The 87596-nt window shown below is 43.4% G+C and carries 76 protein-coding genes, 2 pseudogenes and 1 other annotated feature; of the genes and pseudogenes, 36 read left to right on the forward strand and 42 right to left on the reverse strand.

Going from position 1 to position 87596, the window contains the following annotated elements; translation table 11 throughout:
- Window positions 1-308: 308 nt before the first annotated feature.
- The 3 genes from ACQKCG_RS08120 to ACQKCG_RS08130 form a co-directional block, all read right to left on the reverse strand.
- Entirely contained in the window at window positions 309-1154 is an 846-nt protein-coding gene (locus tag ACQKCG_RS08120) for an IclR family transcriptional regulator (protein ID WP_372887684.1), read from the reverse strand.
- A 226-nt stretch (window positions 1155-1380) separates the two neighbouring features.
- On the reverse strand, window positions 1381-2646 hold the full coding sequence (locus ACQKCG_RS08125; protein WP_372887682.1) for an MFS transporter: 1266 nt from the start codon (window positions 2644-2646) through the stop codon (window positions 1381-1383).
- Between the two features lie 128 nt (window positions 2647-2774).
- Window positions 2775-3929: an acyl-CoA dehydrogenase family protein gene (locus ACQKCG_RS08130; RefSeq protein WP_404693822.1), complete on the reverse strand. Its 1155-nt coding sequence runs from the start codon at window positions 3927-3929 to the stop codon at window positions 2775-2777.
- Window positions 3930-4306: 377 nt separating this feature from the next.
- Here ACQKCG_RS08130 and ACQKCG_RS08135 point away from each other — a divergent pair, with 377 nt between their 5' ends.
- The 7 genes from ACQKCG_RS08135 to ACQKCG_RS08165 all read left to right on the forward strand — a co-directional run bounded on the left by ACQKCG_RS08135 (window position 4307) and on the right by ACQKCG_RS08165 (window position 12761).
- The gene (locus ACQKCG_RS08135) at window positions 4307-5083 is read left to right on the forward strand and encodes an enoyl-CoA hydratase (RefSeq protein ID WP_372887621.1); all 777 of its coding nucleotides are present in this window, start codon (window positions 4307-4309) and stop codon (window positions 5081-5083) included.
- Window positions 5084-5214: 131 nt separating this feature from the next.
- Window positions 5215-6810, forward strand: coding sequence for a 3-hydroxyacyl-CoA dehydrogenase (locus tag ACQKCG_RS08140; protein ID WP_372887619.1), 1596 nt, complete (start codon window positions 5215-5217; stop codon window positions 6808-6810).
- A gap of 73 nt (window positions 6811-6883) precedes the next feature.
- Complete coding sequence (locus ACQKCG_RS08145; protein ID WP_427550781.1) at window positions 6884-8086, forward strand: 3-oxoadipyl-CoA thiolase; 1203 nt, start codon at window positions 6884-6886, stop codon at window positions 8084-8086.
- A 169-nt stretch (window positions 8087-8255) separates the two neighbouring features.
- Entirely contained in the window at window positions 8256-9944 is a 1689-nt protein-coding gene (locus ACQKCG_RS08150) for a fatty acid--CoA ligase (RefSeq protein WP_427550782.1), read from the forward strand.
- 167 nt (window positions 9945-10111) lie between these two features.
- Window positions 10112-10591, forward strand: a complete 480-nt coding sequence (locus ACQKCG_RS08155) for an acyl-CoA thioesterase (RefSeq protein WP_404693818.1) — start codon at window positions 10112-10114, stop codon at window positions 10589-10591.
- Window positions 10592-10795: 204 nt separating this feature from the next.
- The gene (locus tag ACQKCG_RS08160) at window positions 10796-11791 is read left to right on the forward strand and encodes a hypothetical protein (RefSeq protein ID WP_427550785.1); all 996 of its coding nucleotides are present in this window, start codon (window positions 10796-10798) and stop codon (window positions 11789-11791) included.
- Between the two features lie 142 nt (window positions 11792-11933).
- On the forward strand, window positions 11934-12761 hold the full coding sequence (locus tag ACQKCG_RS08165; protein ID WP_404693816.1) for a hypothetical protein: 828 nt from the start codon (window positions 11934-11936) through the stop codon (window positions 12759-12761).
- 37 nt (window positions 12762-12798) lie between these two features.
- Here the strand turns inward: ACQKCG_RS08165 and ACQKCG_RS08170 are convergent, their stop codons facing one another.
- From ACQKCG_RS08170 to ACQKCG_RS08205, 8 genes are all read right to left on the reverse strand, one after another.
- A complete protein-coding gene (locus ACQKCG_RS08170) occupies window positions 12799-13794 on the reverse strand; it encodes a glycosyltransferase family 2 protein (protein WP_404693815.1) in 996 nt (331 codons plus the stop codon).
- Between the two features lie 46 nt (window positions 13795-13840).
- Window positions 13841-15142, reverse strand: coding sequence for a hypothetical protein (locus ACQKCG_RS08175; protein WP_404693814.1), 1302 nt, complete (start codon window positions 15140-15142; stop codon window positions 13841-13843).
- The gene (locus ACQKCG_RS08180) at window positions 15142-16446 is read right to left on the reverse strand and encodes a glycosyltransferase (RefSeq protein WP_404693813.1); all 1305 of its coding nucleotides are present in this window, start codon (window positions 16444-16446) and stop codon (window positions 15142-15144) included. The genes ACQKCG_RS08175 and ACQKCG_RS08180 overlap by 1 nt, the downstream gene beginning before the upstream one ends.
- A gap of 189 nt (window positions 16447-16635) precedes the next feature.
- On the reverse strand, window positions 16636-18147 hold the full coding sequence (locus tag ACQKCG_RS08185) for a glycosyltransferase family 2 protein (protein WP_404693812.1): 1512 nt from the start codon (window positions 18145-18147) through the stop codon (window positions 16636-16638).
- Window positions 18148-19086: 939 nt separating this feature from the next.
- Window positions 19087-20412, reverse strand: coding sequence for a basic amino acid/polyamine antiporter (locus ACQKCG_RS08190; RefSeq protein ID WP_404693811.1), 1326 nt, complete (start codon window positions 20410-20412; stop codon window positions 19087-19089).
- A gap of 10 nt (window positions 20413-20422) precedes the next feature.
- Entirely contained in the window at window positions 20423-21379 is a 957-nt protein-coding gene (locus ACQKCG_RS08195) for a homocysteine S-methyltransferase family protein (RefSeq protein WP_427550800.1), read from the reverse strand.
- A 422-nt stretch (window positions 21380-21801) separates the two neighbouring features.
- Complete coding sequence (locus ACQKCG_RS08200; RefSeq protein ID WP_404693810.1) at window positions 21802-22929, reverse strand: zinc-binding dehydrogenase; 1128 nt, start codon at window positions 22927-22929, stop codon at window positions 21802-21804.
- 127 nt (window positions 22930-23056) lie between these two features.
- Window positions 23057-23734, reverse strand: a complete 678-nt coding sequence (locus tag ACQKCG_RS08205; protein WP_404693809.1) for a glutathione S-transferase family protein — start codon at window positions 23732-23734, stop codon at window positions 23057-23059.
- A gap of 184 nt (window positions 23735-23918) precedes the next feature.
- On the opposite strand from ACQKCG_RS08205, the gene ACQKCG_RS08210 reads away from it, so the two are divergent.
- The 3 genes from ACQKCG_RS08210 (at window position 23919) to ACQKCG_RS08220 (ending at window position 26159) form a co-directional block, all read left to right on the forward strand.
- A complete protein-coding gene (locus tag ACQKCG_RS08210; protein WP_427550788.1) occupies window positions 23919-24830 on the forward strand; it encodes a LysR family transcriptional regulator in 912 nt (303 codons plus the stop codon).
- Window positions 24831-25145: 315 nt separating this feature from the next.
- Window positions 25146-25454 (forward strand): DUF1272 domain-containing protein, encoded by a 309-nt coding sequence (locus ACQKCG_RS08215; protein ID WP_404693807.1) that lies wholly within the window; start codon window positions 25146-25148, stop codon window positions 25452-25454.
- A gap of 123 nt (window positions 25455-25577) precedes the next feature.
- Window positions 25578-26159, forward strand: coding sequence for a hypothetical protein (locus ACQKCG_RS08220; RefSeq protein WP_404693806.1), 582 nt, complete (start codon window positions 25578-25580; stop codon window positions 26157-26159).
- A 221-nt stretch (window positions 26160-26380) separates the two neighbouring features.
- On the opposite strand, the gene cueR is transcribed toward ACQKCG_RS08220, so the two are convergent.
- Window positions 26381-26773 carry a Cu(I)-responsive transcriptional regulator gene (cueR, locus tag ACQKCG_RS08225; RefSeq protein ID WP_101204531.1) on the reverse strand — a complete coding sequence of 131 codons (393 nt, stop codon included), beginning with the start codon at window positions 26771-26773 and terminating at the stop codon, window positions 26381-26383.
- A gap of 106 nt (window positions 26774-26879) precedes the next feature.
- Window positions 26880-29342, reverse strand: coding sequence for a heavy metal translocating P-type ATPase (locus tag ACQKCG_RS08230; protein ID WP_427550790.1), 2463 nt, complete (start codon window positions 29340-29342; stop codon window positions 26880-26882).
- A gap of 436 nt (window positions 29343-29778) precedes the next feature.
- Here ACQKCG_RS08230 and ACQKCG_RS08235 point away from each other — a divergent pair, with 436 nt between their 5' ends.
- Window positions 29779-30492: a DarT1-associated NADAR antitoxin family protein gene (locus tag ACQKCG_RS08235; RefSeq protein ID WP_101204533.1), complete on the forward strand. Its 714-nt coding sequence runs from the start codon at window positions 29779-29781 to the stop codon at window positions 30490-30492.
- Between the two features lie 87 nt (window positions 30493-30579).
- Here the strand turns inward: ACQKCG_RS08235 and ACQKCG_RS08240 are convergent, their stop codons facing one another.
- A complete protein-coding gene (locus ACQKCG_RS08240) occupies window positions 30580-31488 on the reverse strand; it encodes a LysR family transcriptional regulator (RefSeq protein WP_101204534.1) in 909 nt (302 codons plus the stop codon).
- Between the two features lie 161 nt (window positions 31489-31649).
- Between ACQKCG_RS08240 and ACQKCG_RS08245 the strand changes: the two genes are divergently transcribed.
- Entirely contained in the window at window positions 31650-32096 is a 447-nt protein-coding gene (locus ACQKCG_RS08245; RefSeq protein WP_101204535.1) for a DoxX family protein, read from the forward strand.
- Between the two features lie 88 nt (window positions 32097-32184).
- Complete coding sequence (locus ACQKCG_RS08250; protein ID WP_101204536.1) at window positions 32185-33012, forward strand: DODA-type extradiol aromatic ring-opening family dioxygenase; 828 nt, start codon at window positions 32185-32187, stop codon at window positions 33010-33012.
- Window positions 33013-33151: 139 nt separating this feature from the next.
- On the opposite strand, the gene nirD is transcribed toward ACQKCG_RS08250, so the two are convergent.
- Both nirD and nirB read right to left on the reverse strand, forming a co-directional pair.
- The gene (gene nirD, locus ACQKCG_RS08255) at window positions 33152-33502 is read right to left on the reverse strand and encodes a nitrite reductase small subunit NirD (RefSeq protein ID WP_101204537.1); all 351 of its coding nucleotides are present in this window, start codon (window positions 33500-33502) and stop codon (window positions 33152-33154) included.
- A 179-nt stretch (window positions 33503-33681) separates the two neighbouring features.
- Window positions 33682-36282, reverse strand: coding sequence for a nitrite reductase large subunit NirB (gene nirB / locus ACQKCG_RS08260; protein ID WP_102094136.1), 2601 nt, complete (start codon window positions 36280-36282; stop codon window positions 33682-33684).
- A gap of 640 nt (window positions 36283-36922) precedes the next feature.
- Here nirB and ACQKCG_RS08265 point away from each other — a divergent pair.
- The 5 genes from ACQKCG_RS08265 to cobA all read left to right on the forward strand — a co-directional run bounded on the left by ACQKCG_RS08265 (window position 36923) and on the right by cobA (window position 46737).
- On the forward strand, window positions 36923-38431 hold the full coding sequence (locus ACQKCG_RS08265) for a NarK family nitrate/nitrite MFS transporter (protein WP_427550793.1): 1509 nt from the start codon (window positions 36923-36925) through the stop codon (window positions 38429-38431).
- Window positions 38432-38447: 16 nt separating this feature from the next.
- Window positions 38448-40637 (forward strand): protein kinase domain-containing protein, encoded by a 2190-nt coding sequence (locus tag ACQKCG_RS08270; RefSeq protein WP_310649261.1) that lies wholly within the window; start codon window positions 38448-38450, stop codon window positions 40635-40637.
- A gap of 52 nt (window positions 40638-40689) precedes the next feature.
- Window positions 40690-42168 (forward strand): NAD(P)/FAD-dependent oxidoreductase, encoded by a 1479-nt coding sequence (locus tag ACQKCG_RS08275; protein ID WP_227522874.1) that lies wholly within the window; start codon window positions 40690-40692, stop codon window positions 42166-42168.
- Window positions 42165-45668, forward strand: coding sequence for a nitrate reductase (locus tag ACQKCG_RS08280; RefSeq protein WP_101204540.1), 3504 nt, complete (start codon window positions 42165-42167; stop codon window positions 45666-45668). The genes ACQKCG_RS08275 and ACQKCG_RS08280 overlap by 4 nt, the downstream gene beginning before the upstream one ends.
- Before the next feature lie 205 nt (window positions 45669-45873).
- The gene (gene cobA, locus ACQKCG_RS08285; protein WP_227522881.1) at window positions 45874-46737 is read left to right on the forward strand and encodes a uroporphyrinogen-III C-methyltransferase; all 864 of its coding nucleotides are present in this window, start codon (window positions 45874-45876) and stop codon (window positions 46735-46737) included.
- A 164-nt stretch (window positions 46738-46901) separates the two neighbouring features.
- Here the strand turns inward: cobA and ACQKCG_RS08290 are convergent, their stop codons facing one another.
- Window positions 46902-47786 carry a LysR family transcriptional regulator gene (locus ACQKCG_RS08290; RefSeq protein WP_102094142.1) on the reverse strand — a complete coding sequence of 295 codons (885 nt, stop codon included), beginning with the start codon at window positions 47784-47786 and terminating at the stop codon, window positions 46902-46904.
- Between the two features lie 174 nt (window positions 47787-47960).
- Between ACQKCG_RS08290 and ACQKCG_RS08295 the strand changes: the two genes are divergently transcribed.
- Entirely contained in the window at window positions 47961-49100 is a 1140-nt protein-coding gene (locus tag ACQKCG_RS08295; protein WP_101204543.1) for an alkene reductase, read from the forward strand.
- Window positions 49101-49271: 171 nt separating this feature from the next.
- Window positions 49272-49493 (forward strand): hypothetical protein, encoded by a 222-nt coding sequence (locus ACQKCG_RS08300; protein ID WP_101204544.1) that lies wholly within the window; start codon window positions 49272-49274, stop codon window positions 49491-49493.
- 35 nt (window positions 49494-49528) lie between these two features.
- On the opposite strand, the gene ACQKCG_RS08305 is transcribed toward ACQKCG_RS08300, so the two are convergent.
- From ACQKCG_RS08305 to ACQKCG_RS08335, 7 genes are all read right to left on the reverse strand, one after another.
- A complete protein-coding gene (locus ACQKCG_RS08305) occupies window positions 49529-49996 on the reverse strand; it encodes a DUF305 domain-containing protein (RefSeq protein ID WP_101204545.1) in 468 nt (155 codons plus the stop codon).
- Between the two features lie 43 nt (window positions 49997-50039).
- On the reverse strand, window positions 50040-50996 hold the full coding sequence (locus ACQKCG_RS08310; protein WP_371547256.1) for a copper resistance protein B: 957 nt from the start codon (window positions 50994-50996) through the stop codon (window positions 50040-50042).
- A gap of 25 nt (window positions 50997-51021) precedes the next feature.
- Window positions 51022-52722, reverse strand: a complete 1701-nt coding sequence (locus ACQKCG_RS08315) for a copper resistance system multicopper oxidase (protein ID WP_371547253.1) — start codon at window positions 52720-52722, stop codon at window positions 51022-51024.
- Between the two features lie 117 nt (window positions 52723-52839).
- Entirely contained in the window at window positions 52840-53475 is a 636-nt protein-coding gene (locus tag ACQKCG_RS08320; RefSeq protein ID WP_165597927.1) for a DUF411 domain-containing protein, read from the reverse strand.
- Between the two features lie 140 nt (window positions 53476-53615).
- Window positions 53616-54209 (reverse strand): c-type cytochrome, encoded by a 594-nt coding sequence (locus tag ACQKCG_RS08325; RefSeq protein ID WP_165597926.1) that lies wholly within the window; start codon window positions 54207-54209, stop codon window positions 53616-53618.
- 194 nt (window positions 54210-54403) lie between these two features.
- On the reverse strand, window positions 54404-54700 hold the full coding sequence (locus ACQKCG_RS08330) for a hypothetical protein (RefSeq protein ID WP_227522875.1): 297 nt from the start codon (window positions 54698-54700) through the stop codon (window positions 54404-54406).
- Window positions 54701-54877: 177 nt separating this feature from the next.
- Window positions 54878-55162: a hypothetical protein gene (locus ACQKCG_RS08335; protein WP_101204550.1), complete on the reverse strand. Its 285-nt coding sequence runs from the start codon at window positions 55160-55162 to the stop codon at window positions 54878-54880.
- A gap of 408 nt (window positions 55163-55570) precedes the next feature.
- Between ACQKCG_RS08335 and ACQKCG_RS08340 the strand changes: the two genes are divergently transcribed.
- From ACQKCG_RS08340 to ACQKCG_RS08350, 3 genes are all read left to right on the forward strand, one after another.
- On the forward strand, window positions 55571-56293 hold the full coding sequence (locus ACQKCG_RS08340; RefSeq protein WP_101204551.1) for a heavy metal response regulator transcription factor: 723 nt from the start codon (window positions 55571-55573) through the stop codon (window positions 56291-56293).
- A 1-nt stretch (window position 56294) separates the two neighbouring features.
- On the forward strand, window positions 56295-57842 hold the full coding sequence (locus tag ACQKCG_RS08345) for an ATP-binding protein (protein ID WP_101204552.1): 1548 nt from the start codon (window positions 56295-56297) through the stop codon (window positions 57840-57842).
- A gap of 208 nt (window positions 57843-58050) precedes the next feature.
- A complete protein-coding gene (locus ACQKCG_RS08350; protein ID WP_101204553.1) occupies window positions 58051-59178 on the forward strand; it encodes a M14 family metallopeptidase in 1128 nt (375 codons plus the stop codon).
- 66 nt (window positions 59179-59244) lie between these two features.
- Here the strand turns inward: ACQKCG_RS08350 and ACQKCG_RS08355 are convergent, their stop codons facing one another.
- Window positions 59245-60210, reverse strand: a complete 966-nt coding sequence (locus ACQKCG_RS08355) for an EamA family transporter (RefSeq protein ID WP_101204554.1) — start codon at window positions 60208-60210, stop codon at window positions 59245-59247.
- A gap of 243 nt (window positions 60211-60453) precedes the next feature.
- Window positions 60454-61833: a PLP-dependent aminotransferase family protein gene (locus ACQKCG_RS08360; RefSeq protein ID WP_404693803.1), complete on the reverse strand. Its 1380-nt coding sequence runs from the start codon at window positions 61831-61833 to the stop codon at window positions 60454-60456.
- A gap of 265 nt (window positions 61834-62098) precedes the next feature.
- Between ACQKCG_RS08360 and ACQKCG_RS08365 the strand changes: the two genes are divergently transcribed.
- Entirely contained in the window at window positions 62099-63280 is a 1182-nt protein-coding gene (locus ACQKCG_RS08365; RefSeq protein WP_404693802.1) for an MFS transporter, read from the forward strand.
- Window positions 63281-63412: 132 nt separating this feature from the next.
- Here ACQKCG_RS08365 and ACQKCG_RS08370 read toward each other — a convergent pair whose 3' ends face one another.
- Window positions 63413-63685 (reverse strand): type II toxin-antitoxin system HicB family antitoxin, encoded by a 273-nt coding sequence (locus ACQKCG_RS08370; protein ID WP_101204557.1) that lies wholly within the window; start codon window positions 63683-63685, stop codon window positions 63413-63415.
- A 227-nt stretch (window positions 63686-63912) separates the two neighbouring features.
- Between ACQKCG_RS08370 and ACQKCG_RS08375 the strand changes: the two genes are divergently transcribed.
- Together ACQKCG_RS08375 and ACQKCG_RS08380 are read left to right on the forward strand one after the other, a co-directional pair.
- On the forward strand, window positions 63913-64776 hold the full coding sequence (locus tag ACQKCG_RS08375; RefSeq protein ID WP_427551383.1) for an SDR family NAD(P)-dependent oxidoreductase: 864 nt from the start codon (window positions 63913-63915) through the stop codon (window positions 64774-64776).
- 298 nt (window positions 64777-65074) lie between these two features.
- Window positions 65075-66124 carry a zinc-binding alcohol dehydrogenase family protein gene (locus ACQKCG_RS08380; RefSeq protein ID WP_427551393.1) on the forward strand — a complete coding sequence of 350 codons (1050 nt, stop codon included), beginning with the start codon at window positions 65075-65077 and terminating at the stop codon, window positions 66122-66124.
- A 139-nt stretch (window positions 66125-66263) separates the two neighbouring features.
- Here ACQKCG_RS08380 and ACQKCG_RS08385 read toward each other — a convergent pair whose 3' ends face one another.
- Window positions 66264-66737 carry a winged helix-turn-helix transcriptional regulator gene (locus ACQKCG_RS08385; RefSeq protein ID WP_404693800.1) on the reverse strand — a complete coding sequence of 158 codons (474 nt, stop codon included), beginning with the start codon at window positions 66735-66737 and terminating at the stop codon, window positions 66264-66266.
- Window positions 66738-66839: 102 nt separating this feature from the next.
- Here ACQKCG_RS08385 and ACQKCG_RS08390 point away from each other — a divergent pair, with 102 nt between their 5' ends.
- Both ACQKCG_RS08390 and ACQKCG_RS08395 read left to right on the forward strand, forming a co-directional pair.
- A complete protein-coding gene (locus ACQKCG_RS08390) occupies window positions 66840-67568 on the forward strand; it encodes an SDR family oxidoreductase (protein WP_404693799.1) in 729 nt (242 codons plus the stop codon).
- 64 nt (window positions 67569-67632) lie between these two features.
- Entirely contained in the window at window positions 67633-68220 is a 588-nt protein-coding gene (locus ACQKCG_RS08395; protein WP_101204561.1) for a 2-hydroxychromene-2-carboxylate isomerase, read from the forward strand.
- 171 nt (window positions 68221-68391) lie between these two features.
- On the opposite strand, the gene ACQKCG_RS08400 is transcribed toward ACQKCG_RS08395, so the two are convergent.
- Complete coding sequence (locus ACQKCG_RS08400) at window positions 68392-69138, reverse strand: carbon-nitrogen hydrolase family protein (protein WP_101204562.1); 747 nt, start codon at window positions 69136-69138, stop codon at window positions 68392-68394.
- 122 nt (window positions 69139-69260) lie between these two features.
- Window positions 69261-70151, reverse strand: coding sequence for a LysR family transcriptional regulator (locus ACQKCG_RS08405; RefSeq protein ID WP_101204563.1), 891 nt, complete (start codon window positions 70149-70151; stop codon window positions 69261-69263).
- Window positions 70152-70282: 131 nt separating this feature from the next.
- Between ACQKCG_RS08405 and ACQKCG_RS08410 the strand changes: the two genes are divergently transcribed.
- Complete coding sequence (locus ACQKCG_RS08410; protein ID WP_228153121.1) at window positions 70283-71152, forward strand: DMT family transporter; 870 nt, start codon at window positions 70283-70285, stop codon at window positions 71150-71152.
- Between the two features lie 198 nt (window positions 71153-71350).
- The gene (dddP, locus tag ACQKCG_RS08415; protein WP_102078382.1) at window positions 71351-72700 is read left to right on the forward strand and encodes a dimethylsulfonioproprionate lyase DddP; all 1350 of its coding nucleotides are present in this window, start codon (window positions 71351-71353) and stop codon (window positions 72698-72700) included.
- Window positions 72701-72788: 88 nt separating this feature from the next.
- Here the strand turns inward: dddP and ACQKCG_RS08420 are convergent, their stop codons facing one another.
- Together ACQKCG_RS08420 and ACQKCG_RS08425 are read right to left on the reverse strand one after the other, a co-directional pair.
- Window positions 72789-73403: a GNAT family N-acetyltransferase gene (locus ACQKCG_RS08420; protein WP_201606646.1), complete on the reverse strand. Its 615-nt coding sequence runs from the start codon at window positions 73401-73403 to the stop codon at window positions 72789-72791.
- Window positions 73404-73537: 134 nt separating this feature from the next.
- Complete coding sequence (locus ACQKCG_RS08425) at window positions 73538-74413, reverse strand: MBL fold metallo-hydrolase (RefSeq protein ID WP_101205836.1); 876 nt, start codon at window positions 74411-74413, stop codon at window positions 73538-73540.
- 147 nt (window positions 74414-74560) lie between these two features.
- On the opposite strand from ACQKCG_RS08425, the gene ACQKCG_RS08430 reads away from it, so the two are divergent.
- Entirely contained in the window at window positions 74561-75454 is an 894-nt protein-coding gene (locus ACQKCG_RS08430; protein WP_427551381.1) for a LysR family transcriptional regulator, read from the forward strand.
- Between the two features lie 447 nt (window positions 75455-75901).
- On the opposite strand, the gene nfsB is transcribed toward ACQKCG_RS08430, so the two are convergent.
- Together nfsB and ACQKCG_RS08440 are read right to left on the reverse strand one after the other, a co-directional pair.
- Window positions 75902-76558 (reverse strand): oxygen-insensitive NAD(P)H nitroreductase, encoded by a 657-nt coding sequence (gene nfsB / locus ACQKCG_RS08435; protein ID WP_427551380.1) that lies wholly within the window; start codon window positions 76556-76558, stop codon window positions 75902-75904.
- A 300-nt stretch (window positions 76559-76858) separates the two neighbouring features.
- Window positions 76859-77833: a hypothetical protein gene (locus ACQKCG_RS08440; RefSeq protein ID WP_261870733.1), complete on the reverse strand. Its 975-nt coding sequence runs from the start codon at window positions 77831-77833 to the stop codon at window positions 76859-76861.
- Between the two features lie 175 nt (window positions 77834-78008).
- Here ACQKCG_RS08440 and ACQKCG_RS08445 point away from each other — a divergent pair, with 175 nt between their 5' ends.
- Window positions 78009-78923 carry a LysR family transcriptional regulator gene (locus ACQKCG_RS08445; protein WP_427551379.1) on the forward strand — a complete coding sequence of 305 codons (915 nt, stop codon included), beginning with the start codon at window positions 78009-78011 and terminating at the stop codon, window positions 78921-78923.
- Between the two features lie 132 nt (window positions 78924-79055).
- On the opposite strand, the gene ACQKCG_RS08450 is transcribed toward ACQKCG_RS08445, so the two are convergent.
- From ACQKCG_RS08450 to pqqA, 6 genes are all read right to left on the reverse strand, one after another.
- Entirely contained in the window at window positions 79056-80111 is a 1056-nt protein-coding gene (locus ACQKCG_RS08450) for a dipeptidase (RefSeq protein ID WP_427551376.1), read from the reverse strand.
- Window positions 80108-81280: a pyrroloquinoline quinone biosynthesis protein PqqE gene (gene pqqE / locus ACQKCG_RS08455; protein WP_427585367.1), complete on the reverse strand. Its 1173-nt coding sequence runs from the start codon at window positions 81278-81280 to the stop codon at window positions 80108-80110. Before pqqE ends, ACQKCG_RS08450 begins: the two co-directional genes overlap by 4 nt.
- Entirely contained in the window at window positions 81277-81573 is a 297-nt protein-coding gene (pqqD, locus tag ACQKCG_RS08460) for a pyrroloquinoline quinone biosynthesis peptide chaperone PqqD (RefSeq protein ID WP_427585368.1), read from the reverse strand. The genes pqqE and pqqD overlap by 4 nt, the downstream gene beginning before the upstream one ends.
- Window positions 81570-82328: a pyrroloquinoline-quinone synthase PqqC gene (gene pqqC, locus ACQKCG_RS08465; RefSeq protein WP_102078380.1), complete on the reverse strand. Its 759-nt coding sequence runs from the start codon at window positions 82326-82328 to the stop codon at window positions 81570-81572. Before pqqC ends, pqqD begins: the two co-directional genes overlap by 4 nt.
- Window positions 82329-82370: 42 nt before the next feature.
- Window positions 82371-83282 carry a pyrroloquinoline quinone biosynthesis protein PqqB gene (pqqB, locus tag ACQKCG_RS08470; protein WP_427585369.1) on the reverse strand — a complete coding sequence of 304 codons (912 nt, stop codon included), beginning with the start codon at window positions 83280-83282 and terminating at the stop codon, window positions 82371-82373.
- A 71-nt stretch (window positions 83283-83353) separates the two neighbouring features.
- Entirely contained in the window at window positions 83354-83428 is a 75-nt protein-coding gene (gene pqqA, locus ACQKCG_RS08475) for a pyrroloquinoline quinone precursor peptide PqqA (RefSeq protein WP_082894360.1), read from the reverse strand.
- 363 nt (window positions 83429-83791) lie between these two features.
- On the opposite strand from pqqA, the gene ACQKCG_RS08480 reads away from it, so the two are divergent.
- Window positions 83792-84043, forward strand: a complete 252-nt coding sequence (locus ACQKCG_RS08480; protein ID WP_201569055.1) for a hypothetical protein — start codon at window positions 83792-83794, stop codon at window positions 84041-84043.
- Between the two features lie 152 nt (window positions 84044-84195).
- Window positions 84196-85247, forward strand: a pseudogene (locus ACQKCG_RS08485) (IS3 family transposase); the annotation flags it as partial.
- Window positions 84471-84587: a sequence feature (AL1L pseudoknot), on the forward strand. Its footprint overlaps the pseudogene before it by 117 nt.
- A gap of 17 nt (window positions 85248-85264) precedes the next feature.
- On the opposite strand, the gene ACQKCG_RS08490 reads toward ACQKCG_RS08485, so the two are convergent.
- The gene (locus tag ACQKCG_RS08490; RefSeq protein WP_427551372.1) at window positions 85265-85660 is read right to left on the reverse strand and encodes a transposase family protein; all 396 of its coding nucleotides are present in this window, start codon (window positions 85658-85660) and stop codon (window positions 85265-85267) included.
- On the reverse strand, window positions 85657-86097 hold the full coding sequence (locus tag ACQKCG_RS08495) for a helix-turn-helix domain-containing protein (protein ID WP_427551371.1): 441 nt from the start codon (window positions 86095-86097) through the stop codon (window positions 85657-85659). The genes ACQKCG_RS08490 and ACQKCG_RS08495 overlap by 4 nt, the downstream gene beginning before the upstream one ends.
- A gap of 60 nt (window positions 86098-86157) precedes the next feature.
- On the opposite strand from ACQKCG_RS08495, the pseudogene ACQKCG_RS08500 reads away from it, so the two are divergent.
- Both ACQKCG_RS08500 and ACQKCG_RS08505 read left to right on the forward strand, forming a co-directional pair.
- Window positions 86158-86331, forward strand: a pseudogene (locus ACQKCG_RS08500) (integrase core domain-containing protein); the annotation flags it as partial.
- A gap of 573 nt (window positions 86332-86904) precedes the next feature.
- A partial coding sequence (locus ACQKCG_RS08505; RefSeq protein WP_427585370.1) for an ESPR-type extended signal peptide-containing protein occupies window positions 86905-87596 on the forward strand: 692 nt, incomplete at its 3' end.

Genomic DNA, 87596 nt, shown 5'->3' on the forward strand with positions numbered 1-87596 from the left:
GACGTCTGCTTTGAATCGCTTTATGATTATGTTTGATGATCGTATAAGCAGGCATTTAATCTAAATGGCAGTTACACAGAATTCGGGATGGTCTCCTCAGCAGTGGTATGCATCTTACGAAGATGATCTCCTGTAATAAATAAGGAGTGAGCATCTTAATGCTTACTCCTTATCAAACAAGATTTGTGCTGCAATATGCATTTGACTGGTTTAGTTCGGAGGCTCTGATAATGTAGCATTAAATTTACTGAGCATTATCGAAAGATTTAATGCAACTTTAACTCTACCTTTTTAGTCGTTCAAAAAAACTAGCTAATATACAAATTACTCTCAATCATATTTTTCATATGCAGCAGGCGAGGGGCAATGTCCTCTTCTAACTTGGTACGACTCAGAATAAAACTGGGTGCACCGCAATTAAACGTAAGTAGACCCTCAGTAGGGTGCATCAACGCAATAGCAACCGCATTGACATCCTTTTGCCATTCACTAATTGAAAAACAATAGCCGTAATCTTCATAGTCTTGAAAGGCTTTATCTAATCCTCGTCTAATCTTTAGCCAATCATCTTTATACTTACTACGAATCGCATTAAGAATAAATTCCTGCTCAGCAGGTGGCATACTGGCCAAACAGGCTCTACCCATCGAACTTAAATGAATAGGCAGATAAGAGCCGATATTACGCTGCATGGTCGTCGTACCAGCACCTTGCACCACATTTAGATAGACCATCATCAATCGATCACGAGTAGCCATGGCAACGGCACTATTGGCATAGTCTGCCAACTCTTCCATATAAGGAGTTGCAAGGTTATTAATAGAGATATTAGTCATCATCGTATAACCAAAACTTAGTACCCCTGTCGAGAGCTGGTATTTACTGCTATTGGTCGATTGCTTTAAATATCCCAATTTGACCAATGTATAGGTCAGACGAGTGATGGTTCCTTTAGGAAGTCCTGTCAGCTGACTTAGATCTTGGTTGCCTAGATAAGGCCGCTGCGGGGTAAAACAACGCAGCAACTCTAACCCTCGAGCCAACGCGGTGACAAACTGTCTGTCGTTTTTATCTCTCATCTCTGCAATGGGTTCTAACAATTCAATATGCATCTCATTGCTAGTGTCTTCATCGGTAAGGGTATCATTAGTCATATGTCGTCTATTATCCCCAATCAAATTCATACAAGCGTTATAAAATCACAAAACTTTATTATTCATAGCATTCTGTGAGCTACTATCAGCTCACAGTTGCCCACTATCTCTTTAACCACATTATATCAATTTACTTTCACATTCTCATTCTCAGCATAGCATAATGAGAAACTATTGTTTCGCTATGCGGTATGAACGGTAGCAATAGTCGTTATAAGAGGTATGGTTAGGCTTGTTGTGGATCATATTGCTTTTCTTTAATGAACAAAGTAGGGATAAGACCACATAAGAAATATGCCCCTGCCATAAGTAATAAACCTGCGCCGATAGAGTTATGCATGGCCATATAACCAATGGCAACAGGAGCAATCACAGAGCCAAGCCGTCCAATATTAAATGCACCACCGATAGCAGTACCTCGGATAGCAGTAGGGAAACTTTCGGTTAGATAGGTGGCATTAATGGCATAGGGGATACCATATAAGAAACCAAAGGTGATCATTAACCAACCGATATTTTCTGGCGTGTGCATGTACACTAGAATAGGAATAAACAATGCAGTGCCCATCGTACCAAAGGCAAATACTATCTTACGTCCGATTTTATCAGCCATGAATCCAGCCACGACTTTGGCAAACATCATAGTCAGGTACGTTCCCGCCATATACAGTGCCATTTCTTTGAACTTGATACCCAATTCAGTTTCTAGATAAGAAGGTAGCCAGTTACTGACACCAAAATAGCCAAATAGTAAAAGTCCTGAACTCATTGACCATAGGATAAACATGATACGGTGTTTCGGATTTTCCATTATCGCTTTGTATGGGTTCTCTGCTTTTTTGAGTGTGTCTAGTGCGCCGCTCAGTTTTAATGCTCGAGCGTCTTTCCAAGACTGGGGTTCAGGTACTAAAAAGTACATTGATACTGCCAAAAGTATCGGCAAAAACGTTAGTAGATATAGTGTGCGCCAACCATAGCTAGGGATAATCCAAGCGGATACACTGGTGATAACCAATGAGCCTAAAGTAAATCCAGTCATTAATGCAGCAAGGACGGTGGTTCGATGCTTGGTAGGTACCATCTCTGACATAAGCGTATTGGTAGCGATATAAAGACTACCAAGACCCAAGCAGGCAATAACCCGTAGCGTGACAAACTGCTCATAGCTCTGCACCAATCCACTAAAACCAGATAATATAGAGAACATGCCAGTCGCAAGGACGATGACACGTACTCGGCCAAAGCGATCGCAAGCCCAACCACCAAAGAACCCACCGATTGCCATCCCAAATAAGGACCAACTGCCTAAAGCGCCAGCTTGTACATTGGTCAGTGCAAACTCTAGTTTTAGGCTGGATAAGGTAAAGGCAAGAATACCGATATCAGCCCCATCACATAATAAAACTAAGAAACAAAAAACAAAGGCCAGTTTCCAAGGTTGTTTTTGGGTGGATCTTATACTTGGATCTGCAGTTATAGCGACACTTTTCACAATTTATATCCTTAACGTTGTGAGAATGAAAAACTAATTTGATGCGTAGTGGTAAAAATAGAGGGAAACGGTATCAGCATCCTAGCAAATACCGCCGTGCATTTTGGTAGATGAAAAAGTGGTAGGGATTACTCGCTGGCTTCTTTAATCATATTGCGGGCAATGATGACTTGCTGAATTTGTGTGGTACCTTCATACAAACGATATAGACGTACATCACGATAAAACCGCTCAATACCGTAGTCTGCGATATAACCGGCACCGCCATGGATTTGTACCGCTCTATCAGCAACACGGCCACACATCTCAGTGGCAAACATTTTGGCGCATGAGGATTCGGTAACGACGTCTTTGCCTTCGTCACGCAGACGTGCAGCGTCTAGCACCATGGATTTGGCGGCATATATTTCTGCTTTTGAATCAGCGAGCATCCCTTGAATCAGCTGAAAGCTGGCAATTGGTTGACCAAATTGCTTACGCTCGACAGCATAGTTGAGCGCATCATTCAACATACGAGTGGCGGCTCCAGTACTGGCTGCTGCAATATGCAAGCGCCCTTTATCAAGAACTTTCATGGCCGTTTTAAAGCCAACCCCCTCAACACCGCCAATGAGTGCATCAGCTGGTACGACGCAATTATCAAAGATCACATCACAGGTATGTGCGCCTTTTTGGCCCATTTTTTTGTCAATTTTTCCTAAAGTAATACCAGGTGTGTCGCTTTCAACGATAAATGCCGAAATACCACCAGAGCGTTTGTTTTGTGGATCGGTGCGTGCCATAACAGTGAATATACCAGCCTGCGGGGCGTTGGTGATATAGCGCTTGGTACCATTGATGATATAAGTATCACCATCCTTAATAGCCGTTGTTTTCAATGAGGCGGCATCTGATCCTGACTCCGGCTCGGTCAAACAGAACGAACCGATGATTTCACCACTGGCCAACCGAGGTAGATACTTCTGCTTTTGTGCTTCAGTACCATCAATGACTAGGCCAGATGAGCCAATACCATTATTTGTCCCTATTAATGAGCGAAACGCAGGGGAGGTGCGTCCTAATTCAAATGCCAGTGTGACTTCTTCTTCCATAGTGACCCCAAGTCCGCCGTACTCTTCGGGTATGGTCAGTCCAAAAAGCCCTAATTCTCGCATTTGCTCAATGATCTCTTCTGGAAGGCGGTCATTTTCGGCAACCCAATGTTCCATAGGGACAAGTTGATCGTTGACGAAGTTACGAATGGTTTGTGTGATGTGGTCGAGGGTTTCTTTATCTCTAATCATGTGAATCTTCCTTGTTTGGTTAACCGCTATTGTTAGTAGTGGTCTTATGAGCATCCTGAGTGTTGAGAATCTTAGATTTTGATAACCAATATGAATAATACTGAACAACAATCTAATTGTCTTAGGCAAACAGCATAATCGATGAATTATTAAATTACAATAGTTTTGGTTTAAAAAACCGCATTGCGGTATTTATATAATTGAATATGGCTTTTTATTTTAAATTTATTCTAATTTATCAATTTTTTATGCTTCACAAACTAAAATAAACAGTATATATTGATATTAAATACCGCATAGCGATATTTAATATTCAAAATAAATGCTTTATTACGGTGTTTATACTTTATGCAAGAATGATGTTTAAGGAGTCGATCATGGAAGAGCCGCTCATTATTTGTGAGAAAAAAGGAGAGGGCGTGAGTCTCGTTAGACTTAATCGCCCCAAAGTGCGCAATGCACTAAACAGCGAGCTACGTCAACAAATGGCAGATTTGTTCATTCAACTAAATGATGACCCACAAACCAAAGCGATCGTCCTTACTGGTGGTGACAAGGTGTTTGCCGCTGGTGCGGATATCAACGATTTTTTGACTACTAGTACAGCGGATATGTACCTGCGTCATAGTGAGCGCTATTGGGAGGCCATTACTAACTGCCGAAAACCCATTATTGCTGCCGTCAATGGTTATGCGCTAGGCGGTGGCTGCGAGTTGGCCATGCATGCTGACATCATCATCGCAGGCAAGTCTGCCAAATTTGGTCAACCCGAAATCAAGATAGGACTCATGCCAGGTGCTGGCGGAACGCAGCGTTTGTTTCGCGCGATTGGCAAACATAAGGCCATGAAAATGGTACTAACGGGCGATATGATCAGCGCTGATGAGGCGGACACAATGGGGCTGGTATCTGAAGTCGTTGAAGATGAGGCTACTATCACACGCGCCATTGAGATTGCTGAGCAGCTATCACATTACTCTCCCATTGCCTTAGCGCAAATCAAAGAAGTGGCAAATCTAGGTGTTGATATGCCTTTAGAAGGTGCGTTGGCTCTAGAGCGTAAGGCTTTCCAGATTTTGTTCAATACTCACGACCAAAAAGAAGGCGCTAAAGCCTTCTTGGAAAAGCGTCCTGCAGAGTACAAAGGGCATTAATTCCTAGCCGCGTTAATTCATTAGCATGTGAATTCATAAGCACGTTAATTCAAAGCCACATTGTGATTGCTTTTGAAGCAAGTTATCACCTTTGAACCAAAATTTCATAGCAAACTATGTAGAGAGTTATTATGACTGTGAACACAATCGCCATTATTGGCACTGGTATTATGGGCATGGGTATTGCTCAAATTGCTGCTCAAGCTGGTATCCAAGTACTGTTATATGACGCCAAATCAGGCGCTGCTGAACAAGGACGACAATCCTTGCAAAGTACCCTTGAAAAACTCACTGCTAAAGGCAAGTTTACCGATGAGCAGCTACAGGATACTTTAAGTAATTTGACCGTACTACAGGAGCTTAGCCAAATTGCGACTGCTGAGATAGTGGTTGAAGCCATTATCGAAAATCTAGACATCAAAAAACAGCTTTTTGCCCAATTAGAAGGTGTGGTCACCGCCGATACTATTTTGGCAACCAATACCTCCTCCTTATCAGTGACCGCAATTGCTGCTGACTGTAATTATCCAGAGCGCGTGGCAGGATTTCACTTCTTCAATCCAGTCCCTTTGATGAAAATTGTAGAGGTCATTCCAGGTCTGTCTACTCAGCAATCAGTGGTTGACGTGCTCTCCGATTTGGCCAAACGTATGGGTCATCTAGGTGTGGTAGCAAAAGACACACCGGGTTTTATTGTCAATCATGGCGGTAGAGCGTACGGTACAGAAGCGTTAAAAATATTGGGTGAAGGCGTCGCAAGTTTTGAGCAAATCGACCGTATTTTGCGTGATGGTGCAGGGTTTCGTATGGGGCCATTCGAGCTGATGGATCTGACGGGCGTTGATGTGTCTCATCCTGTGATGGAGTCAATTTACAACCAGTTCTATCATGAGGCTCGTTATCGTCCGCATCCATTAACCCGTCAGATGCTGGTAGGCAAAAAGCTCGGCCGTAAGGTTGGTGAAGGTTTTTATCAATACACAGAAAATAAAAAACAAAAAGGTCAGAAACTACCAGTGGACGGCGCTCAAAATCAATCGTCCGAAGCGCTTGTATCTGATGCCACTATTAACTCAGTTTGGGTTGGCGCTGATCTGGCAGAAGATAAAACACAGTTAATTGACTACCTAAACACTTGTGACATCACTATTGATGACAACGCCAAGCCGAGTCCTGATAGTTTGGTGCTGCTCGCCATCTATGGTGAGGATACGACCAATGCTGCGATTCGCTATCAGGTCGATCCCAAGCAAGCGGTTGCTATTGATATGCTCACCGAACTCAAAAAGCATCGTACGTTGATGCCAAGTCTCATCACGCAAGAACAGTTTGTGGCGCAAGCTTATGCGTTGTTTAGTAGAAGCAAAGTTAATAAAGATTTGGATGGTAATAAGGCAGACACACAGGAAGCGGGCAGTGCTACCTTGATTACCGAAAGTACAGGCTTTGTGGCACAGCGTGTGATCGCTATGGTAATCAATCTTGGCTGTGACATTGCTATGCAAGGGATTGCTTCACCTGAGGACATCGATAATGCTGTCAAGCTTGGGCTAGGTTATCCGCATGGTCCTATCTCTTGGGGCGATCATCTTGGCGCCTCGCGTGTATTGCTTATTTTAGAGCGTATCTACGGGCTGACAGGTGACCCACGTTACCGTCCAAGCCCTTGGCTGCAGCGCCGTGCCAAGCTTGATGTGTCATTGTTTACTCAGCAAATCACTTACTAATTTGAACGACAAGATATGGTTATTAAACCATAAAACCATTATTCAGAATCAAAAAATACGACAAGGAAGCGTTATGTTAGATGCCTATATTTATGATGGATTAAGAAGTCCTTTTGGTCGATATGTTGGCGCATTAGCAACCGTACGTGCTGATGATTTGGTTGCCACTGTGATAAAAGCGCTGGTCGAAAAGCACCAACTATCTGCTGATATCTTTGATGAAGTGTTGCTAGGCAGCGCTAACCAAGCAGGTGAGGACTCTCGCAATATCGCTCGTAACGCGGCTTTGTTAGCAGGACTGGATGTAACAACCCCGGGTCAAACAGTAAACCGTCTATGTGCGTCAGGTCTGTCTACTGTTGTCGATGCTGCTCGCAGTATTACGTGTAATGAAGGGGATATTATTTTAGCAGGTGGGGTCGAGTCGATGACGCGTGCACCGTTTGTCTTTGCCAAGACAGAGCAGCCTTTTAGCCGTGACTTCAAAGTATTTGATACAACCATTGGTAGCCGTTTCCCCAACCCAAAAATTATTGAGCAGTTCGGCAGTGATACCATGCCGCAGACGGGCGATAATGTTGCGCAGAAGTATGGTATTACGCGAGAGGAAGCCGATAATTTTGCAGCCGCATCACAGGCCAAGTATCAAGCTGCCAAGCAAGCAGGGTTTTTTGACGATGAGATAACACCTATCACTGTATCCCAAGGTAAGAAATTGCCTGCAAAAGTAGTCATAGATGATGAGCATCCGCGTGCCAGCTCTAATATTGAAGCACTACAAAAGCTCAAACCGTTAAACAAAGATGGAATCGTCACCGCAGGTAATGCGTCTGGTATCAATGATGGTGCTGCCGCGCTTATCATTGGCTCAAAGCAAGCAGAAGAAAAGCTCGGCTTTAAGCCGATTGCCAAGATCTTGTCATCAGGTGCGATGGGTGTTGAACCCAATATTATGGGCGTGGGTCCTGTTGAAGCGATTAAGCTAGCACTAAAGCGTGCGGATCTGACCCTCGATGACATGTCTGTCATTGAGATTAATGAAGCATTTGCTTCTCAAGTGCTTGGCTGCCTTAAAGGGTTGGATATTGATTTTGATGATAAGCGTGTCAATCCCAATGGCGGAGCCATCGCGGTCGGGCATCCGCTTGGCGCATCTGGTGCAAGGATCGCTTTGAGTACGGCTAGAGAGTTACAGCGTACGGGCGGCAAATATGCCGTGGTCAGCCTGTGTATTGGTATTGGGCAAGGGCTTGCCATGGTGATAGAACGCGTCTGAGACTCAAAAGCACGCTCGCCCCATTACTGATTATAGTTGATTCAATTTAGAAGAGAGACAAGGCAACCGAGCGCAGATGTAACTGTGATACTTCAAGTGAGAGTAACGTTGTCACTCTTTTATAGAGGATTGACTATATTAAGGAAAATTTATTATCAAGGAAGATACCATGACAACCATACTCAACGAACACGATAATTACCATCAAGCCGAAGAAGCGTATGGGTTCCCGTTAATTATCAAACAGCTACTAAACCGCGCCAAAATCGCCTCTACCAACCAAACCATTAGCTATGCGGACAAAGTCACTTATACCTATGCTGAGTTTTTTAAACGTATTAATCGCTTGGCCAATGTATTAAGAAATATGGGCTTGCAGGCAGGTGATGTGGTCGCAGTCATGGACTGGGATAGTCATCGTTACCTTGAGGCATACTTTGCAGTACCAATGTCGGGCATGATTTTGCAAACCGTTAATGTCCGTCTGTCTGAAGAAAAAGTGCTATATACCGTCAACCATGCTGCACCAAAAGCCTTATTGTTGAATGCTGAATTTGCGCCGATGATTAAAGACTATCGTGACGATGCGCCTTCTATTGAGCATGTGATGTGGGCTGATGATGCAGAGGGTGACAAAGTAGGTGGTGAGAAAGCTGAGCTGCCAGACTATGTCGATGGCGAATATGAGGCGCTATTAGCCGCTGCTAGTGATGAGTTTGATTTTCCAGATTTCGATGAAAACACTATTGCTACGACATTCTATACCAGTGGTACGACAGGCGATCCAAAAGGGGTTTTCTTTACTCATCGCCAGATCGTACTACAGACGATGGCGAGTACCTTGGCGTCAGCCCTCAACGCCGAAGGTCAAGGCGCGCGCTACAACGATGTCTATATGCCAATGACGCCTTTGTTTCATGTACATGCGTGGTGCTGGCCGTATGGCGCTACCATGATAGGGCTCAAGCAAGTATATCCCGGGAGATATCTGGCACCAAAATTGGTTGACTTGATTGAGCAGCACAAGGTCACGCTGTCACATGGTGTCCCAGCAATACTACAGATGCTTCTCAAAGAAATGGCAGAGCGCGGTCGCAAATTTGAAGATCTTAAACTGTTACTAGGTGGCTCAAAACTTAACGAAGGCTTGGCAAAGGCAGCTATAGAGTGTGGCATAGAGTTTATGTCAGGGTTTGGTATGTCAGAATCGTGCCCTGTACTGTCTCGAGCAGTATTCGATGACAAAACAGAGTCAATGACGCTAGAGGATAACCTTAACTATCGTTGTCTGTCAGGTTCACCCATTATGCTAGTTTCGATGGAAATTTGGGATGAAAATGGTAAACCACAACCCATGGATGGCAAATCGACAGGCGAGCTTGTGATACGCGCGCCTTGGCTAACACAAAGTTATTTTAAAAATCCTGACGCAGGTAATGAGTTATGGAAAGGCGGCTGGATGCATACTCAAGACATCGCCTGCATGACCGCTGATGGCACGCTAAGCATTACAGACAGGCTCAAAGATGTCATTAAATCTGGCGGCGAATGGGTATCCTCGCTTGAGGTAGAAACCATTTTGTCCTTTCATCCGAGTGTGGCTGATATCGCGGTGATTGGTGTGCCAGATGAGCGTTGGGGCGAGCGTCCCTTGGCATTGATCGTGCTAAAACCAGACCATGTCGACACAAAAATGGAAGATATTTTGGCATTGGGTCATCAAGCAGTAGAGAGAGGTCATCTGCCAAAATACGGTGTGCCAAGTGAAGTGAGGTTTTTGTCAGACATGCCAAAAACCAGCGTCGGTAAACTCGATAAAAAACGCATGCGTTCGATGTACTCAGAAAATCTTATCTAGTCAAACAATCCGGTCACCATCAAATCGACTTTGACGAAAGTGAAAACTTGCATAAACCCTAGTGTTTGACTGAATGCTAGGGATGGGAGAGGTGTGTGAGTCACGAGCACCTTGAGTCACATTCATCATCTTTATAACAGAATCTGTCTAATAAAAAGAGAAAAACTATGGAAGCTGCGCCTACGTTCCCAGAAATACAAGAGATTGTCACAAGCGATGACAATCACCCATTGCATGACTTTACAGTTATCTACCCTCAGCAAGTGGAATGGGGTGATATGGACTCCTTTGGTCATGTCAATAATGTGGTTTATTACGAATATGCTCAAAACGCTCGTATCTACTACAACAGGCGGCTTGGTCTATTTAACGAACAGACGTCTTCGGTGATGGCAGCCTCATCATGTCGTTACCTCAAATCGGTTGCTTATCCTGATGAATTATGGATTGGCGTCAAGGTCAAAAAAATCGGTAATTCAAGTCTGATTCATGAATATACCTATTACAGTACGGTGCAGAAAACAGTCGTTGCAATCGGTGAGTCGGTGTTGGTATATCTTGATAAATTGAGTGGACAAAAAAAGCCTATCGATGAGTCACAAAAAGACGCGATTGCTGCGTTAGAGAATATTGACCAAGAAGCGTAACACCTAATATATCGGTCAAAGTACGATTGGGTTTTTTAATTGAACAGTAGTTATTAAGTAGAAGTTAATTTTCATCTAAAAGGATTATTTATTTTTATGGATTAAAGAAAACGTAGTAGCAATTGGGATTGATAAGGATATCAACATAGAATAGGGAATAGATGAATGATGCTTTATATAAAAAGGCTATCTGTAGGTTTTGCTATGGTTGTAACATGCGTATCTGCACAAGCAATCGATCTTGTGACGACAGGTGACACGACGTTGAGTATCGGTGGTTACATCAAAGCAGAAGGTGCTTTTAACTCTCCTGATGAAGGTGAGTCGGAATTTAAGGGTAATTTACGTCAGTCTCGTATCAATGTGAAGACGACCAAGTCGGTAAATGATAAAAAACTCACGGGGTTCATTGAAGGTGATTTTTATGGCGATTATGCCAAGGGTGGCTCAAATCTGCGCTTGCGTCATGCCTATGTACAGGTTGATGATTTGACAATTGGTAAGACTTGGAACGGTCAGTTTTTGGCAGTGGCGCCTCTTTCTACGGAGCAGCTTGACTTCTGGGGTACTGGTTTGGGCACGGCCTCTGGTGGTGGTTCTTATATTCGGCCAGATTTGACGTTGCACTATACTTATAAGGGGCTGCGTTTTACGGCGCAAGATCCTGTTTATGATAATGCGAGCTTACCTGATATGGTGGTCAGCTACAAAGATAAGATATCTAAATTTGATTATAACGTGGCTGTCACAGCTCGTGATGCTGAGAACGGAGATGGCTCAGATGTGGGTATCGGTGTTTCTTTAGCGGGCAAGCTGACATTGGGTAAAGATTCACTCCATGCGAGTATATATAATGGTAAAGGCATGGGTGCCTATTCTGCCATCTGTGTTGGCGGGCCACTAATTATGAATGGCGGCGTAGACTGTGATGCCGAGGATGGGAAGCTTATCTCGCAAACTGGCTATAGCGTAGGATATAAGCATCAATTTACCCAAAAGCTGCGTGGCAACTTGCGTTATGGTGAAGTAAATGTAGACGATGCGGCAGATACTTCTGCCAATGTAAAAAGCGCAAACCTTATCTATGAGTATCTACCAGATTTAGATTTGGGTATTGAGTGGAGAAATCAGGACGCAACGACATTCCCATGGATGCCAGCAGGTCAGCAAGTTGAAATAATGGCAAAATATGATTTTTGAGTTGAATAAGTAAGAGGTCGGAGGTCGCAGACTTTTATTAAGATAAGGCTTTATCCTTGCATAATAGGGGTAAAGCTTTTTCTATAAAAATCGTTAATAATGCTAAAGTAGCAATCAAAAGTTTAAACTAACTAAGGTTGCTATGTCTAATACAGAGTCCAATACAAAAAAACCAATACTTAAACAAAGTATCGTGCTGTCAGAGAATAGCAAATATACATTTGATAATATAAGCACAGCGAAGTCTGCTTTCTTAACGCTACCAGTCGTTACACAGACGGCACTAGAGCAAGCTAAACGAGTCGTTCTAATTGCAAATAATCCTGCTGTCACCACGGCTCAGCTTGAGATGCTATTACAGCCCGATGATGTCTTGGTGTTATTTAATCACTTTATTCATGATGTTTTTTTTGCCTGCCATCAGTTAGCTAGTTCACTACCTAAGCTGTTGTTTTTTCGTCAAATTGGTGACAGTAAACTGCATTTTGGCCTACCGCCTAGAAGCAATCATATATCAGTGATGGAGCAAATGGCAGAGACCGCCCCGTTAGGGGTATTGACGAGCAACCAGCCTTATCAGTTTCCAACATTAGCTGATGACCCAAGTCCTAATGACGATCCTGTCACTACTCCTCGCATCTTAGATATTCCTTCGAGCATGAAAAAACTATTATCAAGCCCTACCTACCATAGTGTGCTATCAGAGCATCATGAAGTTGTTGCTGACTATCCATGCTTTACCGATATTCATTCGTCAGCACCCTCGTCAGGTTTTCTATTGTATCGGCTGATGCTGGCAGCTCGAGCATACTTACACCATATTCAAAACACGAAACTACCGTTAGAAATAGTAATGATCGGTTTCAATGACAATGATAAAACTGCTCATTTTTGGCATGGTCATAACTGGGATTTTGAACGTCAGGAAATGAATCGACCACCCACAGGGGTAACTATTCATCAGTACTAAAATATTGATTAACTAAGCTATGTTTAGCTAGAAGTAGTTAAACATAGGGAGCGTCTGGACAATGAGCGCGCTTTATCTCTTTATCGCTAGGCTCTCGTCGTACGGCTATCAGTGATGACTGTTCTTCGGTCCAATCAATCAGATCCATATCGGAAAACTGTGACAGCCATCCTGTCATGGGCCAACAGTGCCATTTTTGATAGAAGCGATTGGCATTGACAATGATACTGTCCAGATGATTGAGTGGTGGCCGGTAGACACTGTGCTGCTGATGATAAGCGATATCAGCAGTGAGGTAAAAATCGATACCTAATCGATGTGCTGTAAAGGAAAAATCGGTATCCTCTGCACCATAACCTGTATATTGGGTGTCAAAACCACCAATTTTATCAAAAGTCTGGCGATTGATAGCGAAGCATAGGCTCCAAAATGCACCGTAATCATCAGTTTGTTTGATAGCTGTTTGCTCTGTTTCAGTAGGATATGAGTCAGCTTCATCAAAATTATAACGATAAGGGTTATATACAGACAGCTCGTCTAAAAGAGAGACAGGCAGATGGTTAATTTTTAATTGTGCATTTTCTTCTACTGACAAAGGTCGCGTTAGATAGCGTGGTTGACCCATTAAAAGCGCATTAGGATATTGCAGAAGCTTCTTATACATTTGCTCAATAAACGTAGGCGCTACGATACAATCGACATCCAAAAAAATCAGCATATCGTGAGTTGCCTGCAACGCTCCAAGATTGCGATTATGTCCGATATCAAACTCTGTAGTTGTAGTATCGTCACCATCATTCACAGCTGATTTAACCGTAGTCGGTAACTTCACGATATTTAATGAAAATTCAGCTAACTGATTGGGGTCAGCGTCGTCGTTGACGATAATGACTTCGGCTGGCTTTACACTACTATGTTCTAGACTACTGAGTAGGTTGTAGAGATGACGATTACGACCATAGCAGGTCGTAATGACGGTCATCGGTACAGTATCAGAAGTCGTACTCGCGTTACTCGTTGGCTGAGTGGTCATCGCTTGTCTTTACCTCGTTATAGTGCTGCCTGTTATTTTTAATCAGTCAGTCTTTAATTGTTGATTTAGGTGTTAAGTTGAGACGAGGGAGTAACCAGTTTTCAAACCAAAGCTTAGTTGTAGGATAATCAGTGGTGCTATGCATAAACGCTTGAGCAGCTGTTAGCATAGCTATGTTGGTTTCCTCGCTGCTATCTTCCTCACTGTTATTTTTTTCAATGCTATCAACTGAAGTAGTGGGGTGTGATTTATTTCGGCCATGAATGGTTTGGGCAATAGATTCAGGTTGATCATCATTGACGCGCATTAAGGTTTTAAACTGCTGCCAATTTAGCGCTTTATTTTGAGTGACTAACGCTTCAGCCATGACGGCTTGTTCATTATGTGGTCTGTCATCAGGCACTACTATGAGCGGCGTATCATAATGATACGCTTGCGCGACAGCGTTTAGGCCACAAGCTATCATTAGATAATCGCTATGACAAATAAATGGTGTGACGTCATCTACCTCAGCTGAGACATCGACATAACATCGCTTGTCATCGTCTATAGGCCCGAGAGAGATAATTAACGCATTGGGTAGCAGTGAGCGCAATTCCGGTAGTTTTTCGTCAATCGCTTTATGTCCACCATAGCCTTTAATAACGGTGATAATAGGTGTTGTAGTTTCGGACTTGTCTATTAATTTAGCCTCGATAGATAGTAGGTTTGTAGATTTAAGAGTAGAAGTTTCGCTATTAGCGCTTAATTTTGCCAAAATATCTATAAAGCTCTCATAAGTACATGACTCAGCTTTTTGAGAGTAGATAAAGTCAAGATAGAGCGTTTTATTACAGACCCACTCAGATGTCTGGGTAGACTCTAATGCTTTAGGATAAGGAGCTAGTAAGGCAAGCGCGCCAGCAAAAGCACCTATATGTGGCGCATCATCGCGAATACCTGGAAGCCTAACGTAAAGGTAAGGGACGCTTGCCGCACGGCAGAGCATTGCCACCTCAACGCTGACATCGATAATCATTAGATCGATCTTACATTGAAAGATAGTATCTAGTATTTGGTGACTGCGTTTTTGAATGTCGCCATTGCCTACGGGCGAGTAATGTAGGCTGGCTGGTTGCCAATATTCTCCTGCACGACCTGCTAGTATGTCATCGGGGCGTTCATCTTCTGCATTTAAGCGTACGATTTGTTGTTCATCAATAGCGGTAAAACGATAGCTATCTGCATCTAAGCTCGTAAATACCGTTAATTGTGCTCTTGCGTCATTAGGTAGCAACGCAGCCAGTTTGTCTGCCTGTCGGCAGTGTCCTGAGCCATGATGATGAGCATAATATCCGATACGAATCATTACGATCCCTCAGAAAAGCTAACAAGATCATTATCAGTTTCAACTGGCGCTTGAATGGCTTGATTAAAAAACTGCAGGGATTCTTTTGTTAAATCAGACAGCCCATAGCTGTTGATGCTGTTGATATAACTTTCTGAATTATCTTCTATCAACACCGTTCTATTTTTTAACGCTGCTTTATACAATGCCAGATAGCCGTCTACCATGGCCGATACTGAACAAAACTGTAAAGCACGGTCACGGCAGGCTTGGCGTGATATGTTTTTAATCGTAGAAAAACCATGGATAAAGGCGGCTTTGTCTTTTTTAGGTACGATGACTCCTGTCTCTGGAGTAATAATTTCTGCACTGGCTCCAGCATCGAAACCAATTACTGGTGTGCCACATGCCAGACTCTCAGCTAAGGTCAATCCGTATGGCTCGTCCCAAGTACTGGTAAATAGCATGGCAGTTGCTTGGCACAAGTAATTGTTAATCTCGCCCTTGGTGACATGACCTACGTAACTGAATAGTTTGTCATCGCCACTCTTACTGTCTTTAAATAATAAAGGGGCTACTTTTTGATTGAAGTAGTCTTCGTTGCTTTTAGGTCCTGCAATGATAAGTTTTTTTCCAGCTTCCATGCAGTACCGCATGGCTAAATGAGTGCCTTTTTCAGGGCAAATACGTCCATACCAAAAATATACCTCGTCATCGCTACCATTAGTATTATTAAGCGATTCTGTATTGGCAATAAAGGATTCGACATCGATGCCGTTATACACCACTTGTGAAGGGACAAACTCAGCGAATAACTGCTGTTGGTGCTTACTAATCGCTGTAAATTGAGTGGTTGTACCAGAGCGCAGTGTTAAAAGCGCCAAACGTAACTGTGGAAAAATAGGTGTATGAAAAGTGGTAAAAAACCTTTCGCCAAACGCTTGGCCTGTCATCATCGGAATATGATGCAGACTGTGGTTATGTACGATATCAATTTCACCGCGCTCATCACGTTCGATAATATCTCGTAAGGCTATCTGATAAGTGAGATATTGGTACATCTCTTCACGGCCCATGGCGACCGTTTCATGCTCATTATCATAGACCATCTTACTAAACTCATGACGCGTCAATAATGGCACCAACGTTGCTTTCGTCTCGCTATCTTTATGAGCGTAAAGCAATACCTCATGGCCTTGCGCCACCAACTCATCACAAATCAATTGGGTAATCATTTCTAGACCACCTGCGTAAGGCTGGGCAATGGGATACAGTGAATGTGCGATAATGGCAATACGTAGCGGTGAATTCGAAGACCTAATCATGTTTTTGAGACCTTTATAGTTATAAGCATCATGGCTATAAGTGTTATGGTTAGTAGAGTGGTGTATAGGGAACCTAGTATAGAAACGATAAAAGACAATAAAATGACCTTGGTTCAAAATTGGCTTATATAATCGCAAGTTTTTGCGAATCGATATGCCTATAAGCACTAATTTTATAAGTACTGAATTTTATGAATCGATGGTTTTTTTATCTTTAAATAAAGATGTCGCATAAGATGTCGTGATAGTCGTCTTTTTTTCATGGGCTACCTTTAAAGTCTGTTTTAGAACCTTACTCATACTTGGTATGTCTGCTCGAGCATCAGAGAAATTATCCATTGCTACTTTGGCGGCGCTTAGTTTGAGAACACAGACTGCTGCTGCACAGATAAATAGTACTGGTGAGTAGAGCGATGAAAACGGTGCTACAACTAGAGCTGTAATGATATTTAGCACCAACAGCAGTTTTGGTAACGCTGCTATATTCTTAAGGAATAATGACTGACGGCTTTGGATATAGTTTTGTTTTGGCGTACAGACAAAAGGTTTCTCTCGTCCCCACAGCACCGGAAGCCATGATAAGGCACCAATCTCCCAAAAATTTAAGTGCATCAACCATGCACGTATTTTTCTACCAAAACGTGGCTGATGGTTGTCATCTACTTGTTGATTGAGAGGCGATTGATCACGGCAATATGCCGATAAACGTCTAAGGATAAAAAATGCATAGCCTGCATAAACCACATATAGAGGGATAAGCATCGACACGTTAGCGTTATTTACCAAAAGCATATCAACCATTACCAGTAATGAGCAGATATGCAAAAGGGTAAAGAACCCTGTGAAATTTACCCAAGCACTCAGCTGAGACAGATGAGCGCGTATATAGGCTAGACGTTCTCTCATACTTTTGGATTGCGAGATATGTTGAACTGGAGAGTTGTACGGGACTGACAAGTAATCCGTGAGCACTTGCATATTGCCGTAGATCCAGCGTCGGCGTTGACATATTAGGTCATCTAGTGTGTTAGGTAGTAAACCTGTGGCAATGACTTCTGGCACAAACTGACTGCGAAAACCTTGTCGATGCATAAGCACGCCCATCTGAGCATCTTCAGTGATAGAAGCGCCTGACCAGCCTCCTATGCTCAAAAGGTCTGAGCGTCGAATGACTGCGTAAGTACCCGTTGATAAGGCGCGATTGCGATTAAAAGGACGATACAGATGATGATTGAAATAGTGATTCAACTCGCTATGCGCATCTAGCTGTCCTTCATTACGATAAAACTGCGGAAACTGCAGTAGGGTATGCTCAGGATATTGGGCGATAGCCTGCATAATAGAGGCTCTAGCATGTGGTAACGCTTGGTAATCACTATCGACCACTACAATGTGACTACAGTCTGGACTCATTAACCCAAGTGCCAAGTTCAAAGCACCCGCTTTAAATCCTTCGACACGATCAATATGATAAAAATGAACATTCAACTCAGCGTCTAGGCTTTGGCAAAATGCTGCTAACGGCTCATATAACGACGTCTCTTTATTATTATTATCGATAATTAATATCTCGTCACACGCTTTTTTTACTGCTAATAACGACTTTATCGTGGCAATAACCAACTCTGGAGGCTCAGCTCGCGTCATCAATTGGAAACTGAGTGTTGCGCTAGTTAGAGCTTCTTGTGTGTTAGCAGTCATGTCTGGTCCTTATGCAGGTACAACAAGTAAAATCGTGTAAGGGGCTGGCGTGCTTGTAAGAAAAGACGGCTCTCTTAATCAGCTGGTTGATACCAATGAATACTAATACAAAATTGAGTAATAATTTAGTCGATAATTGTTTATTATGAATTAACTGTGTAAGTCTACGTAATGTGACATAAAAACTTAGTATTTTAATCGCGTAAAAATAGGGCGTTTTTGAATTGAAAAAGGGTAGGTAGCTATACTTTATTCTTGATTAAGGCAATTAGTAAAAAGATAAAACGAGGAAAGAGATGAGGATAAAAAAGCAGAAAGGTCTGCATCATTACGTTGAAGCACGACTGTAGTAAGACAGAAAAGCACGACTAAAATCGTAGTTAGCCTCAGAAGCTAACTACGTTAATAAGTTTGAGACTAGATTATTTATATTGACGATTAACTTCATACTTAGCTAGCCCTGACTAAATCAAACCAGCGCTAATTCTGTACTAAGCCAGTACTAAATGAGTGACACACCAGTTCCAGACAGCGTCGATAATTGGTGTTGATGACGAATTATTTTTGCGAACGAGATAATAATCTGGATCGACTGTTAGCGTTGACTCGCATAATAAATCAACTTTATCTATTCGGTCGCGGTTAAAGTCTGCAATAGATTAAATGGTTACTGGTACGCCAATGATTACCCTGAGATGATCGAGTTAGAGTCTCGGCAATAAGATATATTTTTTTATAAAATTTTGAAGCTTTATTGACTAAGTTTCAACCGTGGCAAGAGGGGGATGAGGTGGTGATTTTTCCTTGCTAATACTTAATATTTGCGGTTGTTTATATGACTGGCTTTGCTCTGAAGCCTTGATCACCACTAAAAAAGGTCCAAAAAATGATGATTTTTTGGACCTTTTACATTATTAAAATAGCTATCGATCAGCTAGATTATGTTAACTGCTGACGCGATTGATAGCGGCTGTAATAAAAAATCGCTAAGCCAGGTATATACAGCAGCAAGGACAACAGCAAGTTATCCACGCCAGCAGCATAAATTAGCCAGATACCATAGACACTCGCGCCCAGACCGATGGCTTTGATGCTCCAGCGTTCTGATTGTGCAAATGATACTTTGACCAAATACGCCCCGACTAAAAAGTAAGGAATCAAAATCATCGAGGTGGAGATAATCACCAAGGTGTTATAGCCTTTACCGGTCAAAAAGATCATCAGTAAGCACAGCTGCACGGTCAAACTGGTTAGTAGTAATGATGCCGTTGGCGTGCCTTGTGCGTTTTGCTTGGTAAATATACGTGGAAACGCATTGTACTTCGCCGCGGTAAACGGCACTTCAGCCGAGTAGAGAATCCAGCTCAGGTAAGATGCTAATACCGAGATGATAAGACCAATACTGATAACCCATTTACCCACGTCGCCCGTCATCTGCGCCATGATGCCAGCCATTGATGGGTTGCTAAGCGCTGCCACATCCACACGGCTCATGACCCCGAGAGAGAGCAGGGTAATGGCAACATACAGTACCAGTGCACACAACACCCCGATATAAGTAGCGCGGCCAATATCAGCGCGTTTCTTGGCACGCTGTGATAAGACAATCGCGCCCTCGATACCCGTAAATACCCATAGGGTGATCAGCATTGTCCCTTTGACCTGCTCCATAAATGGCACGTCCAAAGTCGTTCCCGCGCGGTCGGCGTTAAAAGTCTTCATATCAAAGGCATAATAGGCAAACACAATAAAAGCAATGAGCGGTAAGCTTTTTGCCAAGGTCGCCAGCAAGTTGATAAAGGCCGCTTGCTTGACGCCGCGCAGTACCAAATAATGTACCAGCCATAAGATGATAGATTCACCGACTAGCGCCCACAGCGTGTTGCCTTCACCAAAAACAATACTGGTTGGTGTATCAATAAAGCTACCCAGCGCGGCAAACGCCACGACCAAGTAACCGACCACACCAATCGTCGCACACAGCCAGTAACCCCATGCCGAAAAGAAGCCTGCCAAATCGCCAAACCCTGTTTTAGCATAGGTATAAATACCGCCATCCAGTTCAGGCTTGAGGCGTGACAAATGCAAAAAGCAGCCCGCGAGGAACAAAATACCTACGCCGGTGATGATCCATGCGGTAATGATGGCGTTCACGCCTGCCACTTCGGCCATGTTTTGCGGTAGGCTAAAAATACCCGCACCGACCATCGAGCTAAACACGATGGCAGTGAGCATGGTTAGCCCAATTTTTTGTCCATTTTGCATCGTGCGATCTCTATTTTGTTGAGGTGCCTGTCGTCAAAGTATCTGTTGTTAAAGTACCTGTTGTCAAAGTGCTTGTGAAATGCTGGCTCAATTCTTGAATGTGTTCAGGGCCAATACCGCAGCAACCGCCAATCAGTGATGCGCCTTGGGTTTGCCATTTTTTTGCCCAGACCAAGTATGCAGGCGGGGTTAGGTCATCGCGCACTTCATCGAGGCCATCATTCGCTGTAGCGTCTTTTGGCTGTGGTGGAAAGGCGTTGGCATATGCACCAAGTTTGATGTGCGCGGCATCCTTGTCTTGCAACACGCTTTGCGCTACATCAAGCGCTTGTTCAATCACTTCTGGCTGACAGCAGTTAAATAAGATCGCTTCTACATTGATATCCGCCATTTTGGTAACGGCTTCTTCTACCGTCTCACCTGAGCGTAGGCGGGGTACATCGAGATCCTCGCTGTCTTCTAGGGTGAATGAAACCCATAATGGCTTATTGTCAGTATCGAGCGTGTCCAGTAGCTCGCGAACAGCGACAGATTCAGCGATTAAGCTTTGGGTTTCTGCCAGCCAAAAATCCACATATTCGCTCAAACCTTTGATAAGTGGCGTGGCGATATCTTCCACGTGATCCGCGTCAAACAAGTCGGCACGATATGAGCCAAATAGCGGCGGGATTGAACCTGCAATCTTAGTGTCGCGGCCTTCCATCTCGACCGCAGCGCGCGCCATCTCGCCTGCTGAGGTAGCCAATGCTTGCGCTTGATTGGCAAAACGCGCTTCGCCAATATGAAAGGGTACGAGCGCATAGCTGTTGGTGGTGATGACCGCTGCACCGCTTTGGATAAAAGCGCGATGCACGTCACGGACGATCTCAGGCGCTTCTATCATTGCTAGCGCCGACCACTCAGGCTGACGAAATGGTGCGCCACGCTTGGCTAGCTCTCGACCCAAGCCGCCGTCAATAATTGTGATTGCGTCAATTGACATAATAAGTCCCTCTTTATAGTGAATAGGTACATCTACTAAGACTCTATAGTCAATTCTCTATAAAAGAGTGACAGCGTTAACCTCACTTGAAGTATCACAGTTACATCTGCGCTCGGTTGCCTTGTCTCTCTTTCAAACTGAATCAGCTATATTTTGAGAAATAGCGTTATTTAAAGGGACGAAATACTAGGCGTAATAAGGAGTAGATGCAACCAAAAGTTTAGTAATAATGTTAATTGATTACTTTTGGCATCTGATTGCCTGATTTCGGTGTCGTCAGGGCAAGATTTTCTCGTTGAGGTCTATATAAATTGTGAGTAAATGCGAAGTGGCGATGACTTTTAGTTAGACATAAAAAAGCAGACATCATAGATATCTGCTTTTTTTAACTGTTCTTTAATTTGCAATTAGACTTGAGGCTTTATCAAGTATTTCTCACCAGTCGCCTGTTTGCCATAAGCGGCGATTGATTTTAACTGTAGCGCTTCCTCTAGGGTCACTTCATGCGTATAGCTGCTCGCAAAGGTGGTGGTGATTTCTTCTGCCACGCGTTTGCGCATGGACTGAACCGTTTCACTACCAAGTTTGCCAAGTGCATTGAACAATAAGAATCCATTCACACCCCACGCAAAACCAAAGTTACGGTTTAAGGTGATCGGACCACGGTCTAAGGCGCCATAAATATAAGCTTGTTTAAAGGTATTTGAGCCATAGACGCTGTATTCTTCTACGTCACGAGTAATAGCTGCTTCCATACAGTTTAGAATATCGCTGGTGAGCTTACCGCCACCGATAGGGTCAAACGAAATCGTAGCGCCTGTTTCAGTAATCGCGGTGGTCAAATCAGCAAGGAATGTCTCGCTGCTTGAGTTCACCACATATTTTGCGCCCATATCGCGCAATAGCTCTTCTTGCGAGTCTTTACGGACGATATTCACCAAATCAACGCCGTCTGCCATACAGATACGGTTTAGCATTTGGCCAAGGCTCGAAGCGGCTGCTGCATGTACGATGGCTTTGTGGCCTTCAGCGCGCATGGTTTCGACCATTGCCAGTGAGGTGAGCGGGTTTACAAAAGACGATGCGGCCTCGGTAGCTGTCGTGCCGTCTTGCATTTCTATGCAGCTTCTTACATTGACACAGTGGTATTGACGATATGTACCGCCACCAATCACCGCAACCATTTTGCCCATGAGTGATTGTGCGGCTTCTGATGAGCCTGCTGCGACGACTGTACCAGCGCCTTCATTGCCGACAGGCGTGTCTTTATTTACCCGCGTTTTGAGTGATGGCATGAATTTCGCAGGCACATCAGCAGTAATGATCGGGCTGTCATCAGTGCCTGATTGTACAGCGGTTGACATATCAGCGGCGCTGAACATCACACCAAAGTCAGAGGGGTTCAATGGCATGGCTTCCATGCGAACGACAACTTCGTCAGCACCGGGTTGCGGCATCTCGATGTCTTTTAAAGACAGGGTTAATTTGTTGTCATCACTGATGGTTGAAACCAGTTGTTTATTTTTATCGGTCATAAGGTTTGCTCCTGCAAATAGTTGGATTTTTAGACCAATCCCTTTACGGCATTGGTCGTTCTTTAGGTTATTGAGCTTTAGTAGTTTTCTTAACATGGCTCATTTTTAGTGGCCACACTGTCATATGTTATTTAGCGTTTGCGGCTTGGATTAGAGCTTTAACGTGTTGCATAAACTCAGGCATGTTTGCTTGACTGTCTGCCTGAACGCTTTTTGCAATGTCGGTTTCACTCATGGCTTTGTTCCATTCTTTCATGCCGTCCACTTCTGCCAGTACATCCCACTCAAGCTGAGTCGCGCCAAAAGCGTTGACAATAGTGTTGACGTGATGCACATAGATGTCAGCCATGGTGAATTGCTCGCCTGCAATCCAAGGCGAAAATTTACATAAGCGATTCATGGCAATAATACCGCGGCCCAATACTTGACGGACTTCCTCTTTGATTGCGTTAGGTGCTTGAGTACCAGAAAACACATATGGAATCAGACGACGGCTTGGTAGCTCAAAATACAGCTCTGCTATTTTCATAATCTGACGTACAGTCGCGCGTTCTGCTGCATCGGTAGGATATAGTGGCTTTTCAGGATAGGTTTCTTCCAAAAAGTCACAAATCACGTTAGATTCCGACAGATTAAAACCGTCAGGCATGGTGATCGCAGGTACTTTACCCACTGGACTAACGGTTAGTAGATCATCACTACCAGCGTACAAAAGGTTCTCTTGAAATGGAACGCCCTTATATAAAAGAGCGTGTTTTACTATGTTGTAATAGTTGCTTGCAGCAAAGCCGTGCAAAGTAATCATAAGTCATTCTTCCATTGTTGACGTAAAAGTTATTTTTAATCGTGTTTTCATTGCAACGTTTAAGTTAAACACATTATTACTGGTTTTAATGTGGTTATATATAAGGAATAACGTGAATCACTATTGCTTTTAAGACAATAATAAGGCGAGAATACTCAAATATTCACCTAAATGGAGAGGTCAGTTGGATCAATTACGTGCCATCAAGTACTTCAGCAAAGTCGTAGAAACGGGCAGTTTTACTAAGGCCGCAAATGCATTCAAAGTACCGCCATCCTCACTATCGAGACGGGTATCTGATTTAGAAAAGAGCTTGGGCGCGACACTGTTAAAGCGCTCGACTCGAATCGTTAAATTGACCGAAGTAGGGCAGGTCTATTACGACGATATGCAGCAAGTACTAGATCAGCTCGAGCAAAGCAAAGAAACAGTACGCAGTTATCAAACGACGCCAATGGGGCGGTTACGCATCAGCTCTATGGTGGGTTTCGGTGAAAAAATACTGCTACCACTGTTGGATGAGTTTGGTGAGTTGTATCCAGAGATTGTGCTAGATGTCAGTCTCAGTGATGAGCTATCAGCATTAGGACGTGACGATGTCGATATTGCGATTCGCGGTGGCTATGCGCCAAATGAGCGAGTGCTTGCCATTAGGCTAATGGACAATGGGTTTATTCCGGTTGCATCGCCCAGTTATTTAGAGATGCATGGTGCACCTAATCATGTAATGGCGTTAAAAGAACATAAAGGTCTGTATTTCAAAGCGCCAAACGGGCCAACGCCTTGGCTCTGCTATGTGGACGATCAGTGGCATGATGTCTCAGGACCTGCAGTGGCAATTTCAAACAATGGACCATGGCTAGCAAAAAAGGCTTGTGATGGTGAAGGGGTTTTGATGTCCACTCGATGGGCACTATCCTCATATCTTGAGTCAGGCGCATTGCAAGAGATTAAATTTGAGCATCCATTAGCAATCACGCAGCACGCTGATATGGCCGTATATCTGCTGTATCAAAAGCAGCGCTATCTAGTGCCTAAGGTAAAAGCCGCCGTCGATTTCTTGGTTGAGAGGATAAAAGTAGGAAGTATAAAATAATAGCCTAAGCAGAAATTTTATAATTAATTCGTACTAGTTAGATTTTCTGCTAGTCTAATCCGCATAGGCGTGGGCTAAGATTCTCGAAATACTATACGTACGTGATAGTAAAGAGTCGAATAATGGGCTAGCAAGAAAGTTGAGATCTCCTGATAATAAGCGTAGTGGATTATCTGAAGACTTACGACCAGTTTTGCCATTAATCATTAATTGGTAGGCATCAAAATATAACAAGTAGCTGCTATGGGCTGCCACACGACTTACGCTCTGTAGCCCAAGAAACAAGCCCTAGGTGAATTAAAATGGAGTTGATATATGCTAGAAATTAGACCTAATTGTGAATGTTGTGATAAAGACTTAATACCAGATTCTACCGAAGCAATGATTTGCACATACGAATGCACTTTTTGCGTTACATGTGTAAATGAAATACTAGAAAATGTATGCCCAAATTGTGGCGGTGGTTTTGTTCCTCGACCTATTCGACCTAAAATGGCTAGACGTATAGGTTTAAGTATCAACCATCAGCCTCCTTCAATTGAAAGAGTACATACCAAATATAGCATTGAAGAACTCAAAGAGTTCTCAGCAAAAGTTAAACACACAAAACCTGAAGATCGATGATTAATACATTCATATAACAAGCAGTTTAAACGGAAATAAAAAGGTTGGTTCGGCTTCGCTCAAAATGCTAACACATGTTTTTTGCAGTTTAACCCGGCGTTATGTTTCTAGGAGTTCTCTTTCATGGATTTGCGACCTACATCACAAGAAGAAGTTTTTTTAAGACTTGCTTACAATAGGTTTTATGATCTTGCCGATGAAATAATTGAAGACTCATTTTGGGAACAAGAAGACTGGTATCGTTTTAGCAAAGTGATTAACCTATTTTCAGTTTATGCAGAGTTACTAGCTTATGAGCCCTTTAAGTATGTTCTTGAGGCAATTAAGAAACAAAGACCTCCAATGGAATCTGAAATTGGTGGCCCATTGTTTAAATTTATTAGAAATACTTTTGCTCACTTTCCCTTGTTTGAGAGTTGGAATGAGGTTTGGTTAACAAAAGGCTTAGTAAATTGGCAGAAAGAAGGGTTAACCATTGATCGCTTTCTCCAAAAGTACGCTGGTCATACCGAAATAAAGTATAGATTCTGGGAAGCTGAGAAGAAAAAAATGACATATATAAGTATCAATTTTCCAGAACAATATGATGATAAAAAAATATATTTAAGCGAGATTCTTTCCGAAAAAGATGGCGTAAAGTTCTCGCTTATAATGATGCGGAATATATTAAACACACAAGTAGAGTCTATTAAAAACGGGATATAACAAGCATTTGAAGCGGAACTGCTAACAGTTTTCTCGGTTCTGATTCACTACACATTTGAGCCAGATAATACTCACAACTTATGACTGTGTTACCACCGACCACTATGGGCACTAAGCTGACTGTCAATACTTGAACAGTATGCATACTCACTTCTCTTTTAATGATGTGAAAAAACAACATAACCGAGAATGTCTTCGTAGAGAAGTGCTCGTTAAAAGCTCTATTTGGCTTGCCCAAGATCATCCAGAATAGCGCAGTCTGCATTGTCATCGCCTGCACAATGATCAAAAGAGTTCTGTAGCGAATTGACCATCTCCTGCAATTGGGCAATTTTTTGATTCAGCGTTTCGATATGCTCTTGTGTCAGTTGCTTAACATCTGCACTCTGACGGTTGGCATTTTTGCGCAGATATAGTAGTTCTTTCATTTGCTTGGATGAGAATCCTAAGTCACGAGAATGTCTTAAAAAGCATAAATCGTCTATATCGTCTTTAGAATATAAGCGATAACCTGAGTTCGAGCGATTTACGGTTTCTAGCAAGCCAATCTGCTCATAGTAACGAATCATTTTGGTAGAGATGCCGGATTTTTTGGATGCTTGACCAATATTCATATTTCTCCTCCTAACCTAGAAAGGGTTTAAGCATTAATGTTTAAACCCTATATGGATATTCTTTACGATTCTACATTCACTCTGTAGCGGTTTAGTAGTTCGCTGACTATACTTTAAAGTACTTGAGGCGTAACGCATTACCCAATACGAAAACAGAAGACAGTGCCATGGCGCCTGCCGCAAAAATGGGTGAGAGCAGGATACCAAAGGCGGGATACAAGACACCTGCGGCAATCGGGATCAAAGCAACATTATAAATAAACGCCCAAGCCAGATTTTGTCTGATATTACTGATGGTGGCTTTACTCAAGGCAATCGCGGTAGGCACGCCTTGCAGACTACCTGACATTAGCACCACTTCAGCCGCCTCAATCGCTACGTCTGTGCCTGTACCAATGGCTAACCCAACATCGGATTGAGCCAATGCAGGGGCATCGTTAATACCGTCACCAACAAATGCCACTCGGCCATATTGCTCTTGCAACTGGCGTATCGCATCCACTTTGCCTTCGGGTAACACTTCTGCCACTACCTGATCGATATTTAATTTTGCGGCAATCGCTTGGGCTGTATGGCGATTATCGCCTGTAATCATGGCCACTTTTAGGCCTAACTGATGTAGTGCGGCGATGGCGGCATGAGTCGTCTCTTTAATGGGATCTGCAACGGCGATGATAGCGGCCAATTGCTGATCAATCGATACATAGAGCGGGGTTTTACCTTCTTGCCCCAAACGTAGCGCATCTTGTGCAAAAGGCGCAACATCAAGCCCCAATTGTTGCATATAACGATCCGCCCCAATGTGAATCACTTGGCCTGCCACGTTTGCTTGAATACCCAAACCTGTCATCGCCTCAAAGTCAGTAATAGGTAGCAGTTGAATATTCTGTTGTTCTGCGGCTTGAACAATGGCTAAGGCAATGGGATGCTCAGACTTTGCTTCAACCGATGCCACCACGCGTAGGACTTGTTCTTTCTCAAACCCTTGTTGAACTTGGAAATCCGTTAACGTAGGTTTGCCTTCGGTCAATGTGCCAGTTTTATCAACGGCAACCACGCTTACATCCTGAAGCATTTGTAGCGCTTCACCTTTACGGAATAGCACACCTAACTCTGCACCGCGACCTGTACCGACCATAATAGAGGTGGGAGTGGCCAATCCCATTGCACAAGGGCAGGCTACAATGAGGACGGCAACCGCATTGATTAAACCAAAGGTTAAGGCAGGGTCAGGGCCAAAAATCAACCAAACTATGAAGGTTAATGCTGATAAAAACATCACCGCTGGTACAAACCACATGGTGACTTTATCCACCAATGCTTGAATCGGTAATTTAGAGCCTTGGGCTTGTTCTACCATACGAATGATTTGTGCCAACACAGAATCTTCACCAATGGCCGTTGCCCGAATATTCACGGTACCGTTTTGATTGATAGTACCGCCGATCACTTGATCACCGGCTTGTTTTTTCACCGGGACAGGTTCACCCGTAATCATCGATTCGTCAATATAACTGTGACCGTCAACGACTTCGCCATCGATAGGCACACGCTCACCTGGACGAATCTCAACTATCATTTGTGCAGTGACGTCTTCTACAGGGACTTCAATGACTTTGCCATCTTGCTGTATACGGGCCGTCTTTGCCTGCATGCCCATTAAATGCTGAATGGCCCCAGAAGTACGACCTTTAGCCTTTGCTTCAAAATAACGACCTAATAATATCAAGCTCACAATCATGGCAGCGGCTTCGTAATAGACGTGCACCGTGCCCTCAGGTAGCGCTTGCGGGATAAAGGTCGCTATGAGGGAAAAGCCATACGCTGCGATCGTACCAATCGCCACTAGCGAATTCATATCTGGCGCAAAACGCAATAAGGCTGGCACGCCTTTTTGATAAAAGCGTCGGCCTGGAAAGAGTAGTACCAATGTGGTCAAAACAAACTGTATCAACCAACTTTGCTGAGTGCCGAGGTTATTCACTACCCACATATGAAAGGCTGGAATCATATGCGAGCCCATTGCGAGAATGAATACGGGTAGTGACAACAGCGCAGAAAGCCCTAAATCTCGTTTAAGCTGATTTTGCTCCGAGGCTTTCTTATCTTGTCGATTACTTTGGTCTTGTTCTACCAGTTTGGCCTCGTAGCCCGCTTTTTTAACGGCCTCAATTAAGTCGCTCGTTTGTATTTGAGCATCGCCTTTAATCCAAGCGCGTTCAGTCGCAAGGTTTACAGTAGCTTGTTGCACGCCAGCGACTTTGGCCAAGGATTTTTCTACTCGTCCAACGCAAGAGGCACAGCTCATGCCTTCTATAGATAGCTCGATAGGCTTGGTTTCAGTCACCTTATAACCTGCGCGCTCTACCGCTTTGTTTAACTGGGCTACATCTAAAGGCTGAGATGAGTAAACAGTCGCCTGTTCAGTGGCAAGGTTTACCTCGGCATTTTCAACATGCTCAATATTTTTTAATTGTTTTTCGATACGCCCAACACAAGACGCGCAACTCATGCCTTCAATGCTCAGTATTTCTTGATAAATAGGGGCTTTAGTATTTTTTGTTTTCATAACAACCTCTGTCGTTTTTAACTATATTTTTAATCTTATTTTCAAATCTATAGTGACAGCATATAGGTTGACATCATGGTAAGGTCAAGCAGATTTCTTTAAATACTTTTAAACCCGTTTATAGTAGCGTCTTATATTTATCGTTGAATACAAAATAGCTCGATTATGGTTTATTGTTGAAGGTATGGCGGCATTAATTCTAAAATAGGGCAGGATAAATGACTGATAATAAGATAAACTGCCCAGCGAGCGCTGATAGGGTTCGATAACTCTCGATAGCTCTAGATCAATTCACTGTATTTGACTGCTAGCGAAGAAAATACCAATAATAAGAAATGCTGCTAGCAATGACAGAGTACAACGTCAATAGCAGGTGATATCAGCACCGTTAACATAAAACATTTATACAAGACCATTGATATTAAGGCACATCACTATGGAAGAAGTACCAAATACGATAGAACAAAGACCTGTATTCATGCCCAAAGTCAACAGTGACAATTTGGTAAAAACGGATATGGTTATGTTTGAGCGGCATGTGGGATTTGCGACCAGACAAAAGAAAAAATCCATCAATGACTTACAACAAGTCATTCGTAAAAAGTATGGGTTTAAGCATGTGTTAGAGCTGTCTAGCAAATCTGGTAATAAGCTGAGTTTTCCATTAAGCCCGTTTAGCTTAAAAATTACTGATGAGCATGATGACAATCCATATAGTGTCGAAAATGCTTTTCAAGCCAGTATGGTTTTTGAAGATGGTGGTCCTTACACGGATTTGCTGACTGCGCCGCCAAGACAAGCCCGAAAGGATGAGCGATTGATGACTTCGGGCGAGCTCATTGGCTACAATTACTTTGGAATGGAATGGGGCGTAGAGCCCTTAACGACATTTTATGATTGGCTGTACGTGAATGCGCTCAAGCAAAATCCTCAGCTGCATGAAGAAGTGATTCAATATCAGGGCTTCACTGATATTACCTTTAATCCTAAAAAATCTATTCATAGCGCGGCGTATGCGTTAGCGTTATTTGTGGCGCTGCATAAACGAGAATTGCTCGATAATGTTGAAGACCCAATGGCATTCTATGACTTATGCAATAATTTTAAAATCAGCAATACTGAGCACCTATTAGAAGAAGGTTGGATCTAATCGTCAAATTAGATCGCTTAAGTTTGCTTGAACCGAAAGCTACGATACATAATGTGTCGTGGCTTTTTTATTTCTCTATATTTAGAGCTATATATTCTCATCCCAATACGGCGGCGTGCCATAGTAGTTGGTCATAAAGTCGATAAAGCATCTGACTTTGTGAGGTAGTAGTTTTCTATGGGCATAGACTGCATACAACCCCAAAGGGCTAGGTTCATATTCTGGCAACACTACAACCAACTTACCAGTACTTAATGCTTCGCTAGCAATAAAAGTTGGCTGTAATATCAATCCTCCGCCTGCAATAGCTGCTTCAACGAGTACGTCACCATTATTACTATGGAAAACGCTACGTTCTTTGAATTGTTTGGTCTTTAGGTATTTGTAGATTTGACCCTTAGTTTCTACATTCATATAGCTATAATGCAAATAGCGATGCGACTCTAAATCCTCAAGTTGCTTAGGGGTGCCATGAGCTTTGAGGTACTCAGGCGAGGCGCATAGCACCACGCGAATCGGAGCAATCTGCTTGGCGATAAGCGATGAGCTTTGGAGCTGTCCGATACGCAGGGCAATATCAAACCCTTCTTCAACGATATCTACTTTTCGATCACTCAACTGCAGATCAACGGTAACTGACGGATAGCGCTCCTGAAAATCAGTGATGAGTTTTGCCATATGCTTTAAGGCAAAGGAGACGGGCGCACTGATGCGCAGGACGCCTTTGGGATGCTGCTGTAAGCCGCCTAACTGCGATGCCATCTCATCAATACTCAATAAAATCTGCTGCGCGTGTGTAAAGTATTGACTGCCAGCTTCTGTCAGGCTGACTTTGCGTGTAGTACGGTTGAGCAGGCGAGTATGTAGTTCCTCCTCTAGCTTTGCTACATACTTGCTTACTAGCTGCGGCGAGAGCTGCATCGTAATTGCCGCCTTACTAAAGCTGCCTTCTGTCACTACCGCGACAAAAGCACGCATGGCATCGATTCTATCCATATCTGTCCCTATAATTCTCTCGATATCAAATCCATTATAAACAGTATGTTGATAATTATTCAATATAACTGATCTTACTCTTTTATAGCGTTGATAGTAAAGTGTGCCTATATCATTTTCGACACTATTTATTCTAATCATACGTTATGGAGTGAGCATCAATGAAATCATCACTATTAAATACTATTTTGACATCAAAAGCTGGAGCAGCGGCCTTAGTTCTTCGTGTACCCGTTGGCCTAATTTTAGCAGCCCATGGCGCCCAAAAATTATTTGGTTGGTTCGGTGGTAACGGACTGGCAGGTACGGCTCAATGGTTAAGCAGTATGGGTATGGAGCCTGGCTACCTGATGGCAATACTCGCAGGCGGTGCTGAGTTCTTCGGTGGTCTGGCTATGGTATTAGGTTTGCTAACCAGACCGGCCGCTTTAGCCGCAGCTTTTACCATGTTGGTGGCTATTTTTTCTGTCCATATCAGTAATGGGCTGTTCGCTGATAATGGTGGTTATGAATACGCGCTAACATTGATGGTGGCTTCGCTTGCTCTAGCCATCCAAGGTGGCGGTTCCTTCAGTATGGATAAGGTATTGTCAGAAAAATTAGGATAGGTTTTATAGTTGTAAATAGCTTTATTCAATTTTCGTGAATAAAGCTGTTTAATTAGAGCCATTTAAGAAAAGCAACAAGGGGAAAGCCATGATAACACTTCTATCTAATGAGTCAGTTAGCCAGCCTGTATTGTTTATACCGCATGGTGCAGGGCCGTGCTTTTTCATGGATTGGCAACCAGCGGATACGTGGTATGAGATGGCAACGTTTTTAAAGAGCATTTCTGCTCGTTTGCCTGAGCGACCAAAGGCTATCTTAATCATTAGTGCACATTGGCAGACAGCTGAATTTAGTATCACCGCTAGTAAGCAACCTGATCTCATTTATGATTATTATGGCTTTCCTGAACATACTTACAGTTTGACTTATCCAGCCTCAGGCGCACCAGCATTGGCGGAGAAAGTCAGTAGTCTACTGACAGAGGCAGGGGTAAGCAATAAACAAGATGCGGAGCGTGGGTTTGATCACGGGGTATTTATACCGCTCAAGCTAATGTTCCCTGAGGCGGATATTCCAGTGGTCCAACTATCCCTGCGTCATGATTTAGACCCACAAGCGCATTTGGCTGCTGGTCAGGCATTGGCGTCATTGCGTACAGAGGGTGTGCTAATCATCGGTAGCGGCATGAGCTTTCATAATATGCGCGGTTATGGCGATACCAGTTTTACTGAACCGTCAGAGCGTTTTGATGAATGGCTAACGAACACTGTAGAATCAGCAGATTCGAATAAACGACTCACGGCCTTGGCTAATTGGAAAAATGCTCCTCATGCGCTTGACTCACATCCGTTAGGGGCAGAAGAGCATTTGTTACCGCTTATGATAGCGGTGGGTGCAGCAGGACGTGATAAAGGCCAAAAGACTTACTCCCAGCAAGTGCTAAAAACGCAATTGTCAGCTTTTCAGTTTGGGTAAGTATTTTGAAAATCATAGATCACGGTGTTTCAGCGTAATTGTCAAAAATAAAACATCCTTTGAATCTCAGAATCAAAGGATGTCTTAGATTAATACAGCAATTATTAATGGCATATCAAATTAGAGATAACGTCGCTTATTATTCGTAGTTTGCCACCACATTATTCCCATCAAGTTTGAATTTATAAGTATTGAGCACAATACTCTCATCATCTAAACACTGGCCAGTAGCTAGGTTAAAGCGTTGTTTATAGATGGGCGAGGCCACATAAAGCACTTCTTTTGCTGTTCCTGTATCATCTGTAATCGTGGTTCCACCAATCAACCCCCGTGACAGTACATTGGCTTGACTGAATGGATCGTAGTTATCAAGAGCAAATAAATCGTTCTCTTTGGTACGAAAGATAGCAATTTGTTTGCCATCTATCAGGGCGCAGACACCGGTTTCAGGAATGATATCGTCAAGTGTACAAATAGTCTGTTGGTTCATGAGGCGGTATCCTTAGTGATGATAATATTGCTCTGTATGAATGATAAATCGTGAGTGATAAGCTGCAATTTGCAAAACATGATTTGAGAAAAATGAGTCGTAAAACTTGAGTCTAAAAACATGAGTGGAAAAAACAGCACCTTGCTTGTTGTGATAACAAACAAGGCACTCATCATTGGCTAGGCCAATTCAACCAGGTTGATGGTTGCTTTTTCCGCATCAGTCGCTGGGCGAATCTGCTCACGATCAGTCACGAAAACGACATTATCATCGCCTTTCTCACTGTTTACAAAATGACGGAAACGTTTGAGTTTTTCGGTGTCATTAATCGTCGCTGCCCACTCACACACGTAATTGTCGACCAATAATTGCATTTGTGCTTCGAGCTCATCTGCTATGCCCAAACTGTCTTCGATAATGACGGCTTTTAGATAATCAAGCCCGCCATCTAAGCTTTCACGCCACTTTGAGGTGCGCTGTAGCTTGTCCGCTGTTTTGATATAGAACATAATGATGCGGTCGATGTATTTGACCATGGTTTCGGTATCCAGATCGGTGGCGAACAGCTCACCATGACGCGGGGTAATACCGCCATTACCACAGACAAATAAATTCCAGCCGTTTTCAGTCGCAATCATGCCAAAGTCTTTACTTTGCGCCTCAGCACATTCGCGCATACAGCCTGACACACCCATCTTGATTTTGTGCGGCGAGCGCACGCCTTTGTAACGATCTTCTAATCTCAAGGCGAGGCCAATGCTGTCATCGACGCCGTAGCGGCACCAGTTATTACCGATACAAGATTTCACGGTACGTAAAGATTTACCATAGGCATGGCCAGTCTCAAAGCCTGCTTGCACCAGTTGCGTCCAAATATCAGGCAATTGCTCCATGCGTGCGCCAAACAGATCGACCCGCATCCCACCAGTGATTTTAGTGTATAAATTAAACTGCTTCGCCACTTGACCCAGTACGATGAGCTTGTCTGCAGTAATTTCACCGCCCGGCACACGCGGTACGACGGAATAAGTGCCGTCTTTTTGGATGTTACCTAAGTAGTAATCGTTACTGTCCTGTAGTGGTGTCAGCTCAGTCTTGAGTACGTAGTCATTCCAGCACGATGCCAAAATAGAGGCGACCGTTGGTTTACATATCTCACAACCATGACCGCTACCATGTTCAGTTAGTAATTCATCAAAGGTTTTGATACCGTGCACGCGAATCAAGCTATATAAATCTTGACGAGAGTAAGCAAAGTGCTCACACAAGTCATTGTTTACTTCAAAGCCCATGGCGGTGAGTTGATAGCTGACCGTATCTTTGACCATAGGGGCACAGCCGCCACAGCCACTACCAGCACTGGTCATGGTTTTTACATCGCTGACGGAGTATGCGCCGTTTTCGACGGCTGAGCAGATAGCACCTTTGGTCACGTTATAACAAGAACAAATCGTGGCGGTATCTGGCAGATTGTCGATGCCCATCACGGGTTTTTCGACATTGGGTAATATCAGGCTTTCTGGGTGTGCGGGTAGGTCAATGTCATTTAAATATAATTGCAATAGGTTGTTATAGTCTTCGGTGTCGCCTACCAATACAGCGCCAAGCAATCGTTTGTTATCTGGTGTGGTGACCAGTTTTTTATAAATTCCCTCAGCAGGGTTCTGATACAGGTAGCTTAAGCTGCCTTCACTTGAGCCATGTGCGTCGCCAATACTACCTACATCCACACCCATCAGTTTTAACTTGGTGCTCATGTCAGCACCCGTAAATATCTGTTTGCTATCACCAGCGATTTGCGCGGCACAGATACTGGCCATGTTGTAACCGGGAGCTACCAGACCAAATACTTTATTGTCCCATACTGCGCATTCGCCTACGGCATAAACATGATCTACATTGGTGCGACATTGCTCATTGATCAAGATGCCACCACGCCCGCCCATTTCGATACCGCATTCGGGATTGTTTTTAATGAGACCGTCTTGCGGTCTAATACCAGCGCTAAACACAATCATATCGGTCGTTAGAGAGGTGCCATCTGTAAACTGCATGGTTAAATGTTGACCATCACTGCTAGTGTCATCAGAGTCGCGTGCAGTATTAGACAGAATCTCTTTGGTGTTTTTGCCTGTCAGTACTTTGACACCCAGTGCTTCTATTTTACGCTTTAAGATCTCACCACCAGCGGCATCAAGCTGAACGCCCATCAATTGCGGTGCGAACTCGACCACATAGGTATCAAGCCCTAGCGTCACGAGCGCTTTTGCGGCCTCAAGCCCCAGTAAGCCACCACCAACCACCACGCCTTTTTTGACAGTGGGTAGCTCAGCAATCGCTAGAATCTCATCTAAATCTGCAATGGTACGGTATACGTGGCAGTGCGGATGCTCGCGGCCTGGGATGGGCGGCACAAAAGGATATGAGCCCGTCGCTAGCACCAATTCAGAGTATTCAATAATCTCGCCTGCCTCAGTAGTAATACGCTGACTGGCAGAATCGATATCTACAATGCATTGATTCAAATGCAAATTAACTTTTGATAATTCGTAAGCCGTTAAATCTACTAGGTTCAGCTTACTGGCATCTTTATGTTCAAAGTAGCTCGACAAATAAACACGGTCATAAGCAGGGCGGTCTTCTTCAGCAAATACATGAATATCAAATTGCTGGTGCAGTCCTTGCTCAATTGCTCGTTCAATAAAGTGATGACCGACCATACCGTTGCCAATCACCACCAAATTGCCTTTGTTTTCTGTGTTCAATGCAGTGCTAATCATGCGTCTGTCCTTAGTAATGGGGCTGGTTGAATACGGACATCGTTTATTTTTTATCACGCTATAAACGGCTCCGTCTCTCAACAACAGCTGATAAACAGCATTTAATACCTACTATTACAGAGCATTCAATAATCATGCCAGAGCACTTCGATTAGCTAGGTTTTTGCGTGTTGCCATCAGACATAAAGGTATACCGTATCGGTTCGAGTCACTTATGTACAAAGGTTTTTACGTGAGTATAGTTAGCGCCACTATTTGCCAAAAATCAGGGTGAACACGATTGTTAACGACAGTGATATCAAAAATTAATGCACCAAAATAGACACTACAGTGCCCCAAGTTGGATGTTATTGCTGTTTATAAGGGAGGCTGATGGAGTGTTTTAAATCTGCTGTGTTAATGCTTTATTGGCATAAGCGTCAGGTGTGGTAATGGTTATAGACCCGCCAGTAAAGGCGCTTGGATAATTAACGAGTGCTGATCTTTATACGGATTTGGCAGCGTACATAAATAACTGGCATAACCATTGCACTGCTTGAAACATTGCTACTTATCATATTTGAATACTGCATTTTTTGAACACTTAGTACCTTTAGTACGTTGTCAGAACCCTGAAGTTAATCATTTGAGGAAGTTGCCTATGTCATCATCAGCCCCCGTTGCACCTAGTAAAGACAAGCTTAATGTTTTGTCATTTACGGGTAAAAATAAAATCCTTCATTTAGGTTGGATGGCATTTTTCCTTACCTTTTTTGTATGGTTTAACCATGCACCATTTTTATCAGCGATTGGAGAAACACTCAATCTGAGTAAAGATCAAGTCAAAACGCTACTCATTTTAAACGTGGCACTGACTATTCCTGCCCGCGTGATTATCGGGATGCTGACAGACCGTTTTGGCCCTCGTATTGTTTATACCGCCATTTTAGCCATTGGTGCTATTCCTTGTTTTACCTTTGCGTTCGCGCAGGATTACAACACCTTGGCACTGTCTCGGTTTTTACTGGGTTTTGTGGGTGCAGGTTTTGTGGTGGGTATCCGTTTGATGAGCGATTGGTTTCCAACCAATGAATTGGGAACAGCTGAGGGCATTTATGGGGGGTGGGGTAATTTCGGCTCAGCAGCAGCGGCACTGTTATTGCCGACTATCGCGATTGGTGCCGCAGCAGTGTTCGGTGGTGATGAAGGTTGGCGTTATGCAACAGCCACGTCAGGAGTTGTGATGGCGATTTATAGCATCATTTTTTATAAGATGGCGCGTAATACACCCAAAGGAGCTGCTTATTTTAAACCCAAAAAATCAGGTGCCATGATGGTGACGTCATCAGGTGATTTTTGGTTAATGATGGTTTTTAAACTGCCTATGTATTTGGCATTGGCCCTATTGGCGTGGAAACTATCACCTGATGGTGTGAGCTTGCTGAGCCAGTCTAGTGTCACCATGGTCTATATCGGCCTTGCGATACTGTATGTTTACGAGTTCATCAGTAGCTACCGCTTTAATAAAGAGGTTTTCACCACGCCTGTACCAGTGGCGCATCGTTATGATTTTAAGCAAGTAGGTATTTTAAATATTTTGTATTTTGCTACGTTCGGCTCAGAGCTTGCCGTCGTGTCGATGCTTCCTTTGTTTTACCAAGAAACTTTTAGTTTATCGATTGTGATGGCAGGGGTATTGGCATCGAGCTATGCCTTTATGAATCTCATGTCACGCCCAGGTGGCGGTTGGCTCAGTGATAAGTTTGGTCGCAAAATTACTTTGTTGATTTTGACAGCTGGTTTGGCCATCGGGTATCTATTAATGGGCTTCCTTGACTCAACGTGGCCACTGGCATTGGCATTGTTAATCACAATGTTTTGCTCATTCTTTGTACAGGCAGGTGAGGGTGCTGTTTTTGCAGTGATTCCTCTGATCAAACGCAGTATGACAGGGCAGTTTGCAGGGATGACAGGCGCGTATGGCAATGTTGGATCAGTGGTGTATTTAACGGTGTTGAGCCTGGTGTCTTATCAAGTGTTTTTCTTTGTAATTGCCGCGACAGCAGTGGCTGGATTCTTTGCTTTGTTTCTCTTAAAAGAGCCAGAAGGCATCATTATTGAAGAGATGCCAGATGGCACATTTGCCGAAATACAAGTGAGTCATAGATAGTACGGGGTGAAGACAGATGACGATAGCACACGCCAATAGAAACAATAGTCAAAATGCGGATGGTGATATGTACCAAAACGCTGATGAGATGGCGGTTCATTTTAATACAGGCAATCCGTCATCTCTAATAGGCTCAGGTCAGTTTGTTACCAACGATGTCAGCCAGCGCATTGATAGCCACGCTATTGATAAGACTGGTGACAGTAAGGATATTGTTGATGCCAGTACTGCATTATGGTGGCTTGATTTTTTCACTATGGCAGGTCGCAAGACTGAAAACCAAGACAGCTTACTTATCACCACCTGCTTGCCCTATCAATGCTCAGGTGCAGAATCATCTAATGCTAATCGCTCAATGCCTCATGCAGTATCTCACCCGTCCTCATCAGCCCCATTATTGGTGCTGATGGCAGATGGGGTCAGCGCTTGTCAGTTTCCAAAACAGGCAAGTCGACTGGTAGTGAATACCATTGCTCACAAAATCACATTAGGGTTGACTGCACTGGCACAATCACAAGATGAGACGTCATCCATCAGTTTTGATGATGATCAAGTCGCCACTATCATCAAAACAGCAGTCAACAAAGCCAACGATATTCTATATTTTCCTCAATCGTATCAACGGGTACCGCCGTTGTTGTCTACGTTATCAGGCTTGCTCTGTATCGGTGACCGTATTCACCTGTTTCATACAGGCGACTCTCGAATATACCGCGTTGGGGTAGATTGTCTGACAGTATTGAGCAAAGATCATCGCGTGCACCGCGGCCAAGACAAAGGAGCGCTTGCTGCAGCTATCGGCGCAGATAGCCAGTTAGAGCTACAACAATCGGTATTTACCCTTCATCAAAACGAATGTTTGGCCATTATGACAGATGGGGTTTATGAGCATATAGAGCCCACAGAGTTGCAATTTGAGCTGTGCAGCAGTGCGACTGATATATTTCAGTTGATGGCCACCACGCACAAATTACCGCTAGGGTTTAACACCAGTCAAGCCGTGTGCGAGCAAGCCTTTAGTGCAGGCAGTCATGATAATCTAAGCATGGTCATGCTGAGTATGAACACACGATCAGCCCATTTTACTTCTATCAATGGCTCAAAGGGTATTGGTCATTTTGATGGCATTGACTTTGATAATCTGGATACGGTCATACATGATGTGAATCGCTACCAGCTGCCAACCGATTTACAGATAGGCGATCATATTGATGGTTTTACTGTGATTGGTATCATTGCTCGTACGGCTCGCAGTCACGTGTACTGGGTGCAAGATGAATACAATCATGACTTTGTTCTAAAATCACCCAGTTTAGACTCTGTTGCCGATGGTCACTATCTGCGTGATTTTCTAAAAGAACGTAAAATCGGTTTGAGCCTATCAAAACATCGCCGCGCAGGAGAGTCGGCTTACAATCAAGCTGATCCCAATCGATTGTCTGTCAATCCTGCATCCAACAATAGTGGTCATAACGTGGGTTCTGGGCTCAGTGAGTCGGGGCTGCTGCGTTACTATCCAGTACCAGCAAGTACCACATACTTATATCATTTGACTGAATATATCGCCGGTGAGAGTCTACGGGACTTTATGGATCGTCATGAGCCTTGTGATGTGTGGCAAACCTTTGATTTACTCACCAAAATTGGCATGGCGGTTCGAGTCATGCATCGCAACTATCTGTTGCATCAAGACATCAAACCCGAAAACATTCTTTTAACCAAATCAGGCGCCGTCAAACTGATTGATTTTGGTTCCGCCAGTTCCTCTATCTTAAAAGACAGCACCCGACCACCAAATGGTGATTTGCACTATGCTGCACCAGAATATTACACCGATGCACCAAAAGGCGTGCATTCTGACTTGTTCTCGATTGCAGTGATTGGTTATGAACTGCTGACGGGGCAATTGCCATTTAATACCCAAACACTAATGATGCCAAACCAAACACTAATGATGCCCGCGCAGCCGCTACGGCAACAGAACGTACCTGACACCAGCCAACAGGCACTCATGCGTGCGCTGCATGTCAATACTAACGCGCGCTATCAAGCCATTGGTGAGTTTTTACAAGATTTTAACCCCGATAATAAGGCGCACAGCCGCGACCCAGAGCCTCTCATTAAGCGTAACCCTCTACTAGTATGGCATGGCATTTGCTTCATAGAGTTTGTCATCATTTTATTGTTGTTGGCGTACTTTTCATGACACGCTGTTTTGCATTCAATGCTGCTCCGCGCGGCTAAGGAATTTTCTGTTTATGTCGCTATCTATGTCGCAAGCCTCCACTAGGGTAGATACTCATACCAACACTCACGCCTTAGCATCAGACCATCAAAAAAACGCTGGCATCGTTATTATCGGAGCGGGCATGGCAGGCAGTCGTTTTGCCATTGAGCTTGCTCGCACGCAATCAAATGATGACACCGCCCGTTTGCCAATTACGTTAATCAGTAAAGAGCCGCAAGTGGGCTATAACCGCATTATGCTGTCACCAGTATTGGCTGGCGACACAGCGTTTGAAGATACTTATTTATATGACAACTCAGAGTATGAGCAGCTGGGTATTACCGTGCTGGCTGGGGTTGCAGTAGAGACAATAGATACTAAGTGCCAGTGTATTGAGCTAGATGATGGGCAAACACTCAACTATGCCAAGTTAATAATGGCCACAGGATCAACTGCTCGAGTCATTCCGTTCCCCAATCACACGGCTAAGGGCGTGCATGTGTTTCGAGACCTTGCCGATGTGACCGCTCTGATGGACTATGCCCGCCAAGGAAAAACGGGTTTGGTGATTGGCGGTGGCGTACTGGGATTGGAGGCTGCCTGCGCGTTAGCGGCACAGGGCGCGAGTATGACGGTCATTCATATGGATGGTTATGTCCTCAATCGTCAATTAGACCTGCCAGCCGCCGAACTTTTGCAAGCCGAGCTCCGCCGCCGAGGGGTTTGTCTCGCGGTTTCTGCACACACTGAAGCCATTGAGATGAATGACGCAGGAGAAGTATGCGGACTATCTTTAAAAGACGGGCGCATGCTAGCGGCCGATTTTATCGTGATGGCAGTGGGTGTGATACCCAATACAGCGCTTGCTAAGCAAAGCGGACTCGAGGTTAATCGCGGTATTGTGGTCGATGATTTTATGCATACCAGTTGTCCCAATGTTTATGCGATTGGTGAGTGTATAGAGCGAGAGGGCGAGCTATTTGGAATGGTGGCGCCGGTCAATCAACAAGTAGATACGTTGGTCACGGTTTTAAAAGATGCTTTGATAAAAAACGATACAAATGTGATAGACAATAAAACTGCCGTACCAGATCACTGGGTTTCTTTTGTGAGCAAACCGTTGTCATTAAAATTAAAAGTATCTGGTATGTCGGCATTTTCTGCAGGGCAAATCGCTTTTGATGACGAAGCCGCTGATACTGTTGAAACCCTCGTATATCGTCAGCCTGAATTAAACCATTATCATTGTCTGTACCTCAAAGAAAACAAACTCATTGGTGCTGTGCTTTATGGGGACACCAGCGATGGCAGCTTTTATAGCCAGTTGATTATAGATAACGTTGATATTACGTCCATCAAAGACACACTCATATTTGGTGAGGCATATTGTCATTTGGATGAAATCACACTTAACAATTTGCCAACTACGGAAGTAGATATAGAATTTAATGAGACAGACAAGAACGTCGATCATCATAAAGCGGCTGAACTGTTAGAGGATGCATTATGAATGACGCTATTGCCAATGAATCTGCTGCAAGCAAAGTAGTATCAGCTAATAAATCGAACGGCCTACCTAATAGCGTGCAAAAAGCAACAGACTGCGTCATTGAAACACATGATATAAGTGCTGCCAAAAATATAAAAAAAGCACTGACGTCTTCTGATGGCGATTTGATTGATAGCTCGATTGATAGCTCTATCACTACTATCCGCACGACGTGCCCTTATTGCGGAGTGGGATGCGGTGTTTTAGCGAGCGTAAATGAGACAGAGGTGCTGAGCGTTAAAGGAGATCCTGAGCATCCGGCTAACTTTGGTAAATTGTGCTCCAAAGGGAGTGCGCTAGCACAAACACTGGGCACTGCGCGCCGCTTGACCGAGCCATATTATCAAAACAAGCAAGCAGTCATGAAACAGCATCAGCCTATGCAATTGGGTAATGATTTCAATGCTATAGACGTATCCGACAAGCCACTTATAAATCAGACAGACTGGGACACCGTTTTAGATGACGTAGCCAGTCGTTTAAATGACACTATCGCTAAACACGGGCGAGACAGCATTATGTTTTATGTCTCAGGTCAATTGCTGACTGAAGACTATTACGTGGCTAACAAATTTATAAAAGGGTTTATTGGTAATAATAACATCGACTCCAACTCTCGGCTGTGTATGTCATCTGCAGTAGCTGGGCACAAACGTGCGTTTGGTGCAGACCTTGTGCCGGGTAATTACGAGGATTTGGAAGCTTGTGATTTATTGGTACTGGTAGGCTCCAATATGGCGTGGTGCCATCCTATTTTGTTTGGTCGATTTTTAGCAGCCAAAAAAGCCAATCCTAATAAAAAACTGATTGTAATAGACCCGCGCCGTACGGACTCTTGTGAATTTGCTGATTTGCATTTACCAATTGCTGCGGGTACGGATACACATTTATATAATGGGTTGCTGCATTACCTAGATCAGCAGGGTTGCCAAGATGATGAATATGTTAACCAAAGCTTGGGCGTTGATGATGCGGTGAATGCTGCCAAAGCATGGAGCATTGACAAAGTTGCACACGCCTGCCAAGTGTCGGCAGATAGTATCCGCCAGTTCTATGAATGCGTTGCCGCCACTGATAAAACAGTCACTGCCTTTAGTATGGGCGTTAATCAATCACAAAGCGGAACCGATAAGGTCAATGCTATTACCAATACCCATTTGTTCACGGGGCGTGTGGGCAAAGTAGGGGCCAGTCCGTTTTCACTTACTGGACAGCCTAATGCAATGGGTGGACGAGAAGTCGGCGCCCTTGCAAATCTGTTGGCGGCGCATTTAGAACTAGACAATGCCGATCATCGTCAGCTTGTGGCAGACTTTTGGCAGTCGCCTCAACCTATCTCCCCAAACGTGGGTGTCAAAGCCTGCGATGCTGCCGCTGCCATATTGGATGGTCGTATCAAGGCCATTTGGATTATGGCCACCAACCCTGTGGTCAGCTTGCCAGATGCGGATAATTTTCGTCAAGCGCTTGCTGCATGTGATTTGGTAATTGTCTCTGATTGCTCGGTAGACAGTGATACGGTAAAGTGTGCCGACATTGTACTGCCTGCTCAAGGGTGGGGTGAAAAATCTGGAACGGTCACCAATTCTGAACGGCGTATCTCTCGGCAGCGGACATTAATGCCTGCAGCAGGGCTTGCCAAACCAGATTGGTGGATACTGTCTCAAGTTGCCACACGAATGGGATTAACGGGGTTTGATTACCAACATCCTAGCGAGATATTTAATGAGCATGTGGCATTGACCGCTGATGGTAATACGCATAGCCACAGAACATCTCACTCTAATAAGAATTACCCTCGTTATCTGAACCTTAGCAAAGACTTGTCTGCTTTAATGACAGATGAGGTACCAGCCGATAAACCTGCTCAACAATATATTAGCCAGCATATTAACCAGAACGGCAATCAAATACATCAGCCAATCGTACTCAGTCAGCAAGCATACGAAGAGATGCTACCGTTTCAATGGGGTGGCACGCGTATCTCTATGATTGATAAGATAAAACCTTTAGAAAACGAGATTATTAATTCCGCTGCTACTATTACTAAGTCACAGTTAATCGCTATTACACCCTCTAATGAAGCGAGCGTAGCTAATGTGCATCGATATCAAAGCAGGCAAAAACCCCAACTGATTGTTGATAATCGAACACCCTCTAAACACGAGGTTGAGTATGATACTCAATCTGAAAACGAAGTGTTTCATGTACGCCTGATTACTGGCAGGCTGCGTGATCAATGGCACACCATGACTCGCACTGGCCTTGCATCGCAGTTAAATCAACATCAGCCAGTACCGACACTGACCATACATCCTAATGATGCACGGCAGCTAGGTGTTCAAGACAATGATTTTGTGCAACTGCATCGTAGGTATGAAAACTACGGAAAGTATGAAAGTTATGAGAACGGCGTGACCAATAATGGCATAGTCATTGATATCGCGATGAGTACGGCTAGGGATGGCAACGAGCCCGCAAGTACCGTAATGGCGCAAGTTGCCATTAGCGATACGTTGCGCGTTGGTGATGCGTTTATGCCCATGCATTGGAGCAATGCTTTTGCTAGCTTTGCTCGGGTAGGTCCCCTTATTCCAACAGTCGTCGATCCACATTCAGGGCAGCCAGAGCTCAAAAATTCGGCGATCAGTGTCACGTCCGTTCCTATGCAATCATTTGGCAAGATTTTGGTGCATCCTGAGTGGCAAGACGCCGTTATAGTGCAACTACGTACTATTTTGGCCAATTTTTCTGCGCAATCGTCAGAGAAAGAATTGTCTGAAACAAAATGCGAAGCACATTCGAATAATATTTTGCCAGAGGCATTACCTGCACTTACTTGGAGTTTGAGTCATCAAAATAACAGTGTCTTGATAAATCTCGCTAGCCCGATGGTGGAGGCTAGCAGTACCTTAGCGTGCCCCGAGTTTTGGCAGCAGTTTATGGCCTCTATGCAATCATTATCACAGCCAAACTGTCAAGAGCGTGTCATGCATACGGCGTTTACGGTCGATAATGTACAGAATCAATTGCGTTTTATTGTGACGCAATCTGCGCCTGAGACGGACTCAAATAACGCTGCCATAAATAGTGGGTCATCTGATGATGAGAGACCCAGCACACAACTGATTATGGCTATTTATGTTGCTCCAACGCAAAAGCAATTACCGAGTGTACGTTGGCTCGATAGCTGCTTTACGGATACTAGTCAAATACCTGTTAATCAACGATATAAATGGTTGCTAGCGGGGCGGCCTGCCAGCGGCTATGTTGATCCAGGACCTTTAGTGTGCTCATGTATGTCAGTTGGAAAAAATACCATTCTCAACGCTATCACACAGCATGGTTGTATTAGTGCGACGGCAGTGGGTAAGCAGTGCCGAGCAGGTACCAATTGTGGCTCTTGCGTGGGGCAAATTAACGCATTAATCGCAGAATGCGGCCCATTGGCACAAGCTTAAATGATGTTATGGCACGTCGCTTGCAGCCTTTTATATGCAATTACTGGTTGAGTGTTGTGTTATGAACAATAAGCCATTTTAGGGTAGGGGTTTATTGACAACTTTGCTTGTGGTTGCCCATTTTGCTGTATTCACGCTGTTATCAGGAGTCACCACCATGACCAATATATCTGCCGCTACCTCAATGCATGAGACCTATCAGCTAATGGATCAACACTGCGCAGAAAACGTGCAAACTTGCACCAAAAGAGGCACTGTGCATCTGATTGGCGCAGGATCTGGTGACCCTGAGCTATTAACATTAAAAGCGTGGCGAGTAATGCAGCGCGCAGAGGTCGTGTTATACGACAGTCTGGTGTCTGAGGATATTTTGGATATGTGCGCGAGCACGGCTGAAAAAATATTCGTTGGTAAGCGCCGCGCCAATCATGCATTGCCACAAGAAAGTATTAACGAGCTACTGGTCAAACACGCGCTGGCAGGTAAGATGGTGGTTCGCTTAAAAGGTGGCGACCCTTTTATTTTTGGACGCGGCGGCGAAGAGCTACAGGAAGTGGTACGTCATGGCATTCATTTTGAGTCTATTCCAGGTATTACTGCCGCCAGTGCCGCTGCTAGCCGTACAGGAATTCCACTAACGCACCGTGACCATGCTCAATCGGTCAAGTTTGTTACTGCTTGCAAAAAAAATGGCGCGCCTAATAACGATTATAGTGAGCTAATGGACAGCAGCCAGACAGTTGTGTTTTACATGGGTTTGCACCGTTTGCATGAGATGACACAAGGGTTGATAGCAGGCGGACGTGACAGCGAAACGCCTTTTGCTATCATTAGTCATGCCAGTATGCCAACGCAGCAAGTACTTATCGGCACATTAAGTGATATCGCTGATCAGCAAGCTGAAGCAAAACTGCCAACCCCTGCACTATTGATTATGGGTGATGTGGTCACTTTATATCATGAGTTTGCAGACTATAATCTTGGCGCCATGGGTAAAGGTGAGTTTGTTGATGTTGATAAAGTGATAAGCAGTAATGATTTAATACCCAATTTGGAGAGTATTGCGTAGGATAACTATGTTTAAAAGACTGTTATTTTAAGAAACTGTTACTAAGGTGATTATGTGCACCCGTCTAGAATCTTGTGTAGAACCATGTTTAGTCTAGATAATACTTACATCAAGTTTAAGAGTGTTCGATGTCGTTTCAAGGTTGGCTATAGCTAAGTTACTTATTATAGATTTCGTAATTGCTCGATTAACCAACGATGTATGCCACTGTCAGCAGTACGTGGATGCCATGCTGCGATGACCTTAAAAGTAGGCGGCAATGCTTCCACCTCAAGTTCTTTGACCTTATTGCTCGGCAATAATCGCGAAGGATAAAACGCAATCATGTCAGTCGTGTGCAAAATATCTGGTACAGCCGAAAAGCTAGGAACCGACATCACAATATTTCGTTTTAGACCTTTTTCTGCAAACCATTGATCATGAGAGCCGCGTAAATTAGCACGCGAGGGTGACACGACTAGCTGCGCGTGTGCAGCCACTTGCGACAGCGTCAATGGCTCTGTGGCAAAGGTATTTTCACAACCCGTCACGCATAAATGTTGCTCTTCAAATAAAGTCACATATGATAAGTTATCAGGGATAAATTCAGGGAAGGTAATCAACAAATCAAGCTCGCCTGCTGCAATCAGCTGATTGATATTGTCTGAGGCAAAATCACGTACGATTAACTTCAAATCTGGTGCTTCGCGTCGCGTAATATTAAACAATTGCGGTAATAATGCCTGCGTCGCATAGTCAGTCGCACTAATCGTAAATATGCCTTTGTATGTGTGCGGCATAAAAATCTCTGGCTCTAACAAATCTTCCAACTGCTTTAATATATGGTCAATAGGTTGCTGCATCGATAGCGCTTTTGGTGTTGCCACCATGCTATTGCCTTGACGAATAAACAAACGATCATCAAACACCTCACGTAACTTGCGTAACTGCTCACTGATGGCTTGTTGGGTCAGCCCCATTTTGCGTGCGACTTGCGACAAGTTTTTTAGATCAAGTAGCGCCTGCAATACTCTAAGTTGCTTGATATCGAGCCGATTCATACCATTCATAATTTCATACCATTAATAATTGTATCTTAAACAAGAAACGGTTGTTTCTAATTGTACCTGCAAAACGCTATGCTGACCAACATTGCTTAAGTAGCCACTAAATGAGCTGTTAAGCATTAAAACAGGCTCAATACATTCAATAATAAGCCATCAGCTGCTTTAAAAGAGATACTTATGACACAAACTATTCCAGGTACAAAGACATTATTTTCCTCTGTAGCACTTGGGCCTTATACGCTCAACAACCGTATCGTAATGCCGCCATTGACACGCTCTCGTAGCACGCAACCTGACAATATCCCTAATGACTTAATGGCCAGCTATTATGCACAGCGTGCGTCAGCAGGCTTTATGGTGACGGAAGGTACGCAGATTGAGCCAAGAGGTCAAGGTTATGCTTGGACACCGGGTATCCATTCACCAGCCCAAGTTGAAGGCTGGAAAAAAGTCACGCAAGCAGTACATGACAAAGGCGGTATTATTTTTGCTCAGCTTTGGCATGTAGGCCGTGTGTCGCACACCAGCTTGCAGCCTAATGGTGCTCAGCCGGTAGGGCCGTCTGATATTACCGCTGATAACGTCAAAGTATTTATTGAAACAGGTCCAGGTGCAGGTGCATTGGCTGATCCAAGTGAGCCACGCGCTCTCAGTACCGATGAAGTTGGTGAGTTGGTAACGATGTATGCGGCCGCTGCGCGCAATGCATTGGAGGCGGGTTTTGATGGGGTAGAGCTGCATTGTGCTAACGGTTATTTGGTCAATCAGTTTATCTCTGAGCACACCAATCACCGTGATGATCAATATGGTGGGTCGTTGACCAATCGTTTGCGCTTCTTAAAAGAAATCGTCGCTGCTGTCAGTGATGTGGTGGGTGCTGATCGTTTAGGCGTACGCTTTGCGCCATTATTTGCGAGTACGGATGAGACGCGCGTGTATTTAGGCTTGGTAGAGTCAGATCCCCATCATACCTATGTCGAAGCAGTCAAATTGCTTGAGCAAGCGGGTATTGCTTATTTGTCCATTGCAGAAGCTGATTGGGATAATGCGCCTGATTTACCAGACACTTTTTATCAAGCAGTCAGAGAAGAGTTTTCAGGCCGTATTATTTATGCTGGCAAGTACACGGTACAAAAAGCTGTGAACATTTTAGAAAAAGGCTACGGTGATTTATTCGCGTTTGGTCGTCCTTTTATCGCCAATCCTGATCTGCCAGAGCGTATTGCCAATAACTGGCCATTGAATGAAGTAGATCCTACCACGATGTATGGTGGTACTGATGTGGGCTACAGTGATTATCCTTACTATCAAGAATAGCAAAGTACATAAACAGTGACTGAGATAAGGCCATTAATACTAATGGCCTTATTTTCATTTATAAATTTGTGACTTGTTGGATATTCACAGACAGTCAATCTTTAAGCGACAATTATTGTTTTTGTCGCTTAAAGGTTTTTCTTTTATCGTTTTATCAATAGGTAGTAGGCAATGAATCAGAATTCCAAAGACAGACTTATACGCATATTGATAGGATATGTCGGACTTTATCCAACGCTCCTAATCGTATTGACGTTATTGAAGCCTGTGACCCAAGGATTAAGCCTGCCAGTGGTGGTATTAATTGAAACGATAATACTTGTTCCACTGACACAGTTGGTGTCTTTCCCACTAGCAGGCTGGGTCATTGAGCGTCTGAGCAGAAAAGAGTGATCACTTTTCGCAGCGTTCACTGGTACACCATTCTCTTATTCAAGCTCATCAATCAACTGCTTCATTTCATCAATTTCACGTTTTTGTGCTTTTATAATATCATCAGCAAGCTTTTGTACACGCGGATCTTCAATATCAGCGCGACTACTAGTGAGAATGGCAATCGAGTGATGCGGTATCATCGCCTGCATCCAATCGACTTGATCGACAGTCGCTTGAGATCTAACGCCCCAGATACCAACTGCAAACATCAATACACTTAGACCATAGATCATCAAATTGACCTTGGTCTTTTTATACATATTGGTCATAAATGCCAACATGACGACTGCCATACCGGCACCCATATATAGCGCCATATAAGCTCGGGTTTCACTAAAGTAAATGTGATCCCACTGGTAGGTGTTAAAATACATCATGATATACATGATGACAGTCGATGTCAGAATCATTAAGGTGAATTTTACATAAGGGTTCATATTTTTTTGCTTAGAAGCTTCCATGATATGACCTCCATTGTTTTGTTAAATTAAAATGGGTAGACAGTTAAAACCAGAATTTAACCCCCGCAGTCAAACTACTGCTATCAACTGATTCATTTTCTTGACGTCGTTGGCCACGAGCCTTGCCAAGCGCTGTCTCATAACTAACACCTACATAAGGAGCTAGCTGGCGACTGAATGTCTCGTAAGTCAGCCTGACCTCAGTTTCCATCTCATTAAAGCCTTTGGTAATACCATTATCATGGTCATCTTTACTAAAGGCAGTCAGTCCAACCTCCGGTATGACTACCCAATGCTGATCCAAACGCCATTCGTACTCTGCGCCCAAATCAAGACGAAGTTGACCATCGGTATATAAGTAGGCTCTCGCATCCGTTTCGATAAAATAAGGCGCGGTACCGACAATACCTGCCATTATGGCAGCGTTATCGTTTTCAGTATCGTAAGCGACACCAGCTTCACCATTCCAGAAAATGCTCAGTGGTTTCCAATAAGCAAGCGAGCTCAAGCTATCGATTTCTTTATCATCTTTAGTCTGAGCACTACCTTCCGTGCGTAGTCTTATACGGTTACTATCAGTACCATACCAACCCATCGCTTCGAAGTTGATTTGATCCTCATCAAACTGATAGCCCAAGTCGTCTACTGAGACTCCCCATAATGGCATGCTGCCCATCATCATGGGTTTACCATACTGCCCGTATGGAACCCCATTTGAATAGTCTGGACTGCGAGCATCAGCTGGTGGCTGCCCACCTTGCATACCCGACATATCCATACTGCTGTGCTCCATATCAGACATATCGCCTGACATATCCATGCCGCTGTGGTCCATACTAGACATATCACCCGACATATCCATGCCGCTATGATCCATATCGGACATATCCATGCCGCTGTGATCCATATTCGACATCTCAGCAGCTGCTGCAAAAGATGATGCGAGCAAGACTAGTGATGACAAACCAATGAATGGCAGATTTTTCTTAGATATTTTCATAATAAGCCTCATATTCGAAGGTTTGTTAAACGACGGCAACTTCTCGGAACATACCAGCTTCCATGTGATAAAGCAGGTGGCAATGCCACGCCCATCGTCCAAATTCACCCGTCACATCGAAGCTAATCTTTTGCGCAGGCTGCACCACAATCGTATGTTTACGTACCTGAAAGTCTCCAGATGGCGTGCGCAAGTCGCTCCACATACCATGCAGATGCATAGGGTGGTTCATCATCGTGTCATTAACTAAGGTGATACGCACGCGCTCGTTAGGCTTAATATTGACAGGCGTTGCATCCTTAAACATGACACCATCTAAAGCCCAAATATAGCGCTCCATGTTACCCGTTAAATGTAGCTCAATCTCTCGGGTAGGCTTACGCTGCTCTACAAATATGGCCTCATCGACAGAGCGCAGCTGACTATAATTCAGTACGTCACGATTGATATTACGCAGGTTGATACCGGGATCATCTAGGTTCATACGTGGACTGTCGACACGCATATCAGATTTAAAGTCATACTCGGTCTTGGCATGCTTTGCTTTGTAGCCTTTATCACCCATCGCACCCATCATATCGGCCATGGTCAGCCATTCGATCTGATCCATAGCAGGTATTGCAGCACGAGCGCCTTTCTTGGTCGCAAGCGTGGTCGCGACATAGCCTGAACGATCGATATTTTGGGCAAATATCGTATGTGCATCTTGAGTAGGCGTGACGATGACATCATAGGTCTCAGCCACGCCAATGCGGAAATCATCAATCGCAACAGGTGCGACATCAATACCATCTGTTGCCACCACAGTCATTTTGAGACCCGGTATACGCACATCAAAAATGGTTTGCGCTGAAGCATTGATAAAGCGTAATTTAACGGGCTGTCCTGCTTTTACTAGCTTTGTCCAATTAGCCGCTGTGGTCTTACCATTCATCAGATAGGTAAAGGTCTTTTCGCCAGATAAATCAGTAAAATCCGTCGGCATCATGCGCATCTGATTCCACATTTTGCGCTTGTCATAAGCGGCTTCTAAATCTGTTGCGGCGATATCAGACAATAGTTTTTTGAAATCTGGCAGATGATAATTATCAAAGTCAGCGCGCTGTTTGAGCAATTTCAAGAGATTGTGCGGATCGCGGTGCGTCCAATCACTCAGCACGATTACATGGTCTTCCTCGATAGGATGACGCTCACGGCCTTTGGGTTCAATGACGATAGCACCAAGCATACCGGTTTGCTCTTGAAAGCCACTGTGTGAGTGATACCAATAGGTGCCTGATTGTTTAAGTTTGAATTTATAGGTAAAGGTGCTGTTCGCGGGAATACCATCGAAACTGATACCTGGCACCCCATCCATCTCAAAAGGTACCAGCAAGCCATGCCAATGAATAGAGGTTGACTCATTCATCTGGTTATGAACACGGATAGTTACGGTATCGCCTTCACGCATCTTTAGCGTTGGTGCTGGTAGCGAGTCATTAATCAGTGTTGCCATACTCGACTTGCCATTGACAGTGACGGGCTTCTTGCTGACATACAGATCAAACTCATTCCCAGTTAAGATAGGTACGATATGGTCGGCTTTATCACTGTTGATGGCTACATTCTGCTGGCCTTTACCGAGCGCACTATTGGCAATAGACGGTAGGGTGGACAGCATGGATGCCCCTAACAAGGTAGAAGATCCTGTCAAAAAACGCCTGCGGTTAAACATAGTTGTGTTCATAATAATTCACCTGATTTATATCTATAAAGTGAGAGTCGAGTCTATATTTATCAGCTAAGTCTATGACTTTGGCCGCTTATTAATAGAGCTGGATAAGCTATTTAAACGACAACCAAGCTAGATTTGCTGCTGCGGTGAGTCAATAGTTGCATAAATAGCTGTTGAGCCATCTTTATTAAGCTGCATCACTTTATATGGCATAAATTTATCTTGGTATTCCATACCTGGGCTACCGACTGGCATGCTCGGGACAGCAAGGCCAATCGCATCACTTGGCGGGTTTTTTAGGAACTGCGCCATATACTTAGCAGGGACATGACCTTCAAATACGTAGCCATCAGTAGTGACGGTGGTATGGCAAGAGCGCATTTGCTGCGGTACGCTGTATCGCTCTTTAAACAAGGACACGTCTTCGACATTCTGTGCAGTTGCGTTTAAACCATGACCTTCGGCATAACCGACCCATTCTTTGCAGCAGCCACAATTCGCATCTTTATAGACGGTGGCTGAGATATTTTTTAGGATAGTTGATTGGGTATCTGAAGGAGCGCTGACTGGCATTATTTCAGCTGTTGGTTGCTCCGTGTGCGTAGCAACAGTTGGCTCAGTCGCTGGTGTTGAGTCAGCAGCAGCGGAGTTAGGTTGACTACAAGCGGCAATCGTTAACGATAACGGCAATACCACGATCGCCGAGAGCACACGGCCAGATATCAGATTATGTTCATTAATAAATCTATTAGTATAGCGTCTCATAAAACCACTCCCGAGCGTCTGTCTGACGATTAAATATTATAAAAATTAGAGCCACATCACTGGACAAAATAGTGCTAGCAAAGCTTAAAACTCAAATCGCAAAAAGCAGCACTATTGAGCACTGCATTTTGTACAAAAAATCAATGTTGCATGCCGGATCCATCACCTGACATATCCATCTCACCATCAAATGACATATCCAACATACTATCGTCTAACCGAGTCGTTAGCATGGTGTACTGGTTTTCATTTAAGTTAGGTAGCGATCTAATAAAAGCAACCATCGCCCATATTCTGTCATCATCGTGAGTAGCGCCCCAAGCGGGCATGCCAGACGCCATAATGCCATGTTTAATCGCCCAAAAGCTTTGTCTGGCACCAGCCTCGTTTCGATAGCGCTTAACGATATCCGCCTGAGTAAAGTTAGGAGGCTTTGGGTACATACCGCTATTTAAATCTGTGCTGTTGACGCCAGGAGATAAATGACAGCCTGCACACATATCTTTGTAATCTGCACCGCCCGAGCTGATCATCTCCGCCTTTTTTAAATTGGGAACCAAAATATTCTTACTGGCATGTTCAATCGAGCGTGTGCGGGCAGTTTCTAAAAAATCGTAAACCAGCGGACTATGAGCTCGATCAGCACCGATATTTATCATGCCACTAGTCACCACCATAAAAATGCCCACAATAGCGACAAAGACAGTAAACAGTATTCCTAGTAAAAACTTCATAGGTTTGTCCTAAAAATCCATTTTATTTAATATCCCATTACTGCTTGATCAGCTTCTCTGACAATATAGTCAAGTCTATATAAATCCGCTACAGCGTCATCCTCGCTAAGCATATTAATGTATAACTTGCACTCGGTTTCCTTGTATCGAAATTATATTGAACTGACTATAGTATTGAACTTATAAATTGATATTTAAGAATCGCTATCGCTGCTCACACAGTGCTTTTGGTACATCGCTTTCATTTTGCTCATGTTAGCCATCATGGCTTTCATAGCAGGATCATTCATATCCATTTTGCTATGATCCATTTTTTGCATCATCTGCATATGCTTTTGCATTTTCTCACAGTTCATTTGGTCTTTTTCAGCGTGCATTTTGGGATCGTGTGCCAACGCAGAGGTTGAAACAACTAAGGCTATAGCAGTTGCTACGATTGATTTAGAAAGTGGCATTGATTTGAGCAGTGGCATTGGTTTGAATAATGACATGGTAAATCCTTATTTAAATTGGTATGTAGTCGAAAAGACTTTAAGATATTAAGTTACTTTAAAGCATACTTTAGTGATTCTGACAGAGAGATGACGGTAAGATTACAATTCTGTCATCTTACTATTTATGGTTTTTAATGTTGTCAGTAATCCTTTAGTATGACATCAGAGCTGATATCACTTATCGCTACCATATTTGTTAATGAAGTATTTTTCAGACTGTAGATGTTGATCTTTGTGTTCAATCTCACAAGCCACTCTCGCATCGATATAGCTTTTCATTTGTGAATTTGAGAGCTGAGCATCGTTATGATCCAAGTTTTTTGCAAACTCAGTCACAGCGTCGCAGTTGTTGATGATTGAAGTGCTTAGATCAATCGTATGCGCATTGGCAGTGGTAGTACCGATAAGTACAGATACCGAAAGCAGTACTACTTTTTTGAACGAACCATAAATTTTCATATAAAACCTCTTTCGTAAGTTGTTTACATTGATTACCGATAAAAATAATTCATAGTAGCTAGGGCGTGTCCTCATTTTAAAAATGGTGATAAAAATGAGATAAATTGCCGTCAAACGAGGAAAATAGTGCAGATAATATCGAGATATTGACCAATTATTTGACGATGTTTGGCAAAATTTAGCTGTTTTTAGCCCATTTAGAGACACTCGTTTGAATTGAGGACACGCCCTAAGTATTGGATAGTAGCTAAGTATTGAAACGAGCACCTATGTACCGTTTATATAGATTAGCAAAATAAAACTGACAGTCTGATTACGAGCACATGACATCTTTGTCCGCTACCAGTCAATATTGTCACCTGTGCTGGTTAGAACGTTAAACAATCATGACCGTATTGAGGAATTACAATGAAAGTACTGCTGGTAGAAGATGAATTGAAGCTTGGCGAGTATATAAAAAAAGGCTTAACCGAAGCTGGGTTTATCGTGGATCATCAGCTAACAGGATTAGATGGCTATCATGCATTGATGACGGAAGAATTTAGCGTGATATTGATGGATGTGATGCTGCCTGATGTTAGTGGCTTTGAGCTGGTGCGTAATTACCGAGCGGCTGGCAAGCATACGCCTGTGCTATTTCTAACCGCAAAAGATGACTTAAGTGACAAGATAAAAGGGATTGAGATTGGTGGCGATGATTATTTGACCAAGCCTTTTGCCTTTGCAGAATTGATCGTCAGGATGAAAAGCTTATTACGACGTGCCAATCAAGCCGACTATCAAAGTACGATTATGCAAATAGCGGATCTTAAGATGGACATCGGCAAGCGTACGGTGCATAGAGGAGATAAGCCTATTAAGCTCACGGCAAAAGAGTTTTCCTTACTACAGTTTTTATTAGAGCGCCGCGGTGAAGTGCTTCCACGCTCAATCATCGCCTCCCAAGTATGGGATATGAACTTTGAAAATGATACCAATGTGATTGATGTGGCGATAAGACGTCTTCGTATAAAAATAGACGATGATCATGACGCAAAGCTGATTCATACGGTGCGCGGGATGGGCTATCGGTTAGAAGCTGTCGATACAGCGCTTGATAGCCAACCATCTCACGAAGCTGGCAATGTCTAATATGAAATATAGGTTTGATAATCGGCGCTTGCCACTATTATGGCGTACTGTGTTGCTGCTCACGATATTTGTTGTTATATCACAGGTTATCATTTATATATGGATACAGCGTTCTGTTAAAGGCCATTTCGAGCAAATGGACGCTGAAATTATGACTCATGCGGCTTTTAATCTACGTAAACGAGTGATAGAACCTAGTAGCCCTATAACTTCCCAAACCCTACCTAGCTCTCAAAATCCATTGGATAGTCAACAGCCGCTAAGAGCGGCACCTGACGTAATGCCTGATGGAGATACTTCTACCGCAGCGATATCAGATGAAGCTGATCATCAGCATTCTTCTTGGCTAGATTACGATCTAAAAACCATTATCGCTAATAAAGAAGGGCAGATACTGTCTAGTACCCCCAATAACTTTGCTCAAGAGCTAGGGGAAGGATTTAATCTGTCATCACTGAAACAAGATAATGATAAGCAACAGTTTGTGATGAATATCAACAGCCGATACTATCGAGCAATGGTCATTGAAGACGACAAAATGCTCGCGCTTATCGCATTGCCTATAGATGTGCATCATCAGTATTTATTACAGTTCAATCGTCAGCTTAGTATGATTTTGTTCGCGATTACCTTGTTGCTCGTATCAGTAGCGGCGCTGGGTGTGTATTGGGGTTTTGCACCTTTGGCGACCATCGTCCAAAAAATGAAAACAATGAATCCTGACAGATTGGATGATAGAGTCACGGTCAGTGATATGCCGTTAGAGCTGCGACCATTAGCAGAATCTTACAACTCAATGATGGCCAAGCTTGAAAGTAATTTTGAATCATTGTCACGGTTTTCAGACAATATCGCCCATGAGCTGCGCACTCCAATAGCGACACTCAGCACGCAAACGCAAGTCATGTTAAACAAACCGAGAGCTAGTGATGAATACATTGAGCAGCTACACCATCAGCATGACACCTTAGAGCAGCTATCGGCCATGATAAATAATATGCTGCTGCTAGCAAAAACCCAAAAAGGATTGAGTGACTCGCAAATCAGTCACGTGGATACGGACAGTTTAATCACCAAGCTCGTTGATTACTACGAAATGATTGCAGAAGACCGAGGTATCGCTATTGAAACCAAAGGTGAGTTCAGCGCTGTTTTAGGAGATAAAAGTTTATTACAAAGGCTCTTTGCTAATCTGATATCGAATGCGATTTATTATGCTGCTCAAGATAGCGTTATAACCATTAGTGCAGATAGAGTAAACTCAGATGAGATGGTGGGTACAACAATAAGCAGTCTTCAACAATCAAAACAAGCTATTTTACGAATGACCATCACTAACCAATTAGATGAGCCGTTGACACAAAGTGAGGCAGATAAGTTGTTTGAGCGCTTCTATCGACATCATAAAACAATAGATCGCCACACAGGAACAGGTTTGGGTCTATCTATCGTACAGTCTATCGTTGGGGCGCATAATGGTAACGTCAGTATTACTATAAAAGACGATGATTACTTTCAAGTAAGTGTCGAGTTATTAGCAGAGGTTTAATCTTTTAGTAGCCAACGCTAAATATTCAACCTGAACAGATAGATTTGATAGGTTATTGCCTTGAAAACGAGCTGATAATGACCAAGTAAATGTATGTCTAGTGCCCAATATAAAGCTAGAGATTATTACAAGGCAATAGGTAGAACAGTAAGTCGATAACGAACATAATACTTAAAACACAATCATAAAAATCAATTAGGGAATGACTATGCATATCACAGCTAATTTTGATGCAGGCAACATTGACATTATTAATGCAGACAACAAAAAAGACATTCAATTAGCGATTCGTCCAGATGTTGGCGGCGAGTTTTTTCAGTGGTTTAACTTTCGTTTGTCAGGTCAAATAGGGGAGCAGTATGTTCTCAATATTCTGAATGCAGGAGAGGCGTCTTATCTAGAAGGGTGGGAGAACTACCAAGCGGTGGCTTCTTATGATCGTCAGCATTGGTTCCGTCTGCCAACCTCTTATAAAGATGGCAAATTGACCATCGTGGCAGAGTTAGAATGCGAAACCATTCAGATTGCGTATTTTGCGCCTTATAGCTATGAGCGTCATCAAGATTTATTGGCCGCCGTGCAAGTGCATCCGCTAGTGACGTTAGAGCATCTAGGCGAAACGCTTGATAAACGTGACTTGACCCTAGTCAAAATAGGTGACGGTGCTGCCCACAAGCGCAATATATGGATTACTGCTCGTCAGCATCCAGGTGAGACGATGGCTGAATGGCTCATTGAGGGTTTGTTGTATAGCTTGTTAGATAGTGATAATGCGACTGGCAAACAGTTGTTAGACAAGGCCAATTTTTATATTGTTCCTAATATGAACCCTGATGGCAGTGTGCGTGGACACTTGCGTACTAACGCTGCCGGAACCAACTTAAATCGTGAATGGCAAAGTCCAAGCTTAGACAAAAGCCCTGAAGTATTTCATGTGATTAATAAAATGGAAGCGACAGGCGTGGATCTATTTTATGATGTGCATGGTGATGAAGCATTGCCGTATGTATTCCTCGCTGGGTCACAAGGGACGCCAAGCTACAGTGACCGTCTTGCTGGACTACGTGATAAGTTTTCAGAGGTATTAAAGTTAGCCAGTGCCGACTTTCAGTCTGAGATTGGCTATGAGGTCGATGCACCAGGTGCTGCCAATATGACCGTTGCCACCAATTGGGTAGCAGAGCGTTTTGATTGTCTTGCTAATACGTTAGAGATGCCATTTAAAGACAATGATAATCTGCCCGATGAAGAGATGGGTTGGTCACCCGAGCGTTCTATCAAGTTAGGGGAAGCATCACTGGTAGCAATGCTAGCTGTGGTGGATGACTTACGATAACTATAGAAAAAAAGCTGCAGAAAATAGAAAGCTGCTAATGATGGCTGAGTGTTTTAGTGGTCATCGTTAGCAGCTTCTTTTCATTTTCACATTCGCCAATAACAGCCCTGATAAGATCAACATCATGGCCAGCATCTTCCACCAAGTCACCACTTCTCCTGTGAGTAGTACTGAGGTCACCATACCGAATACGGGCACCAATAGTGCAAACGGCATAACCTTGGACGCGGTATTTTGACTGAGTAAGTGTGCCCACAGACCAAAGCCAATTAAGGTTGAGATATAGACGATAAACCCAAGTGAGAGCCAAGACTTGAGTGATGCTTCAGTAAACGTCGCCATCTGCCATGCATCAGTCTCAAATGTAAGAGAAGATATCGTCAACATCACGCAAGCAATGAGACCGCCCCAGACTACCAGCGCTAGCGCAGACAGAGCAGAGGCTTTATTTTTTTCAGTGCTGGATGTAGCAACAGATACCCTTGTTCCTTGCTGCATCGCTTTTAGAGCCGTTTGCTCTGACGCTTTTTCTGAGGTCTGTTTTGATGCTTGCTTGGAGGCAATATTACCAAAGCTCCAACCGATGGCCGCAATCAAAATACAGATGAACCCTGCCAAAGGCATATCACCGCCAAGGTTTAGCGCAATCACGCTGAGTCCTAGTACACCGACCAACATACCGACGATTTGCATACGGCTGACTGCTTCACCCAATATAAAGTACGCTAGCAATACCGTGATAAAAATCTGAATTTGTAGCAGTAGTGCCGTCAGCCCCGGGGATGAACCCAGATGCATTGCTGTAAATACAAAGGCGTACTGCATGACAAATGTACCGATAGCATAGATAAACAAGGTACGGTTGAATTTAGGCGGCTTTAGAAACAAAACCAATGGCACAGCAGTAAAGAAAAAACGCAGAGCAGTAAGCATCAATGGCGGAAAGCTCTCAAGACCCCACGCAATAAAAGTAAAATTTACGCCCCAGATAAAGGTAACCAGTATAGCCAATGCAGTATATATAGGGGACATATGAGCTATCCTAGAGAAATAGTATCCGTTGTCGGGAGTGGTTATATTTAATTGTGTTCAGCTTATGTTTAGGCTTAGAATTATAGTCGAAAGGTCAATATATAATAAGAAGGTACTAGCACTATAGTCGATTCAATTTAAAAGTAGTACAAGGCAACCGAGTGTAGATGTACATGTGATACTTCAAGCGAGGTTAACGCTGTAATACTTTATAGTGGAATGACTATATAAGTCTCTGATTGATCAGTCTAACGATTGAGCCAATACCTCGAAAATTTTTGAATGGCTCATCTGCGCCACATTGAACCGCATAAAATTTTCAGCATTGTCCGATTGGCTAAAAACATTGCCCGGTGCCAATACCACACCTTTGGATAAACAGCGATTGGCCAATTCGGTCGCATTATTATTCTTAGGTAATCGGCACCATAGGAACATACCTGCTTGTGGGAGCAGCCACGGTACGATGCCTAATTTGGCCAATCGTGGTAGCGTATGAGTACGCGCGCTTGCCAGCCGAGTATGGATATCATTCATATGCTTACGGTAGCCGCTATCAGTCAATGCTGAGAACACAACCGCCGCTGCTAACTGACTGCCACCAAAGCCAGTCGCTATCTTTAAATCTACCAAACTCTCAACCCACTCTGTAGGCGCTGCAATATAACCACAGCGTAGGGATGCTGATAACGTTTTAGAAAAACTGCCTATATAGAATACTCGTGATAACCCATCCAAAGCCGCCAATCTCGCCGCAGGCTTGACTTCAAAATCTGCAAAAATATCGTCTTCGATAATGTACAAATCAGCAGTCTGAGCCAATTGTAATACACGGTATGCCGTAGCAGGTGATAACGTTGCGCCCGTAGGATTATGAATGGCAGCATTGGTGATGTACAGGCGCGGCTTACACTCATCTAAAATCGCTGCAAAGGCATCTATATCTGGCCCATTTGGCGTATAAGACACACCAACCACTTTGACCCGATGGGCAAGCAGCTGTGCTCGAAAGTTAAAATAACAAGGATCATCGACGATGACCGTGTCACCCGGCGTCAGCAAAAATCGAAAAATCAAATCTATCGCCTGAGTGCCTGAATCCGTCAATATAACCTGTGATGGCTCTGCATTGATACTTAATCCTGCCATACGCCGTGTGAGTAATTGGCGCAATGTTAACAGTCCTAGCGGCGTTGCATACTCACTGATAATGGACGCGTCAGCCTTTGCCACATTTCGTAGACCACGGCGTATACCTGCCTCAAACAGCCAGTCCGCTGGTAACCAGCCGCAGCCTGGCTTTAGCGCGCCATCGGGTGGCTCCAGTGACTGCCGCGATACCCACAACGGATCTACCACTCGGTCAATTTTTGGTGCTATATCTGTCAATGATAGCGGCGCTGTAGTTTCTGCCACATAAAACCCTGCGCCAGGACGGGAGTAGATGATTCCCTCAGTTTGCAGGCGTTCATAGGCTTCAACCACGGTAGATGGCGAGAACCCATAATCTTTGGCAGCGGCACGGACGGAGGGTAGTCGCGACTCTGGCATGTAGATGACAGTCGCTATTTTCTCTTTTACGTCAGCCATGACAACTTCGATACGTGTTAGCTTTTTATTCATATTTTTTACAATTTTTGGTAAGGCGAATTTTGTGAAGGTTTTATCTTAAGGTTATAGCTAGGACAATATATGGGTAGGATATCCGAACTGTATGGGTTTTATAGACCAAACAGTTCTGTCTAATTGTACTGGATTGTATATAGATAACCTACTGTACTTTTGTTTTAATCATTGAACGTAAACGATGTAGAGGTAGGTGTCATTCTACTGTGAATCACACTTACCTCAGTCAATTCAATGGTAATTCTTCAAAAAGCAGCGATATATGACCACGAAAAAATATAATAAATATCTGGCCTTTGCCTTATGCGTGATAACGACAAGCGTCAATATCCAAGGGCCGCTTTATGCCGTTTACGCACACAATGATGGCTATGGTGTACTAGCAACTACGATAGCGTTTTCCTTTTATGTATTAGGCGTCATACCTGTATTGTTGGCTTTTGGTGGGTTGTCTGATCGGATTGGACGGCGCAAGACAATTTTAATAGCTTTAGCGTTATCGGTAGCAGCGACGGCTCTTATGTTATTTTATCCATACACGCGAGCATTAGCAGTAGCGCGATTCGTACTGGGTGTGGGAACTGCTCTGATGGCTGCTACGGCGACAGCCTATATGATTGAGCTGCTTGGCTCATCGGATACGATGCGTGCGACAGCGTGGGTGACGGCCAGTACGACGATAGGTTTTGGTCTTGGTCCTGTATTGACGACAGTTTCTTTAATGTTTTACGAAACCGATCAGCCAGCCAGTTTTTTCTTACTGCTAGCGAGTGGGATATTCGCTATGTTTTTGTTATATCAATTACCAGAGACAGCACCTAAACGCACTAATTTGCCCACATCTATGCTACGGCTACCTTATTTTAATCGTGAAGTCATTTGGTATGGCAGTAGTATTTTGATTTGTTGGGCGACGACAGGTTTGGTGCTGTCAGTTATTCCCTCAGTACTGGCCACACATGGACTCGCTAAGTATGCAGGGATATCCTCTATGTTAGCCATCAGTTGTGGATTGATCGTTCAGCCAATCGCCCGAAAGCTTGACCCTCAAGTCTCAAGCAAGCTTGGTCTTTTGATCTTATTACCGGCTTATGCTTTATTGGCTTGGGGGACGTTGAACGCCAATCTACCAGTCATTCTTTTGGCGGCATTCTTGGCCAGTACTAGTTGCTATGGCTTTGTCTACTTGGGCGGTATGCTAGGAGTCGCAAAATCTGCTGGAAATGAGCAGGCACGTGCAAGTGCAGGCTATTTTCTGATGGCATATATAGGGCTTAGTGTACCCGTCATCTTTACTGGTTTGATTGTGGATAGGTATGGTGCTGCTACTGCGTTCTACGCCTTTGGTGTGTTTTCATTAGTTGGTGTGATTGTCTTATTTGCTAGCCAGCCTATATTGAGAACTGGACGTCATTCGAACGCCAATCTGCATAGCCTGTCTTAAAATAAGATTGATAATGCAGTTTTCTATTCATTATCTTTTTAATTTTTCATGATTAGATTACTTGTCCTTTTTGTTATGTGAATTTTTTTAGTTCATTTATTATATCTGACAGGCATGAGTGGTTCTTTGATGTCATTCATATAGCTCATGTATCTGAATATCTACTACTGCCCAATCCATTCCTTCAAAATCTAGATTATCTTTATGTTTAGTACTATCGGTAGGTAGAGGAATGGCTTCACCGTCTTCTATCAATCCTTTTAGATGGAGCATAATCGCTTCTTTAGCATTATTAGAGATATCTGCACGTTCATCGCTGGCTGAATAGCAACCCACTATGTCTGGGATAAATATGCCATAAGCTGTTGTTTTATTACTTGGTGTAATTGCTATGGGATACTGCATTTAACATTCCTCATGAAGTTTGAACCTAAGTATAACTGCAAATCGCTTAGATAATGCTCTACATAACCTCTTAAATATAACTCACTTTCAAAATTATATTGAAAGTGTTTTAGGTGATGGCTACTGTTTGACCCACAACACTTTCATTACAATGGGCGCTATCACGATGGATAAAATAGAACAGGTATCCAAAACTGAAACAATAATTCAAACAATAAGGGCGATTTATGACTCTGAATACCACTAAAACAATTTTAATCACTGGCAGCACAGATGGCATTGGCAAATTGGCAGCGTTAAAACTGGCAGAAGCTGGGCACCAAGTGTATTTACATGGCCGCGATGCTGACAAACTTGCTAGCGTCATTGCAGAAGTTCAAGCAGTCGCGACAGGCGCAGCAGTAGATAATATTGATGGGTTTGTGGCTGATTTTTCTGATTTAACGGATGTGCTAAAGATGGCAGCAGACGTCAATGAAAAACTGCCAAAGCTTGATGTACTCATAAATAACGCAGGGATTTATACTACGGCATCAGCATTGACTAAAGACGGTTTGGATGTACGTTTCGTAGTCAATTATCTAGCGCCTTATGAGCTGACCAATGCTTTATTACCTTTGCTCAAGCAGTCTGATAAAGCACGTATCGTGAACTTAAGCTCAGCTGCGCAAGCGTCAATATCTTATCAAGCACTTGCAGGCCAGACCCGCCTCGATGATAAGGATGCTTATGCCCAAAGTAAGCTAGCACTCACGATGTGGAGTATGGCATTAGCTGACACCGTCGCTAGCAACGATATCAATGTCATCGCCGTCAACCCAGGTTCGCTACTGAACACAAAAATGGCTAACGAAGCGTATGGTCAGCACTGGTCATCAGCAGGCAAGGGCGCAAATATCCTAACGGAGTTGGCCATCTCGGATGAGTTCGCTGATGATACTGGTAAATACTTTGATAACGATATAAAAGATGGCGTACATGGCGATGCAAGAGGGATGTTTGGTCGACCACATGCTGATGCTTTAAACCAAGCAGCCATTGCAGAGCTTGAGCAGCAGACTCAGACAGTATTGCAGTCAATTTTTGCATAAGATGCATAAGATTTATATTTTGCGGCATCAATAAATTTCGAACAATTAAACCATTACTAGGGCGTATCTTCATTTCAAAAATGGTGATAAAAATGAGGTAAATTGCCGTCAAACGAGGAAAATAGTGCAGATAATATCGGGATATTAACCAGCGATTTGACGCTGTTTGGCAAGGTTTAGCCATTTTTAACCCATTTAGATGACTATTGATTGAATTGAGGACACGCCCTAACTATATTTTCAAATTTTATTTTTAAAAACTTTCTTATTAAAAACAGGACACAATATTATGCAAACTATCAAAGCCATTGGTTATCAAAACAATCTACCTATCGATAATGAACAATCGCTACAAGACATCACCCTTGATAAGCCAATTGCTTCAGGCCGCGATATTCTCGTAGAAGTAAAAGCCATATCAGTCAATCCAGTAGATTACAAAATCCGTGAAGGGCGTCCTGCCGCAGAGGGTGAGTATGCTGTTATTGGTTGGGATGCTGCTGGCACTGTGACGGCTGTCGGTGAAGACGTCAGTTTATTCTCAGTAGGCGACAACGTCTATTATGCTGGAGATTTGACCCGTTCAGGCAGCAATGCTGAATATCAGTTGGTCGATGAGCGTATCGTTGGACACATGCCAGCCTCTTTGTCTTTCGCTGAGGCAGCGGCATTACCACTCACGACGATTACAGCTTGGGAGATGTTATTTGACCGTTTACAAGTGCCTGTCTCTGATAGCGCAGCGAATGACAGCGGTAGTAGCGAGAATGCTAATAACGTCTCAGTATTGGTCATTGGCGCAGCGGGCGGTGTTGGATCTATCTTAACTCAGTTATTAAAAACAAGAACGTCTGCCACGATTATCGGTACGGCTTCGAGAGATGAGAGCGTGCAGTGGCTCAAAGACTTGGGTGCTGATCATGTTATCAATCACCGCAACCCATTGTCTGAGGAACTACAAAAAACGGGTATTGCTGAAGTAGACTACGTGGTGAGTCTCAATAATACTGAGGATCATTATGAAGAAATCATTAAATGCTTAAAGCCGCAAGGTAAGCTTGGACTGATTGATGATCCAAAATCATTAGATGCCAACCCTCTTAAAACCAAGAGCTTAAGCCTGCATTGGGAATTTATGTTTGCACGCTCAATGTTCAATACGCCAGACATGATTGAACAGCATCATTTATTAAATGCGGTGGCAAAATTGATTGATGCAGGCGAGATCAAAACCACAGTTGCTCACAATCTTGGGGCTATCACCGCTGAACATCTACGTAGTGCGCACCAAATGCTAGAAAAACAGCAAGCGCATGGCAAGATTGTATTAGAAGGCTGGCCTGCATAACGCATAACCCCATTTAGATTAAAAGTTAACGAGGTTTTGGAACACTTTAGGCTGAAGTACAGTACAACCGTAAAAGGTCAAGTCTTTTAAATAAAGTGTTCTGATATCTAGCTCCAGTGATTCATAAACCGCTACTATATTAAATAATCACTTCATCATTACCGATCCATTTGGGTCCTATCTCAACCTCAACCTCACGTGCAGTAACGGCCTCAGCGCACTCGGAGCATACTGTCACAGGATGCATAATGTGACCACATGCCTTGTGTCTATGCAACAGCGGTGCCCCGCGTTCATCAGCCATGTATTTATCACCCCAACTGACCAATGCCAGTACGACAGAGTGCAAATCTAATCCACACTCTGTCAGTCTATATTCCTCACGTAGCGGCCGCTGCTGATAGGCGACTTTTTTTAAAATATCGTATTCAACCAGCTTGCGAAGACGGTTAGATAGGACATGGCGTGTAATGCCCAAGCGTTGCTCAAATACGTCGAATCGTCTGACTCCCAAAAAACAATCGCGTAAAATCATGAGCGTCCAACGATCACCAATGACTGCTAAAGTGCGAGCCACCGAGCAAGACTGTTGGTCCAGTTCATCCCAGCGCATAGGTTATCTCCTTTATCTTTAAGCTATAGGTTAGCTTGACAGGGTCCAAAAATAAAGCTATGTTTTTGTTAGTTCTAAAAAGGAACCTATAAGGAAATAGATATGAACAGAGCACCCGTAGCAGTTGTAATCGGCGCAGGCGATGCCACTGGCAGCGCTGTTGCCAGACGTTTTGCGCGAGAAGGTTTTACTTTGTGCGTGACCAGAAGGACTGTTGAGAAGCTAGAAACATTAGTCAGTGATATCGAAGCGGCTGGAGGAGTAGTCAAGCCATTTGGTTGTGATGCGCGTATCGAGCAAGAGATGGTTGAGCTGTTTGCTCATATTGAAAAAGACATTGGGCCGATTGAAGTCGTGGTGTTTAACATCGGTGCAAACGTGCATTTCTCCATCTTAGATACGACAGAGAGGGTCTATCGTAAAGTGTGGGAGATGGGTGCTTTGGCTGGATTTTTGACAGGTAGAGAAGCGGCAAAAGTCATGATTCCACGTGAGAGGGGGACAATTATTTTTACGGGTGCAACAGCGTCTTTACGCGGTAGTAAAGGTTTTTCAGCTTTTGCTAGTGCTAAGTTTGCTCTGCGGGCACTGGCACAAAGCCTGGCGCGCGAGTTGGGACCTAAAGGCATACATGTCGCACACCCTATCATTGACGGTGCTATTGATACTGATTTTATTCGTGACAACTTTCCTGAGCGCTATGAGCTAAAAGACCAAGATGGTATTTTAAATCCAGAACATATCGCTGAGCAGTATTGGCAGTTGCACTGTCAGCCAAGAGATAGCTGGACGCATGAGCTGGATTTACGCCCATGGATGGAAAATTTTTAATCTTATCTGGTTAATAACCGTCAAAATTTTAATGAATTTTTAATATATTGCAAGGAATGCAAAGATGAGTAAACAAGTAGAGTTTTTCTTTGATGTGGGTAGCCCAGCCAGTTACTTGGCATGGACACAGTTAGCGAGTATCGCGCAGCGTCACAATGCCGAAATTGTTTGGCGACCTATGTTACTTGGCGCAGTGTTTCAAGCCGTTGGTAACACCTCACCAGCTGCCGTACCTGCTAAAGGCGCTTATATGCTCAAAGACCTTAAGCGTTTTTCAGCCATCTATGACGTACCTTTTCGCTTCAATCCATTTTTCCCAGTCAATACGATGCAGCTTATGCGCGGTGTTACCGCTTATTTGGGGACACCTAAATTTGAGAGTTATTTATCCGCTATCTTCAATGCGCTATGGGCTGAAAAGTTAAATATGGAATCACCAGAAGTTGTGGCTGAAGTTCTGTCGAAAGTAGGCATTGAGGCGACTGATTTTATGGCGCGTATTAGTGAGCCTGAGGTCAAGGCGCGTTTAAAATCTAGTACCGAAGAAGCAGTAGCACGAGGCATATTTGGGGCACCAAGTTTCTTCGTAAATGATGAAATGTACTTTGGTCAAGACCGGTTGAGCTTTGTTGAAGATGCTTTGAGAGACTGAGAATAGTAAGTCATAGGATATATAGGCTGCGCTGTACTAGCTCAACGATAGTCCATTGGCTCTCAAGCCACCAGACGTCAGCCGCGATAAGTAACCGTGATTTTTCTTCACTGTGGTTTCTCCAGAAAATAACCTTGTTACTCAGTTTAATGATTAAGCTCTATGGTTACATTAAGACAAGTCTATATATTGATAGTTTTGCTTAGACTGCTCTAGTTCCTCTAAATCTATATCTACTGTTACTATATCTGGCGACGAACCAAGTTTTTTGATAATTCGTCCTGTAGGAGAGACGATTAGGCTCTCTCCTACAAACTGACCGCCATGACCGACGCCGACACCATTGCAGGTAATCACAAAACATTGGTTCTCTATAGCCCGAGCTTGAGTCAATACATAGTGGTTATTTGCATAGGGAGACATATTGCCGTTTGGCATAAATATGATCTGTGCGCCTTTTTTTGCCAGTGCTCTTGAGCCTTCTGGAAACTCTAGCTCAAAACAAATCTGAGCACCGCAAACCACATCATTAATGCTAACCACTGACAAGTCTTCTCCGCTCGTAAATACCCCAACATCATCAAGCCAAAGCTTTGACTTTCTGTGTTTATGAATGATTTTGCCGTTTTTTATAAAAGAACATGCGTTATAGAAAAGTTGATCCTGTTTGTCAATATGTCCAATAATGATGGTTGAATCTGTATTTTTGCTTGCTTCCAATATGCTGTGAAAGTGCTCTGTTGATTGATGATACAACGCTTCAATATTGTCTAGCGTCGGAAAGCCAGTCAAAGCAAGTTCTGGAAAAATCATAAAGCCATCGCAGGCTTGATTGTCATGGATTGATTTTAATATCGCAGCAGCATTTACTGATACTTGATAATCGGTAATATCCATTTGATTGAGGATTATTTGCATAGGTCTTGCTCTTTACCGTAGGGGGTTGATACTTTCACAGTGCTTATTGGTCGCAATTATAGGTAATATTCGTTAATGACGGTCTTTAGAAACACTTATTTAAAATGCTATTTAAAACACTTTTAAAGACATTGTGACTCTAACCAACGACTCAATTTAATGATGTCTGGTTGATTTGACTTTAAGTCATTATAAAAGAAATAGAAACTGTCGCCAGTGAGTAATTCATGCATTGGGATTTTGACAAGATTTTGCTGATGTGTTTGTTCTAGCATCATATAGTTGTCGGTAAGCGTAATACCTAAGTTATAACGTGCAGCCTGTGCGGCAAGCAGTACATGGCTAAATTGATTAATCTTTACCTCGCTTGGCAGCTCAAACCCGCCTGCTTTACACCATTTTAGCCAATCATTAGCCGTACCTTCACTTTTGTCAGAATATTTTACGGACAGTATAGGGTGTTGCCATAACGCCTCAGGCAATGGCTGATCCTTTATTTCTGCCCAAAGCTTTTGGCCACAGACAGGAAATAGCTTCTCAGCGAATAAAAGCTTGCTGACTACATTGCGTTTCGGTAGATTGACGGTAATAAAGCAATCCGAACATTGCTCATTATAGTCGTCTTGGTCTGTCACCATATTTAAGGTCAGCTCAATCTCTGGGTGCTGTTCGCGGAAGTTTTCTAACCGAGGAATCAACCAATTGACAGCCACTGAACTATACAGTGCTAGGCGAATATGGCCAGGCTTATCATGGCGAATGGCCTGACTGGTATTGGATAGAGTAGTCAGCGATTGATTCACTTCTGTGAAATAGCGAGCACCTATATCTGTTAAAGAAAGGGTTCGGCCCTGCCTATAAAACAACGCTTCACCAAGATATTCTTCAAGCGTTCGAACCTGATGACTCACAGCACTTTGCGTTACGTTGAGGCTTTCTGCCGCTTTAGAAAAACTATTGAGCCTTGCTACAGATTCAAAGCATTGTATGGCACGTAATGGGGGGAGTTTCATTATGAGTTCAACTAATACTAAACGTTTTTATATCATTATACGTCATGAGTATACGCGAATATACTATTTATCCGACCATTAGATTAAATGGCTTAATTGAAAATTTTATGTATTTTGAGATAGGTATAAGCATGATAATGCCGAAGATGAGTGTTGGATTTGCAATGATACTGTTGGTTGCAGGAAACATGATTGCCGTCCTTTCAGATGCGCTGATAAAAGAATTGCCTGATGGCGCAGCCGTCTATCAGTTTGTGCTATTGCGTCAGCTAACAGCTGTCTTGATGCTGCTACCGTTTTGTTTATTCAACCAAAAAGCCAAGCTACTTAGTAACGTAAAATGGCATTTTGTACGTGGGCATATTTGGTTGTTTGGCGCGGTATTCATGGTGTTGTCTATCCAAGCGCTACCGCTAGCCACGGTCAATGCGATTTTTTATACTGCACCTTTACTGATGTTGCCGTTAGGGTTTCTGTTTTATAAAGACAGACTCACAGCACCAAGCATCATTGTGGCAATACTAGGCTTCATAGGTATTCTTGTCGTGGTAAAACCAACACAAATTAATATGGGTGCTATATTTGCGCTGATAGTGGCCTTAACCATGGCGACAAACAACCTACTAGTGCGTAAATTGCCTTCGAATCACACCGTTGCTCAGACCTTGTTTTTGACCAATTTAGTCGGAATACCGTTGGGGCTTGGTTTGGCTATTTGGGAAAATGCCCCTTTGAGTTGGTACGCGCTATGGATAGCAGCAGGCTCAAATTTGTTTATTTTGATCTATGCGGGTATCTGCGTACTGGTCTACCGAGCGGTTGAAGCACATAAAATATCTAGTGCAGAATATACCGGTCTGTTAGGAGCAGTGGTTATCGGCATCATATGGTTTGATGAAATACCTGATATCAGTCTTTTGATAGGTTCGGCTCTTATTGTCTTACCTTTAATTTGGCTCGCCACGCTTGAGTCTATTAAATATAAAAGAACAGCCTTATAGCGTTTTGAAACATAGAGAGCGGAGAAAGAAAGCGTCATAATATTAGCATGACTTTATGTCATGAATTCGTGTGTTTAAATCGTTTTTTCATACTCATTTTCTGTGGCAAATTACTATAGATACAACCATTCACGCAAGGCTCTAGTCTTCAATGGAGCCTGTGTTTGTTGGAGTTATTACTATGAGGTAGGCCAAATAATGAGCAATATAACCACATTCTCAGTCACATCTTCAAATCGAAAAATAGACCCTTCACGGCGTCGAGGTGGCACGTTCAAAGCTGATGGCTCTCTTAACGACAATGACCGTGTCGAGATAGGTCCAACAGATCTTGCATTCAATGAGTGGGCTGAGCTAGGGCTGACACCTCCTAACCTTACACGAATGCGCGAATACCGCCTCCAAAGAATCGTAAAAGAACTACAGAAAAGAGATCTTGGCGGCATCTTATTGTTTGATCCTCTTAATATTCGATATGCGACTGACTCCACAAATATGCAGGTATGGGTAACCCATAATCACTCTAGAGCCTGTTTTGTATCGGCATCAGGCCATCTTATTTTATGGGATTTTCACAATTGTGAGCACTTATCAGCACACCGTCCTTTGATCAAAGAAGTCAGAGGAGGCGCTTCTTTCTTCTACTTTGAAACCGGTGATAGAACTGACGAACATGACTCTAGGTTTGCTTCAGAAATTCAATCTATTTTACAGGAACATGCTGGAGACAATAAAAGATTGGCTATCGATAAAATGGAAATTGCTGGTTTCAATAAGATAAAACAATTAGGAATCGATGTTTTTGATGGTCAGGAAGTGATGGAGTTTGCTCGATCTATTAAGAACGAAGATGAAATTAATGCCATGCGATGTTCAATTGCCTCAACAGAGGTTGCGATGAAGTGCATGCAAGAAGCAATAGTACCCGGTATCACTGAGAATGACATATGGTCTATTCTTCATGCGGAAAATATTCGTCGAGGTGGTGAGTGGATAGAATGTCGAATTCTTTCTTCAGGGCCTAGAACCAATCCTTGGTTTCAAGAAAGCGGCCCTCGAATTGTGAAGGAGGGTGAGTTACTTGCATTCGATACAGATCTGATTGGCCCTTATGGAATGTGTGCAGACTTGTCTCGAACTTGGATGATTGGAGAGAGCTTGCCAAGTGCAGAGCAAAAGCATCTCTATCAGGTAGCTTATGAACATATCCAACACAACATGAATATATTGAAACCAGGAATGACATTTGAAGAGGTGACAAAATCTGGTTTATTGCTTCCTGAAGAATATAGAGCGCAAAGATATGGTGTGATGATGCATGGCGTTGGTCTTTGTGATGAATACCCGTCTATTCGTTACCCCGAAGACCTTGAATGCCATGGCTATAGTGGTGTGTTGGAGCCGGGCATGGCACTCTGCGTTGAAGCGTATGTAGGTCGAGTTGGTGGTAAAAGTGGTGTCAAACTTGAAGATCAAATCATTATTACAGACACTGGGTTTGAAAACCTTACTAATTATCCATTCGAAGCCGCTTTATTGGCTAATTAAAGATAGTTTATTGGTTGTATGAATATTGTCTCAGAGCTTTTGGATTATGCTTATTTGAATATCATTGATGGTCATCTATAAAAGCTTGTTAAGATAAAGATTTGACATAGGTATAGTGTATTATCTGCGGATTTAGGTGGTTAGGATACTGATCAACACGTTGATAGCCATTATTATCGTAGTACTGATAAGTACATAAAGTGTCTGTATGTAATGCATACGTGGTTACGCCCTGTGCCACGAGATAAGTCTCAAATGCCTGAATTAGCGTCGCTCCAATACGGTGGCGACGATAGTCAGGATCTACACAGAAGAACTGTAATTCGTTATCAAAATCGACTTTCTTTTGTTTCGCGCCAGCCGATTCTTTTTTCTGTAAATCACTTAATACCTGTCGACCTTGATCAGATAAACGCAGCTTGTTTTCTATCTGATCAATAATGGGCTTATCATCGAATGACAAAGCTTTATGTGGATCTTGTCTAGTGATCCCTATCACCACACCGCAAATAATGTCACCATATTCTGCAACTTGTATAAAAGTAGCATGATGACAGTCTTTAGCTAGAAATAGGGTAGCCAGTTGCTTTAGAACCTGCTTATCTGTTGCAGTAGTAAATACACTCAAATTCATATTGACGACAAAAAGGTCAACAATGGCTGCAAAGTCTTCAGGCGTAGCACGACGATACTGTATTGTCATCAGTTGTTCTCATTTATCATTAAAAGTACTGGCGTATGCTGATTGACCCAGCATACGCCAGTACTTTGCTACTAATATCTGGTTAGTGGGTTTAGTAAAGTATTAGTGTTTTTTACTTAATAGTTGTCCTGTATTTACCACTCTATCTCACCTGTATTGACTTGACTGCTCAACTCTAAATCACTTCCTCCGGGCAACGCTGGATAAGCCGATTTCATGGTAGAAATTACTTTTTCTGACTGCTTGGAGTCTTGCTTTTTTGCCTCATCTAGTGCTTGCTCAAAGGTTTTTAGATAGCTGAGGGTGAAATCAACAGCATAGTCTTTTTTGAGTAGGTTGCCTGAATAGTGACCTGGTATCACAAGGTTTGGCTTTAATTGCTTCATTTGTTCTAACGATTGCATCCACTCGCTACGAGCTTCTTTAGTTTGGGTATCCGCAGTCCACACATGCATACCTGATGTTACCGACACACCGCCGAAAACAGTTTTTGACTTTGGTACCCACATGTATGCTTGATGGGTTCCCATCTCCTTGATTTCAATTTTGTGACCTTCTAGGGTCAGTGTAGACTGATCAAGGGTTTGCGGTACTGTGATCTTGGTAGGCGCATGCTTGCCAAGGATTGGACCCCAATGCTTTAATTTTGCATCTTTAGTCGCCTCAATGTGTTTAATAATAGAAGGGCTAGACATAACCTTCACATTAGGGAAGGCTTTGACTAAAGGCTGAAGACCGAAATAGTAATCTGGATCGCCTGCCGTGATATAAATCATTTTTAGGTCTTTATTACTTTTTTTGATCATATCAACCAAAGCTTCACCATCTTTGACACCAAACTGTGCATCGAACAAGATAGCATCTTTCTCGCCACTTGCCAGCACAGAGGTCACTGGGAAAATAGCATTTTGATCTGGTTTATATGCTTGCAGTTGTAGATCGGCTGCGTTTACTTGGGTTGCGAGCAGTAGCACACTGGCCGCCATAGAAGCTGTCATTAATTTTTTCATAATCCACCTGTATTTTCGTTTGAGTAAATAGACCGCGTTAATGGCGGTATTCGTTGTTAGTGGCTATTCTATTCGATTGTATTTCGTTTAAATACGCTATAATTCGGCATTTACTGTTTCAGTTTTCGCGCAAATAAGGATGTGGAGATGGATAGGCTGACCGCGTTGCAGGTGTTTGTCACGATCGTTGAACAAGGTAGCTTGAGCCGTGCCGCGGACAATTTAGACATGTCTAGAGCTAAGGTAACGCGCTATCTGACAGAGCTTGAGAGCTGGATGGATATGCGCTTATTACATCGCACGACCCGAAGTCTGAGCCTCACTGCACCTGGTGAGCAGACTCTTGAGGTGGCGTACCAGTTGCTTGGATTGACCGACTCGTTGGATCAGATACGCAATCAGAATACTTTGGAGCTAAAAGGTCAGCTGCGAATCACTGCCAGCTTTTCGCTAATTGATAGCCTTTTGATGGATGTGGTTGGTCGCTTTGTTTCTCACTGGCCGCAAACAGCAATTGATATTCTTACCACTGATGACTCGGTCAATTTAGTTGATGCCCGTATTGACTTGGCGATTCGTATCACCAATGACTTGGAGCCAAATGTCGTTGCCAGACGTATCGGTGAGTGCCACTCTATCGTATGCGCTGCACCTGAGTATTTACAAAGGCGTGGCAGGCCTACAGACGTACAGTCGCTTGTACATCACAACTGTCTATCGTTTGCGTATTTTGGACGGTCGGCATGGGTGTTTGACGGGCCAAATGGTCCAGAGTCTGTTCCTATCTCTGGCAACATCAGCGCCAATATCTCTGAAGTCTTGCTCTCTGCCACGTTGTGTGGACATGGGATTAGTTTACAGCCATCTGGCGCAGTCAAATCTTTGATTGCATCTGGACAACTTATTGAGTTATTGCCTGAATGGAAACCCAAAACCTTGGGTGTTTATGTGGTTTATGCCAATCGAAAGCAGGTGACACCACTACAAAGAAAGTTTATTGATTTTCTCGCCGAAGAAATAAAGCGTTCGCCTTATTGGTAGCAAGTAATGGATGGCTCGGAATGTTTGTTTATACTATTTTAAAAACAACATAGTAGATTAATAAGAAATATTATTAAAAAACGTCAGAAAATCTATAGCAGAAACTCAAACGGCCAATAGCAACGTTAAAATTATACTTATTGACCATTTGATAATGTTTAGACTTCGCTTAGGGTCTGTTGAACATTCAAATATTAGGGCTGCTGATTGCTAAAATTGCACCAAATTAGGCGCAAGCCGACGATAATGTCGAGACCTTAACTAGGATTGCAACAACGTTTGGGGTGATTTTAGCATCAGCCTTTCAGGGCAGTACTATTTTCTGCCAATATATGGCGAAATTGTTTAACCTAGAATGACTAGGCGTCAAAAAATTCACTGCATATTGTCTAAAAAATAGTGACTGCCAGCACCACATTTGAATGTTCAACAGACCCTAATGATTGCTTAAGCCTTACTAAAAATAGTCTCTTCACTCAAGCGCGATTTAGGTATTTTGGCATTAAAGTCTTCATCACTGCGGTAGCCAAACGATACCACTGCCACAGCAGAATATCCTTTGCTACGTAAGTCGAACTCCGTATCAAGCGCCTGTAAATCAACACCTTCCATAGGGACGGTGTCAATACCCAAAAGCGCACTGCCCAATAGTACCCCGCCCATGTTGAGATATACCTGTTTGGCAAGCCAATGTGGCTCATCTTTGGTATCGAAGCGATGCATATCTAAGAACAATTGGCGACCTTGATGCATCTGTGCTTTGAATTCTGGCTGCGCATAGCGACCATCTTGATCTTCTTTTTCTAACACAGCTTGCAGATACTCATCATCCGCATGAATACGAGTACATAAAACCACCACGTGTGAGGCATCTAGGACTTTAGGTGTATTAAAATGAAAGGCACCTTGCGTGCTTTTGGCAATGCGCGCTTTGCCTGCGTCATCATCTGCAATGACAAAGTTCCATGGTTGAATATTGGTACTTGATGGACTCATTTGTAGCATGTCTTTGATCTGCTTAAAATCTTCAGCAGATATCTTTTTATTGGCATCAAATACTTTGGTGCTGTAACGCCAGTTTAGTGCTTCATTAATGGTTTTCATGATTGTCCTTAAGTAAAGTAAGTTTCAGTTTTTTAGTCAGCTGGTAATACAAACGGATTTAACAAACGGTGCCACTCAATCCTTATTGTTCATCAAGTTAACTGATTAGTCCGTCCTAGTGATGACTCATAATAGTAAAGTTCATACATTAGAACCACTAGCTACAAGAGAAAACACTTTCAATATTATTTTGAGAATACGGCGTTTTTAATCTTTTTAAAGGTTATTTGTTAGCTATATTAGGACGTATAATGAAGGTGATTTATCAATTGATAAATTTATTAAACGCATAAACTGATCTTAAAACGGTGCGAAATTATCAGGCTGACTGTGCGTAGCAGTCCAACGTTGATTGGCATCAATATGACTATTAAGCCCAACTCCTCGTGGTACTTGCATATTATCGCCATACAGCCAAAGCACCATATTGGTACGTTTGCCACTGGTGATTGAATGTGCGGCGTGAGGCACTGAGCCTCTATGAATAATCGCCATGCCAGGTTTAAAGATGGCACGTCTGGTTTGCCCTAAATGGCGATCGACAAAGTCAACTTCTGATCCAGTAAAGTCTTCGCCTGGCAGATTTAGGTTAATATTCATAGTCACCGCTGAAGCATCAGTATGAAGTTGTAGCGATGTGTCGCCTGCCGGCTGGTATTGAATCGAGAACCCAAAGGTCTGAGTGTCATAGCCATAAATATTGGCAAATAATAACCGAGCGATAGGGCGCATATATTGATTCATGACTTTATGATAAAACGCCTGAAAATTAGGGGTGGCCAGATAGCCTAGCGAGCGCGCATCTAGCATGGCGCCATTACTATTCAATGCGATACCATAAGGAGGACGTATTGGGATATTAGCGTCTGCGATTGCTTGCAAATAACGGCGCAGCGTTGATAGTTGTGCTGGGTCAAAGAGTTGCCCCTGATATACGTCAGGTAGTATCTCTTGCCATAAGTTTTTAACCGCTGTCTCCGTAGAAGGAGTGCGCCACGCTTGCGTCACTGCATCACATAGAGTTGGATCAAATAATGAATCATCGAGTACAGGCAAGTCATGCTCAGTGGTTTCCCATTCTGCCCATGCTTGCTCTAGTAACTGGCTGTTTTGATGCCAGAAATGCTCTACCGATGGTGCACGTCTAAGCATGTCTGATTTTGAAGGTAGTGGTAAGTTGCGTGCTTGCTGTAGTGCGCTCTGTTGATTATCTCCATCATGGTCGCTATGGTGTTGAGTGTCCTGTGTGCTCGTAGGCCGTATTATAGTATCCATTGTGTATCTCCAAATGTGTGAGTGAACCTTATAGGTGCATGCTACTATAATTAATGATTTTGATAATCAGCAGGTTTAGAGAAACAGTTTCAATAATTTTTATATAATGATGAGGCTAGCAGCAGCAAGCGATGGTGGTTGCTAAGTTAGACGTTAATTGAGCGAAGGCATGACGATGAAAAATTTGCAGGATTTACGTATTTTTATTGAGACCGCTCGCTTAGGTAGCCTATCTGCCTGTGCTCGGCACTTAGATCTGTCGCCTGCAGTTGTGAGTGCAGCGGTCAAGCGATTAGAAGCGGAAATTGAGACGGTATTATTTGTTCGCTCTACTCGTAGGCTGCGTCTAACTAGCAAGGGGGAGCAATATTTAAAGCATTGCCGAGATGCGGTGGCTATTTTAGACAACGCTTATGCAGGACTACATGACAATGATGCTGAACTGACGGGTACCATTCGACTGTCGGCATCATCAGATTTGGGACGAAACCTAATTTTGCCTTGGCTGGACGATTTTATAGACATTCACCCAAAAGTGACGGTGCAGCTACATATGTCAGACAGCTATGTGGACTTGTACGGTCAGCAGATTGATTTGGCACTACGTTACGGCGCACCCAAAGATTCATCACTGGTCGCATTACCCATAGTGTTGAATAATCGCCCTATACTGTGTGCGTCAAAGGAGTATTTGAACAAGATTGATAAGGATATTGGTATCCCAACAATGCCAGAAGATTTATCGCAGCATAACTGTTTACGTTTGGGTCATGATGAAAAGTATTTGAGCGAGTGGACTTTTGAAAAAGCGGGAAAGACTAAACGTGTGGCAGTGGATGGCAATCGCAGAAGTAAAGACGGTGACGTTGTACGCCGCTGGGCAGTAGCGGGTAAAGGCATCGCATTAAAGTCTCAGTTAGATATCGCCGGCGATTTAAAGGCAGGGAGACTTATTGAAGTGGAGTTGGACGGCTGGCAAGTGGCCAATTATCCACTATATTTGATTTGTCCAGAACGGCGCTTAATCGATCCATTGTTCAATGCGGTCAAAGAATACTTGATTGAACGGGTAGAGCAGGTATTAAGGTAAAACGAGAACTAATGATTACCCTGTTTGATCAGTTTTAAGATAGTTAACATTTAAATTCTTTGCATGAGGTATGTTTAATCAGATGAGCAAAACAGCAGTCCCTAGACAGTAATTGCTTAATGATTATTATGACTATTGCCATACCTTATCAAGTACCGTAAACCAGTTTTTTGATGTCACCTTTTCAATCAGTTGATTTGAGAAGTGACGTTGTTGCATTCGCTCAATCAACATAGAGATTTGACTGATATCAGATAGCTCATCAGGTAGTAGACACCCATCAAAATCAGAGCCAAACCCAACATGATCTTCGCCTAGATGGTCGATCAGATAATCAAGATGGTCGACAATCACGTCAAGTGAGGTTTGCGTATTACGTTGCCCATCTGCACGAAGAAACGCCACATCGAAATTCACCCCAACCAAACCATCGCTTTGTTTAATAGCAGCCAGCTGCTGATCAGTTAAGTTCCGTGCTTGCTGACATAGAGCATGTGCATTGGAGTGTGTTGCAACAATAGGCTGGCAAGCAATCTCTAGCGTATCCCAAAAAGCACGCTCATTCATATGCGACACATCGATCAGCATATGCTTTTCACTGCATTTAAGAATGAGGTCTTTACCTTGAGTCGTAAGCCCAGCTCCCGTATCTGGAGAATGCGGAAAGGAGGCATTCAAGCCATCACCGAAAAGGCTCTTTCTATTCCATAGTGGGCCAATGCTTCTGAGTCCGGCATCATAAAACACATCTAGCAGTTCAGGCTGTATGGCTAAAAACTCAGCACCTTCAAGATGCAAAACGATAGCCAGTTGTTGATTCTGCTGACAGGCCTGAATTTGTTCTAACGAGGTGCAAATCTGAATCTGACCGTCAGATCTTGCCTCTAGTTGCTGGGCTAGTTTCAATTGCGCACAGCAGATATCGACGATTTCTTGCGGAGTGAAGTCTGAATGTGAGGGATTGGCTAATTTGTCAGGATGGTTGTTTTTCACATAAGCATAGGGCGGCAGGAAAATAGAAAATAATCCGCCCATCCAATTCGCGTCTTTGCAGCGTTGTAAATCCAAATGTCCCGGTAACGTACCATAAATGAAATCATGTACCGGATCGGCAGCTGAACTTAGCCAAAGGCGAGTCAATAGATCGTTATGTCCATCAAATATCACAGGCTTAGTATTAGCATTCATATTTCACCTGTTACCATACGAGTAGGAATCAATTTGTCTTTATTCAGCTGTTTATTGCTCAGTGTTTTAGAATTTTTTGGATTACGAAAGCGCAACTCTTCAAAAGGTACAGGCGTCTCGCTGTTGATACGCGCCTCCTCAATCAAGTAGTGATAAGGCGATTTGCCACAGACAGGATCGGCATTTTTGGCGTCCCCAGTCAGTATAAAGGCTTGGCAACGACAGCCGCCATAATCGCGTTCTTTGTCTGGGCAGCTTTGGCACATGTCAGGCATCCAGTCATCACCGCGAAACTGATTGAAGCTCGTAGATTCATACCAAATATCTGACAGTGGTGTATGTCGTACATTAGGAAACTGTATTGGCATTTGTCTGGCAGCATGGCAAGGCAGGGCTGTACCGTCTGGGGCCACTGTTAAGAAAATCTTGCCCCAGCCATCCATACAGGGCTTTGGACGTTCTTCATAATAATCAGGCACCACAAAAATAAGTTTGCATTTGATACCACGTTCTTCAATCTGCTTACGGTATTCATTGGTAATGCGTTCGGCTCGGACCACTTGCGCTTTGGTTGGTAGTAAACCCTCTATGTTTTCAAATGCCCAGCCGTAAAACTGGCAAATAGCCAGCTCAACTGTGTCGGCTTCCAGCTCTAAGCACAGCTCAATAATCTGGTCAATCTGATCGATGTTTTGCCGATGAATGACAAAGTTAAGTACCATCGGGTAATCGTACTGTTTGACCAGACGTGACATCTCATATTTTTGCTCAAAGGCATGCTTTGAACCTGCCAAGGCATTGTTCACCGTTGGATCGCTGGCTTGGAAGCTGATCTGGATATGCTGAAGACCTGCTTCTTTTAAACGCGCAATCCGAGCTTCGGTCAATCCCATACCCGACGTGATCAAGTTAGTATAAAAACCTTGATTGTGTGCATAAGCGACCAGCTCTTCTAGGTCTTGACGAACCAGTGGCTCGCCGCCAGAAAAACCAAGCTGCACCGCGCCCATTTGCCGCGCCTGATCAAATACATCAAACCATTCCTCTGTCGTTAGCTCTTCTTTATACTGAGCATAATCGATAGGATTTGAGCAATAAGGGCATTGTAAGGGGCAGCGGTAGGTCAGCTCAGCAAGCAGCCATAGCGGTAGCCCGACTGGCGCAGTCATACTAAATCAATCCAATGTTCACGCTGGGCGACCAGCATATATTCAATGATGTCTTGTTCGATTTCGGGAATATCACCAAACATAGCCTGTACCTTTTGGATAATATCAGCAATGGACGCTTTGCCATCAATATGTTGCCCAATGATGCTGGCACTGTCATTGAGCTTAATCATGCCTTCAGGGTAGAGTAAGACATAGGCGTTTTGCGCTGGCTCAAACTGAAAGCGATAGCCATGACGCCATGCCGGTACGATGGATTGATCCAGCTCAGGTAAACTAGCAGGTATACTCATTTGAACAATCCTTTATGCCAGACATTGTCAGTGGTAACACTTTGGTAAGGGGCTTGGTTATGCACATAGGCCAAGCTCAAGGCATCCAAGATTGTCCATAAGATATCGAGCTTAAACTGTAGGATCTCAAGCATACGCTCTTGTTGCTCGGCTGTTTTGAATGAGTCGAGTGTGATGGTCAGACCATGCTCAACATCGCGGCGAGCTTGGCTGAGGCGCGAGCGGAAATAGGTATAGCCTTGCTCCTTTATCCAAGGGTAATGCTTGGGCCACGACTCTAAACGCGACTGATGAATCTGCGGGGCAAACAGCTCAGTCAGTGAGCTACTGGCGGCTTCTCGCCATGAGGTACGCCGCGCAAAGTTCACATAAGCATCGACAGCAAAACGCACACCCGGTAGTACCAGCTCTTCAGAAATCACCTGCTCACGAGTCAGACCGACTGCCTCTGCCAGACCTAGCCATGCTTCACGACCGCCGCCATCAGGATAGACGCCATCTTGATCAATCATGCGTTGAATCCATTCTTGACGTACGCGCTGATCAGGACAGTTTGCCATAATGGCTGCGTCTTTCAATGGGATGTTGATCTGATAATAAAAACGGTTGGCGACCCACGCTTGGATTTGCTGCTGGGTCGCTTTGCCTTCATGCATCATGATATGAAAGGGATGATAAATATGATAATACTGACCCTTAGCCATAATCGCTTGTTCAAACGCTTCTGGGCTTAGCGCTGTGTTTTCTTCTTGCATTGTTCTCACCTTACGATTGCTATCTTTGCCTTACCGTTTGTCTTAAAGCTCAATCTGCATACCATCAAATGCTACTTCAACACCATGTTGTTTTAATGTCGCGGCTTGTTCAGACTGTTCATTCAATATCGGGTTGGTGTTATTGATATGGATCAGCACCTTACGAGCGTTATCGAGCTGGTCTAAATAATGCAGCGAGCCGTCTTCACCACTAATATGCAAATGCCCCATGTCTTGGCCGGTCTTCGTACCGACGCCGCACTCTTGCATCTCATTGTCCGTCCATAGCGTACCGTCAATCATTACGCAATCAGAGCTTTTCATGATCTGCATCATTTGATCATCAATTTTACCGAGACCTGGTGCATAAAAGAGTTGTTTTTGTGTTTTTAAGTTTTTTACAATCAGGGCAATATTGTCGCCATCATGCGGGTCATTGCGGTGCGGAGAGTAGGGCGGTGCAGAGCTTCTAATCACCAAAGGCGTCAATTCTAAATTGTCAAACCCTTCAATCTTAAACGTCTTTTCTGGATCAATTTGATTATATTGCAAGCCGCCATTCCAGTGCTTCAACATGTTAAAAAGAGGAAATCCTGTCGTTAGATCTTGATAGACCATGTCAGTACACCAAACAGGAATTGGACAACCTTCACGCAGGGTCAATAGCCCCGTCGTATGGTCAAGTTGACTGTCCATCAAGACAACATTGGTGATGCCGGTATCTCTCAATTGACGTGCTGGCTGTGCTGCCTTGAACTCAAATAATTGTTGGCGGATATCAGGGGATGCGTTGAATAAGATCCAATCCACACCATTTTCTGATATGGCTATCGAAGATTGGGTACGGGTTTTTGCCTGAATCGTGCCTTGACGGACACCGTGGCAATTATCGCAGTTACAGTTCCACTGCGGGAAACCGCCACCAGCAGCTGAACCTAAAACGTGAATATACATAAATCAATATTTCCAAAAAAATAAAAGCCCTAATCATCTAGGGCTTTTAATGGATTGAGTGCTAATGAGTTTTAGCGTGCTTCGAAATACATAGTCACTTCGAAACCGATACGAATGTCTTGAAAAGCTGGTTTGGTCCACTGCATGGGATTACTCCGGAACGATCTTACTATTTAAGAAGTAAGATTAATAAAGTGAATGAGTGATAAAGGGTAGTATAAGCTGCCCCCGCTGTCAATTTCTTAGATGTTAGTAAAGCGTTAACGAGCATCGATTAAGCAGTCTTTGATAGCATAAATGAAAGCCGATTTATCATACCGAAAAGACAGTATATCGAGCATAAGATTAAAAATGTCTTTGAATAATTTGAGTATAAATTCTAACTATAAAAAATCTGCTCGAGGGAAGTCGGGTGTATTACGAGAACTTATGAGTTATACAGATATATTGTAAAAACCGAATTTATCTATAAAGTAATAGATTAACTTAATAGATACTGGAGCCTGAAGATGATTGCTGAATTACAAGGCAGTGAGTTAACCAAAGCAATCTTGGAAAATGTCAGCAACTATGTATGGTGTGCTGTCAGCAACGTTAGCGATGATTATGCTGTAGCAACCATAGATAATGGTTACTACGAATTATTGGTTCCTATTGTAGCTTTCAATAACGACCAGTTCGTTTGTGATAAAGGTGATCTATGGGAGTACGCTGTCTCAGTAAAGAGAGTGGCACTTACTCATGATGATGTGGGGCTATAACTTACTATTAATATAATGACTGTTATACTCTGCATGCAGATTAGTTTTGCAGCCTATGCATGAAAATCTACCATCTGTCTACAACTTCTTGTTCTAGTTGACTGAACCGCCCCGATATTGTCGGAGACTCAACATTCTGAGAGAATACGACAATGAAAAGACAAACTTATACTCCTGAGATCAAAGAACGCGCCGTTCGGATGCTGATTGAAGTGGCAGGTGACTATCCCTCTATGTGGTCAGCTATTCAAGCCATCGCCCCTAAGATTGGCTGTACGCCTGAAACCCTACGATCGTGGCATAAAAAGCACATTGATCAAACCATTCCTGCCTCAGTGCAAGCTCAAAGTGACAAAGAGCGCATCAAAGAGCTTGAACGCGAATGTCGCGAGCTTAAGCAAGCCAATGAGATTATACGTAAGGCTGCTGCTTTTTTCGCCCAGGCGGAGCTCGGCCGCCCACCGAAATAATGACTCAGTTTATTGATGATTACAAACACCTCTATGGGGTCGAGCCAATTTGTCGAGTATTACCGATTGCCCAATCAACGTATTATCGCGCTAAAGACTTAAGCAACAACCCACACAAGCGCTCATTGCGTTGCCACCATGATGACTTCTACATCAGCGAGATCAGGCGCATCTGGCAGGATAGCAAGTGCCGCTATGGCGCTCGTAAAGTCTGGCAGCAGATGAAAGCAGACGGCATTCATGTCGCTCGTTGTACTATTGAGCGACTAATGAAGCAGCACGGTATGCAAGGGGTTTGGCGCGGTAAGAGTAAGATTACTACCAATAGTCGTGATGATCAGCTGCGGGCGAATGATTTAGTCAATCGTAACTTTAGCGCCCACCGCCCTAACCAGCTATGGGTTGCGGACTTCACTTATATCAAGACAACTAGCGGCTGGGTATACACGGCTTTTATTATTGATGTGTTTGCTCGCGCTATTGTGGGCTGGAAGGTGTCTAATCGCATGAACACCGATATGGTGATGGCAGCGCTCAATCAGGCCATTGCATACAGGAATAATCCTAAAGATGTGATTCATCATAGTGATCGCGGGGTTCAGTATTTATCCATTCGCTATACAGATAAGATGACGGACTCTGGTGTTATTGCCTCTGTTGGCACAACAGGGGATTCTTATGACAATGCCTTGGCCGAGACAGTCAATGGCCTTTACAAGTCTGAGGTGATTCAGTAGACCTCTTGCAAAAGTCATAGGTTTAGCTCGAAATTAATGATACCAGCAAACAGCTTCATTCTAAGATCATAGCGCTGACGACGGTTACGATATTTATGAGCCACGATTTTGAACAACTTAATTAAGCCTATTTTGTGCTCAACCACAATACGGAACTTTGCCAGATAGTGATTGGCCTGTTTGCATATCTCCAGTAACTGACCACCACGTGGCTTTTTAAAAGGGGTGAAGGTTTGCTTATGTAGCTCTGCTATACCCTGATAACCACTATCTGCTAGTAATTTAGCATTGTCAGGAAGCCAATCAGGACAAGTATCTTTATAGAGCTTAAAATCGTGGATTGACCCTTTGCAGGTTTGTACATCAAGTATCAAACCGGTTTGCCAATGAACGATAACCTGCGCTTTCAAGGTGTGTTGTTTTTTCTTACCGCTATAGTAGTCGCTTTGGTTTTTTTTGGACGCTCAATTGGGGTTTCGGTCGCATCAACAATGACGACGCTCCAATTGATGTCATCATCGACGCGACTAGGGAGCTTTTTGGGCAATTCAAACTTGCCAGAGTCAATCAGGATGTCTTCTACTTTACGAATGATACGGCTAGCAGAAGATTCATGAATACCAAAGTCCATACTGATATGATAAAGCGTGCGGTATTCACGCCAATAAGTCAGCGCTAATAGTATCTGCTCCTTAAGACTGAGCACGCTGGGTCTGCCTGATTTGGTTTTAGATGCTTCATGCTCTTGCATGGCCTCAAGCATGTCATAAAAGGTGGCTTTATGAATGCCTGTATAGCGTTTAAAACCAGCGTCACTTTGTTTGAGTAGCTTATCTATGTTTGGCATGGTTCCTAAAAAATTATGAGTGCCTTCTTATTTTAATTCCCTTTGCTACTTTTGCAAGAGGTCTATTATTTAAAGCAGAGCTGGAACGGTGTAAATGATGTTGAACTGGCAACGCTTGAATGGGTGGACTGGTTCAATAAAACACGACTGCATAGCACGATTGGTTATGTGTCGCCTTTTGAGTTTGAAAAGCGGTATTATGACAATTTAACCCTGTCAGGCATTGCTGCCTGACTCAAGTAAAACACTCTCCGATATAGTCGGGGCGGTTCATATTCAAACTAACTTACCTTTTAACAGGTCAGATCTGAGTATATAAAAAGCCATTTATCCTTAAGTGGCTTTTTTAATGGGTAACTTATGCCAGCAAAACTTACTAGTATAAAAACGACCATAATTATTAATCGCATTGTGGAACGTTTATTGCATTAAATTACTTGATCAGTATGTTGCATTTCGAGTCAATGCTATTGCGCTTTGTTCGTTTATGAGTGACATTTGTTTAAAAACTATCAAGTAACAACTTAATCTATATAGTACAATCTTTATTTTATATTACATCGTAAGTGTTAATTTTTAGTAACAATTGTACGTAGAAATCACATGGGCTTCATATTCTCTAGTGCCACCGAAAAAAGCTCACATCAAATTTTGTTCTGTATTTTCACTGCTCTTAGAGTAGTTAATACGTTTGGTATACCAGTAGTGTTATATAAAACTTAATGTAGACACTGTCTCGTTTAAGACTAATGGCTACAGGTTTTATTAATATTTGCTCACTTTTAATATATATAGGATGTATAAGTTATGAATCGTAGCTATAAAGTCATCTGGAACGAATCATTAAACTGCTTTATGGCTGTCGCAGAATATGCCAAAGCCCGTGGAAAATCTTCTCATAGCTCAGTCAGTTCAAACTCTGTAGCATCAGAAGCGACCAACTCAGGCGCGAAATTGTTACGCTTGACGGCAATATGTGCAGGGCTTGCAGCATCTGGGTTTAGTATGCAGGCGATGGCAGCTGATGGTAATTTCGACAATGTTACTGCTACTGGCGATGTGACGGCGACTGGCGATGTTACAGGAACGAACATTACAGCAAATGGTACGGTAACGGCTAATGGTGGTCTGACCGTTGGCAATAATCAAACCGTCGATATGGGCGGCAATAAGGTAACCAATGTCGCTAATGGCACCGTCACTACAGATGCGGTGAACTTTGGTCAATTGGATGCGGTTAAGACAACTGCTAGTCAAGGCTTTAATATTAAAGCCAACAATGGCGTTGCAGAACAGATAGGTCCAGGAGAGACGGTTAATTTTCAAGATGGTGATAGTAATATTCAGATAACCCGCACGGGCAACACGATTTCTATCGCCACCTCGCAAGACCCAAATTTCGCTACAGTAACCACTACGGACAATGCTACTGTCGGCGGTATGCTAAACGCGAATGGTGGCTTGACCGTTGCTGGTGGTCAGATGGTAAATATGGGCGG

The sequence above is a fragment of the Psychrobacter sp. NPDC078929 genome (genome assembly GCF_050267985.1).
Classification (GTDB): domain Bacteria; phylum Pseudomonadota; class Gammaproteobacteria; order Pseudomonadales; family Moraxellaceae; genus Psychrobacter.

What these genes read in the sequence shown, in the direction of transcription:
- ACQKCG_RS08120 (WP_372887684.1), bottom strand. Translation starts at nt 1,154, where the DNA reads ATGACTAATGATACCCTTACCGATGAAGACACTAGCAATGAGATGCAT.
- ACQKCG_RS08130 (WP_404693822.1), bottom strand. Translation starts at nt 3,929, where the DNA reads ATGATTAGAGATAAAGAAACCCTCGACCACATCACACAAACCATTCGT.
- ACQKCG_RS08135 (WP_372887621.1), top strand. Translation starts at nt 4,307, where the DNA reads ATGGAAGAGCCGCTCATTATTTGTGAGAAAAAAGGAGAGGGCGTGAGT.
- ACQKCG_RS08140 (WP_372887619.1), top strand. Translation starts at nt 5,215, where the DNA reads ATGACTGTGAACACAATCGCCATTATTGGCACTGGTATTATGGGCATG.
- ACQKCG_RS08145 (WP_427550781.1), top strand. Translation starts at nt 6,884, where the DNA reads ATGTTAGATGCCTATATTTATGATGGATTAAGAAGTCCTTTTGGTCGA.
- ACQKCG_RS08150 (WP_427550782.1), top strand. Translation starts at nt 8,256, where the DNA reads ATGACAACCATACTCAACGAACACGATAATTACCATCAAGCCGAAGAA.
- ACQKCG_RS08155 (WP_404693818.1), top strand. Translation starts at nt 10,112, where the DNA reads ATGGAAGCTGCGCCTACGTTCCCAGAAATACAAGAGATTGTCACAAGC.
- ACQKCG_RS08160 (WP_427550785.1), top strand. Translation starts at nt 10,796, where the DNA reads ATGGTTGTAACATGCGTATCTGCACAAGCAATCGATCTTGTGACGACA.
- ACQKCG_RS08165 (WP_404693816.1), top strand. Translation starts at nt 11,934, where the DNA reads ATGTCTAATACAGAGTCCAATACAAAAAAACCAATACTTAAACAAAGT.
- ACQKCG_RS08170 (WP_404693815.1), bottom strand. Translation starts at nt 13,794, where the DNA reads ATGACCACTCAGCCAACGAGTAACGCGAGTACGACTTCTGATACTGTA.
- ACQKCG_RS08175 (WP_404693814.1), bottom strand. Translation starts at nt 15,142, where the DNA reads ATGATTCGTATCGGATATTATGCTCATCATCATGGCTCAGGACACTGC.
- ACQKCG_RS08180 (WP_404693813.1), bottom strand. Translation starts at nt 16,446, where the DNA reads ATGATTAGGTCTTCGAATTCACCGCTACGTATTGCCATTATCGCACAT.
- ACQKCG_RS08185 (WP_404693812.1), bottom strand. Translation starts at nt 18,147, where the DNA reads ATGACTGCTAACACACAAGAAGCTCTAACTAGCGCAACACTCAGTTTC.
- ACQKCG_RS08190 (WP_404693811.1), bottom strand. Translation starts at nt 20,412, where the DNA reads ATGCAAAATGGACAAAAAATTGGGCTAACCATGCTCACTGCCATCGTG.
- ACQKCG_RS08200 (WP_404693810.1), bottom strand. Translation starts at nt 22,929, where the DNA reads ATGACCGATAAAAATAAACAACTGGTTTCAACCATCAGTGATGACAAC.
- ACQKCG_RS08205 (WP_404693809.1), bottom strand. Translation starts at nt 23,734, where the DNA reads ATGATTACTTTGCACGGCTTTGCTGCAAGCAACTATTACAACATAGTA.
- ACQKCG_RS08215 (WP_404693807.1), top strand. Translation starts at nt 25,146, where the DNA reads ATGCTAGAAATTAGACCTAATTGTGAATGTTGTGATAAAGACTTAATA.
- ACQKCG_RS08220 (WP_404693806.1), top strand. Translation starts at nt 25,578, where the DNA reads ATGGATTTGCGACCTACATCACAAGAAGAAGTTTTTTTAAGACTTGCT.
- cueR (WP_101204531.1), bottom strand. Translation starts at nt 26,773, where the DNA reads ATGAATATTGGTCAAGCATCCAAAAAATCCGGCATCTCTACCAAAATG.
- ACQKCG_RS08230 (WP_427550790.1), bottom strand. Translation starts at nt 29,342, where the DNA reads ATGAAAACAAAAAATACTAAAGCCCCTATTTATCAAGAAATACTGAGC.
- ACQKCG_RS08235 (WP_101204533.1), top strand. Translation starts at nt 29,779, where the DNA reads ATGGAAGAAGTACCAAATACGATAGAACAAAGACCTGTATTCATGCCC.
- ACQKCG_RS08240 (WP_101204534.1), bottom strand. Translation starts at nt 31,488, where the DNA reads ATGGATAGAATCGATGCCATGCGTGCTTTTGTCGCGGTAGTGACAGAA.
- ACQKCG_RS08245 (WP_101204535.1), top strand. Translation starts at nt 31,650, where the DNA reads ATGAAATCATCACTATTAAATACTATTTTGACATCAAAAGCTGGAGCA.
- ACQKCG_RS08250 (WP_101204536.1), top strand. Translation starts at nt 32,185, where the DNA reads ATGATAACACTTCTATCTAATGAGTCAGTTAGCCAGCCTGTATTGTTT.
- nirD (WP_101204537.1), bottom strand. Translation starts at nt 33,502, where the DNA reads ATGAACCAACAGACTATTTGTACACTTGACGATATCATTCCTGAAACC.
- nirB (WP_102094136.1), bottom strand. Translation starts at nt 36,282, where the DNA reads ATGATTAGCACTGCATTGAACACAGAAAACAAAGGCAATTTGGTGGTG.
- ACQKCG_RS08265 (WP_427550793.1), top strand. Translation starts at nt 36,923, where the DNA reads ATGTCATCATCAGCCCCCGTTGCACCTAGTAAAGACAAGCTTAATGTT.
- ACQKCG_RS08270 (WP_310649261.1), top strand. Translation starts at nt 38,448, where the DNA reads ATGACGATAGCACACGCCAATAGAAACAATAGTCAAAATGCGGATGGT.
- ACQKCG_RS08275 (WP_227522874.1), top strand. Translation starts at nt 40,690, where the DNA reads ATGTCGCTATCTATGTCGCAAGCCTCCACTAGGGTAGATACTCATACC.
- ACQKCG_RS08280 (WP_101204540.1), top strand. Translation starts at nt 42,165, where the DNA reads ATGAATGACGCTATTGCCAATGAATCTGCTGCAAGCAAAGTAGTATCA.
- cobA (WP_227522881.1), top strand. Translation starts at nt 45,874, where the DNA reads ATGGATCAACACTGCGCAGAAAACGTGCAAACTTGCACCAAAAGAGGC.
- ACQKCG_RS08290 (WP_102094142.1), bottom strand. Translation starts at nt 47,786, where the DNA reads ATGAATGGTATGAATCGGCTCGATATCAAGCAACTTAGAGTATTGCAG.
- ACQKCG_RS08295 (WP_101204543.1), top strand. Translation starts at nt 47,961, where the DNA reads ATGACACAAACTATTCCAGGTACAAAGACATTATTTTCCTCTGTAGCA.
- ACQKCG_RS08300 (WP_101204544.1), top strand. Translation starts at nt 49,272, where the DNA reads ATGAATCAGAATTCCAAAGACAGACTTATACGCATATTGATAGGATAT.
- ACQKCG_RS08305 (WP_101204545.1), bottom strand. Translation starts at nt 49,996, where the DNA reads ATGGAAGCTTCTAAGCAAAAAAATATGAACCCTTATGTAAAATTCACC.
- ACQKCG_RS08310 (WP_371547256.1), bottom strand. Translation starts at nt 50,996, where the DNA reads ATGAAAATATCTAAGAAAAATCTGCCATTCATTGGTTTGTCATCACTA.
- ACQKCG_RS08315 (WP_371547253.1), bottom strand. Translation starts at nt 52,722, where the DNA reads ATGAACACAACTATGTTTAACCGCAGGCGTTTTTTGACAGGATCTTCT.
- ACQKCG_RS08320 (WP_165597927.1), bottom strand. Translation starts at nt 53,475, where the DNA reads ATGAGACGCTATACTAATAGATTTATTAATGAACATAATCTGATATCT.
- ACQKCG_RS08325 (WP_165597926.1), bottom strand. Translation starts at nt 54,209, where the DNA reads ATGAAGTTTTTACTAGGAATACTGTTTACTGTCTTTGTCGCTATTGTG.
- ACQKCG_RS08330 (WP_227522875.1), bottom strand. Translation starts at nt 54,700, where the DNA reads ATGTCATTATTCAAACCAATGCCACTGCTCAAATCAATGCCACTTTCT.
- ACQKCG_RS08335 (WP_101204550.1), bottom strand. Translation starts at nt 55,162, where the DNA reads ATGAAAATTTATGGTTCGTTCAAAAAAGTAGTACTGCTTTCGGTATCT.
- ACQKCG_RS08340 (WP_101204551.1), top strand. Translation starts at nt 55,571, where the DNA reads ATGAAAGTACTGCTGGTAGAAGATGAATTGAAGCTTGGCGAGTATATA.
- ACQKCG_RS08345 (WP_101204552.1), top strand. Translation starts at nt 56,295, where the DNA reads ATGAAATATAGGTTTGATAATCGGCGCTTGCCACTATTATGGCGTACT.
- ACQKCG_RS08350 (WP_101204553.1), top strand. Translation starts at nt 58,051, where the DNA reads ATGCATATCACAGCTAATTTTGATGCAGGCAACATTGACATTATTAAT.
- ACQKCG_RS08355 (WP_101204554.1), bottom strand. Translation starts at nt 60,210, where the DNA reads ATGTCCCCTATATATACTGCATTGGCTATACTGGTTACCTTTATCTGG.
- ACQKCG_RS08360 (WP_404693803.1), bottom strand. Translation starts at nt 61,833, where the DNA reads ATGAATAAAAAGCTAACACGTATCGAAGTTGTCATGGCTGACGTAAAA.
- ACQKCG_RS08365 (WP_404693802.1), top strand. Translation starts at nt 62,099, where the DNA reads ATGACCACGAAAAAATATAATAAATATCTGGCCTTTGCCTTATGCGTG.
- ACQKCG_RS08370 (WP_101204557.1), bottom strand. Translation starts at nt 63,685, where the DNA reads ATGCAGTATCCCATAGCAATTACACCAAGTAATAAAACAACAGCTTAT.
- ACQKCG_RS08375 (WP_427551383.1), top strand. Translation starts at nt 63,913, where the DNA reads ATGACTCTGAATACCACTAAAACAATTTTAATCACTGGCAGCACAGAT.
- ACQKCG_RS08385 (WP_404693800.1), bottom strand. Translation starts at nt 66,737, where the DNA reads ATGCGCTGGGATGAACTGGACCAACAGTCTTGCTCGGTGGCTCGCACT.
- ACQKCG_RS08390 (WP_404693799.1), top strand. Translation starts at nt 66,840, where the DNA reads ATGAACAGAGCACCCGTAGCAGTTGTAATCGGCGCAGGCGATGCCACT.
- ACQKCG_RS08395 (WP_101204561.1), top strand. Translation starts at nt 67,633, where the DNA reads ATGAGTAAACAAGTAGAGTTTTTCTTTGATGTGGGTAGCCCAGCCAGT.
- ACQKCG_RS08400 (WP_101204562.1), bottom strand. Translation starts at nt 69,138, where the DNA reads ATGCAAATAATCCTCAATCAAATGGATATTACCGATTATCAAGTATCA.
- ACQKCG_RS08405 (WP_101204563.1), bottom strand. Translation starts at nt 70,151, where the DNA reads ATGAAACTCCCCCCATTACGTGCCATACAATGCTTTGAATCTGTAGCA.
- ACQKCG_RS08410 (WP_228153121.1), top strand. Translation starts at nt 70,283, where the DNA reads ATGATAATGCCGAAGATGAGTGTTGGATTTGCAATGATACTGTTGGTT.
- dddP (WP_102078382.1), top strand. Translation starts at nt 71,351, where the DNA reads ATGAGCAATATAACCACATTCTCAGTCACATCTTCAAATCGAAAAATA.
- ACQKCG_RS08420 (WP_201606646.1), bottom strand. Translation starts at nt 73,403, where the DNA reads ATGACAATACAGTATCGTCGTGCTACGCCTGAAGACTTTGCAGCCATT.
- ACQKCG_RS08425 (WP_101205836.1), bottom strand. Translation starts at nt 74,413, where the DNA reads ATGAAAAAATTAATGACAGCTTCTATGGCGGCCAGTGTGCTACTGCTC.
- ACQKCG_RS08430 (WP_427551381.1), top strand. Translation starts at nt 74,561, where the DNA reads ATGGATAGGCTGACCGCGTTGCAGGTGTTTGTCACGATCGTTGAACAA.
- nfsB (WP_427551380.1), bottom strand. Translation starts at nt 76,558, where the DNA reads ATGAAAACCATTAATGAAGCACTAAACTGGCGTTACAGCACCAAAGTA.
- ACQKCG_RS08440 (WP_261870733.1), bottom strand. Translation starts at nt 77,833, where the DNA reads ATGGATACTATAATACGGCCTACGAGCACACAGGACACTCAACACCAT.
- ACQKCG_RS08445 (WP_427551379.1), top strand. Translation starts at nt 78,009, where the DNA reads ATGAAAAATTTGCAGGATTTACGTATTTTTATTGAGACCGCTCGCTTA.
- ACQKCG_RS08450 (WP_427551376.1), bottom strand. Translation starts at nt 80,111, where the DNA reads ATGAATGCTAATACTAAGCCTGTGATATTTGATGGACATAACGATCTA.
- pqqE (WP_427585367.1), bottom strand. Translation starts at nt 81,280, where the DNA reads ATGACTGCGCCAGTCGGGCTACCGCTATGGCTGCTTGCTGAGCTGACC.
- pqqD (WP_427585368.1), bottom strand. Translation starts at nt 81,573, where the DNA reads ATGAGTATACCTGCTAGTTTACCTGAGCTGGATCAATCCATCGTACCG.
- pqqC (WP_102078380.1), bottom strand. Translation starts at nt 82,328, where the DNA reads ATGCAAGAAGAAAACACAGCGCTAAGCCCAGAAGCGTTTGAACAAGCG.
- pqqB (WP_427585369.1), bottom strand. Translation starts at nt 83,282, where the DNA reads ATGTATATTCACGTTTTAGGTTCAGCTGCTGGTGGCGGTTTCCCGCAG.
- ACQKCG_RS08480 (WP_201569055.1), top strand. Translation starts at nt 83,792, where the DNA reads ATGATTGCTGAATTACAAGGCAGTGAGTTAACCAAAGCAATCTTGGAA.
- ACQKCG_RS08495 (WP_427551371.1), bottom strand. Translation starts at nt 86,097, where the DNA reads ATGCCAAACATAGATAAGCTACTCAAACAAAGTGACGCTGGTTTTAAA.